119 protein-coding genes, 1 tRNA gene and 2 pseudogenes (1 of these 122 only partly in view) are annotated in these 113040 nt (G+C 56.7%); 76 read left to right on the top strand and 46 right to left on the bottom strand.

Going from position 1 to position 113040, the window contains the following annotated elements:
* The 10 genes from WBL42_RS10015 to WBL42_RS09970 all read left to right on the top strand — a co-directional run.
* Window positions 1-149, top strand: the end of a protein-coding gene (locus WBL42_RS10015; RefSeq protein ID WP_424721126.1) for a thiamine pyrophosphate-dependent enzyme. 703 nt of this gene lie to the left of the window's left edge; 149 of the gene's 852 nt are visible here — the last part of the coding sequence; its start codon lies off the left edge, out of view; the stop codon is at window positions 147-149.
* 84 nt (window positions 150-233) lie between these two features.
* Window positions 234-1070, top strand: coding sequence for a hypothetical protein (locus tag WBL42_RS10010; protein ID WP_424721125.1), 837 nt, complete (start codon window positions 234-236; stop codon window positions 1068-1070).
* Between the two features lie 149 nt (window positions 1071-1219).
* Window positions 1220-2215 carry an IPT/TIG domain-containing protein gene (locus WBL42_RS10005; protein WP_424721124.1) on the top strand — a complete coding sequence of 332 codons (996 nt, stop codon included), beginning with the start codon at window positions 1220-1222 and terminating at the stop codon, window positions 2213-2215.
* A gap of 154 nt (window positions 2216-2369) precedes the next feature.
* Window positions 2370-2969: a DUF2179 domain-containing protein gene (locus WBL42_RS10000; RefSeq protein ID WP_424721123.1), complete on the top strand. Its 600-nt coding sequence runs from the start codon at window positions 2370-2372 to the stop codon at window positions 2967-2969.
* Between the two features lie 229 nt (window positions 2970-3198).
* Window positions 3199-4461, top strand: a complete 1263-nt coding sequence (locus tag WBL42_RS09995) for an AAA family ATPase (RefSeq protein WP_424721122.1) — start codon at window positions 3199-3201, stop codon at window positions 4459-4461.
* Complete coding sequence (locus tag WBL42_RS09990) at window positions 4462-5001, top strand: hypothetical protein (protein ID WP_424721121.1); 540 nt, start codon at window positions 4462-4464, stop codon at window positions 4999-5001.
* A 115-nt stretch (window positions 5002-5116) separates the two neighbouring features.
* Window positions 5117-5308, top strand: a complete 192-nt coding sequence (locus tag WBL42_RS09985; protein WP_424721120.1) for a rubredoxin — start codon at window positions 5117-5119, stop codon at window positions 5306-5308.
* Entirely contained in the window at window positions 5295-6479 is a 1185-nt protein-coding gene (locus WBL42_RS09980; protein ID WP_424721151.1) for an FprA family A-type flavoprotein, read from the top strand. The genes WBL42_RS09985 and WBL42_RS09980 overlap by 14 nt, the downstream gene beginning before the upstream one ends.
* 13 nt (window positions 6480-6492) lie before the next feature.
* Window positions 6493-6873 (top strand): desulfoferrodoxin, encoded by a 381-nt coding sequence (locus WBL42_RS09975; protein ID WP_424721119.1) that lies wholly within the window; start codon window positions 6493-6495, stop codon window positions 6871-6873.
* Window positions 6874-6946: 73 nt separating this feature from the next.
* Window positions 6947-8404 carry a TrkH family potassium uptake protein gene (locus WBL42_RS09970; protein WP_424721118.1) on the top strand — a complete coding sequence of 486 codons (1458 nt, stop codon included), beginning with the start codon at window positions 6947-6949 and terminating at the stop codon, window positions 8402-8404.
* Between the two features lie 136 nt (window positions 8405-8540).
* Here the strand turns inward: WBL42_RS09970 and WBL42_RS09965 are convergent, their stop codons facing one another.
* Window positions 8541-8882: a hypothetical protein gene (locus WBL42_RS09965; protein ID WP_424721117.1), complete on the bottom strand. Its 342-nt coding sequence runs from the start codon at window positions 8880-8882 to the stop codon at window positions 8541-8543.
* Between the two features lie 189 nt (window positions 8883-9071).
* Between WBL42_RS09965 and cfbC the strand changes: the two genes are divergently transcribed.
* The 7 genes from cfbC to WBL42_RS09930 all read left to right on the top strand — a co-directional run bounded on the left by cfbC (window position 9072) and on the right by WBL42_RS09930 (window position 15185).
* On the top strand, window positions 9072-9884 hold the full coding sequence (gene cfbC, locus WBL42_RS09960) for a Ni-sirohydrochlorin a,c-diamide reductive cyclase ATP-dependent reductase subunit (protein ID WP_424721116.1): 813 nt from the start codon (window positions 9072-9074) through the stop codon (window positions 9882-9884).
* Window positions 9850-10887, top strand: a complete 1038-nt coding sequence (locus WBL42_RS09955) for a nitrogenase component 1 (protein WP_424721115.1) — start codon at window positions 9850-9852, stop codon at window positions 10885-10887. The genes cfbC and WBL42_RS09955 overlap by 35 nt, the downstream gene beginning before the upstream one ends.
* Entirely contained in the window at window positions 10880-12001 is a 1122-nt protein-coding gene (locus tag WBL42_RS09950; protein WP_424721114.1) for a nitrogenase component 1, read from the top strand. Before WBL42_RS09955 ends, WBL42_RS09950 begins: the two co-directional genes overlap by 8 nt.
* Before the next feature lie 138 nt (window positions 12002-12139).
* Window positions 12140-12550 carry a hypothetical protein gene (locus tag WBL42_RS09945; RefSeq protein WP_424721113.1) on the top strand — a complete coding sequence of 137 codons (411 nt, stop codon included), beginning with the start codon at window positions 12140-12142 and terminating at the stop codon, window positions 12548-12550.
* A gap of 172 nt (window positions 12551-12722) precedes the next feature.
* On the top strand, window positions 12723-13664 hold the full coding sequence (locus WBL42_RS09940) for a PAS domain-containing protein (RefSeq protein ID WP_424721112.1): 942 nt from the start codon (window positions 12723-12725) through the stop codon (window positions 13662-13664).
* A gap of 137 nt (window positions 13665-13801) precedes the next feature.
* The gene (locus WBL42_RS09935; RefSeq protein WP_424721111.1) at window positions 13802-14431 is read left to right on the top strand and encodes a TMEM175 family protein; all 630 of its coding nucleotides are present in this window, start codon (window positions 13802-13804) and stop codon (window positions 14429-14431) included.
* A 148-nt stretch (window positions 14432-14579) separates the two neighbouring features.
* Window positions 14580-15185, top strand: a complete 606-nt coding sequence (locus tag WBL42_RS09930; RefSeq protein ID WP_424721110.1) for a hypothetical protein — start codon at window positions 14580-14582, stop codon at window positions 15183-15185.
* Window positions 15186-15403: 218 nt separating this feature from the next.
* On the opposite strand, the gene WBL42_RS09925 is transcribed toward WBL42_RS09930, so the two are convergent.
* From WBL42_RS09925 to WBL42_RS09915, 3 genes are all read right to left on the bottom strand, one after another.
* Window positions 15404-16522, bottom strand: coding sequence for an isocitrate/isopropylmalate dehydrogenase family protein (locus WBL42_RS09925; RefSeq protein WP_424721109.1), 1119 nt, complete (start codon window positions 16520-16522; stop codon window positions 15404-15406).
* A complete protein-coding gene (locus WBL42_RS09920; RefSeq protein ID WP_424721150.1) occupies window positions 16510-16998 on the bottom strand; it encodes a 3-isopropylmalate dehydratase small subunit in 489 nt (162 codons plus the stop codon). Before WBL42_RS09920 ends, WBL42_RS09925 begins: the two co-directional genes overlap by 13 nt.
* A 67-nt stretch (window positions 16999-17065) precedes the next feature.
* Window positions 17066-18316 (bottom strand): 3-isopropylmalate dehydratase large subunit, encoded by a 1251-nt coding sequence (locus WBL42_RS09915; RefSeq protein WP_424721149.1) that lies wholly within the window; start codon window positions 18314-18316, stop codon window positions 17066-17068.
* 128 nt (window positions 18317-18444) lie between these two features.
* Between WBL42_RS09915 and WBL42_RS09910 the strand changes: the two genes are divergently transcribed.
* The 3 genes from WBL42_RS09910 (at window position 18445) to hisE (ending at window position 20122) form a co-directional block, all read left to right on the top strand.
* Window positions 18445-19173: an SIMPL domain-containing protein gene (locus WBL42_RS09910; protein WP_424721108.1), complete on the top strand. Its 729-nt coding sequence runs from the start codon at window positions 18445-18447 to the stop codon at window positions 19171-19173.
* A gap of 206 nt (window positions 19174-19379) precedes the next feature.
* Window positions 19380-19820, top strand: coding sequence for a NusA-like transcription termination signal-binding factor (locus tag WBL42_RS09905; RefSeq protein ID WP_424721148.1), 441 nt, complete (start codon window positions 19380-19382; stop codon window positions 19818-19820).
* The gene (hisE, locus tag WBL42_RS09900; protein WP_424721147.1) at window positions 19820-20122 is read left to right on the top strand and encodes a phosphoribosyl-ATP diphosphatase; all 303 of its coding nucleotides are present in this window, start codon (window positions 19820-19822) and stop codon (window positions 20120-20122) included. The genes WBL42_RS09905 and hisE overlap by 1 nt, the downstream gene beginning before the upstream one ends.
* A 24-nt stretch (window positions 20123-20146) precedes the next feature.
* On the opposite strand, the gene WBL42_RS09895 is transcribed toward hisE, so the two are convergent.
* The 6 genes from WBL42_RS09895 to WBL42_RS09870 all read right to left on the bottom strand — a co-directional run bounded on the left by WBL42_RS09895 (window position 20147) and on the right by WBL42_RS09870 (window position 25054).
* On the bottom strand, window positions 20147-20599 hold the full coding sequence (locus WBL42_RS09895; RefSeq protein WP_424721107.1) for a bifunctional nuclease family protein: 453 nt from the start codon (window positions 20597-20599) through the stop codon (window positions 20147-20149).
* Window positions 20600-20655: 56 nt separating this feature from the next.
* Window positions 20656-21684: a lysylphosphatidylglycerol synthase transmembrane domain-containing protein gene (locus WBL42_RS09890; RefSeq protein WP_424721106.1), complete on the bottom strand. Its 1029-nt coding sequence runs from the start codon at window positions 21682-21684 to the stop codon at window positions 20656-20658.
* Between the two features lie 127 nt (window positions 21685-21811).
* On the bottom strand, window positions 21812-22390 hold the full coding sequence (locus WBL42_RS09885) for a DUF357 domain-containing protein (protein WP_424721105.1): 579 nt from the start codon (window positions 22388-22390) through the stop codon (window positions 21812-21814).
* Window positions 22387-23136 carry a diphthine synthase gene (dph5, locus tag WBL42_RS09880; protein ID WP_424721104.1) on the bottom strand — a complete coding sequence of 250 codons (750 nt, stop codon included), beginning with the start codon at window positions 23134-23136 and terminating at the stop codon, window positions 22387-22389. The genes WBL42_RS09885 and dph5 overlap by 4 nt, the downstream gene beginning before the upstream one ends.
* 50 nt (window positions 23137-23186) lie before the next feature.
* Entirely contained in the window at window positions 23187-24350 is a 1164-nt protein-coding gene (locus WBL42_RS09875; RefSeq protein ID WP_424721103.1) for a GTP-binding protein, read from the bottom strand.
* On the bottom strand, window positions 24347-25054 hold the full coding sequence (locus tag WBL42_RS09870) for an RAD55 family ATPase (protein WP_424721102.1): 708 nt from the start codon (window positions 25052-25054) through the stop codon (window positions 24347-24349). Before WBL42_RS09870 ends, WBL42_RS09875 begins: the two co-directional genes overlap by 4 nt.
* A gap of 435 nt (window positions 25055-25489) precedes the next feature.
* Between WBL42_RS09870 and WBL42_RS09865 the strand changes: the two genes are divergently transcribed.
* Window positions 25490-26119 carry an undecaprenyl diphosphate synthase family protein gene (locus WBL42_RS09865; protein WP_424721101.1) on the top strand — a complete coding sequence of 210 codons (630 nt, stop codon included), beginning with the start codon at window positions 25490-25492 and terminating at the stop codon, window positions 26117-26119.
* 4 nt (window positions 26120-26123) lie between these two features.
* Here the strand turns inward: WBL42_RS09865 and WBL42_RS09860 are convergent, their stop codons facing one another.
* The 3 genes from WBL42_RS09860 to WBL42_RS09850 all read right to left on the bottom strand — a co-directional run bounded on the left by WBL42_RS09860 (window position 26124) and on the right by WBL42_RS09850 (window position 28659).
* Window positions 26124-26765, bottom strand: a complete 642-nt coding sequence (locus WBL42_RS09860; protein ID WP_424721100.1) for a hypothetical protein — start codon at window positions 26763-26765, stop codon at window positions 26124-26126.
* A gap of 134 nt (window positions 26766-26899) precedes the next feature.
* Window positions 26900-27667 carry a polyprenyl diphosphate synthase gene (gene uppS, locus WBL42_RS09855; protein ID WP_424721146.1) on the bottom strand — a complete coding sequence of 256 codons (768 nt, stop codon included), beginning with the start codon at window positions 27665-27667 and terminating at the stop codon, window positions 26900-26902.
* On the bottom strand, window positions 27667-28659 hold the full coding sequence (locus WBL42_RS09850) for a radical SAM protein (RefSeq protein ID WP_424721099.1): 993 nt from the start codon (window positions 28657-28659) through the stop codon (window positions 27667-27669). Before WBL42_RS09850 ends, uppS begins: the two co-directional genes overlap by 1 nt.
* Window positions 28660-29317: 658 nt before the next feature.
* On the opposite strand from WBL42_RS09850, the gene WBL42_RS09845 reads away from it, so the two are divergent.
* The 3 genes from WBL42_RS09845 to WBL42_RS09835 all read left to right on the top strand — a co-directional run bounded on the left by WBL42_RS09845 (window position 29318) and on the right by WBL42_RS09835 (window position 35492).
* Window positions 29318-30274 (top strand): hypothetical protein, encoded by a 957-nt coding sequence (locus WBL42_RS09845; protein ID WP_424721098.1) that lies wholly within the window; start codon window positions 29318-29320, stop codon window positions 30272-30274.
* Window positions 30275-30293: 19 nt separating this feature from the next.
* Window positions 30294-31424, top strand: coding sequence for a type IV pilin N-terminal domain-containing protein (locus WBL42_RS09840; protein ID WP_424721097.1), 1131 nt, complete (start codon window positions 30294-30296; stop codon window positions 31422-31424).
* Between the two features lie 231 nt (window positions 31425-31655).
* Window positions 31656-35492, top strand: a complete 3837-nt coding sequence (locus WBL42_RS09835) for a PKD domain-containing protein (RefSeq protein ID WP_424721096.1) — start codon at window positions 31656-31658, stop codon at window positions 35490-35492.
* Between the two features lie 273 nt (window positions 35493-35765).
* Here WBL42_RS09835 and WBL42_RS09830 read toward each other — a convergent pair whose 3' ends face one another.
* A complete protein-coding gene (locus WBL42_RS09830) occupies window positions 35766-37127 on the bottom strand; it encodes a hypothetical protein (RefSeq protein WP_424721095.1) in 1362 nt (453 codons plus the stop codon).
* A 58-nt stretch (window positions 37128-37185) separates the two neighbouring features.
* On the bottom strand, window positions 37186-38700 hold the full coding sequence (locus tag WBL42_RS09825; protein WP_424721094.1) for a small ribosomal subunit Rsm22 family protein: 1515 nt from the start codon (window positions 38698-38700) through the stop codon (window positions 37186-37188).
* Window positions 38701-38897: 197 nt separating this feature from the next.
* Between WBL42_RS09825 and WBL42_RS09820 the strand changes: the two are divergent.
* Window positions 38898-39203: pseudogene (locus WBL42_RS09820) on the top strand (SOS response-associated peptidase family protein); the annotation flags it as partial.
* 3 nt (window positions 39204-39206) lie between these two features.
* The gene (locus WBL42_RS09815) at window positions 39207-39458 is read left to right on the top strand and encodes a hypothetical protein (protein ID WP_424721093.1); all 252 of its coding nucleotides are present in this window, start codon (window positions 39207-39209) and stop codon (window positions 39456-39458) included.
* A 10-nt stretch (window positions 39459-39468) separates the two neighbouring features.
* Here WBL42_RS09815 and nadA read toward each other — a convergent pair whose 3' ends face one another.
* On the bottom strand, window positions 39469-40395 hold the full coding sequence (nadA, locus tag WBL42_RS09810) for a quinolinate synthase NadA (RefSeq protein WP_424721092.1): 927 nt from the start codon (window positions 40393-40395) through the stop codon (window positions 39469-39471).
* 117 nt (window positions 40396-40512) lie between these two features.
* Between nadA and WBL42_RS09805 the strand changes: the two genes are divergently transcribed.
* Window positions 40513-40707 carry a hypothetical protein gene (locus WBL42_RS09805; RefSeq protein ID WP_424721091.1) on the top strand — a complete coding sequence of 65 codons (195 nt, stop codon included), beginning with the start codon at window positions 40513-40515 and terminating at the stop codon, window positions 40705-40707.
* Window positions 40708-40710: 3 nt separating this feature from the next.
* Entirely contained in the window at window positions 40711-41667 is a 957-nt protein-coding gene (locus WBL42_RS09800) for a TIGR00269 family protein (RefSeq protein WP_424721090.1), read from the top strand.
* On the opposite strand, the gene fdhD is transcribed toward WBL42_RS09800, so the two are convergent.
* The 3 genes from fdhD to WBL42_RS09785 are packed head-to-tail and all read right to left on the bottom strand — an operon-like array spanning window position 41647 to window position 43643.
* Window positions 41647-42414: a formate dehydrogenase accessory sulfurtransferase FdhD gene (fdhD, locus tag WBL42_RS09795; protein ID WP_424721089.1), complete on the bottom strand. Its 768-nt coding sequence runs from the start codon at window positions 42412-42414 to the stop codon at window positions 41647-41649. The genes WBL42_RS09800 and fdhD overlap by 21 nt on opposite strands.
* 29 nt (window positions 42415-42443) lie before the next feature.
* Entirely contained in the window at window positions 42444-43247 is an 804-nt protein-coding gene (gene larE, locus WBL42_RS09790) for an ATP-dependent sacrificial sulfur transferase LarE (RefSeq protein ID WP_424721088.1), read from the bottom strand.
* Window positions 43248-43295: 48 nt separating this feature from the next.
* Window positions 43296-43643, bottom strand: a complete 348-nt coding sequence (locus WBL42_RS09785; protein ID WP_424721087.1) for a transcriptional regulator — start codon at window positions 43641-43643, stop codon at window positions 43296-43298.
* A gap of 204 nt (window positions 43644-43847) precedes the next feature.
* Here WBL42_RS09785 and nifS point away from each other — a divergent pair, with 204 nt between their 5' ends.
* The 5 genes from nifS (at window position 43848) to WBL42_RS09760 (ending at window position 47172) form a co-directional block, all read left to right on the top strand.
* Window positions 43848-45047: a cysteine desulfurase NifS gene (gene nifS, locus WBL42_RS09780; protein ID WP_424721086.1), complete on the top strand. Its 1200-nt coding sequence runs from the start codon at window positions 43848-43850 to the stop codon at window positions 45045-45047.
* The gene (nifU, locus tag WBL42_RS09775) at window positions 45037-45471 is read left to right on the top strand and encodes a Fe-S cluster assembly scaffold protein NifU (RefSeq protein ID WP_424721085.1); all 435 of its coding nucleotides are present in this window, start codon (window positions 45037-45039) and stop codon (window positions 45469-45471) included. The genes nifS and nifU overlap by 11 nt, the downstream gene beginning before the upstream one ends.
* 195 nt (window positions 45472-45666) lie before the next feature.
* Window positions 45667-46452 (top strand): HesA/MoeB/ThiF family protein, encoded by a 786-nt coding sequence (locus tag WBL42_RS09770; RefSeq protein ID WP_424721084.1) that lies wholly within the window; start codon window positions 45667-45669, stop codon window positions 46450-46452.
* Entirely contained in the window at window positions 46449-46727 is a 279-nt protein-coding gene (locus WBL42_RS09765) for a ubiquitin-like small modifier protein 1 (RefSeq protein WP_424721083.1), read from the top strand. The genes WBL42_RS09770 and WBL42_RS09765 overlap by 4 nt, the downstream gene beginning before the upstream one ends.
* A gap of 19 nt (window positions 46728-46746) precedes the next feature.
* Window positions 46747-47172 (top strand): molybdenum cofactor biosynthesis protein MoaE, encoded by a 426-nt coding sequence (locus WBL42_RS09760; protein ID WP_424721082.1) that lies wholly within the window; start codon window positions 46747-46749, stop codon window positions 47170-47172.
* A gap of 257 nt (window positions 47173-47429) precedes the next feature.
* On the opposite strand, the gene WBL42_RS09755 is transcribed toward WBL42_RS09760, so the two are convergent.
* From WBL42_RS09755 to kdpA, 3 genes are read right to left on the bottom strand one after another with little or no spacing between them, the layout of a single operon-like run.
* Window positions 47430-49397, bottom strand: a complete 1968-nt coding sequence (locus WBL42_RS09755) for a DUF4118 domain-containing protein (RefSeq protein WP_424721081.1) — start codon at window positions 49395-49397, stop codon at window positions 47430-47432.
* 32 nt (window positions 49398-49429) lie between these two features.
* Window positions 49430-51535 carry a potassium-transporting ATPase subunit KdpB gene (gene kdpB, locus WBL42_RS09750; protein ID WP_424721080.1) on the bottom strand — a complete coding sequence of 702 codons (2106 nt, stop codon included), beginning with the start codon at window positions 51533-51535 and terminating at the stop codon, window positions 49430-49432.
* A complete protein-coding gene (kdpA, locus tag WBL42_RS09745) occupies window positions 51528-53963 on the bottom strand; it encodes a potassium-transporting ATPase subunit KdpA (RefSeq protein WP_424721079.1) in 2436 nt (811 codons plus the stop codon). Before kdpA ends, kdpB begins: the two co-directional genes overlap by 8 nt.
* Window positions 53964-54509: 546 nt before the next feature.
* On the opposite strand from kdpA, the gene WBL42_RS09740 reads away from it, so the two are divergent.
* On the top strand, window positions 54510-55214 hold the full coding sequence (locus WBL42_RS09740) for a PAS domain S-box protein (protein ID WP_424721078.1): 705 nt from the start codon (window positions 54510-54512) through the stop codon (window positions 55212-55214).
* An 18-nt stretch (window positions 55215-55232) separates the two neighbouring features.
* Here WBL42_RS09740 and WBL42_RS09735 read toward each other — a convergent pair whose 3' ends face one another.
* Window positions 55233-55601, bottom strand: coding sequence for a hypothetical protein (locus WBL42_RS09735; RefSeq protein WP_424721077.1), 369 nt, complete (start codon window positions 55599-55601; stop codon window positions 55233-55235).
* Window positions 55602-56493: 892 nt separating this feature from the next.
* Between WBL42_RS09735 and WBL42_RS09730 the strand changes: the two genes are divergently transcribed.
* Entirely contained in the window at window positions 56494-56805 is a 312-nt protein-coding gene (locus WBL42_RS09730) for a hypothetical protein (RefSeq protein WP_424721076.1), read from the top strand.
* A gap of 109 nt (window positions 56806-56914) precedes the next feature.
* The gene (locus tag WBL42_RS09725; RefSeq protein ID WP_424721075.1) at window positions 56915-59749 is read left to right on the top strand and encodes a PAS domain S-box protein; all 2835 of its coding nucleotides are present in this window, start codon (window positions 56915-56917) and stop codon (window positions 59747-59749) included.
* Window positions 59750-60036: 287 nt separating this feature from the next.
* On the opposite strand, the gene comE is transcribed toward WBL42_RS09725, so the two are convergent.
* Genes comE through WBL42_RS09700 form a run of 5 tightly spaced genes read right to left on the bottom strand, consistent with a single transcriptional unit; the run spans window position 60037 to window position 64577 of the window.
* Window positions 60037-61170, bottom strand: coding sequence for a sulfopyruvate decarboxylase subunit beta (gene comE / locus WBL42_RS09720; protein ID WP_424721074.1), 1134 nt, complete (start codon window positions 61168-61170; stop codon window positions 60037-60039).
* Complete coding sequence (locus WBL42_RS09715; RefSeq protein WP_424721073.1) at window positions 61163-62437, bottom strand: cysteate synthase; 1275 nt, start codon at window positions 62435-62437, stop codon at window positions 61163-61165. Before WBL42_RS09715 ends, comE begins: the two co-directional genes overlap by 8 nt.
* Before the next feature lie 9 nt (window positions 62438-62446).
* Window positions 62447-63067 carry a (Fe-S)-binding protein gene (locus WBL42_RS09710; protein WP_424721072.1) on the bottom strand — a complete coding sequence of 207 codons (621 nt, stop codon included), beginning with the start codon at window positions 63065-63067 and terminating at the stop codon, window positions 62447-62449.
* 2 nt (window positions 63068-63069) lie between these two features.
* Window positions 63070-63777 (bottom strand): GTP-binding protein, encoded by a 708-nt coding sequence (locus tag WBL42_RS09705; RefSeq protein WP_424721071.1) that lies wholly within the window; start codon window positions 63775-63777, stop codon window positions 63070-63072.
* Window positions 63774-64577, bottom strand: a complete 804-nt coding sequence (locus WBL42_RS09700; RefSeq protein ID WP_424721070.1) for an ATP-binding cassette domain-containing protein — start codon at window positions 64575-64577, stop codon at window positions 63774-63776. Before WBL42_RS09700 ends, WBL42_RS09705 begins: the two co-directional genes overlap by 4 nt.
* Window positions 64578-64680: 103 nt before the next feature.
* On the opposite strand from WBL42_RS09700, the gene WBL42_RS09695 reads away from it, so the two are divergent.
* Both WBL42_RS09695 and WBL42_RS09690 read left to right on the top strand, forming a co-directional pair.
* Window positions 64681-65169, top strand: a complete 489-nt coding sequence (locus WBL42_RS09695; RefSeq protein ID WP_424721069.1) for a helix-turn-helix domain-containing protein — start codon at window positions 64681-64683, stop codon at window positions 65167-65169.
* 3 nt (window positions 65170-65172) lie between these two features.
* Window positions 65173-66117, top strand: a complete 945-nt coding sequence (locus WBL42_RS09690) for an ABC transporter substrate-binding protein (protein WP_424721068.1) — start codon at window positions 65173-65175, stop codon at window positions 66115-66117.
* Between the two features lie 244 nt (window positions 66118-66361).
* Here WBL42_RS09690 and nikR read toward each other — a convergent pair whose 3' ends face one another.
* Window positions 66362-66784, bottom strand: coding sequence for a nickel-responsive transcriptional regulator NikR (nikR, locus tag WBL42_RS09685; protein ID WP_424721145.1), 423 nt, complete (start codon window positions 66782-66784; stop codon window positions 66362-66364).
* A 150-nt stretch (window positions 66785-66934) separates the two neighbouring features.
* The gene (locus tag WBL42_RS09680; RefSeq protein WP_424721067.1) at window positions 66935-68137 is read right to left on the bottom strand and encodes a pyridoxal phosphate-dependent aminotransferase; all 1203 of its coding nucleotides are present in this window, start codon (window positions 68135-68137) and stop codon (window positions 66935-66937) included.
* Between the two features lie 221 nt (window positions 68138-68358).
* Between WBL42_RS09680 and ligD (WBL42_RS09675) the strand changes: the two genes are divergently transcribed.
* The 3 genes from ligD (WBL42_RS09675) (at window position 68359) to ligD (WBL42_RS09665) (ending at window position 71709) form a co-directional block, all read left to right on the top strand.
* Window positions 68359-69246 (top strand): non-homologous end-joining DNA ligase, encoded by an 888-nt coding sequence (gene ligD / locus WBL42_RS09675; protein ID WP_424721066.1) that lies wholly within the window; start codon window positions 68359-68361, stop codon window positions 69244-69246.
* A gap of 82 nt (window positions 69247-69328) precedes the next feature.
* Window positions 69329-70267: a Ku protein gene (locus WBL42_RS09670; RefSeq protein ID WP_424721065.1), complete on the top strand. Its 939-nt coding sequence runs from the start codon at window positions 69329-69331 to the stop codon at window positions 70265-70267.
* Window positions 70268-70269: 2 nt separating this feature from the next.
* Window positions 70270-71709, top strand: coding sequence for a non-homologous end-joining DNA ligase (gene ligD, locus WBL42_RS09665; RefSeq protein WP_424721064.1), 1440 nt, complete (start codon window positions 70270-70272; stop codon window positions 71707-71709).
* A gap of 18 nt (window positions 71710-71727) precedes the next feature.
* Here ligD (WBL42_RS09665) and WBL42_RS09660 read toward each other — a convergent pair whose 3' ends face one another.
* On the bottom strand, window positions 71728-73830 hold the full coding sequence (locus WBL42_RS09660; protein WP_424721063.1) for a CHASE4 domain-containing protein: 2103 nt from the start codon (window positions 73828-73830) through the stop codon (window positions 71728-71730).
* A 323-nt stretch (window positions 73831-74153) separates the two neighbouring features.
* On the opposite strand from WBL42_RS09660, the gene WBL42_RS09655 reads away from it, so the two are divergent.
* Complete coding sequence (locus tag WBL42_RS09655) at window positions 74154-74357, top strand: hypothetical protein (RefSeq protein ID WP_424721062.1); 204 nt, start codon at window positions 74154-74156, stop codon at window positions 74355-74357.
* 37 nt (window positions 74358-74394) lie between these two features.
* Here WBL42_RS09655 and WBL42_RS09650 read toward each other — a convergent pair whose 3' ends face one another.
* Complete coding sequence (locus WBL42_RS09650; RefSeq protein WP_424721061.1) at window positions 74395-74742, bottom strand: hypothetical protein; 348 nt, start codon at window positions 74740-74742, stop codon at window positions 74395-74397.
* A gap of 440 nt (window positions 74743-75182) precedes the next feature.
* A complete protein-coding gene (locus WBL42_RS09645) occupies window positions 75183-75581 on the bottom strand; it encodes a VOC family protein (protein WP_424721060.1) in 399 nt (132 codons plus the stop codon).
* Between the two features lie 38 nt (window positions 75582-75619).
* Here WBL42_RS09645 and WBL42_RS09640 point away from each other — a divergent pair, with 38 nt between their 5' ends.
* From WBL42_RS09640 to WBL42_RS09625, 4 genes are all read left to right on the top strand, one after another.
* The gene (locus WBL42_RS09640) at window positions 75620-75841 is read left to right on the top strand and encodes a hypothetical protein (protein ID WP_424721059.1); all 222 of its coding nucleotides are present in this window, start codon (window positions 75620-75622) and stop codon (window positions 75839-75841) included.
* 28 nt (window positions 75842-75869) lie between these two features.
* The gene (locus WBL42_RS09635; RefSeq protein ID WP_424721058.1) at window positions 75870-76229 is read left to right on the top strand and encodes a metal-dependent hydrolase; all 360 of its coding nucleotides are present in this window, start codon (window positions 75870-75872) and stop codon (window positions 76227-76229) included.
* A 43-nt stretch (window positions 76230-76272) separates the two neighbouring features.
* Window positions 76273-77058, top strand: a complete 786-nt coding sequence (locus tag WBL42_RS09630) for a hypothetical protein (RefSeq protein WP_424721057.1) — start codon at window positions 76273-76275, stop codon at window positions 77056-77058.
* Window positions 77059-77241: 183 nt separating this feature from the next.
* Window positions 77242-77949: a nitroreductase family protein gene (locus WBL42_RS09625; RefSeq protein WP_424721056.1), complete on the top strand. Its 708-nt coding sequence runs from the start codon at window positions 77242-77244 to the stop codon at window positions 77947-77949.
* 171 nt (window positions 77950-78120) lie between these two features.
* Here WBL42_RS09625 and WBL42_RS09620 read toward each other — a convergent pair whose 3' ends face one another.
* Together WBL42_RS09620 and arsM are read right to left on the bottom strand one after the other, a co-directional pair.
* Window positions 78121-78906 carry an EFR1 family ferrodoxin gene (locus WBL42_RS09620; RefSeq protein ID WP_424721055.1) on the bottom strand — a complete coding sequence of 262 codons (786 nt, stop codon included), beginning with the start codon at window positions 78904-78906 and terminating at the stop codon, window positions 78121-78123.
* 51 nt (window positions 78907-78957) lie between these two features.
* Complete coding sequence (gene arsM / locus WBL42_RS09615; RefSeq protein WP_424721054.1) at window positions 78958-79824, bottom strand: arsenite methyltransferase; 867 nt, start codon at window positions 79822-79824, stop codon at window positions 78958-78960.
* Window positions 79825-80129: 305 nt separating this feature from the next.
* Between arsM and hgcC the strand changes: the two genes are divergently transcribed.
* Entirely contained in the window at window positions 80130-80426 is a 297-nt protein-coding gene (gene hgcC, locus WBL42_RS09610) for an HgcAB-associated protein HgcC (RefSeq protein ID WP_424721053.1), read from the top strand.
* Between the two features lie 88 nt (window positions 80427-80514).
* On the opposite strand, the gene WBL42_RS09605 is transcribed toward hgcC, so the two are convergent.
* Entirely contained in the window at window positions 80515-81066 is a 552-nt protein-coding gene (locus WBL42_RS09605) for a putative zinc-binding protein (protein WP_424721052.1), read from the bottom strand.
* A 129-nt stretch (window positions 81067-81195) separates the two neighbouring features.
* Between WBL42_RS09605 and WBL42_RS09600 the strand changes: the two genes are divergently transcribed.
* On the top strand, window positions 81196-81558 hold the full coding sequence (locus tag WBL42_RS09600) for an ArsR/SmtB family transcription factor (protein ID WP_424721051.1): 363 nt from the start codon (window positions 81196-81198) through the stop codon (window positions 81556-81558).
* 11 nt (window positions 81559-81569) lie between these two features.
* On the opposite strand, the gene WBL42_RS09595 is transcribed toward WBL42_RS09600, so the two are convergent.
* Window positions 81570-81953 carry an ArsR/SmtB family transcription factor gene (locus tag WBL42_RS09595; protein ID WP_424721050.1) on the bottom strand — a complete coding sequence of 128 codons (384 nt, stop codon included), beginning with the start codon at window positions 81951-81953 and terminating at the stop codon, window positions 81570-81572.
* A gap of 78 nt (window positions 81954-82031) precedes the next feature.
* Between WBL42_RS09595 and WBL42_RS09590 the strand changes: the two genes are divergently transcribed.
* The 9 genes from WBL42_RS09590 to WBL42_RS09550 all read left to right on the top strand — a co-directional run bounded on the left by WBL42_RS09590 (window position 82032) and on the right by WBL42_RS09550 (window position 87510).
* The gene (locus WBL42_RS09590) at window positions 82032-82268 is read left to right on the top strand and encodes a thioredoxin family protein (RefSeq protein ID WP_424721049.1); all 237 of its coding nucleotides are present in this window, start codon (window positions 82032-82034) and stop codon (window positions 82266-82268) included.
* Between the two features lie 5 nt (window positions 82269-82273).
* Window positions 82274-82735 (top strand): putative zinc-binding protein, encoded by a 462-nt coding sequence (locus WBL42_RS09585; RefSeq protein WP_424721048.1) that lies wholly within the window; start codon window positions 82274-82276, stop codon window positions 82733-82735.
* 19 nt (window positions 82736-82754) lie between these two features.
* Window positions 82755-83102 (top strand): putative zinc-binding protein, encoded by a 348-nt coding sequence (locus WBL42_RS09580; RefSeq protein WP_424721047.1) that lies wholly within the window; start codon window positions 82755-82757, stop codon window positions 83100-83102.
* Window positions 83099-83788, top strand: a complete 690-nt coding sequence (locus tag WBL42_RS09575) for a DUF166 family protein (RefSeq protein WP_424721046.1) — start codon at window positions 83099-83101, stop codon at window positions 83786-83788. Before WBL42_RS09580 ends, WBL42_RS09575 begins: the two co-directional genes overlap by 4 nt.
* Before the next feature lie 4 nt (window positions 83789-83792).
* Window positions 83793-84752 carry a permease gene (locus WBL42_RS09570; RefSeq protein WP_424721045.1) on the top strand — a complete coding sequence of 320 codons (960 nt, stop codon included), beginning with the start codon at window positions 83793-83795 and terminating at the stop codon, window positions 84750-84752.
* 25 nt (window positions 84753-84777) lie between these two features.
* The gene (gene arsB, locus WBL42_RS09565; RefSeq protein ID WP_424721044.1) at window positions 84778-85866 is read left to right on the top strand and encodes an ACR3 family arsenite efflux transporter; all 1089 of its coding nucleotides are present in this window, start codon (window positions 84778-84780) and stop codon (window positions 85864-85866) included.
* On the top strand, window positions 85863-86291 hold the full coding sequence (locus tag WBL42_RS09560; RefSeq protein ID WP_424721043.1) for an arsenate reductase ArsC: 429 nt from the start codon (window positions 85863-85865) through the stop codon (window positions 86289-86291). Before arsB ends, WBL42_RS09560 begins: the two co-directional genes overlap by 4 nt.
* Before the next feature lie 122 nt (window positions 86292-86413).
* On the top strand, window positions 86414-86878 hold the full coding sequence (locus WBL42_RS09555; protein WP_424721042.1) for a MarR family winged helix-turn-helix transcriptional regulator: 465 nt from the start codon (window positions 86414-86416) through the stop codon (window positions 86876-86878).
* Window positions 86879-86931: 53 nt separating this feature from the next.
* Window positions 86932-87510: a class I SAM-dependent methyltransferase gene (locus tag WBL42_RS09550; protein WP_424721041.1), complete on the top strand. Its 579-nt coding sequence runs from the start codon at window positions 86932-86934 to the stop codon at window positions 87508-87510.
* A 146-nt stretch (window positions 87511-87656) separates the two neighbouring features.
* Here the strand turns inward: WBL42_RS09550 and WBL42_RS09545 are convergent.
* The 3 genes and pseudogenes from WBL42_RS09545 to cysK form a co-directional block, all read right to left on the bottom strand.
* Window positions 87657-87941, bottom strand: a pseudogene (locus WBL42_RS09545) (pyridoxal 5'-phosphate synthase lyase subunit PdxS); the annotation flags it as partial.
* A gap of 15 nt (window positions 87942-87956) precedes the next feature.
* On the bottom strand, window positions 87957-88922 hold the full coding sequence (gene cysE / locus WBL42_RS09540; RefSeq protein WP_424721040.1) for a serine O-acetyltransferase: 966 nt from the start codon (window positions 88920-88922) through the stop codon (window positions 87957-87959).
* An 11-nt stretch (window positions 88923-88933) separates the two neighbouring features.
* Window positions 88934-89866, bottom strand: a complete 933-nt coding sequence (gene cysK, locus WBL42_RS09535) for a cysteine synthase A (RefSeq protein ID WP_424721039.1) — start codon at window positions 89864-89866, stop codon at window positions 88934-88936.
* Between the two features lie 809 nt (window positions 89867-90675).
* Between cysK and WBL42_RS09530 the strand changes: the two genes are divergently transcribed.
* From WBL42_RS09530 to WBL42_RS09500, 7 genes are all read left to right on the top strand, one after another.
* Window positions 90676-90749, top strand: a tRNA-Cys gene (locus WBL42_RS09530).
* A gap of 20 nt (window positions 90750-90769) precedes the next feature.
* Window positions 90770-92029, top strand: coding sequence for a cysteine--tRNA ligase (gene cysS, locus WBL42_RS09525; protein ID WP_424721038.1), 1260 nt, complete (start codon window positions 90770-90772; stop codon window positions 92027-92029).
* Window positions 92030-92337: 308 nt separating this feature from the next.
* Window positions 92338-92535 carry a heavy-metal-associated domain-containing protein gene (locus WBL42_RS09520; RefSeq protein WP_424721037.1) on the top strand — a complete coding sequence of 66 codons (198 nt, stop codon included), beginning with the start codon at window positions 92338-92340 and terminating at the stop codon, window positions 92533-92535.
* Between the two features lie 29 nt (window positions 92536-92564).
* Window positions 92565-93071 carry a hypothetical protein gene (locus WBL42_RS09515; protein WP_424721036.1) on the top strand — a complete coding sequence of 169 codons (507 nt, stop codon included), beginning with the start codon at window positions 92565-92567 and terminating at the stop codon, window positions 93069-93071.
* Between the two features lie 2 nt (window positions 93072-93073).
* The gene (locus tag WBL42_RS09510; RefSeq protein WP_424721035.1) at window positions 93074-95239 is read left to right on the top strand and encodes a heavy metal translocating P-type ATPase; all 2166 of its coding nucleotides are present in this window, start codon (window positions 93074-93076) and stop codon (window positions 95237-95239) included.
* A gap of 351 nt (window positions 95240-95590) precedes the next feature.
* On the top strand, window positions 95591-96508 hold the full coding sequence (locus WBL42_RS09505) for an ABC transporter ATP-binding protein (protein ID WP_424721034.1): 918 nt from the start codon (window positions 95591-95593) through the stop codon (window positions 96506-96508).
* Window positions 96508-97251: an ABC transporter permease gene (locus WBL42_RS09500; RefSeq protein WP_424721033.1), complete on the top strand. Its 744-nt coding sequence runs from the start codon at window positions 96508-96510 to the stop codon at window positions 97249-97251. Before WBL42_RS09505 ends, WBL42_RS09500 begins: the two co-directional genes overlap by 1 nt.
* A 395-nt stretch (window positions 97252-97646) precedes the next feature.
* Here the strand turns inward: WBL42_RS09500 and WBL42_RS09495 are convergent, their stop codons facing one another.
* A complete protein-coding gene (locus tag WBL42_RS09495; protein WP_424721032.1) occupies window positions 97647-98075 on the bottom strand; it encodes a hypothetical protein in 429 nt (142 codons plus the stop codon).
* A 156-nt stretch (window positions 98076-98231) separates the two neighbouring features.
* Between WBL42_RS09495 and WBL42_RS09490 the strand changes: the two genes are divergently transcribed.
* The 10 genes from WBL42_RS09490 to WBL42_RS09445 all read left to right on the top strand — a co-directional run bounded on the left by WBL42_RS09490 (window position 98232) and on the right by WBL42_RS09445 (window position 108842).
* Window positions 98232-98432 carry a winged helix-turn-helix transcriptional regulator gene (locus tag WBL42_RS09490; protein ID WP_424721031.1) on the top strand — a complete coding sequence of 67 codons (201 nt, stop codon included), beginning with the start codon at window positions 98232-98234 and terminating at the stop codon, window positions 98430-98432.
* 188 nt (window positions 98433-98620) lie between these two features.
* Window positions 98621-99985, top strand: coding sequence for an O-phospho-L-seryl-tRNA:Cys-tRNA synthase (gene pscS, locus WBL42_RS09485; protein ID WP_424721030.1), 1365 nt, complete (start codon window positions 98621-98623; stop codon window positions 99983-99985).
* Window positions 99986-100147: 162 nt separating this feature from the next.
* On the top strand, window positions 100148-101446 hold the full coding sequence (locus WBL42_RS09480; RefSeq protein WP_424721029.1) for an O-acetylhomoserine aminocarboxypropyltransferase/cysteine synthase family protein: 1299 nt from the start codon (window positions 100148-100150) through the stop codon (window positions 101444-101446).
* Between the two features lie 95 nt (window positions 101447-101541).
* Window positions 101542-103017, top strand: coding sequence for a homoserine O-acetyltransferase MetX (gene metX, locus WBL42_RS09475; RefSeq protein WP_424721028.1), 1476 nt, complete (start codon window positions 101542-101544; stop codon window positions 103015-103017).
* Complete coding sequence (locus tag WBL42_RS09470) at window positions 103014-103226, top strand: DUF1890 family protein (RefSeq protein WP_424721027.1); 213 nt, start codon at window positions 103014-103016, stop codon at window positions 103224-103226. Before metX ends, WBL42_RS09470 begins: the two co-directional genes overlap by 4 nt.
* Window positions 103227-103235: 9 nt before the next feature.
* Window positions 103236-104348, top strand: coding sequence for a tRNA uracil 4-sulfurtransferase ThiI (gene thiI, locus WBL42_RS09465; RefSeq protein WP_424721026.1), 1113 nt, complete (start codon window positions 103236-103238; stop codon window positions 104346-104348).
* A gap of 259 nt (window positions 104349-104607) precedes the next feature.
* Window positions 104608-105420, top strand: a complete 813-nt coding sequence (locus tag WBL42_RS09460) for a sulfite exporter TauE/SafE family protein (RefSeq protein ID WP_424721025.1) — start codon at window positions 104608-104610, stop codon at window positions 105418-105420.
* Window positions 105421-105756: 336 nt separating this feature from the next.
* On the top strand, window positions 105757-106674 hold the full coding sequence (locus WBL42_RS09455; RefSeq protein WP_424721024.1) for an AEC family transporter: 918 nt from the start codon (window positions 105757-105759) through the stop codon (window positions 106672-106674).
* Window positions 106675-106895: 221 nt separating this feature from the next.
* Complete coding sequence (locus tag WBL42_RS09450; protein ID WP_424721023.1) at window positions 106896-107027, top strand: hypothetical protein; 132 nt, start codon at window positions 106896-106898, stop codon at window positions 107025-107027.
* A 162-nt stretch (window positions 107028-107189) separates the two neighbouring features.
* Window positions 107190-108842, top strand: coding sequence for an ATP-dependent DNA ligase (locus tag WBL42_RS09445; RefSeq protein ID WP_424721022.1), 1653 nt, complete (start codon window positions 107190-107192; stop codon window positions 108840-108842).
* On the opposite strand, the gene WBL42_RS09440 is transcribed toward WBL42_RS09445, so the two are convergent.
* The 4 genes from WBL42_RS09440 to WBL42_RS09425 all read right to left on the bottom strand — a co-directional run bounded on the left by WBL42_RS09440 (window position 108833) and on the right by WBL42_RS09425 (window position 111760).
* Entirely contained in the window at window positions 108833-109984 is a 1152-nt protein-coding gene (locus tag WBL42_RS09440; protein WP_424721021.1) for a hypothetical protein, read from the bottom strand. The two genes, WBL42_RS09445 and WBL42_RS09440, sit on opposite strands and share 10 nt — an antisense overlap.
* A gap of 88 nt (window positions 109985-110072) precedes the next feature.
* A complete protein-coding gene (locus WBL42_RS09435; RefSeq protein WP_424721020.1) occupies window positions 110073-110336 on the bottom strand; it encodes a hypothetical protein in 264 nt (87 codons plus the stop codon).
* Between the two features lie 37 nt (window positions 110337-110373).
* Window positions 110374-111477 (bottom strand): glycosyltransferase family protein, encoded by a 1104-nt coding sequence (locus tag WBL42_RS09430; protein ID WP_424721019.1) that lies wholly within the window; start codon window positions 111475-111477, stop codon window positions 110374-110376.
* Window positions 111478-111517: 40 nt separating this feature from the next.
* Entirely contained in the window at window positions 111518-111760 is a 243-nt protein-coding gene (locus WBL42_RS09425) for a PspC domain-containing protein (RefSeq protein ID WP_424721018.1), read from the bottom strand.
* 104 nt (window positions 111761-111864) lie between these two features.
* On the opposite strand from WBL42_RS09425, the gene msrA reads away from it, so the two are divergent.
* Together msrA and WBL42_RS09415 are read left to right on the top strand one after the other, a co-directional pair.
* On the top strand, window positions 111865-112356 hold the full coding sequence (gene msrA, locus WBL42_RS09420) for a peptide-methionine (S)-S-oxide reductase MsrA (protein ID WP_424721017.1): 492 nt from the start codon (window positions 111865-111867) through the stop codon (window positions 112354-112356).
* A gap of 65 nt (window positions 112357-112421) precedes the next feature.
* Window positions 112422-112676, top strand: a complete 255-nt coding sequence (locus WBL42_RS09415) for a hypothetical protein (protein ID WP_424721016.1) — start codon at window positions 112422-112424, stop codon at window positions 112674-112676.
* An 86-nt stretch (window positions 112677-112762) separates the two neighbouring features.
* Here the strand turns inward: WBL42_RS09415 and WBL42_RS09410 are convergent.
* Window positions 112763-113040, bottom strand: a 278-nt coding sequence (locus WBL42_RS09410) for a hypothetical protein (protein WP_424721015.1), incomplete at its 5' end; no start/stop codon positions are given.

Below are 113040 nucleotides of genomic sequence, written 5' to 3'. Positions count from 1 at the left end.
AATGGGATTACAACGGGGATGCAAAGATCCCCCTTGGCGTGTTTTACCGGGCCCGCTTCCCGACGTTTGACGACCGTATGGCGCAAATAGAGATGGGGCAGGACCAGCGCGATGCGGCAGTCCGCGGGATTATGTCGTCGCGGGAATAAACCCGTTTTTTAAAACTGATGAAACCCTGACCGTGAATTATACATCGGAAGACGACACACCCGTCCTAACAGCGATGTGATGGCATGACCAGAAACCCCGGGACCGGCCCTGTGGATGTATCAGCTGTTCACCTGCCGGCATCCTTCACCATGGTGATCCGTTTTCTCGTCATCCCTGTACTCGTTTATGTTATCTGGGTACTCGAGATCTTCCTGTTTGGCGGCGTCGTGCATCTCTTCCCTTCACCCACAGCCCCCGCACTCGTTCTCTATACGCTGGTGGCATGCATTCTCATGGGACTGATCCTTCCTGTCTTTCTCATACGCAGGGCGTTCATCTCGGGTGCCATCACTATGTTCCAGTTCGGATTCCGATCCATGATCCGGACGATTTTTGCGGTGGCCCTTACCTGCGTTATGTTGTACGGGTGTGTTCTGCTGTTCAGTCCCCCCGGTCTTGACCAGAAGGTATTTGTGCAGAGTTTCCTTCTCATGGTTCCAACGGGTATCTCCACAGCCATGATCTGCTGGGTGGTGGCAGGAACCCATGTTCAGGCGCTGGTCCGGTACGGCGGGCCCGTGATCTCTATCCCTGTCGGCATCGTGGTAACCGGTATCCTCTTTGGCATTGCCATGCTTGTAATGGTGCCGGTGCAGCATTCCCCGGATCTTTTCACCCTGTATCTTGGTGCCGGCATGCTCATGGCAGTCTTCTTTTTTGCGGTCCGCGATATCTATGCCACGGGCATTGCCGTAACGGGATGCATGGTATTCTTATTCTCCGGCAGTATTCTCCCTGCGGAAATTTCCATGGTGCTGCCCTGGGTATATGCTGCAGCGATTGTGACGGCCGGCGTGCTGGTGGGAATCCACAGGTATCTGTCCCTGCGTTTTGTAACGATACAAATTCCCCGGAAGTAACCCACTTCCTGCAGGCAGAGATCATGTCATGCCCATAATATGGGCGGAAAATAATACTGCTGTTTTTATCTCTCATTTGACATTTCGTGCATGGAAAACCATTTCCCGGGATAAAAAATCTTATACGGACGCCCGCTGAAAATACACGTATGAATGAGAACCTCAGGTTTGGAATGTTTCTCTGCCTTCTTGTCATTGCCGCTGTGCTTATCGCAGGCTGTTCGGACCAGTCGGATAATTCCGTGGCAACACCCGCAACTACTGCTGCCCCTACGGCAAAATATATCGCAGGGGATATCATTGCGAAGACAAATGCCGGCGGAGACCAGCTGTATGTGATCAGGAGCTATGATCCGGCAACGGACAAGTATACACGTGCCTGGATTTACCAGAATTCAGACGGTACCTGGGGGCACTTCATTAACACCGTGACCGATACCATGGACCGGAGCGTGATTGAGAAAGTGTACCCGGTCAAGATCGCGCATGTTACGCTCTCGGCAATTCCCGTTGTCACCCCCACGGTAGCAGCGGTCCCAAACGTCACGTACGTCGGTGCCGGACCGTCAATCTCCAATATCACGCCGGCCAGCGCTGCAAAGGATGCCACGGTTACCGTCACGATCACCGGGAACAATTTCCAGACCGGTGCGGTTCCCAAGCTGATCCAGCCCGGAAGTGCAGCAGTTACCGGCACTGCGGTTTCGGTCTCCTCCACTTCCATCACGACGACATTCAACATGTACCAGAAGGATGAAGGCGACTACAACGTCATCGTGACCAACCCTGACGGCAGGTCGGATATCCTCCAGAATGCGTTCAACATCGGGAATGCACCCCCGGTGGTCAGCGATATTGCACCGGATACTGCAGCCATGAACAGTACCGAAGCGACGTACACAATCGACGGCCAGAATTTTGCGGCAGGTGTATCTGTGTCCTTCCTGCAGGGATCCACGATAATTCCCTGCGTAAACCCGGTAACCGTTGATTCCACGAAGGTCACCTGCGGCCCGATCGCATTTACCGTTGAGCAGGGTGCAACTATAGGGCTGTGGGATGTAAAAGTACTGAATATTGGTGATGCAACGAGCGGGACCCTGACCCAGAAGTTCACTGTCACAAACTCGACATCATCTTCATAACCTCATCCCATTTTGCTGCATTTTCCGGGGAGGATCGCAATTGTCCTGTTTCTGCACACCCCTTCTGCAGGTCCTGATCCCCTCTTCATCAACCCTGACATTACGGTGTGCTCACCGCAAACTATTAACTCACCAATCGAAAAAGTAGATGAGAATGCTGGAATCTGTCATATCTCCTACTGTTTTTGCCTATGTCATAGTCCCGCTCCTGATCTTCTGTGCCCGCGTCTGTGACATGAGCCTTGACACGATCCGGGTTATTTTTATGTCAAAGGGGATCCAGTACCTTCCGGCATTCATCGGGTTCTTCGAAGTGATCATCTGGCTCATTGCCATCGGGCAGGTGATGAACAACCTGACCAATGCCGTATGTTATATCGCGTATGGGGCAGGGTTTGCCACCGGGACATTCGTCGGGATGACCCTTGAGGAGAGACTCTCCCTGGGCCTTACGAGCGTTCGCATCATCACCAAGGAAGACCCGGCAGAACTCATGCAGTTTTTACGCTCCAACAATTACGGTGTGACGAGTATTGACGGCGAAGGCGGTACCGGCAAGGTCAAGATGGTCTTTACCATCATCAAGCGGCAGGACCTCCCGCACGTGATCGGGATCATCAAGGATTTCCACCCGAACGCATTCTACTCCATCGAAGAAGTGAAATCTGTTGCCGAAGGTGTCTTTCCGGAGCGGAACTCCCACCGGTTCTTCCGCTGGATCGACTCGCTCAGCTACAGCCCGAAAGGAAAATAGTGTTCCGGATCGTCGTGGTTAAGGGCAGTAAATCTCCCGCAGGACAAGATCCGGGTGATCATCGTGCCACCCGGGCCCTCACCGGTATATATATGCCGGTATCAGGTCCCGGGGACAAGCGGTACTGCAGGGACGAACGCGCCGGTTGTCAACCGTTCACCGTACCGGACCAACCTGCGACCAATACCTTCTTTTTGTTCAAGGCTAACGATGACTAAAAGGAAAACGTATGCCGATACAACGGGTCCATGTGGAAAATTTCAAGAGTTTCTCTGAGTTTGACGTCGATCTGTCACAGTTCAATATCGTTATCGGCTCAAACGCGGCGGGCAAGTCCAACTTTATTGCCGTCTTCCGGTTCCTGCGGGACATCGCTACCCTCGGGATTGTCAATGCCATCGCCCTCCAGGGGGGTGCAGAATATATCCGGAACACGAAGATCGGGACCGACCGGGATCTTATCGTAAAAGTCACTTACCTGCCGGACCCCACGGTATTTGCTGAGACCGGCCGGGAAGATTCGCGGCCCCCTGACATGAAGAACTGTGAATCCTCGTATGAATTTGCACTCCGGTTTACCGGGGATGGCGACGAATTTGTCATTACAAAAGACCAGCTCGTGATAGTCTGTGATGTGACGGCATGCGAACACCGTGACGGGAATGTGGCCGGGACGACACCGGTTGGCAGGGGTGAGATCATTGTCTCGAGCGTAAACGGGGAGATCGCGTACGAAGTCCGGATCCCTCATGGATGCACGCTCCGTCCGGATGAGATCATCCCGGCCTTCTTCCTTAACAAGAGACTGCCGGAGAAGACACTCCTCCTCGAGACCATGTACGGATCCCCGCTGCCGCACCTGGAAAAATTCTTTGACCGGATCGCGGTCTATGATCTCGATCCGAAACTCCCGAAGAAAGGTGCCGTGATCACCGGCAGGCGGGAACTCGAAGAGAACGGCAGCAACCTGGCCCTCGTGGTCAAGAAGCTGATCGAAGACCCTGAAAAGAAACGGAAATTCTCCAACCTGCTCCGGGACATCCTCCCGTTCGTTGAGGACTTCTCCGTGCAGAAGTTCATGGATGTCTCGCTCATCCTGACCCTTCGCGAGCGGTATGCGAAGGGCCGGGATCTCCCTGCATTCTCCCTGTCCGATGGGACAATCACTATCTTCGGCCTTATCATTGCTCTCTATTTCGAAGAGAAACCGTTCATCATTATTGAGGAGCCGGTCAGGCACATCCACCCGTTCCTCGTAGCCCGGGTGATGGGTATGATGAAGGAAGCATCGCGGAACAAGCAGATCATGATCACCACCCACAGCACGGAGGTGGTCAAGCATGCGTTCCTCAACGACATCCTGCTGATCTCCCGGGACAGCGGGGGTTTCTCCATTGTCTCGCGGCCCTCAGATAAGGAAGAGGTCAGGACATTCCTGGAGAACGAGATCGGTATTGAGGAACTGTATGTCCAGAACCTGCTGGGAATGTAAATGAAACGGCGTCTCTTCATCATGGTCGAAGGGCAGGACGACGTGCGGTTCTTCGGCCGCATCGTCAAGCCCCTCCTGGCACCACGGTATGATTCCGTGGAGATCATTCCCTACGCCTGTATCAAGCGCGACAAGGTGAACCGGTTCCTCCAGAGCGTCCGCCAGATGAATAATGATTACATCTTTGTTGCCGACATCGATTTCGAGCATTCTGTCAGGGACAAAAAACAGATCCTTTATTACCGGTTCAGCAATATCGACAGCAAAAGCATCGTAATTGTCATAAAGGAGATCGAAAGCTGGTATTATGCGGGCATATCAGGAGACCTGGCACGGGAACTGGGTATCACCGACCCTGCATCCACCGACGAGTTGACAAAGGAGGACTTCAACCGCCTCATCCCCCGGAGATTTGATTCCCGTATCGACTTCATGTTCGAGATCCTCAAGTCATTCTCCATTGAGACTGCGGCCCGCAGGAACCACTCCTTTGACTTTTTTGCCAGCAGGTATTATCTGCAGCAGCCACCGGAACCCTGATACCGGCAATCCCGCCTGCGTTCCTTTATGCCTGTTGATCACGGGCCATGTTGTCCGTATCGGAATCATTTTTTAATCGCCCTGCCACTCTTGTACTATCCAGATTCCGGACAGGGTGTTGATTCTGAGGGTACGGTATGTGTGCAGTATCTGCGGGCATGTGTATGATCCGGAGAAGGGGGAGTCCTCCTGGAAATTCCCCGGGAATCGATTTTTCAGGAACTTCCCGGTGACTTCCCGTGCTGTGTATGTTTTGCATCAAAAGATAAATTCTGCAGGGATGGCTGATGGCAATGGTATCACGTGAAATTACAAAAGGGGTCTACTGGGTCGGGGCACTCGACTTCGACCGGCGGATCTTTGACGAACTGATCCCTCTTCCGGACGGCACGAGTTACAACTCGTACCTGGTCCGGGGAAGTACAAAGACGGCACTGATCGACACGGTCGATCCGGCAAAAGAGGAGGACCTGATCCTCAACCTGATCCGGCTCGGGGTGGACCGGATCGATTACGTGGTCATCAACCATGCCGAGCAGGACCATTCGGGTTCGCTCCCGATGATCCTTGAGATGTACCCCGGGGCAAAAGTGGTGACGAACGAGAAATGCAAAGACCTTCTCGTATCCCTCCTGCAGATCGACGCCGGGTCTGTCACGGTGATCAAGGACGGGGAGACACTCTCCCTTGGGGATCGGACCCTCCAGTTCTTCCTCACCCCCTGGACCCACTGGCCCGAGACCCAGGTTACGTACCTGCAGGAGGATAAGATCCTCTTCCCCTGCGACCTGTTCGGGTACCACGTCGCCTCAAGCGACCTGTACGTAACCGACGAGGCAGATGCCTACCGGTCCGCGAAACGGTATTATGCCGAGATCATGATGCCGTTCCGGAACAGTATCCGGGGGTATATAGAGAAGGTCCGGGCCCTCCCGCTTGAGATGATCGCACCGAGCCACGGCCCGATCCACCGCAACCCGAAGTTCATTCTCGATGCCTATGCTGAATGGGTCTCGGACGACGTGAAAAACGAGGTTGTAATCCCCTATGTATCCATGCACGGGAGTACAAAGAAGATGGTGGAGCACCTGACGGCCGCGCTCATCGAACGGGGCATCAGGGTCAAACCATTCAACCTCACGCACACCGATATCGGGGAGCTGGCCCTCTCTCTCGTGGACGCGGCAACAGTCGTTGTCGGAACGCCGACCGTCCTCTTCGGCCCCCACCCGCAGGTGGTCTATGCCACGTACCTGGCCAATGTACTGAAGCCCAAAGTCCGGTTTGCCACGGTAATAGGGTCATACGGGTGGGGCGGCAAGTCGGCCGAGACCATCGTGAAAATGCTCGACCATGTCAGGGTCGAGGTGCTTGAACCCGTAGTGATCAAGGGTGCCCCGGACGAGGCCGCCATGGTTGCACTCGACCGGCTCGCGGACGAAATATTGAAGAAGCATAAGGAAAGTAACATCGTGTAAGTATGGAGGAACTATGACAAACCTGTATGAAGTCTACAAATGTGGAGTATGCGGGAACACCACCCGGGTCATTCATGCCTCGGGCGGGACCATGGTCTGCTGCGGCCAGCCCATGACCCTCATGCCGGAGAAGACCGAGGATGCGGGCAAGGAGAAGCATGTGCCGGTTGTCGAGAAGTCGGCAAAGGGTATTATCGTTAAAGTCGGGTCCGTTCCCCACCCTATGGAAGAGAAGCACTATATCGAATGGATCGAAGTCCGGTACGGCGGGACGGTCTATATCCATGAACTTAAACCGGGCGACAGGCCTGAGGCCGAGTTCTGCGTCCCGGATGTCACGGTCAAGGCCCGGGCATACTGCAATGTTCACGGGCTTTGGACGAACAAGGCGTGAGACGCCCTCCCTTTTTTAATCCCGCAACAGCCCGGGCAAACACTATTAGGGGACAAGCGGCAACCCAATAGTGATGCGCCGGTTCGAGCACGTCTCTACGATCATCGCTGATCTCGGGGACATTTTTGCATTCATCGCCCCGGTAACCCTCGTCCCCCTGTTCGTTGCCGTCATCTTTTCCGAGTGGAACATGCTCATCCCCATGGCACTCGTGCCGGGCATATTCTTTACTGCGGGAATGATCCTGCGGAGATTTCCCCGCAGGCAGCAGGGGACAAGGCTTTCGTCTGCCATGTGCACGGTAGCACTCTTCTGGCTTTCCTGTGCGATGGTGAGCGGCATCCCGTTCATGCTGGGCCTGCACATGGGGTTTACCGATGCGGTCTTCGAAGGGATGGCAGGATGGACCGGGACTGCGTTTACCATGATCCGCACCCTTGATACCACGCCATTCACCCTGCTCTTCTGGAGATCCTATATGCAATGGGTAGGCGGGCTTGGAATCATCTCGTTCTCCCTTGCACTTGCCAGCAGCACGGGCCTGTTCCGGTCCAGGATCTTCCGGAGCGAGAGCAGGGACGAGCCGCTGCTGCCCACCGTGATTGCAACTGGCCGTAACCTCTGGAAGATTTACGGGGTCCTCACGTTCTGCGCAATCGGGCTCGTCCTCTTCACCGGACTCTCCCTGTGGGAGTCGGTCAACCTTGCCCTTTCGGCAATCTCGACAGGGGGATTCACCCTGCACCCGGGCGGGATCCTCGCGTACCATAGCGTGCTGCTCGAACTGATCCTGGTCGCGATCATGATTGCCGGGGCATTACCGTTCCGGCTCTATTACCTCATCCTGGAGAACCGCCGCTGGAGCCTGTTTGGCGACGAGCAGGTCAAACTCTTCTTCTTTTTCCTTGCCCTCGGGACTGCTGTCCTGACCTATGACCTGGTCTTCTTCGGGAACCTTGATCTCCTCCCTGCGCTCGAGCAGGGACTCTTCATGGCGGCGTCAGCCCTCACCACCACCGGATTCCAGACAGCGGATTTCCACGTCTGGGCCAGCGTGACCCTGCTCTTCCTCGCGATGCTTGCTTTCATCGGCGGGGCTGCGGGAAGCACAGCAGGCGGGATCAAGCTCGACCGTGTCGCCTTTGCTTTCCGGGCCCTCCTCTGGTGGTTCCGGCGGCTCTACGTGAGCGGGAAGGTATTCCTGCCGTTCCGGATCGAGGGACGCGTCATCCCACGGGCCACCGCAGAGCTTGAGACCGCAAAGAACATGCTCGTCATCATCCTCTCGGTTATCACGATCTTCGTCGCCACGATTCTTGTCCTCCAGTTCCAGTTCACCAGTTATTCTATCACGGAGATCGTCTTCGAAGTGGTATCGGCATTTTCCACCTGCGGAATTAATACCGGTTACGTCTCGCCCGATATGCCGGTCATCTCCAAGTGGATCTTTATTGTCGTGATGTGGGTAGGCCGGCTTGAAGTGATCCCGGTCGTGATGCTCGTCCTTGCCCTGTTCCGCGGTGCGGAATAGGTCTGTCTCCACGGACATCCGTACACCGTGTTACGGAAAAGGGACCAATTCGCAGGGATACCGTACCGGTTGAATCAGGTATTCCCCCGTTTCCTCCTGTCTGATGGCAGGTGTCCGCTTCCACTTCATATACCCGTCAGATCGACGATACGATCAGGTTGGTAATGACAACGCACGCGAGCCAGACTCCGTATGCCCCGCCAAGACTCGGGAGGAGGCCGAACCTGCCCATCAGGAAATACAGGGTGAGTAGGAAGAACAGTGTCGGGATTGCAAAATAGAATGCTCCGATGACCAGCTGCTGGGTGGTGGCCACCCCCGCTTCGTTATAGGTGAACAGGAATGCGAGGGTGGTGATGATCGGTGCCGCGGCAAGGATGGCCCCGTACCGGGGATTGACCTGCTGTGCAAGCCAGGTTACCCCGACAATGATGCTGCCGCCGGCAACGAACTTGAGCACTGTCTGCGCCGCGTCCATTGAATTACATGATTACTCCTGTCTTCCCAAAAAACCTCTGACCGGGCTCTACCCTCCGGAGAAGGTGCCGGACCGCCGGAATAATACAGGCCCCGCGTCCCAGCGCATCTTGAGTGCCCGATCCAACACAAGTTTACTTTGGTTAACATCAGGAGATCTAATATAAATTGCCGGTCCATAGGTACGGTGATGAAGCAGATCGCCCTGTACGGTAAAGGCGGCATCGGGAAATCCACTACATCAGCCAATCTCTCGGCCGCACTCTCCGCCAGGGGACTCTCGATCCTCCAGATCGGCTGCGATCCCAAGCGGGACAGCACGAGGATGCTGATGCAGGGAAAGTTCATCCCGACCGTGATGGACCTCGTCCGGACCAAGGGGGAAGCTGCACTCTCCCTGTCGGACATTGTTTTTACCGGGTACAACGGGATCCGGTGCGTGGAAGCGGGAGGTCCTGAGCCCGGCGTAGGCTGTGCCGGCAGGGGGATCATCGCCACGTTCCACCTGCTGGAGAAGTTCGGAGCACTCGACGGAGATGTTATAGTCTATGACGTCCTTGGCGATGTGGTCTGCGGCGGGTTTGCGATGCCGATGCGGGAAGGTTATGCGCAGGAAATTTACCTGGTTACCTCCGGGGAACTGATGTCCCTGTACGCGGCAAACAACATCTGCAAGGCGATCCAGCGCCTCTCCTCCCGGGTGAAGAGCAAGTGCCGGCTGGGGGGCGTAATCTGTAACGCGAGGGGCCAGCCCCGCGAGGAGGAACTTGTAGCAGAATTCTCGCGCCGGGTGAACAGCACGATGGTGCAGTACATCCCCCGTGCCCATGTCGTACAGCAGGCTGAAGTGAACCAGCAGACGGTGATCGAGTACAGCCCGGAATCTGCCCAGGCAGAAGTGTACCGCTCCCTTGCCGGGCGCGTCATGGGGAATACCCGGTTATCTGTCCCCACCCCCATTGAGACCGATGAACTTGAATCCCTTGCCCGTGAATTCATCTAGGCTCGGGGGATGCACTCTCACGGGGGCTCTCTCGGTCACCACTCGTATCCGCGATGCCGCAACGATCGTGCACGGGCCAAAAGGCTGCAGCCACCATAACTTCTCCCTGCTGCACGCCACGTGGCTCGACAACGACGAAGTCCTGCTGCCGGATCTCGTCTCGACCGGGCTCTCAGAGCAGGATATTGTGTTTGGCGGTGAAGACGCCCTCCGCAAAGCCCTTGACAAAGCTGCAGGCAGGAATGTAAAAGCAGTTTTTGTCCTCTCGACCTGTATCGTCGAAACGATCGGGGACGATGTCGAGGCTGTCTGCGAACAGGAATACGGGATACCGGTTATCCATATCCCCACAGCGGGTTTTCTTGGCGGGACATTCCAGGACGGGGTGAACAACGCCCTGATCACCCTGGCGGGCACGGCGAAACCCTGTAGCAGGACTCCCGGGGTCAACATTATCGGCGAGATGAACCTGGAGTACGAAGTAGAGGAGAATTACACCGAGATCGCCCGGCTCCTTGGCTGCCTGGACCTGCCCGTTTCCCTGCGGTTCGTCCACGACATCCCTTTTGACCGGATGTCCCGGCTCGGGTCCGGACAGCTCAACATCCTCCGGAACCCCGCTCTCGCGCCGGTCGGGAAGTACCTGGAGCAGAGGTTCGGCACACCGTTCATCCCCTCGTTTCCCCACGGCCTGTCTGACACTATCGCATTCCTCGAATCCGTAGCCTGCTGCTGCGGGATTGACGGGCATGAGTCAATGGAGCGTGAGCGGTCCATGCAGGCAGAGATGATTGCTGCATTCGGGGACCTCAAAGGATCCCGTGCAGCCTTCGACAATACCTGGCCGGGTCAGGATGGGCTTGCTGCTGCAGAAGAACTGGCAGGAGTACTCGGGCTCTCGCCGGGCGGTGGGAGCGATACCCGCCTGCCGGTCAGCCCTGCAGTCGGGACCACCGGCATGCGGCGGATGCTGCACCGCTGGAGGAGGGCGATCCATGCCTGAATGTGACAATCCACTCTGGCCGTGCGCAATGACGGGGGCAGCGGCGTGCCTCGCGGGATTCGAAGGTGTCGCGGTAGTTATCCACGGGTCGAGCGGGTGCTACTATTATCCCACCACCCTTCTCCATGCCCCCCTCCACGGCACATTCATCCTTGAAAACGAGGTGATCTTCGGGTCGGAAGACCGGCTCCGGGAAGTGATCTGCAGCCTGGGCGGGACCGGGAAGCGAATTGCGGTGATCACCACCTGCGTTCCCGCAATCCTTGGCGAGGACATCCAATCCATACTCGCGGACGAAGACGTGATCCTTGTCGACAGCCCGGGATTCTCCGGTGACGTGGAAGCCGGATATAAGAATGCGCTTGCCCGGCTCGGGCCGGGGATCGATCCGGATGCTACGGGAGTGAACATTGAAGGAGCCTGCCTCTTCGACCCGTTCTCGGGCGGAAACGTCCAGGAGGTAATGCGCCTGTTTGCCCTGGCATCAGTCCCGGCAGCTACGGTCTTCTGCCAGGACCGGCTGGAGAAAGTGTATCACGCAGCACCGTGGACGGTCAGTACAAATGCGGATTTTCCTTCAGGCACTGGAAAGACCCTTGGCGGAACGCTCGGGTTCGATGCGATCCGGGCCACATTCCACGAGATCGGGAGCCATGTCGAGGAAGCGGATATCGATCCGGTCCTCCTCGAGATCCGGCAGCAGGAAGAGCGGGTGGTGCGGGCCTGCGACAAATACCTGCAGAGGTTCGACCCGCCGGCGGCAGTCATCTTCGCCGGGCATTCGTACGGTCAGTTTGCGGCTGAAGTGTTAGATCATTATCTCGATGCGGAGATCTGTTGCATCGGCTCCCGGAATGCGGCAGGGGCATCGCAGTTCCCGGTGACAAGGGCAGACGGGATCCTGCAGGTGCATGAACTCATCCGGGCCCACACTCCCGATCTTGTGATCGGGTCCTCGTTCGAACGGGCGATCAGTAAAGACATCGCGTTTGTGGGCATCGTCCCTCCCCTGCGTGGCACGGTACGGCTCTCCCCCGCCCCCCTCGCCGGTGTCAACGGCACCCTCTCCTTCGTTGAGCAGGTGTTGAATGCCTGTATGGACCGGAAAGCGTGAACCGGCCACTCCCCATCAACTTCTTTTCACGTCCATGAAATTCAACCTTGATGGAGGTTTTCACTTTCACCCTGCTCATGCTGACAGGCTATATACCCCCCCCATGCAACGCCAGTATACGACAGAAGGTGGTCGTGTATGATGGAAAAATCAGGATATCTCCAGCAGACAAGGTGCAGGGCAATCGATGGTGAAGGGATTGAACACGAAGTCGTGGAACTTCACGTGCTCGGGGAACGGTATGCCATCCGGAAAGCAGAGCTGCTCAGGGCAGTCTCCGGTAAGGTATATGTCCAGATCGAGGAACTCACCCGGAACTGGGATTATTACCTCGGCCCGACCCGCGGGCTCGCCCATGTCTCTGTTTCCGGCAAGGCGCTGAATATCGACCTGTTCGAAGCAGGAACGTTCACGCTATCGCTGGCTACGCTCCGTGCAGTAATGTACGGAAAGGAACGTATGGCAGTGATAGTGAAGATCCCGGAATCGCCCGCTGTCAGGATCCGCAGGGTTGTGGAAGGGCAGCAGAAGATCAGCGCCGCGGTCTAAGGCAGGACCGGACAAAATACCGGCTGGATCTGCACCAGAAATCCATCCGCCACGGCTCTTTTTTCACCGTATCGTGTACCATTAATAGTTCGTCAGCAGATGATCTTATGAGAAGGGGTAATCCCGTCCAAGAAGGTGTGCCGGGTTATGGCACAGGTATACGTGGTCTGGAATGGATGATGCTGATAATACCTACCGGGACCTGGTGGAGAACCAGCAGGATCTCATTGTCAGGTTCAATCTTGAAGGCAGGCTCCTTTTTGTCAACACTGCCTATTGTGAAACCCTCGGGAAGACCCGGGAGCACCTCGTCAACAGCATCTTCATGCCGGTGACGGATGAACGCTATTCCGATGTGATCGCTACCCAGATGACCAAGCTTTTCCGGCCCCCCTTTGCCTGCATGGTGGAACAGTGGATACAGACCGGGAAGGGGATGCGGTGCATCAGCTGGTCTGCGAGATCTGTTCTCGGGGAGGACAAGACCGTGGCATCCATTGTAGCCACGGGACGGGACATCACCCCGATAAAACACGAACAGAAGGCGATCCGGAAACGGGACGAGGAACTGATGGTCCTGCTTGAGAGCGGGAGCCAGATGTATTATACCCATACACCTGACCACACGATGGTGTTTGTCAGCCCGAGGATCTGCGACCTGCTCGGCTGCCGGCCAAGGGACGGGAAACGGATCTGGACAGATTACCTCACCGATCATCCCATGAACGCCTCCGGTCTCGAGCGGACGATCCGGGCCATCGCCTCCGGGCGGCGGGAACCCCCGTACCGGCTTGAGATGGCAACCCGGGACGGGCGGAAGGTCTGGATCGAGGTAAATGAGGTCCCGGTCGTAAAGAACGGGAAAACCGTAGCGATCGCAGGATCTATAACTGACGTCACGGATAAGATGGCTGTCGAGGAAGGCCTTGCAGAAGCGGAGTTCCTGATCAAGGACGTCTCCGGTGATAAAAAAGTGAGCGAATACCGCTCCCGGGTGGCATCCCCACAGGCAAAAGGCGGACCTCTTGGGTACTTCCGGTCCATTTTCAACCGGTCATCTGATGACGAGGAAGAAGAAGATGTGTTTGCCGACGTTCCGACAAACCTCCGGTAACCTCTTTTAAAATATCCTGCAGACCCCGGTCATCCGTTCTGTATGGCCACAATCGTTCCGGCTGAATCCTGCCCATGTAAATTTTCTAAAAATCCCAAGCACATAAATCCGATCACTTCCCAGTACGGATGAAGACTATGACTGAGGAAAATGATGGGAGTAATGAATCCCACCTCACTAAGGGCAGGCTGGAAGCACTCTCGGATGGCATATTTGCGTTCGCGATGACGCTCCTTGTCATCGGTCTGAGTGTGCCGGATAAGGCGACACTGGTACCATCAAATGCATATGCTCTTCAGGTTCTCATCGACCTCTATTCCGGTTTCATGCACTATGCTCTCGCGTTTCTTATCCTCGGTGCGTTCTGGCTTAGCCAACACATGCAGTTCCATTCGGTACGGACTCCCGATAAGATATTCACCTGGATTAACCTCGTGACGCTCATGTTTGTTGCACTCCTCCCCTTTTCAGCGTCCTTCTCCGGTGCTTTTTCCGGTGTCCCGGTCGGTGCAATGGTATTTGAGACGAATCTCCTTCTCATCGGTATTGGTTTGTCCATCCAGTGGTGGTATGCCACGAACGATCACCGGCTGACAGAATCGACGCTGAAACCGGCATACATCAGGAAAATCCGTTTCCGGAATCTCGTTGTTCCCGGGGTCTCCATCGTGGGCATCCTGTTCGCATTGGCCGGAATCACATGGAGTACTGCGATATATATGACGCTCCCCATTGTCTTTTTTGGTGTGGAGTACATCTTCGGGTAAACGCGGGAAACAGGGACTCCCCGATCCGGACCGGTTCGGAATACCTGCTGTTCCTTCCGGGAAGTCTGTATTTGTGATCCCCGGGGAATCGGGAACAGGCGTATAAAACAAAAGAATTATCCTTCTTTGGATCCTTTTTCCTACTATAATGAACCTGATATCACTCCTTGCAGCGTTCGTGCCATGGATCGCGTTCGTTCTTGTTGCGGAATCTCCCGTGGGAAATCCCCTGATGAACCTGATCCTTGCCTTTATCATCGCTATCGTGCTCACTGTCCTGACGAGTTACCGCCAACTGCTCAAGGGCTATATCCTGTCCGTTGTCACGATCGTGTTCTTCGTCGTGTTCTTCATCCTGATCGTTGGATTACAACAGTACTATCTTGCGAACTACATCTCGGTACTCTCGATGCTGATCCTTACGATCGTCTGCTGGGCAACGATACTGTTCCGGTTCCCCTTCACCCTCCAGTATTCAAGAGAGGGCGTGGAGCCCGAGCGTGGAAGGAGCGCTCCATTCATGCGGGTAAATTATATCATCACCGCGGTATGGGGAATTGCATTCACGCTCGGCCTTGTGGTGAACATCGTTCTGCTGGTCCGACCTGACATGCATATAATGTTCTGGGAAAATGTGCAATGGCTCTTTATCATCATCGCTATCGTCTTTACCATGTGGTATCCGGCATATGTCCATAAGCAGAGGGCGCTCGAAGTGATGGCAGAGCATCCTGAATTCCTGAAAAAAGCGTGATTACCCTCTCTTTCTTTTTTACTCTCTTTTTACGGGCAACAGTCGTCTCTCCCGCAATGTGAAGAGCAACCGTTTTCTTTACACCAGGCCATCACAGGCTCAGGATGAGCAGGACGATAAAGGTGCCGGTCACGATAACAGAAAGGCGTCCGGCACGAACAAAAAAAGAGAACTGCTTTGGGGCCATTTCAGGGATAAGGCCCTGTTCAGAAAAGGATTTACTGCCCTTTCCGGACGCAGTCAGCGATATACGAGCCGGCCTTCGTGGTCCGGGCCGAGCCGCCCAGGTCTTTTGTCACCACACCGTCCCGTATGCTCTGTTCGATGGCACTGACCACGGCTGCCGCTGCCTTGTGCTCGCCGATATGATCGAGCAGCAGGGAACCGGCCCAGATGGTGGCGATGGGATTTGCAATGCCGAGATCCTTGTACTTGGGTGCCGAACCGTGGATCGGCTCGAACATGGAGGTGCCCTCCGGGTTGATGTTGCCGCCCGGGGCAAGCCCGAGACCACCCTGGATCATGGCGCCGAGATCGGTGATGATGTCGCCGAACATGTTGGGCGTGACCACGACATCGAACCACTCGGGGTTCTTCACAAACCACATGGTGACCGCGTCCACGAAGTTGAATTCTGTTGTTACGTCAGGGTAAGACTTCGCGGTCTCTGTGAACACGTCCCGCCAGAGGCCGTACACGTCCGAGAGCACGTTTGCCTTGTCCACCGAAGTGAGTTTCTTCTTCCTCTGCATCGCAAGGTCAAACGCATAGGTCTGGACCCGGCGTGCCCCTTCGCGGGTAATGACCCCGATCTGGTACGCAATCTCTTCGGCATCGCTTTCCACATCGAGGCCGAACTTCACGCTGTAGATGTCGCGGATGACGTTCAGTTCCTTTTTCTCGTGTTTTTTGAACCGCGAGCCGATCCCGACATAGAAGTCCTCGGTATTCTCGCGGACTACCACGAAGTCGATATCGTGAGGCGTCTTCCCGGCAAGCGGTGTTTCCACGCCGTGCAGGAGCCTGATCGGGCGGAGGTTGACATACATATCAAACCTGAAGCGGAGCGCAAGCAGGATCCCTTTCTCAAGGATGCCGGGTTTCACCCGCTCGTCGCCGATGGCACCGAAATAGATTGCCTTGAACTTCGAGAGTTCGTCAAACTCCTCCTCGGTGATAAGCTTGCCCGAATGGATGTACCGGTCCGCACCGATATCGAAGTCAGTCCACTGGATGTCGAAGTTATACTTCTCGCCCGCTGCTTCCAGTACCTTCTTTCCCTCGGCCACGATCTCCGGGCCGATCCCGTCCCCGCCAATTGACGCTATCCTGTACATACCGGCACCTCCTTTAAATTCTTCGCATATTCCACGAGCCCGCCGGCGTCGATGATACCCTGCATGAACACCGGGACGGGCTCGATGGCATACTTTTTCCCGTCGGCTTCAAGGTAACCATCCTTTATCTTCAGGGTAACCTTTGCCCCGTCGGCAATTTTGTCCGCATCCGGGCAGACCACGGGAAGCACCCCGACGTTGATCGAGTTCCTGAAGAATATCCGGGCAAACGACCGGGCTACCACGACCTTCACACCGGCGCCGATCAGGGCAAGCGGGGCGTGTTCGCGGGACGAGCCGCATCCGAAGTTCCGGCCGCCGACAACCACGTCCCCTTCTTTTACCTTCTTTGCAAACTCGTCACGGGTCCCCTCAAAGGCGTGCTTTGCAAGCTCGTCGGGATTGTTGATGGTGAGGAACCTGCCCGGGATGATTGCGTCGGTGTCAATGTCGTCGCCGAACTTCCAGGCCCGCATGTTCTGTGCGGGATGGGGCTCCCGGACTACTACACTTTTGACCGGTACCGTCTTTTTCGCTGCCATGTTACACCTCCCTCGGGTCGGTGATCTCGCCCGTGATCGCACTTGCTGCCGCCGTTGCCGGGGAACAGAGGTACACTTTACCCTCCGTACTTCCCTGACGGCCCCTGAAGTTCCGGTTCGAGGTCGAGAGCGAGACCTCCCCGGGGGCGATCAGGCCGAACGCCCCGCCCATGCAGGGGCCGCAGCAGGGCGCCTCGACCAGTGCGCCCGCCTTCACGAACTTTTCGATCAGTCCTACCCGGAGAGTCTTGAGATACTCGTCCCGGGATGCCGGGATGATGATGGTCCTGATCTTCGGGCTGAACTTCTTCTTCCCCAGCACCTCTGCCGCTTCCACGAGGTCTTCGAAACGCCCGTTCGTGCAGGAACCGATGAAGACCTGGTCGACATGTGTTCCCGCCACTTTGCTGACCGGCACACCCGTGTCCACGTTATGAGGGACAGCGACCTGCGGTTCCAGGCCCGATACATCGTAGGAACGTTTCTCCGCAAATTTCGCACCGGGGTCGCTATCCAGATCGAACGGTTTCATCTTCCGCCGTCCTTTCATGTACTCCCACGTCACTTTATCCGGCGCGACAATGCCCGCCTTGCCGCCCATCTCTATCGCCATGTTGCAGAGCGTCATCCTGCCTGCCATGTCGAGTTTCCGTACGGTCTTGCCGGTAAACTCGATCGCCTTGTAGGTTGCCCCATCGGCACCGATATCGGCAGCAATCGCAAGGATCAGGTCCTTTGCCCCGACCCGTTTCTGGAACTTACCGGAGACTTCGGCACAGATGGTCTCGGGCACCCTGAAATAGAGTGCGCCGAACTTCAGGGCAAATCCCATATCGGTGGACCCGATGCCAGTTGCAAACGCTCCGGTTGCGCCATACATACAGGTGTGGGAATCTGCACCCACAACGATCTCGCCCGGTGCTGCACGACCTTTCTCGATCGTCACCTGGTGGCAGACGCCCTCACTGATGTCATAATTGTGGATACCCTGCTCAGCAGCGAACTTCCGCATGTAGACATGGTTGCTCGCGGCCTCGATGGAGTCGGCCGGTATCTGGTGGTCAAAGAGCATGATGACGGCTTTTGGGTCAAAGACATCTTTTCCGCCCATCTCGTAGAACTTCTGGATGGCAAGCGGGCCGGTAATATCGTGGATCATTGCCCCGTCAAGAGGGGCCATGACCACGTCGCCTGCCCGTATGTCTTTGCCGCATTTCCGTGAGAAGATCTTCTCTACGATTGTTGCTCCCATGCGAATCGTCTCTACTATTGACATCCGGAGGTATTGTACTTTCTCGTGCACCACTTCTGATAACTGCGACCGTTTTCGCAGTCAAAGCAAGATTTAACGTTATATCGGGCCAAGATCGTGTGAATACCATGATGCGAAGACTCTCTTTCCTCTGCGCCATCCTTATAATCTTCCTGGCGGCGGTTGTCGGCAGCGTATCTGCCCAGGACTCATCGACTGATCACGTGATCCATGCGGCCGGAAGCGGCAATGTGGTCGGTACTCCTGACCGGGCACAGATCACCTTCTCCGTACAGACAGAAAACCCGGATGTGAAAGTTGCACAGTCGGATAACGCCAACCAGATGGGCCAGGTGATCGATGCGATTGCCGGCGCCGGTATCCCGCGGGATTCGCTCAAAACATCCGGGTACAGCATCAGCCCCGTATATGACGACTCAACCGGCGGGATCCTGAACCCCAAGGTAAAGACGTACCAGGTTACCAACACCCTGACAGTCACGCTTGACAACGTGAGCAGGACAGGGGATATCATAGATATCGCTGTGGCAAACGGCGTCAACCAGGCAGACTCCATCCAGTTCATGCTCTCCGATGCCCAGGCCCAGGCACTCCGCGGCGAGGCTCTGAAAGATGCGGTAGCAAATGCAAGGGCTGACGCGGATACCGTTGCCGGGGCTCTCGGTGTCAATATTACCGGCATGGGAACTGTCGATATTACCCAGAGTTTCACACCGGTGGTCTACTCCAACAGCCAGTGGGATGCAGTGGGTGCAGCAAAATCCGCGGCCCCGACCCCAATCCAGCCCGGTGACATCACCGTGAATGCACAGGTTTCGGTCACCTACACCTACTAAACTTCCCCAGTCATTCTCTTTTCCTGTCTGTGCAATCCCTTCACAATGTTTTTAAAATAGCAGTGTGATCATTTCATAAAATCACAATGCACAACCGGCTTTACCGGAAAGTTATTTCCCAACCAAAATGAACGTCGGGGATGAAGACGTTCATACCAAATCTCGAATACCAGCAAATCAGCGTATACAATAGGATTGATTTTGACATGGAACGTAATATCGGCTTCAAGGAACGACGCTATATCGAAGAACTGCGAATTCTCACCAAGTCCACGGCCCTTGACTGCGTGATTGACGACCGGTTCGACAGGGTCATCTACGTGATCCGTCCGGGAGACATGGGCCTTGCGATAGGCAAGAAAGGCGAGAATATCCGGCGCCTGCAGAACGTACTCGGCAAGCGGATCGAGATGGTCGAGTTTGCGGATTCGGCGAATGCGTTCATAGCAAACATCTTCAAACCTGCCGAGATCACCGGGATCGAAAGCTCCGTGGAGACCGGGCCGGTAAACGTAATTGTCCGCCAGCGGAGCGATCTGGGCATCGCTATCGGGAAGGCCGGTTGCAACATCGAAAAGGCGCGCATTCTCTGCCGGCGCTTTTACGCGATCGAGATCGGTGAAGTCCTCCTGGGAATGGAGGCATGATGGATCCCGGCATCGACCCGAAGGTGATCGCGGAACTCTGGGGCGTGATCTGCGAGCGGAAGGAACACCCGGCCGGGACATCCTATACCTCCCGCCTGTTTCTTGACGAGAAGGGAATCGATAAGGTGCTGGAGAAAGTAGGTGAGGAGACTACCGAGTTCATCCTGGCCGTAAAGAACGGTGTGGACGGGAGAACAGTCAGTGAAGCGTCAGATCTCCTCTTCCATATTCTTGTTGCCCTGCGGGCAGCAGATATCGACCTCGCCGACGTAATGAAAGAACTGGAGCACCGCAGGAAATAAGCTCTCCTCCTCTCCGCGTACGCATTATTTACTGAGGAAGGAGGTGAGATCGACCATCCTTGGCAGGTCTTCATTTTTCTGTGCTGCTGAAGAGAGCACGCCCTCATCCACAAAGATCGGGACATCGCTCCTGAGTGCCAGGGCGATGCCGTCGCTCGGGCGACAGTCAATGAACTCTTCATGGTTTTCATTCACGAGCACGAGCTGGGCATAATACACCCCGCCCTCGATGCTGTCGATCTGCAAAAAACGCACGGTGATGGAGAACTTGGAGCACATGTCCAGAAAGAGGTCGTGGGTGAAGGGCCGGGGCAGCACCTCGTGATTCTTCGCGCTGTTAATAGACACGGCCTCCCAGATGCCGATGAATATTGGTAACAGACGACCGTTCCCGTCTTCAAGTATTACGAGGGGGACAGTCGCCGCCTCGCTGATCGCCATGAAGACGCCCCTGACTTCACAACGGACCTGTGTCATGCCTGTGCAGTCATTGCCTCCATCTGATATAAGGGTTGATGGATCACCCGGGGAGATCATTCAGCATTTTCGGCGTTTTTTGCTTCGCGGCGTACGATGATGATGCTGGAGAGGATGCCAAGGGCGATGTTGAAGTAGTAGAGGACAATCCGCCAGATCACGACAAAGATCCCGACAACGGACGCGGGGATGAAGATGGCATACATGGAGGTGGCCCCGACTTCCGCTATGCCAGAACTGCCCGGTGTGAGCGGTATCATCATCAGGATCGCGAGGATCAACTGGATCACAAACGATTCCAGAATGAGGGGCGGCTGGCCCAGCCCGACCAGGATAAGGGAGGCAGTGATGATCTCGGATACCCAGTAGAGCAGGGTGAAGACCATTCCCCAGACAAGCCCGCCCTTAGCGCTCCGCACGAACTTGATAACCGCGTCGTGGAAGTTGTCGATCTCCTTGTCAGCCCGCGTGAGGAGTTCCTCGATACGGCCGTTCTCCCAGGTTTTGGTAAAGAAGAGCGTGCAGCGGTTGACCACCCGCTTTACCACGTCGGGCCTCCGGATTGCCAGGTAGAAGAGGAACAGGCATCCTGCCACAAATATCCAGGTGACAAAGACCATGATCTCAGAGATAGCTCCGAGGCTCTTCCACTGGTCGGTCAGGACAATCATGGCAAACGCGGCAAGCCCTGCAAGTGCAACACCGTCAAGCACCCGCTCCATGATCACGATAGCCGTGGCATCCCCGAGAGGGACGTTTGCCTTATAGAGTTCATGAATCCTTACGGGCTCCCCTCCCGCCTGGGCCGGCGTGATCGCAGCGGCAAGCAGGTTTGCGAAGACCAGGTTCAGGCTGTACCAGAACCCGATGGGGTACCCGAGCGACCCGGACATCTTCTTGACCCGCATCGCCCAGAAGCACATGGTCAGGATGTGGGTAAGGAAAGCGAGGAGGAGATAAAGGGGATTGATCTTTTTTACATACGTGATGGTATTTGCGTTAATAGTGAGATAGAGAATAACGATGAGGACCGCAAGCGAGAAGCCCACGGAAATATACAGCCACTTGACCTGCGATCGCTCCATTGTTACAACCCATCCCGCGCTGCCAGAAGGGCAGTCTGGTGACTACCTTAACAGGTTATGGGGCATAGTATATACCCTTTTATTCCCATGACCCGGGAATTCGTCTAATCGTGATTCCTGCAACCCTTCATACCGTGAAAATATCCCGGTTGGCAAGCACGGCAAATAGCCCTGCCTGAACACCTGCATCAAGCCACCCGTGGCCGTAACTGTAGCAGGCAAGCGCATCTTCCTTGTGCCCCTCTTCCATCCGCTGCCATCCCCGCTCCCGGTAGGCACCTGCGATACAGAGCACCTGGCCGGCGAACCGGTATGCGGGGGTGGAGGGGTGCGGGGCATGGGATACGGAACTGATGGCCGTATCCAGCAGTCGCAGGTACCGTGCGGTCTTCTCGTCAAGTTTTTCCCGGTGGAACTCAGGGATGGCTTCGATCACCGATGTAAACGGGCAACCCGCCGTGCCGTTACCGGTTGTCAGCAGTCCCATGGCAACCCCCCCGTGCAGCCAGCCAAAGCCGTACCAGTATGCGGCCAGGGCATTGACCGGATCCCCCCCGGCAAAGAATGTCCTTCCGTCGCTTTCGTACGCTGATACCATAATGAGAACCGATGCAGCGGTCTGCCCGAGCAGCGTGTTGTCAGGGGCAGTGCTCCGGCAACGGGCAAGGGAATCCGCAAGGAGGTGCTGGCAGTCCTGGAGTCTCATAAACCGGCAAACACTTCCAGGTATTCCTGTTCCATATCGTGCAGTTCAGCCGGTATCACGAGAATGTGGAGGGGGGGGCCGAAATCCGTGGATCTTATCGCCTTCGCGTTACCCGCACGCACGACCGGCTCGCCCGAACCGGCCCGGGCAATTCCTACGTACAGCGGGATCGTTACCTGGCGGTCTCCTGCCATCCGTTCGAGCAGATCCACCGCTTCCGGAACAGTCATGAACCGGTCATCGTGGATATCGAGATAGACCAGGGTGTGCAGCCTGAGCGAAAGGTTCTGGAGAATCACATCGAGAGGCGTGGTCGGGAACCAGTTCTTCTGCGGGAACGGCAGGGAGCAGGACTTTCCGAAACGGTAGTTCTGGAGCCCTGAAAGGCCGCAGACTGCGCTCGAGATGGAAGCCGCATGGATGATCGCGGTCCGGATGCCCCGTGCGGCAGCACGCATACGGAGATCCGCATGGGTCGTCGAGACCATCGGGTCTCCTGCACAGAGAAAGACAACATTCTTCTGCTCTGCCTGTGCAAGGAGTGCTTCCGGGTGCTGCTCGACGTCGTCGCGGTACAGGGAATGGACGGCCCTGCCGTAATAACCGGAAAGTTCTCCTGGTGTTGTGCCCATGAGGCGGGATGTATAACATTCGAGAAAGACGCTGTCCGCGGAACGGATGCAGGCCAGTCCTTTTTCCGAGATGTCGGTCTTGTCATACAGGCCGAGGCCGATAAAAGTCAGCATGGTATTTCCCTTATATCCGTGAAGTGAGAAGACCTGTCACGGCAGGCGGGTCAATAGCTGAACTGCGTGATGGAGTCAACCATCGATTCCAGGACGAAATGTACGTCCGATCTCCTAGTCGCCGAGATGGGGAAGACAGGAATGTCGTCGCCGATGCCCAGCGCAGCCCTGATCTCTCCGGGTTTTATCAGCTGAGGGAGATCATTTTTGTTGGCCGCGATAACATAGGGGATCCTGCGTTTTACGGCCATATCGATGAGATATTTTGCCCTCGGGAACGTATCGGGTTTTGTTGCATCAACGATAAGGACAACGCCTATCGCATGCCTGAGGTAGGGTGGGAGAAGGGAGTCAAACCGTGTATGCCCGGGCGTCCCGTACAGGGTGATGTCAAAGTCTTTCCAGTGCAGCCACCCGAAGTCCATGGCAACAGTTGTCGGTTCTCCCTCAGGACTGCGACGATCTACAGACTGCCCGTCATCAGAAGCCTGTGCGACAAAGGTGGATTTTCCTGCATGCGCAGGGCCGGTCACAACGATCCTGGGAATAAAAGGAATGATCCTTCCCTCCCTGATGATGAACGGGACGGATCGCGGGGCTGCCGGTGACCATGACGTATGGACCATGGTGAAATAGTTAAAATGCGGTATCGGGCGGAATGACGCCCTGACCGCGATGATCAGATCGAAGGAGAATTCGCCAATGAACCGTTCAAGCAGTGCGGTTCCCCCAAGGTTAAGATGCTCGAGGACAAGAGTCGTCTTTTGGTCCTCGCGGGCAGATTCAAGGAGGCGGATCGCCTTCTCCGGACCGAAATCCTCGTACAGGAGATCGAAATACGCGAAGATCACGTCCACGCTGTGGTCCCTGCAGATCTTCCGGATACGGGCTTGCCATTCGTGTTCACGGCCCTCTTCGGAACGGGAGGCCTTCTGGATCCGCTCCCGGTCAATTGCATCCATGAAGACCACAGGTCCCGATACGAGATCCAGCCGTGCGCCGTACATCTTTGTTGCATCGTTCCGGAATGCATCCACCGTGGTATGCGGAAGGATCACAAGGCAGGAAAGCCTTTTTGCGAGCGCACAGGAAAGCGAGGAGAGCATGAAGAGCTGGCCGTCAACACCCGGCTCCAGACTGTAAAGCACCCTGCTGCCCCGGGGGATGCCGCTGCCGAGCATTTCATCAAGCCCGCTGACCCCCGTTGAGATCATGAGAGTATGGTCACCTTTCCTTTTACTACGGAGAACTTGAGCCACTCACCGGGTACCCCCCGGATCCCCTGAATACGCATATAACTCATGTTCTGTTCGATCTTCACCTCAATGACGCAGTTCATCAGCTGCTTGATCAGGGAGAGGGTTTTTTCATCGAACGACTCGCTGTTGAGGAGGTAGATGCCCACTCCCTCAATCTTCTTCAGTTTGGCGGTCAGGACATGCAGGAACTGGTAGAGGACCTCAAGCCTGCGGTACATCAGGAGCGTGGAGATAGAGTTTACGCAGAACCTGATCGGTGGCGGGAAGAGACCTGTCTCCCCTTCAGCGAAGTTCCCCTCGAAGATTGTTTCGACCATGTTGGAGAACTTGATGCCGATTCCCGTCAGGTCTGTCGGGCTGGAGACGAACATCAGGCGCTGGGTATCCGCAATGCCGGTAGTCGAGCTCTTGGTAATCGCGTCAATGACCCCGGTAAACCGCTTGTCCGCTCCTGCCAGCTTGAATGCATCCACTACTTCAGCGGCCCGTTCATTTGTGGAAAGGACAATCGCATATTCTCCGTCAAGGGGTTTCGTGAGGGCGTATGCCAGCTGATCGGCATAGCTCATGGGGGGGGCAAGTATGAGGATGTTCGTTCCTGCCTCGAATCCACCACTGACATCGTCGATTTGTGCAATTCCTGTTTTATAACAGTACATTCAGTGGATGATCATTTCGCCAGCAGGTTTATAATTGCTCCTATCAGCAGACCGAGGAAGATTGTATGAACCGACGTGAGAAAACCGGTCTTTGTCCCTGCTGGCGGTACCGGACAGAGATTGCGGATACGCATGGTACAGGAATGGGCTGACAACCCTAAACGTGTTGAACTAAAGCCCGGCCGGTTCCCGGATTCCGTTCTCCACTCCTGCCGGGACAACCGCAGGCACCGGGGACATGAGCCGTGATCTGATTTTAAAAGAGAACCGGGTTCCTTCCAGGTGATATTCCCGCAGGGAACACAGCAGGTGTATCTCTTTACACCCTGTCAACATTTCGTGGCAGGAGTTTGGGAGAGGGGCATGTCAATAAGGGTGATTGCCCCGGAAAATCCTCAAGGCTATTTAACCTTGGCACGCAATAACTGGGCAGCGATGTTGTACTGGCTTTATGCACGCCTGCTCATGCGGCAGATCACGGTGCTCCCGGGGCACGTCTGTTTCATGATCAGCGGGCAGGACCTTGCGGAGTCACCGGAGAACCTCTATAACGTCACCGCATGGTGTAGCGGGATCTCGGCACAGGTCTCCCGCATGACCCCGGGACCGGCGGGCGGGATCCGCAGCCTCATGTTCCACATAGCCACGCCGTCATCGGAAAGCCTTGAGCAGTGCCTGCCTGAGATCCGGAAGATCGGAACTATTGCCCGCCTGATCCTCCACATGGGGGACCGTGAAGAGGTGGCCGGCCAGGGCATGGATGTGGTGGTGGCAGTGGGCAAGAGCGGCAGGGAAGAAATTACGGAATGCATCCGGAAGATGGCCAGGGATCACATAGCTCCTGACTGCGTTGACGAGAAACTGCTCGAGTCCTACCTGACGTTCCAGTACACTCCGGACGTCGTGATCAAGAGCGGGGGCGACCACCTCACCGATTTCCTTATCTGGCAGTCGGTTTATTCCGAGCTCTTTTTCTCGGATGTGAACTGGAGGTTGTTCCGGCAGGTGGATTTCCTGAGGGTGCTGCGCGATTACCAGTCCCGGATCCGCAGGTTCGGGAAGTGACCGGTTATTTCAGCCGGACATTCACCCACGAGGGTTCGCCATCCACGACCTTCTCGTTCAGGGCGAACTGGTTCTTGAGGGCCACGGTCAGGGTTTTCTTGTCTGGTGCCGTGGCGATCCTGCGTTCCCGGCACCACCGGGCAAAGGCCTGGTAGAGCGCTTCCTTGGTGATTGAGGCATTCTCCGCTTCCTCACGCAGGATCGTCTCCGAGACAAATTTTTTGAGATCAGGAGAGGTCCCCCTCTTTTTCGGCGTACTCTTACCTGATTTTGGTTTGGCCGGTTTTTCAGACGGGGCTGACGGCACCGGCGTTTTGCGCTCCTGCACGGGGGATGGTGCCGCCACCGGTGGTACCGTTGGAGTGCGAAGGGTCCGTTTCACCGAAGTGACAGCGGACGGGTCATCGGCATTGATAACCGGGTGAAGATGGCCGTCAGGCTTGGGAGCAGGCAGTGGAAGCGGGATCACCGGCGGGAGTACCGCGGCAGCAGACTCCTTTGCGATAATGACCGGTTTCCTGTCAGTGACCCGGTCTTTCTCCCGTTGATTGTAGTCAACCCCTACTGCAGTGGCAAGCGCACGATTGCATATCCCGCGTATATCCGCACCCTGTTTCGTCGCTTTTTCGAGAATGTCGGCCCGCACGGCCAGGCTGATCGTGCGCCATTCCCCCCCCTCATTGTTCTTTCCCGTTATTACCCCTCATGTGTTGTTCTGTGAGTACAGGGAAATATAGTAAACGATAGATTCCCCACACCATGCCGGGTTTCGGGAAGCTGTTACGGGGAGGACTGTGCGGAAACCCGCTGATCGTAGATACGAATCGCCCGGAGGAGATCGATCTTCCGGAAGAGTGGCCAGTACGGGGCACAGAAATAGACTGCCGATTCATGCCCGTTTGCAAGCCATGGCAGGAAGTTAGAGGTCCGGCACTCGTTGCCGGTCCTGATGATCAGGTCTACGGGAGGGATCCCTTTGCCGCTGTGGAGATGTTCCTCCACGGTCTGGACGTCGATGCTGCATGGGTCAGCCCCTGTTTTTTCCATCTCTTCGAGGATCTCCCGGGCTGCGAGGACGATCTCGTTCCTGCCGCCATAGGCAAGTGCGATATTGAGGTGAAACCCGGTATGATTCTTTGTGGCATCTTCGGCAGTATTGATCGCTTCCAGCAGGTCATCGGGAAGCAGGGACCGGTCCCCCACCATCTGGACGCGTATCCTGTACCGGTTTACGCGCTCGTCGGTCACAACACTCATGAATTTCAGCCTGAACAGGGCGAACAGATGGCTCACTTCCTCCTCATGGCGTGAGAAATTCTCCGTTGAAAAGGTATAGAGCGTGATGTGATGGATCCCGAGTTCATGCGCCCAGTCGAGCATCTCCTCGGTCTTGTCAGCCCCTGCGCGGTGACCGTCTGCAGTATCCAACCCGAAGAGCTTTGCATACCGCCGGTTGCCGTCCTGGATGATTGCTATGTGATTGGGTACATGCCGGCACTGCCGGCGCAGGTGCTTCTCATACAGGGATTCGATAAAGGTTCTGGCGATCACAGGGGCGTCCTCTCCACGATCATGCCCCCGTTGGGGTAGCGCTCGATGACATATTTCTCCCCGGCCATCTCATCGGCGTGTTTCTCCAGGAGCCACCATGCCGTCTCGATCCTGTCCGTGAAGATCGCGAAGCTGTCGGCCTCGAACCGCTCTTCAAGGAAGTGCGCGATCTCTGCGGTTTTCCCGCTTTCCGGTTCAAAGACACCATAGACCACCGTCCCGTCCGGGGTGATCTCATCGAACGGCCGGGCCGTGTTTTCCGCGATCCGCTTCAGGCGTTCACGGAGCTGGACCGAGTCCTTGAACGCGGAGGAGCACCAGTGGACCTTATCGTGCCGGCACAGTTCCTCTGCCCAGCCTATTGCCCCGTCGATGGCGTTATGCAGTTCGTCGGCGAGCTCGAACCCGCGCTCCCGCATTGCATACGCGTTGGTCTCACCCCACTCGAGTTCGTTGATGTTCAGGAAATCGAGGTACTGGAGCGCCGGGACCAGGTGTTCCAGCCCGGGAAGGGAAGGTACTTCGATGCCGATATCAAACCCCATCTCCTTTGCGAGCCGGGCTGACCGGATAAAATCCGTTTCAAGGATCGTATCCCAGCACTCGTGCGGGGGGTGCAGACGGATCTCGTCCACCAGTCCCTGCATCTCCGCAAGTTCGGTATGTGTCGGGGCTTTTGCCGTATACAGGTGGATCTGGTGCTCAGGGCCGAAATGCTCCTTTAAGAGCCTGCAGTATGCCGTCACCTTGTCAAGGCAGAGGAGCGGTTCGCCGCCGGTGATCCCGGTCCCGAGCGCACTCATGTTCTCTGCTTCCTCTATGATCTGGGAGGGGATGTCCACCGGCCGCTCGTTGGCAAACACCGTGTCGGTCCCCTTCCTCTCTGATGAGAGCGGGCAGTACCAGCAGGAGCGATGGCAGCGTCCCGTGACAAAGAGCACCATCTTTGCACCCTGGTTGCAGAGCACGCAGCCTTTTGCGAGGGTCACCGGGACCACCCGGCCCGGGACTGACAGAGATCACACATGAAAAGTAATCTTTATGTTTGGTGTCAGGATTCAAAACCCTTCTTAGGCCCGGCAACCTCCCATTGCAACCGTGAACTGAAACCGACAGTGCCGGGCTTATACCGGATATGCGTGAACGCCATCCGAACTCAATAACCCGTACCGCGAGAGGCTGGGGATCACTCCAACCCAGGCTGCGGTGGGGAGTCACGTTTGTACCCATGTGACCCCCTCCACTCATCCCGATTGCGTTGTCTTCATTTTTATAACGTGAAATATGTAAAGTTTTACAGAAAAACGGAACATGGTGGTAGGGGGTCGCATGGGTACATTATGCGAAACGGGACCGAACACAAAGCGGCATGACGGTAAATTTATGACGTGAACTTCCTGTGAAGGCAATTCTGCCGGGAATCACATTGTACCCATGCGACCCCTCTTTCAACAACTGCGTCCGGGCGTTTGTCGTGAAGCCATACCAGGAAGTTCGACCGGTGACCCCAACGGCCCGGTAGTTCCCCTGATTATGAGGTACATTCATTGGTCCCGGTAATTTCTCCATGTAACTGTGTTCCGTAAAGCACCGGAATCTGCCGTACTACTATCTTTATTAGCCAAGCCATACACGATTTAATAGATTATGAGAGACGGTAATGCGGGACAGGGCAGGGATTATGCACTCTCCGAGGTTATCGGGTTTATTCTCCTTCTCGGGATACTTGTCACGGCCTTTGCCCTCTGGATGGTGTATGTGGTCCCTGTTAACGGGAGGGTGGCTGAGATCACCCAGATGAACACGGTGAAAGACCAGTTCACCAATTACAAGATCAGCCTGGACTCCCTCTGGATCAACAGCCCGTACGGCGCATCATGGAACCAGAACAGTGTGACCGTCTCCACATCCATAGATCTCGGTACCGGCGGGGGAGACACGCAGGCCAGCGGTCTCTTCCTGCCGATGATGAACCCCATCCCCTCATCGGCAACCCTGTCCATTTTGAACACTTCAGATACCCTGAACGTTACCTACAGCGGCCCGTCCGGGACAAATACATTGACATATCCTCTGACCATCCTCCAGTACCAGTCGCAGAACAACTACTGGATCCAGCAGACATACTACTATGAAGACGGGGGCGTATTCCTCACCCAGCTCAACGGATCGGTATGCCGTGTCGCACCACCGATCTCCTTTGTGAATGCCAACTCGGTCTATCTTGTGGAAATCACCCCCATCACCCTCAACGGTATAGGCAGCATGGGAGGCAATGGCCCGGTCCGGGTGGACTCACGGCTGATGACGCTCGCGCCTCCGGCCACGGGTGCGGAGTACTGGGTAAACACCTCTGTGACCGTGTCAAATTATACTGCGGCACAGATGTGGCTCGGCGTGTTCAACACCAGCCGTTCGAACGGGGGTATCCTGGATGCAAGGAATTATACATTCGGCATAAGTCCGGTGTCAGCAATACCGGGTTCCGCATTCATGAACATCACCGGTCCCTCTAGTGGCGTGCTCACACCGGATGTCAACATGGCCATACAACCAGCCCAGTACGCCGTCACCCTGAACAGTATCGTATCGAACCTGGACTGATGAGAGAAGATCCCCATCCATGCAGCACCATTTCCGCACACAAAACAACGATCTCACAGACTCCGGCGTATCAGAAGTGATCGGGGCCATCCTGCTGATCTCGGTGGTTATTGCGGCAGTCGCCATTGTGGGGGTGGCCCTCTTCTCCCAGAGCACACCCCAGGAGATCCCCAATGTCAATTTCATGACCGGGACGGATAACGGTAACAATCTCTATCTCTACCATAATGGCGGGGACAGCCTGACAACGGGCACTTTTTCAGTCCTTGTTGACGGGGTGGTGCATAATTACACGGTCTCCGGTGGCGGCAATACCTGGTCGCTTGGCAAGAACCTGGTAATCTCCGGAATCACCTCCGGCCAGCAGCACAGCGTAGCGATCATCTACAACGCCACCGGGGGGGGCGCCCCTGGGAGCGGGGGGATTATCATTCAGTCCGGTACTGCCAGCAACATAACGTCAGCGAGTCCGGTAAACAACCTGGACGTGATCACGGCTTCAGCGTATCCCCCGGTGATATCAGTCCCCCAACTGGTACAGAATGTATCGAGCCGCTCCGTCGTTTTTTATCGTGAAAATAACACTGCACTATCCCAGACCATTACACCATATCTCCAGTTCACGATCACCCAGCCCAATTCTACTATAGCATGGTCCTCAGCCTCCTGCCTGGCCAGCAACCCGCTCAAACTGAACGTCAGTGATGTGGTTACGATCACTCAGCCAAACAGCTACAACCAGAGTTTCAGAATAGCGGGAATAGGCAACCAGCTCTGGGAGCTGACTGCGGCCAACGTCAACCTCAATGTTGCCGATCCGTACGGCAACACCGTCTGCAATAATATTCTGATTAATAATACGGTAATTACCGGGTATTCCAATTTCCAGTCAACGGTTACCCTTACAACCGCAACTTCCCTCGGGTCGTATTACACAGGTTTGACGAAATATAATTATCTGGTGAATACCACGCCGCAGCTTACCAGCCAGTTGATCAACGGACTCAACAACAGCCAGATTTATATTTACAATGTCTCACCCGGCAGTGTGGGTTTTTTTGTCCTGCAGTATGATAACACCACGAAAAGTACATTTTTCGCAGGCAATACAACTCAGGTCACGGTGAACGGTAACCAGGTATATCCGTAAATTTTCCGGTTTTCATCCGGGTAATCAAAGGGAATTTTATTCCTGGAAACCTGTGCCCGGGTTTTCCTGCCAGAACTTTTGGGTAATTTCCCCCAGTATCTATTAAAAGCACTAAATCTTCGGATCAACCCGTGTACAGAAACGGATGCGTTCTTATATCATAAGTATCTTTAAATGATAGTATCAACAGGCTCTCGGGAATGCCGGCAGGTAATACCGTCAGGAGTTCACATGTCGAGGGAAAGCAGGAAGGAACGCGGAGCAGCAGAGATGGTCGGCGTACTGATGCTGATCTCCATTTTCGTGGTTGCAGCCGGCGTGCTTGCCGTTATGTATTTCTCCACAACCCCTCCTGATAAAATTCCTGCCGTGAATGTCGTTGCCACCAACCAGAGCAGGACCATCAGCCTGTATCATGCCGGTGGCGACGCACTTTCGGGAAACCGGCTCCAAATCCTGGTGGATGGGACGGCGGAGCCTTTCACCGGTTTGGGGAGCGACAATACCTGGACGCTGGGTGAGACCCTCAGTTATACCGTAAGTGCTTCGGCACCGATGCCAAGCAGGGTCGATGTTATTTACAATCAGACCGCTGCGGTAGGCACAGGATCCTATCTCATCGCAAGCCTCCTCCTCGGAACCCCGACAAGTGTCCAGCAGGATGTGACGCTTTATACGATCACTACAACCGCAGGGACCGGGGGATCCATCAGCCCGTCCGGGACGGTGCAGGTCGCGTCCGGGGCACCGGCGACGTTTGCCATCCTGCCAAACAGCGGCTACACGATTCTGGGGGTAACCGTGGATGGCAGTTCGGTCGGTGCAGTGACGTCCTACACGTTCCAGAATGTGACTGCCACCCATACGATTGCTTCCACATTTACCGCGGTTGCAGTAAATACATACTGGATTAATGTTACTGCCGGCCCGGGTGGAACGGTCTCCCCCGGTAACCAGACGGTTTCCTTTGGAGCAAACCAGACATATACCATCACCCCCAATTCCGGATACCTACTCGGCTCAATCGTGGTGAACGGGACTCCGGTGATTCCGGTACCGTCCTCGTATACGTTTACCAACGTGACTACCAACCAGACCCTCGCTGCCACGTTCACCTCGAACATGACACCCGGCTGTATTGCGAATTACTTTAGTGACATGGCCTGGACCGTGCCGGTATCAACGAACATAGCACCCCGAATCCATTTTGCCGACCCGACCAGTCTGCCTACCTACAATTCGGATGTCAGCCCGTGGCCGGGCCTGTATACGAACGGCCAGCAGACGCAGATGTCGGCCAACTTTACCGGGTTTATCCTGATCAACACGACCGATGCTTACACCTTCTATCTTACGTCGGATGACGGGTCATGGTTATACATCGATGGAAACTTGGTGATCAACAACGGTAATGAGCACAGCGCCCAGCTGGTAAGTAATACGCCCCTCCAGCTGACACCGGGTTACCATACATTTTTCGTCAAATTTTTCCAGGATCCCGGCCAAGCGGTTGTGTACCTGAATTATTCCTCGCCCAATATCACCCAGAACGAAAATATTCCTTTCTACCATACGCCCATCACCGTACCGACAGCCGGTTTCACCGGCTCCCCCCTTTCCGGCAATGCCCCCCTGAATGTTCAGTTCAATGATACATCGCTCGATGCGACCACCTGGATATGGAATTTCGGGGACGGGTCACCAGCCTCGTATGTCCAGAACCCTGCCCATACCTACACGTCGATTGGCACCTACAATGTCACCCTCACTGCGGCAAATTCATTCGGCAGCAGTACGATTACCTACACGAATTACATAACCGTCGGCTCCTATGTCCCCGGCTTTATGGCCACTTATTATTATGGGCAGACCTGGACGACTCCGGCGGGCATGCGAACAGATCCGGAGATCCGCTATTCCGATAACGCCTCACAGCCCGGCCAGCCATCCGACGAAGTGAACTGGGCAATCCCGATGACCGGTGGGACCACCAACTTCAGCGTGACCTGGGACGGCTACCTGCTGATTGCCGCAAAAGATTCCTATACGTTCGATCTCAGTTCGGATGACGGCTCGTACATGTGGGTAGACGGCACCGAGCTGATAAACAACGGGGGGCTCCACGCCGTAACAACGGTCACCGGCACAGAGACACTGACACCAGGTTACCATCACATCGTAGTGAATATGTACCAGAACCAGGGGTATGCGGTTGCACGTCTCCAGTATACAAATACCACGATAACTACCCTCACCCAGGTGACGAATGTCTGGCACGTGGCGGTGGTGTATCCCCCGGTGGCGGGGTTCTCCGCCACGCCACTCACCGGAAATGCGCCGCTCCCCGTCTCATTTACAGACTCCTCCACCAATACGCCTACCTCGTGGTCCTGGAATTTCGGTGACGGGGATTCAACGAATTCCACGGTGCAGAACCCGCTCCACCGCTATGCAGCAGCCGGCACCTACAATGTAACCCTTACGGCGACGAATGCCGGTGGAAGCGGATCGGTAACACAAACGAATTACGTTATAATCAGCCCGCCGCTTCCGGTACTGGCGAATTTCACCGCTACTCCGGTTACCAGTGTCAGACCCATGGCAGTGACATTCACGGACAGATCCACGGGACCCGTCAGTTCATGGTCATGGGCTTTCGGCGACGGGAATACATCGGCCGCCCAGAACCCGGTATACACATATCCAAATGCCGGTCTTTATTCCGTAAGTCTTACCGTAGGAAATGGGACCGTGACTAATTCTACCCTGGTCAGGTCGTCGTATATCAATGTGACACCCCCTGCGCCGGTTATCACCAGCATTTACCCGTCAACAGGTCCGTCAGCCGGTGGGACCATAGTAAATATCACCGGGACGAATTTCACCGGCGCGACAGGAGTGCTGTTTGGCAGCACGGCGGCAAGCTCATATACCGTAAACAATGCCACATCGATCACCGCAACAGCCCCGCCCGTTTCCGCAGGAGTTGTTGACATCACCGTCAGTACAACCGGGGGGACATCCGCGACGTCATCTGCTGACCAGTTCACCTATGTGGCCGCCCCTGCGGTGTCCAGTATCTCACCGACAACCGGAACGTCAGCCGGTGGAACATCGGTGACCATCTCCGGGACAGGCTTTACGGGAGCAACAAAAGTAATGTTTGGCAGCACGGCGGCAAGCTCGTATACGGTGAACAATGTTACGTCGATTACAGCGACCTCCCCGGTAGGTTCAGCCGGCATCGTTGATATCACGGTCACTACAACCGGTGGAACATCCGGAATTGTGACAGGTGACAAATACGATTATTACATCATCCAAAGTTTCACCACGGTCGGGACAACTACCTGGACCGTACCCGCAGGAGTCACTAAGGTTGATTACCTTGTAATAGGTGGTGGCGGTGGCGGCGGGGATTACGGTGGCGGCGGGGGTGCCGGTGGATTCCTGAATGGTACAGGATATTCAGTAACTTCCGGAAACGGATTAACTGTAACGGTAGGAGCCGGTGGCAGCGGGGCAACAACGATAACCGCTCATGGTGCAAACGGGGGGAACTCTGTATTTGCAGCATTCACCGCGACCGGTGGAGGCGGTGGCGGTACCAGTAATACCACGGCTTCGGTCAGTACCGGAGCAAACGGGGGTTCCGGCGGTGGAGGCGTAAGATCGGGAACAAATTACGGCACGGGTACTGCCGGTCAGGGAAACAATGGAGGATCGGGAAATACCAATGGAGCTAATTATCTCGGCGGTGGCGGGGGCGGGGGCGGGGGTGCTGGTACTACTGCAAGTACTACTGTTGCCGGTAATGGGGGAGCAGGAACCGCATCGTCCATTTCGGGTGCATCGGTAACCTATGCCGGAGGCGGCGGTGGAGGTTGCCAGAATTCGTTATCAGTCGGTACAGTTTCCGGAGGCGGCGGTGCCGGGGGCGATGGTGCTGCCGGTACAGCCGGAACAGCGAATACCGGCGGTGGCGGTGGCGGCGGGGGTTATAAAGGATCGACAAGTTATAGTGGTGGTGCCGGCGGCTCCGGTATTGTCATCATCAAGTACTATTAATCCCTGGTAGTGGACGGCAGAGAGAAAACTTCGGCCACAATAAACTGCAATCATTCTTTTTTTATCCATGAAATGGCTCATCGTACCCTGCGGATGTTTCCCCTGCCAGCACCGGACGGGTGTTCCCGTTTGCAAGGGAGTCAGAAAGGGAAACTAAAAATTATCGTTACGGCATCATTGAAAAGGATATGGTTCTCTATGAAGAATCCCCAAAAAAGTATCATTCAGCCATTCGTCGTGCGGGACTGAACAGCCGGAGCAGACTGTCTGTTCCTACACCGTCGTATGGATCTCCACGGTGCCGAGTGGTGCGGAGGTATTGTCATACGTGACGAGCGTTCCGTCCTTATACACCTGGACAATCATGTTCTCCCCGGACCCGTCACCCTTCTCGATGAACCCGTCGATAGTCCCGGTGGCCATGGATAACTGGTAGAACTGGTCGCCGGAACTATTCACGTCCTGGCCGATGCCGTTTGCAGAGATCGTGCCCGTAAAATTGCCCGGGTAGGCGACCCGCACCCAGACACCGGTAGCAGGGATTTCATGCAGGAGGAGTGATGTATCAGGTGTGGCAGCGGCAGCAACTGCAGGGGTGGCAAGGGTGGCAGCGGTAGTTACCGGTCCGTTCATGAGTGCGGGACCAACAGGAATATCGAGATCGACAGCCCCCCACGGTTTTGCCGTCGTGCTTTCCGATACGGGTGTACCTCCATTGTACAGCACGATATCAAGGATATTTCCCGAACCATCCTGTTTTTCAATTGTCCCCCCGATTGTCGTGTCATGGACCGGGAGCTGGTACAATTGTGTCCCGGATCCGTTCACTTCCGTCATCCATCCCTCTGCGCCCACGGTTCCGGAAAAATTCCCCGGGTAAGATACCCTGACCCACACGCCGTCTGAGGGAATCGCACCCGCGGCGGAAGGGAGATTCAGGGTAGGAACGGCTGTGGTTTCAGGAAGCAGAGCCTGGGTCGGAGTAACGGTCTCCGTCACACCGGCTTCCTGGCCCGACACGGTAACTGCCCCGGGGACAGGATTTGATCCAAACAGATGCCCGGCGATGAGAATGCCCCCGATGCAGAGTCCTATGACAAGGAGCGCGGCAATGACCGGCACAAGGGGTGATCTGGGCGGAGCCTCTTCCGGGGCCTGTTTGATATACCGGGGTGTGCCATAGACCGTCCATTCCGGTACCGCGGGCCGGACGTTCTCTCCATCGCTGCCGACAGAATCTTCTGCTGTCCCCCTCCGTACCAGTGAGGGGGGTATAACCTGGTGGACCGGGCCCTCTACGGTAACGTCCCGGGCCCGGAGGGTTGCAAGGCACCGGTCACGGTCCTGGACGTTCAGGTCCCCAACCACATGGACGAAGATGAGCTCGAGTTCCCGCTTGCCCCCGTCAGGTGATGCTATGCTGAGGAGAATAACCGGTTCCCGCAGGGAATTGAACTCAGGAACTGCAAGCGCGATTGCAGTAAAGGGGAGGTCCTCGCGGATCGTTCCGGCCCCGCTTTCAGCAAGGATGAACCTCCTGTCGGTAATGATCGCTTCATAACCACTGCCGCTGCTGATGATCTTCTGCGATTTGTAAATAACGGACTCATCGCTTGACAGGTTCAGGTCGTCCATAGCACCACACGTTACTACACGTTACTGTGCGCCACCTTTTATATTATTGCGGGTTTCTTCAGAGATCCCTGTCCGGTATCTCACTGTCCGGCATTTGTATTACCGTATTCCTGCTCACCAGCAGGTTGTACGCGTCGTGCGACTTATTGTACCGGACCAGCACGCCCCGCATCTCCAGAACCGTGCCGTAGGGTGCAGTACGGAGTGCCTCATTCTCCGGTGTCTCATGGTATGAAGGGAGTACTGCATAAACCGGGGTCTTTGCGGTCCCGTCGCAGATCTTGAAGAGATGGTTCTTCGCATCCCCCAGTTCCCCGCTCATCTTTACACCGGCCACGTTGATCCGTTTGCCCACATGCAGGTGGATTTTGGACAGCCGGAGGAATTTTGAGCCGGGACCAACCCGGTACGCCGATTTTCGCAGGCCGTCCTTTCGCAGGACTGCATAACTGTACTTGATATCGGTATTCACGTACCGGTATGGCTCATCGCACCGGGCAAGGTGCTCCATCAGCCGGGTCTTCCGGATATAGAGTGCGGAAAGAAAACTCCAGCAGCGGGGGGCAGTGCAGGGTGTGCCCCAGATGAACGAGCACGGGGCATAGACGAAAAGACCTTTCTTCTGAAGTTCCGCGGTGAGGGTCCTCATCCGGACCGCGTTCTCTTCATCGGCAGGTTCTGTGATCAAAATGGTTCCGTCCGGGGCCAGATGTTCTGCGATCTTCTCCACGATTGCTGCCCGGGTATCCATCGTGGCATCCTCCAGTTCATTGAGCACGTTGGAGAAGATGACGAGATCGATCTTCTCCGGGAGGGCAGCAGACCCGGGCTGCGTGATATCGGCCTTGAACGGCGGCTTGACCGAGACGTTTCCCCCCCGGGGTACAAAGGCGTCCCTCAGGTACAGGAATGCCTCGATATGCTCCTCAGAACGTTCAATCGAATACACGGAGGCCTGTGCATTGTCGAGCCGGGACCAGAAATCAGCGATGGCAAGCGGGACAACGCCAGGCCCGGTACCTACATCGAGGATGGTCATGGTTTTTTTCAGGAGGCCGTCACGCGCCAGCTGCGCAAGCAGGTGTTCGGTCTGCATGAAATAGACCGGAAAATGGTATGCAAGATAACCGAGTACGCTGTAGCCCTTTGAGTACTGGAGGGAGCGCCGGTGCGCAGGTTTCCAGTAGTCATCCTTCTGGGCGACAATCGCCTTCCGGAGCCGTTCGGTGGAAACCGGGTCCGTCCAGTCCTTTCCTGTTTTTCTGGTGATATACTGCTCTATATAGCCTTCCAGTACGGCAGGCATGGCCCTGCTGTCAAGAAATGCAGAAAGGCGTTTCTCCTCCTCTTCGTTGAGGATATAGGGCTGGACAGGAGGGATCCGGGAGATAATGTAGTCCTCCCCCGCCTTTTTTGCTACGAGCCCGAGCGGGGAGAGGTCGGCAGAAATTGCCCTGAAGAGTTCCCCGATGGTGAGCGGCTCGTCGAGATAAGGGAGGAGCTCCGATAAGGAAAAGACCGGTTTTGTCCCGGCCATATATTTTACTGAGGAGATAAGTTCCCTGCCGGCCATGATCAGCCGGATAGTTGGCGAGCCGGGGTCTTACATGTTTGTATAAGTCTGTAACGGCCTAAGGCCGTTGCAGGCTGGAGAAGAACGCGGCCGGGAAGCCGGGCTCCCCTGCCGGCCGGATAGGTTCACGTCACCAGCGGCCGGATGAAATACCCGTCGGCAAAGATCCGGAATGACTCTGTGAGGGGCTCTATGATACCCGGCAGGAAACAGATGGCCGGAATCTTTCAAGCTTCACGATCATCACTGCGGCACCCAATTCCCCTGTGGTTCCGATCACCACCGGATACCCCGCGATCCTGGCCCGGGATAATGAGCATCTCTGGCTCGCAGGAGGCCCCATCACTCACGGGACCCCCGAAGATATGTTCAGTCCCCGTCCTTCCAGGGATATGATAGTAACCAGGGTTTCGGATCTCGTGAACAACCCTGCCGTGGACGACGAGCGGGTAGTACAACCGCTGGCTTCATCTGCCGGGATGCAGACATCACTCCCGGAATAACCCATGCTCGATCACTGTCCGGGTGCAGCGAACCTGCGCACCCCCACGCTATCGGTGAGGAAATGCCCCCGGTGCGGTGGTGAAGTTGAACTCTTCTCAAACGATATATCCGTGAAGTGCAGTAAATGCGGTTTTGTAGTTTACAACGACATCGAGTCCTGCGTCCGGTGGTGCAGACATGCAAAGGAATGCGTGGGCGAAGAGATGTATAATAAAATCATGGCCCTGAAGAACGCCCCGGCCGGAAAAGAGTGATACGGGGAGTTCAGACCTCAAGCATGCGCTCAATCGCTCTACGGGCCCGGGCTGCGATATCCTCCGGCACTGTGATCCGGGGACTGAGCGTGGCGAGAGAATCCCGGACTTTCCCGAGGTCGGTCTTTTTCATGTTCCTGCAGATCGCAGCGGGTGCGAGCGGGTAGCAGAGCTTCCCCGGGCAGTCTTTCCGTATGCGGTGGAGGATCCCTACCTCAGTACCGATGATGAACTCCCGTCCAGCCGAAGAGCAGACATGTTTTATAATCCCTGAGGTGCTTGCCACATGGTCTGCAAGATCGATCACTTCCTGCCGGCACTCGGGGTGCACCAGCACCTCCGCGCCCGGGTGGGCCTGCTTTACCTCCTGCACCTGTGCAGGTGTGATCCGGTCGTGTACAATGCAGAACCCCTCCCACGGCAGGATCTTCTTTGTCGTGAACCGCTGGGCATACCGTGCGAGGTTCTGATCGGGCACAAATATGATCTCCTCCTCTTCAAGCGAGTTGACCACGTCCACCGCGTTTGACGAGGTGCAGCAGATATCGCTCCCGGCCTTGACGTCCGCCGTAGTATTCACGTAGCATACTACGGCTGCTCCCGGGTGACGGGATCTGACGAGGCGCAGCTCATCGGCAGTGATCATCTGCGCCATCGGGCAGCAGGCGTCCTCCGCGGGCAGCAGGACGGTCTTTCCCGGCGAGAGGATCGCGGCGGTCTCTGCCATGAAGTCCACACCGCAGAAGACGATCACCTCACATTCCATCGTGGCCGCGGCCCGGGAGAGCTCGAGAGAATCTCCCGTCAGGTCAGCGATGTCCTGGATCTCTGCCGGCTGGTAGTTGTGGACGAGGAGGATCGCATTCCTCTCCTCTTTCAGCCTGCGGATCTCATCCCTGATCGCTGCGTGGTCCTGCACAAAAACTCCTGTATCCATTTCTACCCGCAGTTTTATCAAAGCGTCGCTGGCAGCGCGTCCTTCCAGACGGCAGATGAGCATGATTTCCCTTACCGGGATATTTAAGAAACCTGCTCTCCCATACTGTCTTGGATTATGAAACTCATCCTGCCGGACCGGACGGAACGGGTTATCACGGAAGGGACGATGCCTCTCGACCAGCTGCTCCTTGCCGAAGGCATCAACCCCAACGAGGTGATCGCCTCCCGGGGCGGTTTTCTCATCCCGGAAGATACGGTGGTTGGTGACGACGACGAGATCCGGCTGATCCGGATCGCGCACGGGGGATGACGCATGGTAACGGGCAGCGGTACGTATGGGCAGCCCCGGTGCTCTCTCTGTTCTGAACCCGCAGTCTTCTTCTACCGGCCGGTACAGCGCCATCTCTGCCGTACGCATCTCTTCACTGCAATAGAGCAGCGTGTTGCCGATACGGTTTCTGATCGGAATCTGATCGTCCAGGGCGACACCGTTGCTGTCGGTCTGAGCGGGGGGAAGGACTCGACCGCCCTCATGATGATTCTCACGAAGCTGCTCCCGTCGTGGAAGAACGTACGGTTGGTGGCGGTGACAGTGGATGAAGGGATCAGCGGGTACCGCGAAGAGACGGTCCGGTCGGCCGACCGCATTGCCCGTACGCTGGGTGTGGAGTACCGTCATGTGACGTTCCCCGACCTGTTCGGGGATTCTCTGGACGCGATCCTCCGCGGGAGGGAATCCCAGGCCTGCACCATCTGCGGTATCCTGCGGAAAAAGGCGCTTGCCAGCGCTGCCCGGGATGCAGGGGCAACAAAACTTGCCACCGGGCACAATCTCGATGACGAGGCCCAGTCGGTTCTGATGAACGTGCTCCGGGGAGACCTGCCCCGGCTCATGCGGGACAGCAGCGCCGACTCATCGGGCCGGTTCATCCCCCGGATAAAACCCCTCATGGCGGTGTCGGAGAAAGAGATTGCCACCTACCTCATGCTCCACGAGGCATGGATGGACCTCCCGGAATGCCCGTACGCCCGGCACGCTCTCCGCAGGGAAGTGCGTTCCATACTCTCATCCCTCGAATACCATCACCCGGGCACTATGCTGCGCCTCATGGAAAGCAAGGGAAAGATCGAAAAAAACTGCACTGGAGCCATTGCTGCCGGACCCCTCCGCAGCTGCCGGGAGTGCGGGGATCCCTGCAGCGGGGAGCTTTGCCAGCTCTGCCAGCTGAAAAAAACACTGGACCGGGAATTATCCGGAAACAGGCCCTGAACCTGTAATCCGTTCAGGGTGCGAGTAGAGGTTCAGTTTCCCACCCCGGGCAAAACCGACTACGGCAAGCCCTGTCTTCTCTGCGATCTCCACGGCAAGGGTGGTGGTTGCCCCCCGCGAGACGATAACGGGGATGTTTGCAATAAGGCACTTGCGGACCATCTCCGATGAGATTCGCCCGGATACGATCACGTAGGTATGCGAGAGATCTATCCCCTCTCGGAGGGCGGTCCCGATCACCCGGTCAAGGGCATTATGCCTGCCGATGTCCTCGGATACGGCAAGGATCTTCTCGTGGTCAAGGAGCGCGACGATATGGATCCCCCCTGTGGTCACGTGGATCTCGGAGTTGAGGACTGCCTTTGCCGAGCTCCAGATCTCCCGGGGACTGATGACGTAATCCGATGTGATCTTCGGCAGCTTCTCGGTATCGATGTAGGAAGTACTTCCTCCGCAGCCCGAGAGGATGGTCTTCTTGGGACCGAGCACCTTGAAGAGGTTCTTCGTGATGACGCTCATCCGGTTCTTGTCGATCCTGATCGACTCGATCTCGTCGATACCCTTGATGATCTGTTCAGTGAAGAGATAGCCGGTGACGAACTCCTCAAGCTGTACCGGGCTCATCATCGCGGTCATAGCGTGCCGCCCGTTGACAAAGAGGGCAAGGGGCACTTCTTCGATCACTTCATGCTGGCCGCTGGTGAACGTTTCGCCCTCGACACGGATGCAGGGGATTTTCTTGAACATGGGGTGTCTCGTTATCTGATGGGGGGCTGTTATTCTTTCAGCACTTCGTCCATACTGCCGCTGCGGTACCCTTCGAGATCGAGCGTGACGTAGGAAAACCCGAACGATTTGAGGGCCCTGGTTATTGCGTCTTGCAGATCCAGTATTCTCCCCATCTCCTCTTTATGTACTTCTATCCGGGCAATGTTCCCGTGCAGCCGGACCCGCAGCTGGCCGAATCCCTGTGCAGCAAGGAAGGCCTCGGCCTCTTCGATCATCCGGAGTTTTTCCGAGGTGATGCAGTCACCGTACGGGATGCGGGACGAGAGGCAGGCAGCTGACGGCTTCTGCCAGACCGGAAGCCCGCATGCCCTCGCGATCTCCCGGATATCCTGCTTGGTGCACCCGGCCTCGATGAACGGGTGTTGGATCCCCTCCTCGGTCGAAGCCATGAGGCCCGGGCGGTGCTCGCCTGTGTCCGAGACGTTGATCCCGTCGGCAATGACGGCAATCCCTAGTTCAGCGGCTCGCTTCCTCAGGTGGACAGCGGAGATCTTCTTACAGTAATAGCAGCGGTCGTCAGGGTTTTTACAGAACTGCTCGTGCTCCATGTGGGGGACCGGGATGATGTCCAGTGCCAGTCCGAGATCGCGTGCGATCTCTTTTGCCTGTTCAACTGCGGCCCGCGGCACTACCGGGCTGTCGAGAAGAACACAGTGACTCTTTGCCCCGAGCGCATCACGTGCAAGGGCGGCGAGGAGCGTACTGTCGACGCCCCCGGAGAAGGCAATGAGCATCGAACCCTGGTTACGGATATTACGAAGAAGAACCTGCTTTTTCTCAGAAACGCTCATGGTGTCACCATACTGGATAAAAAAAACAGCTGGAAGGGGAGGAGGGAGTTATGAACCGCACCGCTCTTTTGGGGGTATTTCTGAGGAGCCGCCGCACTGATTCTCCCCGCCATCGCGCAGCTGGTGGCAGATGTCACAGGTGCGTTTGACGAGGTTCACCCTCTTCCCGTCCCTGAGATCCTGTGCCAGCAGCTCGATCGACTGTTTCACATCATTTTCAAATTCGATACGGTACCCCCGCTTTCCCGACAGGTACTGCGATACTGCTGAGGGCGCGATCTCGAGCATACGCGACGCTTCCACCTGGGAGACGCCGCACCTGACAAGTTCCACCGCGATTGCCGCCCGGATTGCGGGCAGGACATCCCAAACGATTTTCTGACAGGGAGCTTCCATCACAACACAACCTTTATGTTGTCACATTCCCGACATAATAGATTGTATTCACAATTGTGAATTGATCCTGACAACTAATATAACTTGCCGATACTCAGCAGCCCGGAACGGGCCGGCGGGGCAACCACATCATCAAACATCATCAATATTCAAGGAAAGAATAATCAAAAGACCAGCCACATATTCTGGTATACGGTGAAGAGCATGGGTGAGAAACGCATCGTCTACATGGACCATTCCGCTACCACGTACGTACGCAAAGAGGTACTGGACGCGATGATCCCCTACCATACCGAATTATTCGGAAACCCCTCCTCCATCTACAGTATCGCCCGCGCATCCAAGAAAGCGATCGACACTGCCCGGGAGCAGGTGGCAAAAGCGCTGGGCGCTGAGCCGGACGAGATCTATTTCACATCAGGAGGGAGCGAGTCCGACAACTGGGCCATCAAGGGTATTGCCTGGGCGAACCGGAAGAAGGGCAACCATATCATCACGAGCAGCATCGAGCACCATGCAGTCCTCCATGCCTGCGAGTACCTGGAGAAGGAAGGATTCACTGTCACCTACCTCCCGGTGGACCAGTTCGGCCTCGTGGACCCTGCGGAGCTCGAGAAGGCGATCACGGACCAGACGATCCTGATCACCGTCATGTACGCGAACAACGAGATCGGTACCATCGAGCCGATCGCAGAACTGGGTGCGATTGCCCGGAATCACAAGATCCTGTTCCACACAGATGCTGTCCAGGTAATCGGGAATATCCCGGTGGACGTGAAGGCCCAGAATATCGATCTCCTCTCACTCTCTGCCCACAAGTTCTATGGTCCCAAAGGTGTCGGCGCCCTCTATATCCGGAAAGGTACCAAAATCGACAACCTCATCCACGGCGGCGGCCAGGAACGTAGGCGCAGGGCAGGAACAGAGAATATTGCCGGTATTGTAGGGCTTGGTAAAGCCATCGAGCTGGCAACTGCTGACATTGAGGGACACAACCGGAAGATCCGTGCACTGAGAGACAGGCTCATGGAGAGGATCCTCGAAAAGATCCCCCATTCCCGCCTCAACGGACACCCGGAGAAACGGCTTGCGGGCAACATCAATATCAGTTTCGAGTTTATTGAAGGCGAGTCAATGCTCCTCTGGCTCGACGATGAAGGGATCTGCGCCTCGACCGGCAGCGCCTGTACTTCGGGGTCGCTTGAGCCCTCCCATGTCCTGCTCGCCACCGGGCTCCCGGTCGAGATCTCGCATGGCTCCCTGCGGCTTACGCTGGGGAACATCAACACGGATGCAGACGTGGATTTCGTTTTAGAAGTGCTACCGAAGGTTGTATCACGCTTAAGGGATATGTCTCCCTTGTACCTGAAGAGCGGAAAGGAAGGAGGCTGCAATGTACAGTGACAAGGTCATGGACCATTTCAAGAACCCGCGCAATGTCGGGGAACTGGAGAATGCGGATGGAATCGGCGAAGTCGGGAACCCGGTCTGCGGTGACATCATGAAGATCTTCCTGAAGATCGAGAACAACATCGTCACCGATGCGAAGTTCAAGACCTTCGGGTGCGGCGCTGCAATCGCATCGAGCAGCATGGCGACCGAGCTGGTCCGGGGCAAGACCCTTGAGGAAGCCTGGGAAGTGTCCAACAAGGCGGTAGCAGAAGCCCTTGAAGGACTCCCGCCAATCAAGATGCACTGTTCGGTACTGGCCGAAGAGGGCATCCACAAGGCGATCAACGATTACCGGAAGAAACACGGTCTGCCCGAGTGGGAAGAGAAGAACCCGCATTCCCATGACCACGAGGAAGACCTCACCTGCCAGCACTGATCCCGGAGTTCAGGGAACCCGGGGATAGCCGGGTTCCCGTGCAGGACCCCACCGGTTGCCCGGATCAGGAAAAATTTGCCGATACATGATTTCATATATAAGTCTCCCGTCAATGATGAAATGAAACGAATGCCGGTATGCCCGGTTTTCCCGTGTCATTCCACCACGGGTTTTTCAATACTACCAAGGTGACCCATGTTATCAGAGCGTGAACTCGACAGGTACAAGCGCCAGATCCTGCTCTTTGGGGAAGAAGGGCAGGAGAAACTGAAAAAAGCGAAGATCTTTGTAGCCGGGGCCGGCGGACTTGGCTCGCCCATCTCCATCTATCTTGCTGTAGCTGGCGTCGGCACGCTCACGGTTGTCGATATGGACGTGGTCGAACTGACTAACCTCAACCGGCAGATCCTCCATTATGACCGGGATATCGGGAAGAAGAAGACCGCTTCGGCAGCGGAGAAACTGCGGGAGATCAATCCCGACATAACCGTGAAGGTTATTGATACGACCATCGATAAGACGAACGTGGCAAGGCTCGTTGGCAGTTCCAGCGGGATAGTCGACGCTATGGATAACTTCCCGACCCGTTACCTGCTCAACGAGACCGCGGTTCATAAGAAGATCCCACTCTTCCACGGCGCCATCCGCGGGCTGTACGGGCAGGCCACCACGATCATTCCCGATGTGACCCCGTGTCTGCAGTGTATCTTCCCAAAGGCACCGCCAAAGGAAGTCTTCCCGGTTGTTGGTGTCACCCCCGGGTTGATCGGGATGATCCAGGCCACAGAGGTGATCAAGTACCTGATCCACGATGGCAGGCTGCTGACCGGCCGTCTCCTCATCTGGGACGGTCTTGAGTCCCATGCCGAAGAGATCTGCGTTGAGCGGGACCCGAAGTGCCCTGTCTGCGGCGGCAGCCACTCCCCTGCGAAAAAATCTGAAACGATTCCCGTAAAAATCCCTGCGAGGAAAAAGAAATGACAGTAAAAGTACGGTTTTTTGCCCGGTTCCGGGAGCTGCTCGGTACCGATATCCTGGTCGAGAAGAAGAGCGGCATGGTGCTTGCCACCGTGGTAAAGGATATTGCACAGAAGAAAAAGGAAGGCTACGATGCGATCTTTGACGAGAAGGGGAATTTCCGTGAGTTCGTGATCGTCATGCGGAACGGCAAACGCCTCGAGCCTGCGGAGACCACGACAGTCGAGGTGGCGGACGGGGACGAGATTGCGGTATTCCCTCCGGTCGCCGGCGGATAAACCGGCAGGCAGCACAACCATGATCTCCATCCAGCACGAAGACGTTGATATCAACCGGCTGATCAACGAGGCAAAACGCCCGGGTACAGGTGCGGTCGTTGTCTTCGACGGGGTTGTGAGGGACGACGATATCCGGGAGATGGAACTTGAGGCGTACGAGGAGGTCGCACTCAAAGAACTTGAGAAGATCGCGGAGGAGGCAAAAAAACTCCACCATCTCTTTCATGTGGATATCGTCCACCGGATCGGAAGGCTCCCGGTTGGCGAGAATATCCTGATCATCGTCGCCAGCGCCGGCCACCGCCCCGAGGCGTACGCGGGCTCGCGCTACATCATCGAGGAGATAAAAAAAGGCGTCCCGATCTGGAAGAAGGAACTCCGTAAGGACGGGGACCGCTGGGTGCCGGGCGAGCACCCGCACGGTGCAGGGAAACCCGCTCATTAATCGTGTCTCTGTCTCGTACAGATCCATTTCCAATTTTTTTATCTCTGTAGAAATCATCAGAAAAATCTTCAGACGCTCCTAGAGGTTTTCGGCAATTCTTGCCTTCACTCCTGCTGTTGTGGCAGCCCCCATGCAGCGATAATCCAGGACAAGGTAATTCCCGCATCATCGCAAAGCGGAGAGGAGGTATTGGGGGACAGGCACTGTCCCTCCGTCAATCTGTTTTATGTCCTTTGTTAAAACATTGGCAAGTCGTATTATTTTCTGGTAATTGTCAGGTTCACCCGTTCGAGTGCCAGGGCAGCCTGGTTTGCAAACGCGGTCAGGATCCGGGACTGTTCCGGCGTTATCACGCCGTTTGGTTCCGTAGGCCTGACCCCCATGATCCCCACAATGCCCTGGGTGCCCTGGAGAGGGATGAACCGCAGCCGCGACCCGTGCAGGGTATCGGTATCATACCCGGCAACGGCCCCGTGCTGGAATGCCCAGGTCGCGACCGCAATGTCGTCGTCATCGGTGACAAGTCCCGGGCTTGCCGAGTGGACTACGAGACCGTTCTGTTTTGGCAGCAGGAACACAGAATCCCACTCGAAGATTCCACGGATGTGGTTCCGGACCGCCGTGATGATCGCATCCGTTGTAACTGCCACTGCGAGGTCCTGCGAGAGGGCATAGAGCGTCCCGGTCTCTTTCTCCCGGATGCTCGCTGCATCGGCATAGTTTTTTGCCCGTGCCACGAGGAGGCTGATCAGCGATCCCACGATGACCATACCGGCAAACGTGATCAGGTATTCCGAATCGGTAAACCTGAAGGTCAGGTAGGGTGGCACGAAGAAGAAGTCGAAGGCAAGGACACCGATGATACTGGTGAAGATCGCAGGCCACAGGCCCCGCCGCCAGGCTACCGCGACAACTGCCAGCAGGTAGATCATTGCCTGGTTTGTCGGCGAGAGGTACCGGTGGATCGGCCACCCGGCGATCGTGATGATCACGACGAGTACGAGACTTACGATATAGTCTTTCGGGGGCGTCGCCGGCAGGAGCGGCTCCATTACTGCCGGTTTGTCCGGCGTGTCTTTTCCGCTGCTGATGACATAGATATCGATCGGACCGCTGTTATGGATGAGCTGGTCGACGACCGACCCGAATACAAACTCCTGCCACCGGGGGCGCAGGGTCTTGCCTATGACAATTCTTGTCACGTTGTGCCGACGGGCATACTCGAGAACCGCAGATGCCACGTTGAGCCCGAAGAGCGTTGCCGTGGTGGCACCCATCTTTTCAGCAAGCTGGAGAGTACGCCAGAGCTGCTCTTTTCCCTCTTTTGAGAGCCGGTGGTGCGACGGGGTCTCGATGTAGACCGCGCTCCAGCTGGCGTTCATCCGGTCGGCCTGCCGCCGGGCCGTGCGGACGAGCCGCTCTGACAGGGGGCTTGGGCCGATACAGACCAGAAGGTGCTCGCTTGCCGCCCAGGGGCCGGGTATTGCCCGGGTCTGCATATATGCAAGCATCTGGTCATCGACCCGTTCGGCAGCCCGCCTGAGCGCAAGTTCCCTGAGGGCATACAGATTGCCTTCGTTGAAAAATTGCTCGATCGCGGTCCGGGCCATGTCCGGTACGTATACCTTGCCTTCTCTCAGCCGCTGGAGGAGTTCCGGCGGCGCAAGATCCACCACCTCGATCTCGGTGGCCTCATCAATCACCCGGTCTGGTATGGTCTCCCGGACAATGATACCGGAGATCTGGGCGACCACGTCGTTGAGGCTTTCAACGTGCTGGATATTGAGCGTGGTATAGACATCGATCCCTGCCGCAAGCAGTTCTTCGACATCCTGGTAACGCTTGGGATGACGGGAACCGGGCACGTTGGTGTGGGCCAGTTCATCTACGAGAACCAGTGTAGGGTGGTTTTTCAGGATCCCGTCCAGGTCCATCTCCTCGAGCCTGATCCCCCGGTACTCCACTTCCTTCCTCGGGATGACCGGAAGCCCTTTTACCAGGGCTTCTGTCTCGATCCTGCCATGGGTCTCGATATACCCGATCTGGACGTCAATGCATTCGTCCTTGCGCAGGTGGGCCGCCCTGAGCATCTCGTAGGTCTTGCCAACACCGGCAATATAGCCAAGGAATATCTTCAGCTTCCCCCGGTGCTTCTGCCGCTCATCCTCAGTGACGTGGACAAGAAGTGTGTCCGGGTCCGGACGGCATTCTTGAGTGTCGGCCATGGCCAGTGTGTCACACTCCGGGCAGCAGCATATCAATGTACTCCGAGCAGCATCAGCAGCATATCGATGATCTTTATTCCGATGAACGGGGCAATAAGCCCTCCGACTCCGTAGATGAGAATATTGTTGCGCAGCGCCTCTTCTGCTGACATTGCCTTGTATTTCACGCCATGCAGGGCGAGCGGGATGAGGAGGACGATGATAATGGCGTTGAAGATCACTGCCGAGAGGATACCGTTGTGCAGACCGAGCACATTGAGACTGGCAAGGGAAGGATAGGTCGAGGCGAACGCGACCGGGATGATAGCGAAATATTTTGCTATATCGTTTGCAATGGAGAAGGTGGTCAATGCCCCCCGGGTCATCAGGAGCTGCTTTCCGATCTCCACGATCTCGATCAGTTTCGTAGGATTGGAATCGAGATCGATCATGTTTGCCGCTTCCCGGGCCGGCTGGGTGCCGGTATTCATCGCCACAGCGACATCTGCCTGCGCAAGGGCGGGGGCATCGTTTGTCCCGTCTCCGGTCATTGCGACCATCCGCCCGCCGGTCTGGTACTCCCGTATGAGTTTGAGCTTGCTCTCCGGTGTTGCCTCCGCGAGGAAATCGTCTACCCCGGCCTCCGCTGCAATAGTGGCTGCCGTGAGACGGTTGTCCCCGGTGATCATGACAGTCTTGATACCCATCTTCCGAAGCTGGGCAAACCTCTCCTTGATGCCTCCCTTGACAATGTCTTTCAAGTGAATGACCCCAAGAGCTTTCCCGTTTTTCGTAACGACGAGGGGGGTGCCGCCAGCTCGTGCGATGCTGTCCACGACCTGTGTGAGCTGATCAGACACACCGTATTTGCCGCATTTCCGGATGTGGGCAAACACTGCATCTGCCGCACCTTTGCGGACGTGGAGTTCTCCCTGGTCCACCCCGCTCATCCTTGTCTGGCTCGTGAATGGGATGAATTTGGTATCGGTCCCGGCGTCGGCGGAGACGACCGACCGGCCGCGGAGATTGTATTTTTCCTTGACGAGCACGACAATGCTCCGGCCTTCCGGGGTCTCGTCTGCCAGGGAGGCGAGCTGTGCAGTCTCGGCCAGATCCATCATGTCGGTGCCATCAACCGGGATCAGTTCCACGGCCTGGCGGTTACCCAGCGTGATCGTCCCGGTCTTGTCGAGCAGGAGGACATCCACGTCCCCGGCGGCTTCGATGGCCCGGCCGGAGGTCGTGATCACGTTGCGCTGGATCAGGCGATCCATGCCGGCGATACCGATTGCGCTGAGCAGCCCGCCAATGGTAGTCGGGGCGAGGCAGACGAAGAGGGCAATAAGGACCGTAATCGTCACGGTCGTACCCGCGCCGGCAGTCTCGACACTGTATTTCGAGAATGCATAGAGGGTGGCGGAGACGAGCATGAAGACCGCGGTCAGGCCGATGAGGAGGATGTTGAGGGCGATCTCGTTAGGGGTCTTCTGCCGTTTTGCCCCTTCGATGAGGCTGATCATGTGATCGAGGAATCCCTCGCCCGGGTTCGCACTGACCCTGACCACGAGCCAGTCGGAAAGGAGGGCAGTCCCCCCGGTGACAGCACTCCGGTCCCCTCCGGACTCGCGGATGACCGGTGCGCTCTCCCCGGTGATGGCACTCTCATTGACTGAGGCAATCCCCTCGACGATCTCCCCGTCGACCGGGATCGTATCCCCTGCCCGGACATAGAAGAGATCGGACTTGATGAGGGTGGAGGACGAGACTTCGATATAATCGAGGGATGACGGCTCTTTGCCTTTGGTGATCACATGGCCAGGATGCAGTTTTTTTGCCGAGGTGTCCTGCCGCATTTTGCGCAGTGCGTCTGCCTGTGCTTTTCCCCTGCCCTCGGCAAGGGCCTCGGCAAAGTTTGCGAACAGCACGGTGAACCAGAGCCATGCCGAGACTGCGCCGATGAACCCGGCAGGGGCTTCCCCTGTGCCGGTGAGAGCCTGGAGCCAGAGCAGGGTCGTGATAACGCTTCCGGCCTCCACCGTGAACATTACCGGGTTCCGGATCAGGCTGCGGGGATCAAGTTTGATGAATGCATCGATGACTGCCCGCCGGTAGAGCCCCGGGGTATCATAGGCATTTTTTGCCTTTCCATGGTCAGACATGTATCATCCCTCCTGCGACCATGCTCATGTATTCAGCGACAGGCCCAAGCGAGAGGGCAGGCAGGAAACTAAGCCCTCCGATAATGAGGATGACAAACACCAGCCAGATGATGAAGAGCGGGCGGTGGTCCCGCAGGGTACCTTCGCTGGTCGGGACGATCTTCTTTACAACGAGCGAACCGGCCAAGGCAAGGGTGAGGATGATCACGAGGTATCGTCCTACGAACATTGCAAATGCCCCCGTGAGATTATAGAAGAGACTGTCGGCATTGATCCCGGCAAAGGCGCTGCCATTGTTCTGGGACGTTGAGGTGAATGCGTACAGGATCTCAGAGAACCCGTGTGGTCCCGGGTTGAACGCCCCGGCCTGGCCCGCACCGGTCATTACTGCAAGGGCCGTGAAGGTGAGGATCAGGAAGATCGGGACCAGGATGATGATGGTGGAGATTTTCATCTCGTTCTGTTCGATCTTCTTGCCGTAGAGTTCCGGGGTCCTGCCTACCATCAGGCCGGCAATGAACATGGCGATGATCGCAAAGACGAGCATGCCGTAAAGTCCTGACCCGACGCCGCCATAGACCACTTCCCCGAGCTGGATGTCGAACATCTGGACTAACCCGCCAAGCGGCATGTACGAATCATGCATTGAATCGACTGCGCCACAGGAAGTGACTGTTGTCACCACGGAGAAGAATGCCGACGGGACGATCCCGAACCGGACTTCCTTGCCCTCCATATTTCCTCCCGGCTGTGCATGCCCGGGGTCCTGGTCGATGCCCAGTACATTGAATGCCGGGTTGCCACCCAGCTCCGAATAGATCGCTATACCGGCAAGCGGCAGGAAGATGAGGGTCATCGCCATCAGCAGGGCGATCCCCTTGCGCCCCGAGCCGATCATCTTCCCGAACGTATAACAAAGTGCTGTGGGGATGAAGAGGATAGCCAGAGTCTCGAGGAAGTTGGAGAACGGCGTGGGGTTCTCGAACGGGTGGGCGGAATTGGCATTGTAGAAGCCGCCCCCGTTTGTGCCCAGCTGCTTGATTGCGATCTGGGACGCCACCGGCCCGAGCGGGAGCGTTTGCGTAGTGACTGCATTCCCGTTGCTGTCATTCACCGGATCGAGGAGCGGGACCGTGACCGGGCCGCTGAATGTCTGGGGGACACCCTGCCAGACCAGCACAAGTGCAATTGCAAGGCAGATGGGCAGCAGGATCATGACGCTCCGGATGAGGAGGACCCAGAAGTTACCGATGGTGGTGCCCGAACGCCGGGAGAATGCAAGGATGAGTGCTATCAGCACGGCCATGCCTTTTGCTGCAGACATGAAATTCTGGACCGCAAGCCCGACCATCTGGGTGAAATAACTGACCGTGACTTCTGGTACATAGGCCTGCCAGTTGGTGTTGGTGGCAAAACTGACTGCGGTGTTTAAGGAAAGGTCCCATGGCACCGGGCCGAGCCCGGCAGGATTGAGCGGCAGGAACTGCTGGGAAAGCTGAAGGAGGAATACAACAAGGACGCAAGGTACAGTAAAGACCATGAGGGCAATGGCAAACTCCTTCCAGTCCATCTCCTCGGTCCCGTTCACACCTCCCAGGGCAAGGAATTTCTGTTCAACAAAGTCAGTAGCCGGCGTCATGAAATTGGGCTTACCGGTGTAAACCTTTGCCATCCACCCCCCGAGCGGGACAACGCAGAGGGCAATAACGATGACAAAGAGGATCAGCTGGAGCCAGTCCGACATCCTCATACCAAATACGGGAGTCTGGAAATACATCTGGAGCTGGGCAGACCATGACAGGGGCTCGGGTGAGACCGTGATGCGACCTGCACTGAGGTCATCGAGCGCAAGGTTCAGGGAGAGGACGTTGACCCGGGGCTCGCCGAAGAGCCCGAACTGGCGGGGCTCGATCTGCTCTGCAACCAGTGCGTGGACATCCTGTTCGCTCAGGTTCCGTTCCCGGGCTATACGGGGGACCTGGTACTCGGCAGAAGCGACAGATATATCAGGATCGAGGCCACTGCCGGATGCCGTAACCAGGTCCACGGGGATCTCCTGGGTATTCCCGGGATCCGCGGCGTGCAGGGCATCGACACGGGCTTTGACGGTATCGATGAGTGCAGGATTATTCGGCCCGAGGTTCGAGCCGGACGATGCATCAGCGTTGTAGGGCACCGGGGAGGTTGCAGAAAGACGGCCCCAGAAGTAATCCGGGGAATCGAATGGCTGACCTATCAGTACCGAGCCTGCAACCTTGCCGTTATGTTCGAGCAGGTTCCCGTTTGCCTGAACAGGGAAGATCACTTGCGCGATACCGGTGACAAACAGGGGATATACGATCCCCGTGACAAGCGTGAGGAGCAAAAAAATAACGATTGCCGGTTTGATCTGCTTTCTGATCATCGACTTAATGGTGCCTGTGGTCATAGCGTGACCGCCTTGCTGGAGATAACTCCCCGGATCTTTGAGTACGGGGCACTCACGATACCAGCGTGCTGATTTTAAGTATATATGTCCATTGACCCTTCTGTGGTGCAAAGGGTCTTGTCAAATGGAAGAACTACGACGAAAGATGCGTAAAGGTGGAACAATCCTTCCAATATATTACATATAAAAATTTTTGATCGCGCGGAAAGTTATAGCAGCCTCATGGACTGCCCGGGATAATTATTTTGTCCGAATTGAAATACCAAATAATCACCGCTGCATTATCAGAACCCTGCAGGAATATGTTGAGGATGATACCCGCTCCTCACGATCTTCCTGCCATCGTCCGCCGGGTATGACGCTTCCTTCAATAAGGATGGGAGTCCCGTAATCCATTTGTATCGTCGGCCTGCCCGTGCCGGTATCTTTTCTTTGCGCCAGTCATTCTATCGCTATTTCTATCGTTATATAACCGTATTTCAGGCCGTAAACACGATCCTGTACGTGTTCACCAGTTTTTTATACAACCAGCTGACAGGATCTTGTATGGCGGACACGGGAAAGCTGACATGGCCGGTCAAGCGCGAGGACGATTTCCTCCGTATTGTCGCATATATCACAATTGCAACGGTACTCATATTTGCCATCGACATCGGCACTCCTCTCGGGGTGATGATCTGGATCCTGTATCTCATCCCCCTGTTCCTGACCGTGTACCTCAGCTGGAAATATGCACCCCTGGTGTTAACCGGCGTGTTTGTTCTCCTTATGACTGCGAGTCTTTTCCTCTCCCCGCGTGATATATCGGTAGAGTATGCGCTGATCGACCGGGTCTTCTTCGCGCTGGTATTGATTATCGCCTCATTTTTCATCAAGGATTACGTATCGAATGTCGAGGTGCTTGTCGCAAGCGAAGAGCGGTACCGCGCTCTCATTGAGTGGTTGCCTGAAGGGATCGTTGTATACCGGGAGGAGGGAGGAATCGCGTTCATAAATCCTGCCGGCATCCGGTTGCTCGGAGGAGATCACGGAGAAAACCTGACAGGCAGCGATATCATCAGTATGATCGATCCGGGGTTTCAGGAACTATTCCGTCAGCGGGTTGCGCAGGCTGCCCTCGGTGCACGGATGAACCTTGATAAAGTCCGGCTCATAAGGATGGATGGACGCGATGTGACCGTCGATATGTTTCTTGGCAGAATATCCTGGGATACAGGCGCGGCGGTACAGATTGTTATGAGAAATTCCTGAGGCAGCCGGAGGAGACCGTCATCCTTTGAACCTGTAGTATTTTCTCTGGGGCAGGCCGGTCATGTAGATGGAATCATCGCTGGGATCGTACATCCAGCTGGTGGTATTGCCCGAACTCTCCCGCAGAATGATCAGTCCGTTGTCTGGCCGTGACCAGGTCCCATTCGTAACCCGGTCACCCTGACCCAGGTAAAAACTCCGGCTGAAGAAGGTCTGGTTTTCATATAATATCACGTGCAGGTCGGAAGCCGGCAGTTCGCCGCCAACCCACTGACCTATCACCGGGTCCGGTCCGTTCCGGAGGATGTGCACGCCGGGTAACTGGATACAGCCTGCTGCCAGCAGTGTGACCGTGATGATCAGGACGACGGGGATCCCGGCTCGCATACTGGTGAGTGAATGATTCTGATATGTTTAAGCTTTCGATACCGGCGGGAATGTTCAGCCTGTCCACCGGACTCCTTCGCGGGATCTCCTCTTGGATCATGGATGACCATATCGGACCTCCCGGTTCCGGAAGATTGCGGCAAAAATGGTCGAATCATCAGCCTATTTATAAGAGGGGTTCCAACATAAGTAATAGTTCACAATAGTGAACATGGTGAGATACATGAACGCAGACCAGACGATCACAGCTGACAAAACTATCCGCTCCGGATCCCCGGATGGATCGATCTGTGCTTATCCCGGAGTAACACGGGAGAAGCAAAGGGACCTGTTCAGCGGTGTCAGGAGCGCCGGGCAGTATTGTTGCCCCGGACTGCATGCAACCGTCGCACTACAGGAACGGCTGAAACCGAAGATGCACCACCCCGGATCAGCGTTTGGTATGTGTCAATAACCACGTCGCCATTAAACTCACGTCCCACGCACACCCTGCAGACCCACGCACCCATCCTGGTCCGGTACGCCAGAACTCTATACCCGATAAATCGCCTCATGCAGAAAATCAGGGTGTACCCCCGGAGGACTTGTCCACATCCCCCGGGGGTATCAGGTAACCGGTGATACCGGTTTTTCCGTACGTGCGTTTTTTTCGTTTTTCCTTATTTCGTTTTTCCCTATAACGACAGGTCATATGTTTCACGATGATCCGGATACCCCATCGCAAATACGAACCTGTCCGGATTATTAAAAAATTGTAGCAGGTGCGGGACATATTCGTAGGTTGAGGGACAAAGAGAAAAAAACAAAACAAAAATAATGAAACAAAATTTGTAAAATCCAGTCAGATTTATATTTAGTCATAAAGAGATAATCCTCGATCATACTACCGGGAATGTCGTGGCTCCTTTCCATTACCATCCAGCCGATCACTGCAGTGGTGCCGGATGTCTTGTTTACCGGAACCCCGGATAATTCCCCGAGGAGGATTGTACGAATCACCCAGCTGAACCATCTTTTTTACCTGTTCATTGCAGATCATCTGCTGCACGTCGGTACTGCCAGTGCTATTCGCGGTGCTGCACCTACTATATCCGGCATGACAAAGGTAACTGGTTTCAGGACGACCGGTGTTTCAATTACGAACGTGGCCGGTACGAACATCGTGCTGACACCGGTGAATTCGCACCTCCTGCGGGCACCATAGTGAACGTTGGAGGCGATGCTCCCCTGTATCGGCCGGATGACTTCTCAGCATCCGGGAATTACTCGTACGGGTAAGGGAACAGCTGGAGTGGCTGAACAGGAGATCCTTTGTGCAAATTTTTGCGTTCCTATCACTCATATCGTCAATCCTCGTATTAGCCCTGGGGATCTTTGTATACTCCACAAACCGGAAAATACCACTCAACCAGGTCTTTTTATTAATCTGCATGCTGGCCTTTTACTGGACGTTCATGGAATCCATGCTTCGTGACGCAGACACCATCTCTTCCGCATACGTATGGATGAAGCTGACCTTCCTCTGGGTTTTTTTGCCTGCAGCCGGCCTTCATTTTATCCTGTTATTCACAAAATCCGATCTGCTCCGCAGGGGAAGATGGATCTATGTTCTCGTCTATGCCCCTGCTGCATTCTTCAGCATCATTGAACTGACCACAAACCAGATCATCACCACGCCGGTATTGAAATACTGGGGGTACACGTACGGCTATTCGCCATACCCCCTTCCGTTTCTTGTCGAACTGGTGTGGGTGTTCGGGATACTCGTGGTATCTGTGCTCATCTGCATCCGTTATTATTTCCTGGCCCCCGGGATACGGGAGAAGAACCAGACAAAATTTATTCTTACCGGTTTCAGCGTTGTCATAATCGCCGGTTTCATGAGCCAGGTGATATTTCCTGCGTTTAAGATCATGATCCCGGAATCAGAGACCATTTTTTTCCTGTTTTTCTCAGGTATGATCGGGTACGCGATCCAGAAACACGAACTTTTTGTCATAAATCCTGCAATGGCAGCAGATAACATTGTCTCAACCATGACCGACTCGCTGATCCTGCTCGATAACAGTCGCACGATCATTTCGGTAAATGAGGCAACGCTGAAGATCTTACGGTGCCATGATAAGGACCTCATCGGCCGGCCCTTTTCTGCCATTTTTTCCGATCCCCGGGAATGTGATGCCATCCTGTCGACAATCGCCGGCACCGAGCCTGTCACCGATCTCGAAACTGCGTACCGTTCAAAAGGGGGAACAATAATCCCCATCAGTTTTTCCGGGTCGGTGATAAGAAATGCAAACGGTGAACGTACCGGTATTGTCTGCATCTCACGGGATATCACCCGGCGCAAACTGCTGGAGGAATCACTCCGGGAGAACGAGAAGCGGTTCCGTGACCTTGCAGAACTCCTCCCCCAGACTATCTTTGAAATAGATTTACAGGGAGGACTCTCGTTTGTCAACCGCGCCGGGCTGGATATATTCGGTATCGATGACGAGATGATCCGGAAAGGAGTAAATGTCCGCGAATACCTGATCCCCGAAGATTTTGAACGCATGCGCAAAGGACTGGAGCGCGTCATGTCAGGTACACCGTCTTCAGGAGAGATTTATCATCTGAAGAGGCTGGACGGGACGCAGATGTGCGCCATCGTATATACGGGACCCATCCACCGGGACGGCATAATGACCGGGTTCCGCGGCATAGTCCTCGATATCACCGACCGGGTAAAACTTGAAGTGGCTCTTACCGAGAACACCGAACTGCTCACCGGTATCCTGCAGGCATCTCCGGTGGGTGTGTTCCGGCTGGACTCCTCCGGGCAGGTCATATTTATCAACGAGACCTTCACCAGGATTACCGGCATCCCGTTTGAGACGATCCGGGGGACATACTGGGCAGATTTCCTCCCGCAGGCAGACCGGGATCGCGTGCTTAGGGATATTGGAGAATCCATCAGGAAACGAAGAACGATCCGGCTTGAGGCCCGGTACATCTACCCTGACGGAACTCTGTACTGGTTGTTCAGCCAGACCGTCCCACTCATTGATAATGAGGGCAGGCTTAACGGGTGGGTCGGCACGATCACGGATATCACCGAGCAGAAACTGGTCGAAGATGCACTCAAGGAGAGCGAGGAAAAATACCGGGCACTCACGGAGAATACCCCGGACATCCTCTTTTCTACGGATATGGACGGGATTATAACCTATGCCTCTCCGCAGGTCAATAAATATGGGTACCTTGAAGAAGAAGTGATAGGGAAATCGCTGCATGTTCTTGTCCATCCGGCGGATATCCGGCAGCTGGAAAGCAAGATGTCCACGGAACTGGAAAAAGGTGCCCAGTTCGTTTTCCGGTTCAGGATCCTGGATAAATGGGGTAATGTGTACTGGTGTGAGGAGAAAAGTTTTCTCCGGCTCGACCTCTCGGGAAAACCGATCGGGATTTACGGGATCCTGCGAGATGTCACCGAGGGAAAGCGGATTGAAGATGCAATTGAGATCGCCAATAAGAAGCTGAACCTGATGAACCAGATCACCCGGCATGATATCCTCAACACGATCACCGGGTTACTCGGATGCGTGGACATGGCAAAAGCCACAACCAGACCTGAATTGAAGGACCAGCTGCTCAATGATATAAGGGATCTGACCCGGGTAATCCAGCGCCATATCGCGTTTACCCGGGAATACCAGGAAGTCGGCGTTCACCTGGCTCAATGGCAGAATGTCAACGACGTTATCAAAAAAGTACTGCAGAATTTCGAAAAATCCGGTATCACCTTTTCTTCAGACTTCGAAAAGATGGAGATCTATGCGGATCCTTTGCTGGAAAAAGTGTTTTACAATCTTGTGGATAATGCAATCAGGTATGGAGAAACGCTCACGACCATATCGATCTATCCCACCATCTCCGATACCGGTTTCTCGCTGGTTTTCGAGGACAATGGGGTCGGGGTTGAAGCCGGGCAAAAAAGAGAGATCTTCAAACGGGGTGTGGGAAAGAATACAGGCATGGGCCTTTTCCTGACAGCAGAAATTCTGGCAATTACCGGAATATCCATTGAAGAGAACGGGATTTTCGGGAAGGGGGCCAGGTTCGAGATACGGATCCCGAATGGTACCTGGCGGTTTCCAAAAGATTGAAAAATGTGCTCTGTAGAAATCATTACGAAGAGGAACGCTATCAGGTGTTTCACCTCAGCCGTTGTGGCAACCGCTTAACGGGTAGTTCCTGCAGCATCGCAATGCTCAGGGGTAATGAAGGGGGACAGGCACTGTCCCCTCCTCTCAAAAATATAATCCAACACTATTTGTTCCAGCACAAGGATTTCTCCAAGGCAAAAAATGGAAAATATTCCTGCCAGGAATTTTCAATGTATTTTTACCAAAAATTTCACAAGGTCAATAGTGTATCTTTAAAAAACCGTTTTTTAAGACCCATTCCTGAGTGCGGTCGCGAACCGGTCGCGGATCTGCTCCGGGCTTAAGGGAATGTTTGGCACCGGGCTGTTCCCGGGCAGGATCCGCACATGGATGAACGCCGGGCCGTCCCCGTCAGCGTCCTGCAGTGCGCTGCTGAGTTCTCCCGGTTCGTGGACTGTGCTTGTCTTGTCAAATCCTGCGGCCCTTGCCATGAGGGCAAGGTCGGCCGTATCGCAGCCCGGGCGGGGCTGGTTGCCGGTACTGCCAAAGACCCCGTTGTCGAGCCCGACGATCGTGAGGTTTTTTGGCGCGGCTGCACCGATCACCGGCAGGATCGATGAACCGAGGAGGCTTCCGTCACCGTCAATCACGATCACCCGCCTCTCCGGCCGGACGCTGGCGATCCCGAGGCCAATCGCCGATGCCTGCGTATAGCTCCCGAGCATGTAGAAGTTCTCCCGCCGGTCTTTTGCTGCATAGAGCTCTTTGGAGGGTACACCGATGTTCGAGACCAGGACTTCACCGGTGGTCCGGGCAGCGATCGTCTTGATCGCATCGAACCGTGTCATTATGGGTGTTTTCCACTCCCGCGTATAGGTGAACGTAACCGGGCGGCATACGGTTGTGCCGGTGGCAGGGGAGTCCGGTGAACACCCGGTCTCATCAAGGCACCCGGGCCGGACCAGGATCACATGCGGGGTCCGTTTCTTATATGCAGCGGCAACGGCATCGCCGATCTCCGTTGTCCGGTTCCGGTCGGAGATTATCGTGCAGGGAATCCCGGCCGCAGCGAGGATCCTGGGGAGCGGGCGGTTGAAGGGGATCTGGGCCGGGATCGCCTCGTTCGTCCCGCCCCTCCAGCTGGCGAGGATCGGGAGCGGGAGGCCGAACGTAGTCGTGAGCGACAGGATCGCATTGAGCATGTTCCCGAGGCCCGAGCTCTGGAGCGCGACCAGCGGCCGTGCCCCGGCAAGGTACGCCCCGGCCGATATACCTACCCCGTCTTCCTCCCGGGTCAGTCCGATATGCCGGAACTCCTCCGGAAGCCTGAAGAAGAGCCCTTTTGCCCGGTCGCAGGGGATGGCGCAGACAAGGTCGATCCCCTGCAACTTCAGTTCGTCGATGATCTGGTTCTCATCCATGGTGCCTGGTCCATTCCATTAGTTGTGCCATGACGGCATCCCGCGGCTCATCCGGGCGGATAACCGCGGAGGGGCTGACCGGGTGGAGGGTGAAGTCCTCACGTATCCGCTCGTATCCCCCACCCGTCAGGTTCAGGAGAATATGATCGCCTGCCCCGATGATATCCTTTTCTACTGCCTGGACGAGCGCCGCGGTGGCGATCGCGGCGGCGGGGTCGGGATCGATCCCGACGGTATCCCGGATCAGCTTCTCTGCGTCCGCCCCGCATGCGTTAGAGATACCGTACATGATTCCTCCGGTTGCCTCCAGTGCGTCAAAGAGGCCGCCGCGGATACCATAGGGCGGGCTCCGGTTCGTCAGTACGTCGGACATGACCTTCCCGATGCTCTCAACCGCATCAGGCATATCCTCCGCGGGAACGATCTCGCGCCGGTGTGCAGCCCATGCGGACACCATCGGTGTGAACGGTTCGTTCTGGGCCAGGTGGAGCCGGGGCAGCCGGTCCCCGTACGAGCCATCGCGGATGAGGCGCATCGCAGCTTCCCACGCGGCGATCGCACCCGTACCGCTCCCCACGGCCTGGAAATAGTGATCGGGGATCCGGCCGGTGGTCACGGCGGCATCGAGCATCACCGTGCCCATACCGTCCCGCCGGGCTACGTTCTTTGCCCCGCCTTCCGGGACACACCCGGGCACTGCGGCAAGGGCGTTGCTGAGAACGATTGCATCCAGGTAATCTCCCTTCACGGCGACAAGGAAGATATCATGTGCCGGCTCCGTGGTCCAGAGCCGGGGGACAGCCTTCTCCGGGATCACGATGACGACCGGCCTTTTACATCTCGCTGATAGTTCGGCAAAGGCCCTGCCGGTATTGCCGGCCGATGCGATGACAGGGATCTTCCCGCCCAGCTCCTGCAGCCGCTGCATGGTGGGTGATGCCTCGAGTTCCTTGAAGGAACCGGTGGAGAGTTTTGCTCCCCGCTCGGGAAAATAACCGGAAAACGAGACCGAGAGCCGGGTGAGCCCGAGCTCGCGGGAAAGTTCATCGCAGGTAAACGTTACCGGCCCGCCGGAGGGGAGGAGAGGGGCGGTGACCGGGAGCCACTCAAGGTACCGGTATATCCCCGGGTGGGGAGCCAGGCAGAGTTTCCGGCTGCAGTACTCTGTCCGGAGCAGGCTGTCGTGGCCATGCGGGCAGGAGAGGAGGGAGATATCCTCTGCGATCTCATCTCCGCCAACGCACCGGAGCTGGTACTTGGGTATCAAGCCACCATCTCACTGTATCCTGATATCTTCAAGCCTGACATGTAAACCTGTCTGCTTTTTCAGCACCATATTCACGACTGCAGTGTGCGACAGGTCCATCATGCAGTAGCCCGGCAGGAACCGCTGCCGGGTCCCGAGAACCGGCGGCTTTTGTATCACATGGGCGATGCCTTCGAACGCATGGACATGGTAGGCCTGAACATCGTGGACCTTCACCTGCCCGTTCCGTGCTGCAAGCGGGCCGACCGTGTGGCATTCGAGCACACCCGTTACAGGGTTTGCGGAGATCACGTCAAGGGCATGGTAGACCGGGCACCCGGGGCCTGCAGGGCGGCCCATGACGATCTCGCCGGGCCGGATGTCCCAGCGCTCGACGAGGTCTGCCCGGAAAGGGACTATGAACTTGCGGGCCGAGGGCTCGCCGGGAAATGCGGTTAGTACGAAATCATACCGGTTTCCCAGCACGTCGCTGCCGGAATATGCCGTCCTGGCTGCGGACCCGGTTTTTTCCAGGGAATAGAACGGGCAGTCTGCAGGGGCCTTTTCACCGGCAGCGATCCGCGCCTCGAACTCCCCGCAACGGGCCGATCCGCAGGCGCCGCAGTCCCTGCCCGGGGGAACCCACGCCATGATCAGTCGCCCCGGTAGATGTTGTCCGCCTCGTCGAGCGGGCGGATGACGCCAAAGTGGTGCTGCCACCCGATCTCCTTCTTACCCACGCAGATGGTGCAGACCCCGAGCGGCGGTGTCCCGCGGAGGGTGATCGTATCAGCGTCGGCGATATCAGGGTGTTTTGTAATTGCCTGCATCAGGTAGCGCATCCCGGTACCCTGGATCGCATTGGTCTCGATGATATCGATATTCTGCGTGACCATCCGTATGCATTCCCGGAACACCTCCTTCTCGGCCTGCGAGACAAGATCTGTCTTCGTGACGACCGCTGCATCAGCGAGCGCGATCATGGGAGCCATCTTGAGCGGTGCGTTACTCCCGGAGACCGCAGAGAGGACCGCGATACCAAATGACTGGGTGGTGTAGGGCGTGCAGCGGAGGCAGAGGCCGGCACTCTCAATAATGAGGATACCGGCACCGAGCCCTTCAGCCCACCGGATCGCATCCCGCATGATCATGATGCCCATGTGGTCCGGGCAGAGATCGCCCGAGTATACCTTGCGGGTCGGGATGCTGAACTCCTCGCGGAGCTCTTCGTCCTCAAACGCCCTGACCACATCGATCTTGAGGAAGGCCGGGTTCTGTGTCTTCCGGAACTCACGGATTATTTGCCGTATAACTGCGGTCTTCCCGGCACTCGGGGGGCCGGCAACAATGACGAGCTTCATGCCGGTGCAAACGGGTTTTTCCGGGGCAGCTGATCGCTTTTGATCAGGTCGCCGGCCCGGATCCTCTCCCGGAGTTCTATGAGGAATGCATCGATACCGGAGATATGCGATACCATCTCCCTCTCGGCACCGTCGGGTACTATGACGTCAGTAACTGCACCGTTCTTCATAATGATCCGCCGGTCGGTGATCATGGCGAGGAGCGGGTCATGGGTGACGAAGATGACCGCCTTGTGGTAGTGTTTCAGGCACCGGATCACCTTCTCCTTGAAGATGCCGGCGTTCTCCACTTCGTCGAGGAGGAGGATGGGGGTCTGCCCGATCAGGATGGCGTCAGCGATGAGGAGCGAGCGGGTCTGCCCCCCGGAAAGCGAGGTCATCCGCATGGACTCGGCGATTTTCTCCCCGGTAAATTCGTTTGCAAGCGTAACAGTCCTGGCAATCAGTTCGAGCGCGTCCGTGTCCCGGGCCTTTATGTGCAGGGCGAGGAAACGCTGGACCGTGAGGTCGGCGATGACGCGGGTGTTCTGGGTAATGAGGGCGATGGGTTTCTTTGCCGGGTCCCGGACCATCTCGTCCGACGGTGGGTGGCCATTGATCAGGATGGATCGGCCGGTGATTGTATCTCCCTGGGCAAGCACCTCAATATCATTGACAAAGGCTGATTTGCCCGACCCGGTAGAACCGACGATCGAGAGGGTATCACCGGGGCAGAGGGTGATCCGGTCGAACCCCTCCTTCTCCCCGCACCGGTTGGTGCCGGGAAGTACGGTGAGTTCCCTGAACTGTTCGCTGCGCATACTTAGGATACCTGTATATGTGCACATATAACTTTCCAATTTGCCAAAAAAATTATCCTCATAGTAACAATTATAATCTTTAAAGTGATACATAAAGGATAATATGCTCTCAAAGAGGATTTTCGAGACGGATTTCACCACGGCGCTGAACGAGGAACTGGAGCGGAAGAACCTGTCGGTAAAAGAGCTGGCAGAACTGACCGGCATCCCGGTTTCGACCCTCTACAAGGTCACGGTGGGAGAACGGGACCCGCGGCTTTCGACCGTCAGGAAGATCGTTTCGGTGCTCGAACCCGGGCACGAGAAGTTCATTGCGCTGATTGCTGCCAGGTTCCTGCTCGAATCCCTGGAGATGCGGGAGACCGAGGTGAACGGGAAGAAGTTCCTTATACGGGGGTATTCCGCCAACTCGCTGGACGAGTGCATCATTGCCGCAGCCCGGGCGGAAAAGGACGGGGCATCCGCGATCGTTTGCGCCCCGATCCTTGCGTCCATCGTAGAGAAGATCGTCGATATCCCGGTTGCGATGCTCCGCCCGGAACTCTCCGTAGTCAGCGAAGCTATTACCAGTGTTGCAAAGAAGATCGGATGAATTATGGCACAGGAACCCTCATCGATCAGGATCGGCCACCTTTCCACAATGTACCATACTGCATTCCTGCTCCGGGGAACCGACCTGCTGGACCGGGAGGGCCTCACGGCGACGTGGAGACTCTTCCCCTCGGGACCGGATATCATCAGCGCCATGCAGCGCGGAGACCTCGACCTCGGGTACATCGGACTTCCCCCGGTAATCATCGGTATCGATAAGGGCCTCTCCCTTGCCTGCATTGCCGGCGGACATGTGGAAGGGACGATCATGATCGCGGGACCGGGAACCCGGACGCTGGGGGAATCGGGAGACATGAAGGCGTTCCTCTCCCAGTTCTCCGGCAAAGCGATCGGCACCCCACCCCGGGGATCCATCCACGATGTGATCGTGAACGAGCTCCTGCGGGAGCACGGGATCAGCGACATCACCGTGAAGAACTATCCCTGGGCGGATTTCCTGTCCGATGCCCTCCAGTCGGGGGAGATCGCTGCCGCTGCCGGGACGCCGGCTCTTGCGGTGACCGCACGCAGGTACGGGAGCGCACGGCTCGCAATCCCGGCCGACGAGCTCTGGCCGTTCAACCCGAGCTACGGCATCATTGTCACAAGGGCGATGATGCAAAAGAAAGACCTGCTCACCCGGTTCCTTACTGCCCACGAGGCGGCCTGCGAGATGATCCGGCACGACCCCGCGACCGCGGCGGGTGTCGTGGCAAAAACGACCGGCATGGTGGACCCTGACTTCGTTATGGAGACGTACCGGATCTCCCCGAAGTACTGCGCCGCACTGCCCATGGAGTACGTCAGGTCAACGATGAAGTTTGTCCACACCCTGGAGGCGCTCGGGTATATCTCCAGGCCAATTAACGAGGAAGAGATCTTCGACCGGTCGCTGATCGCGGCTGTTCACCCGGGACCGCACCATTATAATGCGGGGATCAGCGGATAGAGACGTATCTCTTTTCCGGAATTTTCAGGCCTCTGGGAAATCCTTGTTTTGGAGATTGTAATTTAAGACAGGGAGGACAGTGCCTGCCCCAGCTCACGTTCCCTGTGCATTGCGATGTTTTGAGGGAATTACCTGTCGGGAGTTATCGCATCCGGGGTTGCCACAGTGGCAGGGTGAAATCCCGGGAGCGTTACTATCCACAAGGATTTCACCCGGGCTGAATGTTAAAACGGAAAAAAGGGATTTAATCCTCGAGCTGGATCGTGGTCAGCTTCACCGACTCGACTCCCTTCTGGGACATCAGCCGCTCGGCGAGCGACTTGAGGTTGGTACCGTCTCCGTGGACCAGGATCACTTCGAGGCACCGGTCGTGGGTGACATGGGAGTGGAGGGAGGCCTTGATGATCGCATTGAACTCGTGCTCGATATCCGTGATGTTGGTCAGGAGGTTGCGCTGGTCGTGATCGTAGACCATAGTGATGACGCCTTCCCGCTCGCCCTTGACGTCGGACATCCACTTGTAGTAAGTGATATACGTGCGGATTGCGTCCCGTATGCCTTCCGACCGGGAGGAGTAACCCCGGTAGTTCAGGATTTCGTCGAACCGGTCGAGCAGGTTTTTCGGCAGCGAGATGCCAATCCGGGAGAGGTCGTCGTCCATGGTAATACCTTCGATCAGACTATCGTACCTGATCGTTTTAAAACATTTTGAAAAAAAGCTGACAAAGTATTACTTGGTAATATTCTCTGCAGTTCTGCCCGGATCGTGCCATGGGTCCTGCACCCCGGTGATGCAGGACAACGGGATGCGAGAGAATTAACCGAGTTGTTCAAGCCGCCGGCACGCTTCTGCCAGCGTCTCGTCCTTCTTGGAGAAGGTGAACCGTAGTTTCGTCTCCCCACCCGAATGGTAGAAGGAACTGCCGGGGACCGCGGCAACGCCGGCGGTCTCAATAAGGTGACGGGCAAACACGGTGTCTGTCATGCCGAACGAGCTGATGTCCGTGAAGATGTAATATGCCCCCTGCGGGAGTTCGCACGCAAACCCTGCCTTTTTCAGCCCGTCGAAGAGGATCCGGCGCTTGCGATCATAGTCCGCCGCCAGATCCTTATAATACGGTTCCGGCAACTGCAGGGCAGCAACGCAGGCCCGCTGGAGGGGGGCCGGGGCACCGACCGTGAGGAAGTCGTGGATCTTCCGGATCCGGGAGGTGAGGCGGGCATCCGCGAGGGCGTAGCCGACCCGCCACCCGGTGACGCTGTAGGTTTTTGAGAAACTCCCGATCGTGATCGTCCGGTCCTCCATACCCGGCAGCGTGCCGAGCGAGACATGCCGGTGCCCGTCGTACACGATGTGCTCGTAGATCTCGTCCGTGATCGCGACTGCGTCGTGCTCAATGCAGAGGTCAGCGATGAACGTGAGTTCCGCTCCCGAGAAGACCTTGCCGGTCGGGTTGTTCGGCGAGTTGAGGATCACTGCCCGGGTCTTTTTAGAGAACGCCTCTTTCCACGCTTCCTCGTCAAGAGAGAAATCATCCTTAAGCGGGACGAAGCGCGGGGCGGCCCCTGAGATCTGCGCATCCGGGCCGTAGTTCTCGTAGAAGGGCTCCGGTACGACCACTTCGTCACCCGGGCTGATGAGGGCAAGCATCGAGGCCATCATCGCTTCGGTCGAGCCGCAGGTGACGGTGCACTCCGTTTCTGGATCGAACAGCATGCCGTTGAACTTCTGCACCCTCGCTGCCAGCGCTTCGCGGAGGTCCTTTGCCCCCCACGTGATCGCGTACTGGTTGATGTCCGCGTTTATCGCCTCGCAGGCAGCGGCCTTCAGCTCGGGCGGACAGGGGAAGTCAGGGAAGCCCTGCGCAAGGTTGATCGCATCGTGTTTCAGGGCAAGCCGGGTCATCTCGCGGATGACGGATTCGGTGAAGGAGTCGGCCCGGGAGGTGTGGGCGGAGAAAAACGGGGGGGTCGTAGGGTCTGTTCGTGGGGATGATGAACCGTGCCCGATCTGCTTCATGTTGAGAATGTTGGCGCTTTTGGGAAAAAAGGGTGGCGGATGGCGAGTGGCGTAGGAGTTCCAGGCCCCGGTATCAAATAGCTCACGGGTGTCCCGGACCACGACACCGGTAAAAGTCCAGACGAGAGGATTGCCGGTTCCCGGTGTCCCGATCAACCGGTTTTGGGGACATGGGGGACCGGGGCGAAACCCTTTTTGGCGGGCACCGGCAACTACTCCCGATGGCAGGAGGTCCGGGCAGCACGGGGGAGACGGGGATCGGTGCGCTTACCCGTGTCCGCCTCACCCGGCTCGGCAAAGTGTTGTACCCGGCGGCACAGATCACTAAGGCGGATGTGCTCGCGTACTATATCCGGGTGGCCCCGATCCTCCTCCCGTTTCTCCATAGCCGACCGCTCACCATGCACCGGTTCCCGGACGGGGTGGACGGAGGGGGTTTCTTCGAAAAGGACGCGCCCGCCGGTACTCCTGAGTACGTGGAGATCTTCACCCGGTACTCGGAGACCGCGGACCGGGACGTCCACTTTGTCCTCTGCAATAACCTCGATACGCTCATCTGGATCGCGAACCTCGCCTCCCTCGAGATCCACACCACCCTCTCGACAACCGGCTCCTACGAGTCTCCCGACCTCCTCCTCTTCGATATAGACCCCGAACCTCCGCTCACTTTCGATGACGTGATCGATGTAGCCATGGTAGTGCGGGAGGAGCTGGAGGCCGCCGGGCTCCGGTCGTATGTCAAGACATCCGGGAAGAAGGGCGTCCACATCGTGGTCCCGCTCGTCCCCGGCTACCGCTTCGGCGAGATCCGGGAGTTTGCCCATGGGATTGGGAAAAAGATCGCCCGCAGCAGCCCTCGTGTAGTCTCGGAATTCCCCCGGTCCCGTGACCCCGGGACAGTCTTCATCGACTATCTCCAGAATGCCCACGGCAGGACGATGATTGCACCGTACAGCCTCCGGGCCACTCCGGGGGCCACGGTCTCCTCCCCGGTCCGGTGGGAGGAACTCCGGCACGGGGTACGTCCCGAAGATTTTAATATAAAGACGGTGCTTTCGAGAGCTGAGGAACCATGGAGGGGCATTCTTGACACCCGGCAGAAGATCTGAACCGAAACCCGAACCGCCCGGCCCGCACGGACCCCCACGGTCAGGTGCATCGCGCAGGCCGGGAGCTGCCCGTACCACGGGAATGATCGCGAAATCCGGGCCATCCGGTCTGCCGGCCGGCCCTGCCGGGACCGCCGCTGCAAAGCCGGAACGACCGGTTCCCCCGGCAGGAAAGCGTGCCGGGAAGGAAAGAACAGCCGGGAGGGCCGGGAAAGCGGAGTCGCCCGGCGACAACGAACCGAACGGCAGGGCCGGCAGGCCGTTCTGGAGCGGGAGCATCACGATCGGCCTTGTCAACGTGCCGGTCCGGCTCCACACGATGGTCACGGACCGGTCCTTCTCGTTCCGGCTGCTCCACCGGGCGGACGGCCAGCCCCTGAAGTATGACCGGGTCTGTTCCCGGGACGGCCGTGTGGTCCCGTGGGCGGATACCGTGAAGGGATACGAGGTGCGGAAAGGGGAGTTCCTGGTCTTTGAGCCCGAAGAACTCAGGGCAGTGATGCCGGGGGCCGACCGGAAGATACGGATCGATAAGTTCGTGTACTACCTCTCCCTCGATCCAGTCTTTTTCGAGACCTCGTACCTCCTTATTCCCGACCGGAGCGAGGAAGCGTACAGCCTGCTCGTCACTGCCCTGCAGGAACTCGGCCGGGCCGCTGCCGGGACGATCACGCTCCGGACACGGGAGTACCCGGTGGTGGTGCACGTGTACGACGGCGCCCTCGTCCTGACCACCCTCCGGCATGCCGACGAGGTGACGATGCCGCACGCGTTCCCGGCCATGCCCGCCCTCCCGGAGCCAAAGGAGGCCGAGCTCGCGCTCGCAAAACGGATCATCACGGACCTGTCCGGGGATTTCTCCATCACCGATTACCCCGACCATTACCGGGATGCGGTCCTTGCCCTGATCGACCGGAAACTGGCAGGCGAGAAGATCGTGTACGCCGAGCCCCGGCCCGAGGAGGCAAAGGAGCTGATGCAGGCCCTGCAGGAGACCATCGCCACGCTCGCCCGGAAGTAGGCATGTCCTCCCGCCGTCTCCCGATGCTCGCGAAATCCGCACCCGCCCCGTTCAGCGGCAGCGACTGGCTCTTCGAGATCAAGTGGGATGGCGTGCGGGCGATCGCGGCCGTCGACGACACGCTCTCGCTCCGGAGCCGGAACGACACCGAACTGGCCGGCCGGTTCCCGGAACTCGCAGAGCTCCTCAGGCTCGCGCCCGGCACGGTGCTCGACGGCGAGATCGTGGTGATGAACGGCGGGAAGCCCGACATGCAGGCGCTCCTGCCCCGGCTGCAGGCCGGTATGCCCGGCACCGGCACGGTGCCGGTTACCTACATAGTCTTCGATATCCTCGAACGTGACGGGAAGGACCTGACCGGCCTCCCGCTCACCGAGCGGCGGGAGCAGCTGGAAGCGGCGGTGCGGGAAGGCCCGCACGTGGTACTCTCGGTACCGATCCGGGAGCAGGGTGAGGACTATTACCGGGCCGCTGTGGCACAGGGCCTTGAAGGCATCATGGCGAAAAGGAAGGACAGCCGGTACGAGCCCGGTCTCCGGAGCGGGTCATGGCTGAAGATCAAGGCGCAGCAGAGCTGCGACTGCGTGATCGCGGGCTACACGCCGGGACAGGGCGGCCGCGGGCCGGCCTTCGGTGCCCTGCTGCTCGGGCTGTACGAGCTGGGGCATCTCGTGCCGGCCGGCAAGGTAGGGACCGGCTTCTCAGACAGGCTGCTCGCGGACCTGATGGAGCGGTTCGCCCCGCTGGTGACCGCTGTCCCGCAACTCGCGGGCATACGCGGGACGGTGATCTGGCTGGAGCCGGTCCTTGTCTGCGAGGTGGCGTACCAGGAAGTGACCCGGGACCGGAAACTACGGATCCCCCGGTTCCTCCGGCTCCGCACTGACAAGCCGGCGGCTGCCTGCACCACAGATCAGCTCGCGGAGGTACACCCGCGTCCTGCGGCGCAGGCAGGTGCCAGGCCGGCGGGCGGGGGGCACGGGGCTCGAGTAAAACCAGAGTTGAGGAACTATCATGAGAAACGGAATTTTATGGTCACAACCGAACCGGCAGGAGCGCCGGATATGAGCGGCAACAGTTTTGTCATCCAGGAGCACCACTCCCACAAACTGCACTATGACCTGCGGCTGGAGCGGGACGGGGTGCTGAAGAGCTGGGCGGTGCCAAAGGGCGTCCCGGAGGCTGCGGGGGAGAAGCACCTCGCGGTCGCCGTCGAGGACCACCCGCTCGAGTACGGTACGTTCGAGGGCGAGATCCCAAAGGGCGAGTACGGGGCCGGCACGGTCACCATCTGGGACAGCGGCACGTACGAAACGAAGCACTGGGACCCCGAAAAGATTGAAGTGACACTCCATGGCCGCAGGCTTCACGGGCAGTACGTACTCGTGAAGTTCAAACGGGCGGGAAAGAACGAGTGGCTGGTGTTCCGGGCGGGAGCCTGAAGGAGAGACGGCAGCCGGTCATGCCACCGGGTTTTTCCCGTCATCCCTCAGGCGGTACTTCCCCTCAGGAACAATGATCTCAAACCGTGCACCCTGCCCGAAGCGGCCGGTCTCCCGTATCGAGAGCCCGGTGATCGCGAGGATCTCACGTGACAGGAAGAGGCCAAAGCCCGTATTGGAATAAAATGTCCTGGTAAAGATACCCTCTTTTTTCTCTTCGGGGATTCCCACGCCGTCATCTTCACAGGTGATGACCAGTCCCTCCGGTGTCATCTCCCGGGTGAACCGGATGCATGTGACATTTTCACCATACCGGGTCGCATTATCCACCAGGTTGTAGAATACTTTTTCGAACAGGCCGTCGGCATACACTTCGATATTTCCCAGATCGCCCGATAAGGTGATCAGCGAGGGGTCGAAGGCTGATATTGCAGTGAGGATCGTCTCCCTGACGTTCTGCCATTGCGGGACCTTGACACCGATATCCTGGTAATCCCGGGTAAAGGTAATCTGGTGTTCTATCGTCATGGCCGCACGCAGCTGGATACCCAGGTACCGGAGTACTTCCGGGTCCCTGGTATTTTCCAGGCTCAGTTCTAGGAATCCTGTGAGGGCAGTCAGCTGGTTACGGACGTCGTGGCGCGTGATCTGGTTCAGGAGATTCATCTTTTTATTTATCAGCAACAGCGCATCTTCCATCTGTTTGCGGTCGCTGATATCTCCTGCGGTGATCCGGGTACCGATACGTGTACCCTGGTAGATGATAGGTGTGAAAGAGAGGATTGCATGGAACCTGCCGCCATCGGGCCGGAGCAGCGTATATTCGATACCGCTCAGGCTCTGCCCGTCCTGCAGCGGCCGGGTAAGATCCTGCCGTGCCCGCTCCCGATCCCCGGGTGCGATTCTGTCGAAGAATGTCAGGGTCTCTCCGTCTCCTTTTCGGGAAATGCCAAGGAGGGTCTGGGCTGCATTATTGGCATAGGTCGGCCTCCCCCCGGGATCCAGCTCAACGAAGATCACGGGCAGCTGTTCAGTGCACTCCCGGAACCGCTTCTCGCTCTCAATGAGTTCTGCCTGGCTTAGCTCCTTCTGGTCGAACATCCGGTTGAGCGCATCCACGAGACGGGATATCTCGTCATTCCCGCTGTCCGTTATCCGGACGGCACCGCCGCCCTGCACGTTCATCCCTTCAATTTCCTTATTGATCCTGCTCAGCCGCCTGAGCACCAGCACATCAAGCAGCCAGATCAGGAAGATACCTAAAATGAGGACAATCCCAAGCAGGATAAAGATAAAACTGAGCACGGTATTTCGTCCCTGCTGGTAGATGGTCCGTGACATCTGGTGTTCCAGGACCATAGAATTGTTTCCGGAAATGTCCCGGACCAGGATATCTTCTTCAATAATGTCACTGCCGGGGTAACGGATCACTGTCTGTGAACCGCCGGAACCGGTGAGATCTTCCAGCAGGGCAGGTGAAAGCGACGACTGCCCGACCGGTACCACGAAGATTTCCGAGTTTTCTACTACGGCGAGCCGTTTCTTCTCGGTGTCATCGATATACCGGCCCATGATCACCATGCCTGCCTGAGGGCCGGAGTAGTCGCTGCGGAGAACGGGATAGGTTGCGAGCAGTACCGCACCGCCGGGGAGGTTGAGGATCCCGGATAGCCTGCCCGTTGTCAGCGCAGCGTGGAGGGGGGATGTGTTGCGTGACACTTCTGCTACGAGATCAGGGCGCGCCGGGGTAAACGTGTTATTGGCAAAACCAAATCCCTGCTGGTAGACGATCCCGCCGGAGCTGTTGGTTATTATGATAAAATTCAGGTGCAGGTTCTCAAAAGTCTCCGGCATAAAATTATTCCTGATAAAATCAGGATCTCCCAATGAAACGAACCGGTAGGTATCATCCCATGCCCCCCAGTCGGCAACGGTCATCTCCAGGTTGTTCTGTTCATTGCCGATATTTTTCTCAATGACCAGACTATAGTCATGGATGGTGCGGGTTTCAAGGGTACTGTAATTGTCGAGAAATATTGAGGCTGACAACCCCATGACGATGATACTGATGACGATGGTGAGCCCGGTGAAGAATACAAGCGTCTTAAGGCGGAGGTCCATAACGGAACTCAGCCCCCCGGGAAACTGCCCCGCACCCGTGCGCGGCAGGTGATCGTGATGTCATGTGCGAACATCAACACCGGTGAACACCCCCTGGCACTCTGACTGTGCACCTTGCTGGGGGCACCAGCCTTGCCGGATACTGCATTTTATAATGAAAACCTCTATGGAGAGTGATGATATTGGTGCATATATAAATTATTCCGTTCAGGTTTAAAAAATATGAGACCGGATCCGCTACCCTTTTGAGGGGCTGGCAGGGGAAATTCGTACGGGTTGTAACGAGGTACCTTCCACCGATCTTCAGGAGGGAGCAGGCGATCATGCAGGTTCATCGAAACGGGACCATACGCGATCCACCCCCGCTCATCCCCGCTCCAGCGGGAGACCCGTGGAAGAAGCCGCACCTGACATCACCCGTTCCCCGCGGCACCGGGCTGGCCGGTAACCGGGCGGACTCTGTTCTCCCACGATACCAGGCAATCGAACACGTTCAGCGTCCATTCATCATTAACCGGGCGAGGTGATCAGGGAACCCCCCGGGATACCGCAGGGAAAGTCACCTCAGCAGGTTACGTGCACTACCGCGGCATACTTCCGCTTTTCCTGCCCGATCAGGGAAAGGATGTCCGGTGTCGGCCCGATTGTGGGTGCGTAAGGCGCGAGCAGGTCGGTGGCATCCGGGGTCAGCGGGAGGTCTCCATACTGGCCGGTGCCGATATAGACTACGCTGGGGCGTTCTTTCTCCAGGAAATCCAGTTCTTCGGCAGAGAGCGGCGTGTGCCCGTATTCTTCCCTCCGGAGTTTCGAGAGTTTCTTCCTGCGCTTTGAGACCGTACCATCGGTATGGATGATGATGTCATGCTCGTATCGGGTGCCACCGATCTCTATCCACCCGAATTCCGTTTTCATGCGATCACTGATAAGGAGATTCCGGATGGGAGGATATGAGTGTTTCCTGCCGGACCCCCATCCCGGAAATGAAATTTTCAGACAGGGATCGCTGAAAATAATGTACAGCGGGAACGGGGTGAACCGATCAATCTTATCAGATTCTCCTGCCACAAGTAACCGTATGCAGGAGACTACCGCAGAAGATTCCGGAAAAGAAGTATTATCTGCTGAAACTGGTCGCTCCCTGCCCGACATTTCCGGCCGACATGAATGACGCGGAAGCGATAGCCATGCAGGCGCATTCAGGTTACCTTAAAGATCTTGTGAACAGGGGAACGGTGGCGGGCCCGGTCCTCGACCCGGTCATCTTCACGACCGATCAGATCCTGACCGATCCTGCCGGCCGCTCATATCAGGTATGTTCCGGTCTTTCGCCGGCAGGCCGTGCTTCCCCTGCCTTATCCCATCACCGGCTTCCAGATGCCGATGGCGTTTCCTTCGCTGTCCTGGATGATCGCTGTGAACCCTACGGATTTTATCTCCATCTTCGGGACAGCGATCCTGCCCCCCAGCTTCTCCACCTTCGCAAGTACTTTGTCGATGTCATCGACCATGACGTAGTTGATGATAGGCTCGGTCATCTGCCGCTTGTACAGGCCTCCCATGTTCAGGGTGCCTCCCATTGCGCCCTGCTGTGGTTCCCCGGTGATGATATCCTGGTACTGCATTGCTGCCGCTTTCGACGGGTCCATCGGGGTCTTCGTCGGTTCAATCTTCCACCCGAGGAGGGAGTGGTAGAACTTCTTTGCGCGATCGACGTTGTCGGCTGGAATCTCGAAGTATGCGATGTTTGCCATGGGCAGTGATGTAACCAGAATTATATTTAGCAATTGGGATGGTACCACAACCTGTATCCGCACCGCTTTCCGGTCTCCGTACCGGCTACCACGGTCCCCGGGACCGGATTATTGCAGCGGAATTGTCCGCAGGGACCGTACCGGGAGTGAGCCACTGCGGGGACCGGTGGACCGGGGCGGGCGGAAACCCGGTGGATATATCTCCCGCTCCCATGACCGGATCACCGGTCACTTTCACCCGCCCCGATCCCGGGTATTAATACCGGCCCATGCAACTGCACACCAGACATGAACCGGCAGGTGCATCTCGTTATCGGGTTCGGGCTGTTCCTGGTATACCTGTACGTAACCGGCCTGTTCCACGGCCCCACCGGTGAACTGTTCGTATTCGGGATCATCGCAGTCACCGCCGGCTCGCTCTTCCCGGACATCATGGAGCCCGCGAGAAGCCCCCGGCACCGGAGGATCTTCCACAGCCGGCGGGCACTGAACGTTGCTGGCGTGTTGTTCCTGCTCACGGGTGCAGCAGCCATGGTCGCCCGCGGTATTCCCGATCCTGCGCCCGTCTTTGCGTTCTCCTGTTTCTTCCTTGGGTACGCGGCCCATCTGCTCGCGGACTCCCTGACCCGGGCGGGGCTGCCCGGGTGATGCGGGCCGGTGAGACAGGCCCGGGCTCTGCCGGGCAACCGTGATGAACATGGACGACCCCGCCCGGCTCCGGCTGCTCGCGCTCGTAGAGCAGGATGGCGGGACCGACCGGTTGCTGTACCGGCTTGTCGTGACGGCGCAGACTGCGGCAGACGGTTCACACGTGACCCGGGTTGATGACCGGATCGATCCGGCATTTGCCCGGATCGACGCCGGGGCAGCCGGCCGGGCAGCCGGATGCCGGCAGCAGATCGAACGGCTCCTGGCGAAAAAAGACGGGGAAGATGAATACGAGTATGAGGAGATGTTCGAGATCCTGGAGAAGACGAACTATCCGCTGGATATCAAAGAGCAGACTGAGGAGGAGGCCCGGCAGGGGATGCTGGAAGGCGAAGAGTTCATGCTCCTCGAGATTCAGGTGATCGGGTTTGTTGAACGACACCGGGGGAAGGAATCGCTCGCCTTCGATTACATTGCCGCGATGAGCCAGAAAGCGCTTTCATCGGAATGGATGAAGGAGAAGATCCGGCTCGTCTCGAAGGTCTGCGAGGATACCGTCATGGGAATCGACAACCAGACAACCCGCCACCTCTCCGCATCGATCCGCAAGACCGAAACCCGGGAGCTGTGCCTGTACCGGCTGTCTGTCTGGTGCTCGATGAGCGACGACGGCTCTCCACGGTACAGTGTCCGGGACCGGATCGATCCGGAGCTCGCGAAGAATGATCCGGCAGCGGGGAAGAGGGCGGACGAAGCGAGGAGGCTGGCGGGAATGGTGATAGAAGGGGAGCCGGCGGGGGCCATTGGACCTGAAACAGGAGAATGCTGAGGATCGTCAGACCCGAAGCAGAAGAAGAACTCACCGGAGTTCTTCGACCAATTTCCCGGCCGTATTTTTTTCGCTCGCCCGGCAACCGGCACCGCATCCCATCCCGGGTAACCTTTATGGGTACCTATCGTTCAATGCAAACGTACAGTCAAGCGCGGTTACAGGAAAGGTGAGGCAGGAACTATGGACGATCTGATGAAGGTTATACAGGACAGGCATTCGACGAGGATATTCTTTGATCCCCATAGGCCAGTACCTGAACGGGATGTAAAAAAGATCCTGGAAGCAGGCCGGTGGGCACCGACTGCTCACAATATGCAGAATTTTGAGATCATTGTCGTTGATGACAGGAACGTCCTGGACCCGCTGGGGAACATAACGACCTATCCTTCACCGGACTTTATCCGGGAAAATTTTGAGCAGTTGTCAATGTCGGAAGAGGAGTTGCTGCAGAAAAAGGTCGGGATCCTGGGGATGCAGTTCCCTCCGGCATGGCGGGACAAAGCACGCCTTGAGACCGCGATGAAAGATACCACTCCCGGAACCCTGAACGAGACGATCAAAGGAAGTCCGGTCATCCTCGTTGTAGTATACGATACACGGAAACGGGCCCCGGCATCAGAAGGTGACAGGCTTGGGACACTGAGTCTTGGCTGCCTGATGGAAAACATGTGGCTCATGGCCCAGGAACTGGGTATTGGTTTCCAGATCATGAGCGCATTCAGCGGTCCCGTCCAGAAGGACGTAAAGAAAATCCTGAAAATTCCGGAGCATATGGCGGTATCCTTTGCCGTCAGGCTCGGGTATCCGGCAGCACAACCTGACTACCTGAGGGTGCGCAGGGAAAGGGCATCGTTCACGTATCACAACACGTACGGTAAGGTTTGGTAAATCCGGGACCCACCCCGGTTCATGGCAGAAATCATGCTGCAGGAGTGCATACAATTCCGTACCCGCACTACGGATCCAGGATGTCAGGGATGAAGATGACGTGAAGTTCGCCGGGGTTCCGGTTTTTCATATCCAATAGCTCCATGATCGTGTGCATAAAAATCCTTGGGCTTACCGCAAGATCATATCCTTAAGAACTATATCCGGGTGATGGTAGCGGGGTTTGCCCGCCGTATAACTGCCAATCTCAATTGCTCCCCGGGGGCACCAGTGGACACAGGCATAGCACTGGGTGCAGCGCCCGTCCCAGGTCACGGCTTTTTCGGTGACAGTTATATTGTTCGTGGGGCAGATACGCCCGCACACCCCGCAGCGGTTGCAGGCGTCAGTAGCATGGATCTGGTTTGGGATCCGGATCACGGATGTTGTGTACACCGAGAATATGCCGATAAGGATGCGCCATACCAGGGAACCGGTCCCTTCCGGTACAGAGACCTGTCGCCGGGAAATGGCAGCAGCAAGTGCGGGAATCTTCTCTTTGGCATCCTTGTTTTTCTGCTGCTGGACCGATGCAGGCTCTATCAGGTCGAAGGGGGCGATATAATTTTCCGGCATGACCATTAAGAACCCGGCCGCAAGTGTTGTTCCCTTCTTTTCGAGGAGAGACCTGAGCGTGAAGAGGGAATGCCCGGGACCGTTTCCACAGCTTGCAATACCGAAAATATACGGCGTTGCTGAAAACCTCAGCTTTTTCACAAACTCCCTGACATACCGGGGCATGTCGGAGAAATAGACCGGGAATACAATCCCGACAATCTGTGCATTATCCGTGATCTCCATCTGGTGCATCACCAACGGGATGGGAATAAGGACCGCTTCATCCAGACATTTTGCAAGGTCACGGGCAACGGCAAGCGAGTTCCCGGTCCCGGAAAAATAATAGATATTTGCTTTCATTCCTGTTCTCTTCTCACGATTTTAATCAGCATTCCCGGTCCGCCGGCCTGTTCAGGGGTATGCACGACGAGCCTTCTCCCGGCCAGTATCCCTCTTGGCCGCTGAAACGGTTATGCTCGTAACGCTTTTGTCAAGTATTGCAACGATCTTGTCCAGTTCTGCCGGTTCGATATCTACCTTGAACCCCAGGTCCCGTATCGCGGAAGTGAAGTCAATGGGGGAATCCTTTACAATATCGGCCCTTGCAAAGCCGGCAGACAGGAGCCTTGACTGGTACTCCTCTTTCATAAGTGCCCCGGAGATACAGCCCATGTATGCGGCAACGGATTTCTGGATCGCTTCGGGAAGAGGCCGTGTCAATACCGTATCGGACACCATGAACCGGCCGCCGGGTTTAAGGACCCGGAGTGCTTCTGAAAATACCCTGCTCTTATCCGGTGCGAGGTTGATCACGCAGTTGGATATGATGACATCAACGGAATTATCATCCACCGGCAGGGACTCAATCTCACCAAGGCGGAATTCGACATTGGAATACCCACCCCGCTCTGCATTCGCAGTTGCCCGTTCGATCATCTCCGGTGTCACGTCGACACCGATCACCCTGCCGGCCGGGCCGACTTTTTTTGCCGCAAGGAAAGCATCGAAGCCCCCGCCCGATCCAAGATCGAGAACTGTCTCGCCCTGGCGGAGCGAAGCGATGGCAACGGGGTTCCCGCAGCCCAGGCCAAGGTTGGCTCCTGCCGGTGCAGCAGATATGTCATCGTCAGAATACCCGACCTTTTTCGAAGCGTCGGAAGCGGGAGAACCCCCGCAAGATGCAGGGCCGCAGCACGATCCACCGGTCCTGGCGATAGTTCCGTATTTGTCCTTTATCTCATCCTTGATTGTTTTTTCAGTCGTGGGTATTGTTTTCATGATACATCCCCGAATTCAGACAGTCCATTTCCTGGTCATATCCAAATCACAAAAATTATGTGAACGTTCAGAATATTTAAATCTATCAGATCAATCAGAACAGTAAGATTTTACTGAACTAATGGTAGATGGGCAACATGAGGGGAATCAACCCCGGTTTCAGGTATAGTTTCGAAGGGACGCGCCTCGGAATCTTCTTTTTATCTACGGAAAACCATGCATGAAAAAACTGCCTGTGCGGATTTTTCATTCTGATTATTCTGAAAGGTTAAATAGGTAAAAAATAATCAGTAGTGCACGAGACCATGACAAAGAAAAAAACTGCAGTTCCCGCCGGAATTTCACCCGGTGACTCCTGTGAATGTACGGTGAATGGGGTTTACAGCATGGAGGCACTGCTGAGTGTCGATGAACGCGGCCAGATGGTGCTCCCCAAAGACTTCAGGGAAAAAAACGGTATACGGCCCGGTGATAAACTTGCATTGTTCTCCTTTGAAAAAGAGGGAGGATTCTGCTGTATGGCACTGGTGAAAGCAGAAAACCTGAGCACGATGATGACAACGCTTCTCGGTCCTCTTGGCGGAGAAGTCACGAAAAAATAATTATCTGCGTTTTTCCGGCTTTCTGTTGTAACAAATAATTTCAGCCGGAGGTGAGTGAATGCAGGGGATAACCCTCTGCGTTTTTTCACTACTGCCCGCAACCCCCCCTTGGTTTCTGGCTGCACCCGCCCGCAGCACAATCAGACTCTTTTTCCGGAGTGCCACAGCAGGTAGCAGCCTTTACATACTCCCGGACCACCTGCTCCGCAACCTTGTACGCGTACACCGTGAACATCTCGTCCGGCACCTCATCGATCCCGAACGGCAAGTCGACGTCATAAATCTGGTCGGCCTGCACGATCACCTGCTTCAGATCAGGAATGACCCCCTCCATCATCCGCGCCGCACAGTGGATGAAGCAGCCCTCGATCGCGATCACCTTCTCCGCTCTCCTCACGAGGTTCCGCTGGCCGGTGTCTTTCGTGAACGCCCCGCCCAGGCAGATTCGCACCGTCTCGTCGCATGCCAGCCGGTGGGCAACCATGTTCGCCACCCGCCGTGCCACCTCGCCCCGGGAGCACGCCCCCTCGCAGGCCATCACCGCGATCTTCGGCGGGGTCGTGGAATTCCTCTCGGCATACTCCTCGCAGGCCGGGCATTTCCCGGTCACTTTGGCAATTTTTATTGTTTCATATTCCATGGTTTTGCACCTTACATACTGCGTGGGAGAGGAGGCGATATATATCCCGGAACCGGATTTCAAAAAAAACTGAAGTCCGGCAATTCAGTGCGGGATCGTATTATTTTCCCCGGCCACCCATGCTGTACCATGGCTACCGCCCGCTGCTGTCCCGCCGACTGCGCCCTCCGGAGCGACTGGGAAGATGAACTCCGCGCCGAGAAGGAGATGCTCTCGGGAGATTCGGTCACCGAACTGCTCCGATACATGAAACTGCTCGGCCACCCTCTCCGGCTCAACATCGTCCTGATGCTCCTGAAACGGGACCACTGCGTCTGCGAGTTCTGGCACGTATTCGAAGAGCCGCAGAACCTTATCTCCTATAACCTGAAGAAACTCCGGGACGGCGGGGTCGTTGAGTCTTACTATCGATCGAATCATAAGATCTACAAAATCAGGGAAGAAATCGCCCAGGTGATCCGGAAGATCACTGCATCGGTACCGGGTATTTAAGATCACAGGTATTACCGGATAAATTCCCGGCCCGTATCCGTCAGCGAGTAGATGATCCAGTTACCGTGATACTCTCCTTCGATCAGACCGCTCTCTTTTAAAATATTCAGGTGATAGGAGAGTTTGGAGCCGGCCAGTCGCATGAACCGGTTGATAACGCAGACGCAGAGCGGCTGGTCGCGGACAAGGTAGAGGATGGTGAGCCGGAGCGGGTCGGAAAGTGCATGGTAGACCCGGCTTTTCTCTTCGAGCTCATGAGATGCGGGTATCCTACCTGTAAGCGCTTCGAATCCCCCGAGAGCATCAAGTTCTTTCTGGATGGGGTCAGGGATCTCCATCTCCCCGGTGCCCTTCGTGTTTTTTGTCCCGCAGCAGGACAGGGTTACGCGTTTCACTTCAAATTAATCTGAAATGAAAAGATATATAATCTTGCCCTGTCCAGTGTAATTCAACAAAATTTGAATTGATGCACAATGACAAAAATTGAGATTCTCGGAACCGGCTGCGCAAAATGCAAACGGCTCTTTGCCAATGCCGAACAGGCAGTAAAGGACCTGAAGATCACGGCCGAGCTCGTCAAAGTAGACGACATTGCCGAAATTGTCAGTCGCGGTGTCATGCTCCCGCCGGCGCTCTTCATCAACGGTGAAGTAAGGGCCGAAGGCAGGATACCTGACGTGAATGAGATAAAGAAGATGCTGACGGAGTGAAACCAATGACCGAAACACCACAAAGTTCGTGCGGATCGAACGAACCGAAACGGATCATATTTCCGTGCGCCGGGCAGGCGAATGTCGGACAGCTGACCAATCTTGCAGCAATCCAGCTGACGGAGGAAGGCTACGGGAGCATCTCCTGCGTAGCACTGCTCGCTACCGGTACCGAAAACCTTGTCGCCAACGCGATGAAGGCTGATGAAGTTGTCATCCTCGACGGGTGCCCGATGCTCTGCGCAAAGAAGATTGCCGGTGCACAGGGTGTTGCAGCGGGACAGCACCTGATCCTGACCGAACTCGGCATCGCCAAGGGGCCGTCGAAGTCTTACACGAATGATGACATAGAGAATGTCGTTGCCGCGTGCTGGAAGGGCGAAGGGCGGGTACAGAGTACCGCAAAGCCGGCCAAGAAGACTGGCGGGAAAGATGGGTGTGGCTGCGGGTGCGGCGGGACCTGCTGAAATTCACGAAGGTTTCACCATGACCTTTGCACTCGTCACCTGCTCCGGTATCTCGAATACCGGCAAACTCACCACGCAGGCCGCCCTCATGCTCATGCAGCGCAGGCCGGGACACTATGTCTGGATGCATGCCAAGCAGTCTGCCGCAACGCTCGAAGCGGAGATCGGGGATGCCGACCAGGTGATCGTGATCGACGGATGCACGGATTGTTGTGCAACGAAGAAACTCGCCAAATCCTGCCTCGTACCCCATTATCATATCATCGCTGCCGAACTCGGGATCGAAAAGAAGGGAATGGGAGAGGTCCGGTACGATGAGATCGAAAAAGTCGTCCGTGCTGTTATGGATAAAGAGGTATCTCCATGAAAATCGGTATTGTGAGCGATGGAAAATTTGGTGACCGTGCCTTTGAGGTCATCCGGGATCGGTTCCCTACGGAATGGATCATGGCCCCGTTCCCGCAGAGCATAATCGTTGACGATCTCGAACTGGACCTTCCGGAATGCGATCTCTACATCTCTTATGTCCGCCACCCGGATGTCGCGCTCGCGATCATCGGGAAGAAGAAACCGGTGATTCTCGGGGTCAGTTTCGGGCCCGGGTTCCTCCGGCAGGCAAAGGCCATCAATGAGGATATTATTGCGCCCGCGACGATGTGCTCGCTCGAAGACACTACCTGGGTGCCGGCAATCAATGAGTATGCAAAAGTATTCGGGCGCCCTTCGTTTGACGTGAAGGTACAGGAAGATGGTACCATCGAGAGCATCCGGGTGATCCGTGGCTCTCCCTGCGGCTCTACCGTTGCGGCAAGCGTAGAACTGCTTGGGACACAGCTCAGCCCGGAACAGCTCCAGCACTACGGCCTCCGGATCTGCCACTTCTGCCGGGCACCCCGTTTCGGCAAGACCTGCGACAAGGAGATCGCAGGGCTGATTCATGCACGGGAACTGGTCCATGCAATCAGTGCAGTATCACCCGCAGCAGGTGCACGGGTGAGATCGTTTACCGACGAGATGGAGAAAATTATCGATCAGAAAATAACCGGAGAATAACCCTATGCAGAATTATTTACAACTGTTCGCTGACCGGGTGACCTATACTGTCCTCGGCCTTGCGCAGGGTAGTCCCCTTGCCTCGTCGGTGAACGTCTTTGTCAACGACATCATCTGGGTATCGCTGCTGCTCTCCGTGGTGGTCTTTGGCGTTGCCATCGTCCGTTCGTTCATCACCCCCCAGAAAGTGAAGAAGCTGGTGGCAGGGCGTACAGAAGGAGTGGGCAACGTGCTTGCCGCACTTCTCGGTATCCCCACACCGTTCTGTTCCTGCTCGGCAGTGCCGCTCTTCATCGGCTTTGTCGAGAGCGGCGTGCCGCTCGGGATCACTTTCTCGTTCCTGATCGCCTCACCGCTTATCAACGAGGTCGCCGCAGCCATGCTGCTCGCGATGTTCGGCTGGCAGATTGCGCTCATCTACATACTATCAGGTCTCGTCATCGCAATTGTGGCCGGCATCATCATCGGGCGCCTCCACCTGGAGAGCGAGGTCGAGGAGTTTGTCTGGAAGTGCAGGATGCACGACCAGGCCGACAAGCCGATGACATGGCGGGAGCGGATTGATTTCGGAATTTCTGAATCGAAAAGTATCACGCTCACGGTACTGCCCTATATCGTCATCGGTATTGCAATCGGTGCGATCATCCACGGCTATGCCCCGGCGGATTTCCTGGTCTCGTTCGCGGGCCCGGGGAACCCGTTCGCTGTTCCGATAGCAGTACTGATCGGTATCCCGCTCTACTCGAACGCAGCGGGTATGATCCCGATCATGCAGGTCCTCACGGCGAAAGGTATGGCGATGGGTACGGCACTTGCGTTCATGATGTCCGTCATCGGGCTCTCACTGCCGGAGATGATCATCCTCAGGAAAGTGATCAAGCTTAAATTAATCCTGATCTTTGCAGGAATCCTGTTCGTGGCGATCACGATGACGGGGTATTTGTTTAATGCGATACTGGGATAATCAAAAGTGATCTGGTGAACATGACATGACAACGACGAAAAACCTCTCTTTCCTCGACCGGTACCTCACGCTCTGGATCTTCCTTGCGATGGCCGCAGGTATCGCCATCGGTTACTTCTCGCCCGGGGTGCCGGCGCTTATAACCGGCCTCTCGGTCGGGACCACCTCGATCCCCATCGCGATCGGGCTGATCCTGATGATGTACCCTCCCCTCGCGAAGGTGAAGTACGAGGAACTGAAATACGTCTTCCGGAACACCACGGTGCTCGGCCTCTCCGTGGTCCAGAACTGGATCGTCGGGCCGGTCCTGATGTTTGCCCTTGCCGTGATCTTCCTCCGCGACCAGCCGATGCTGATGTACGGGCTGATCCTCGTGGGCATCGCCCGGTGCATCGCGATGGTGATCGTCTGGAACGACCTCGCGGGAGGCGACTGCGAATATTGCGCCGCGATCGTTGGTCTGAACTCGATCTTCCAGGTCTTCTTCTACTCCGTCTACGCCTGGTTCTTCATCACCTACCTGCCACCCCTCCTTGGCATCGGGACCGGTTCTGCGGTATCGATCACGATCATCCAGATTGCGGAGAGCGTTTTCATCTACCTCGGCATCCCGTTCATCGCCGGCATGATCACCCGGTACGCCCTGCTCCGCGTGAAGTCAAAGGAGTGGTACGAGCAGGTCTTCATCCCGAAGATCTCGCCGGTCACGCTCGTCGCCCTGCTCTTCACCATCATCGTGATGTTCTCGCTCAAGGGCGAGTATATCGTGAGCGTGCCGTTCGACGTGGTCCGGGTGGCGGTCCCGCTGCTCTGTTACTTCGTGATCATGTTCTTCGTGAGTTTCTGGATGGCACACCGGCTCGGCGTGGATTACGCGAAGTCCGCCTCGCTCTCGTTCACCGCCGCCTCAAACAACTTCGAGCTCGCGATCGCAGTTGCCATCGCGGTCTTCGGCATTGCGTCACCGGCAGCCTTCGCCACCGTCATCGGCCCGCTCGTCGAGGTGCCGGTGCTGATCGGGCTCGTGAACGTCTCGCTCTGGCTGAAACAGAAATGGTACGGGGGGAGGGGCGACAACTCATGCAGCCCGTGCACCGGTACCAGGGAGTCATGATTATCGTGAAAAAGAAGATCCTCTTCATCTGCACCCATAACTCCGCCCGTTCACAGATGGCGGAGGGGTATATGAACGCAAAGTATGGCGACCGCTACGAGGTATTCAGCGGCGGGACCGAGCCCGGCCGGGTCCATCCGGTCGCAATTGCGGTAATGAAGGAGATCGGGATTGATATCTCCGGGCACCGTTCGAAACTGATCGATGAGCACTACGGGAAAGGAATTGAGACTGTTGTCACGGTCTGCGATTCTGCACAGAAGGCATGCCCGTTCTTCCCGGGGGCGAAGGAAGAGATCCACCAGGGTTTCCCGGACCCCTCGGCGTTCACCGGCACCGATGAGGAAATCCGGGCCGGGTTCCGGCAGGTGCGTGACGAGATCATCCGGTGGATTGACGCGACATTTGGAACTGCCCCGGCGTGATATGCCCCAGTTCCTCTCGTTTTTTTTGGCCGTTGGTAGCTGCAAAGGAATCCGGAGAAAAGCACTTTATAGTTAATTTGCTTAACAATATGTGTGCAAAGTACAGGCACAGGTGAGTACTGATGGCAGACACCCCGGATATCCTGCAGTTATCGGCGGCCTGGATCCGCATCCTCAACAAGATGGATGCTATGGAAAAATGCCCCCGGGACTTCGGTTCCGGCGACCTGCTCCACTGCTCGGAGATCCACACGATGATGGTGATCGGGAAACGCCCGGATATCAACATCACGGATCTCGCGGCTGCACTCGGGATAACCAAAAGTGCCATCTCCCAGATGGTCACCCGGCTCGCGGGCAGGAACCTGGTGGAAAAACGCCGCAACCCCGATAATGACAAGGAGATCCTCCTCCGGTTAACCCCGCATGGCACTATCGCATATCTTGGTCATGAGCAGTATCACGCAAAGATCTATGTCCGCATGCAGGAGAAACTCGGTGACATGACTCCCGGGCAGTTCCGGTTCATCGCAACATTCCTCGGTGCCATCGAAGAGACGGCCGATGAGTTCTCGCAGGAGCAGTAGTAAATTTTTTTCTTCCGCAAAACGGTTAAGAAACTTAACAAGAGGTGAAGGATATGGGATTCCACACAAGAAAAGAAGGCACCGGGGATTTCTGTCGTTATTCCCCCTGGACCGCACCGTTCTTTGACAACCTGTTCCGGAAGCTGTTCCAGAACCCGGAAAAGATTGCAGGACCATTCATCCAGCCCGGGATGACCGTCATGGATATCGGGTGCGGGCCGGGCTTCTTTACGCTGGCCATGGCTCGTATGGTCGGGCCGGAGGGGAAGGTGATCGCCATCGACATGCAGCAGGAGATGCTCGATCTGGTGAAAAAGAAGAGCGACCGGCTGGGGTTGTCCGGACGTATCCGGTTCCACAGGTGCGAGCCGGATTCCCTAGGGATAGATGAGAAGGCCGGGTTCATCCTGTCCTTCTACATGGTGCACGAGGTCCCGGACCGGGACGCCCTGTTCCGGGAAGTCAGCGGGCTCCTGGAACCCGGCGGAAGATACCTTATCGTTGAACCGTTCTTCCACGTATCAGCGGAAGCATTCGAAGATACCCTCCGTCATGCGGAAGAAGCGGGTCTTGTTACTGAAAAACGACCGAAGGTGCGGCTGAGCAGGGCGGCGGTATTGAGAAAAGGATAAGCCGGGGAAGTATCCGGGAAACCATCCGCTTCCCGAAGACTGCTGTTCTGGTTCGCACCAACCGATCCGGCAAGGAATGATTTCCTGAAACCACCCGGGGGTCTCCCGCACAGCCGCGGGAAATGTTCCGGGCAGTGTTCCCCGCCTCACTGCCCGCGTGTCGCGAGGATCTCGTCCTTTGCCAGCAGGTGCACGTGGGCCGGGCATTGCCTCGCCCAGGCTTCTGCCGGCATGTGCAATCACCATGGCATCCGTGAAGTGGTTCACGGACTCGACAATCACTTTGCACGCAGTGCCGTGTTCTCTGACTTGAAGATCCCCGAGCCGACAAAGACGCCGTCGGCGCCGGGCTGCATCATGAGTGCCGCGTCCGACGGGGTGGCAATACCGCCGGCCGGGAAGTTCACGACCGGCAGCCTGCCCCGTTTCGCGGTCCCGGCGAGGGGTCAGATCTGCCGGAAGTTTCCCCGCTGTTTCACGAACCGGTCCCAGTTCCACGGTTCGTCCAGCACGTTGACGGTCACGTGCTCGATGCCGCTGATCCCCAGCGCCCTGCGCTGCACCTGGCCGGAGAGGTGATCGGAGAGCGGGCACGCCTTGCAGGTGAGGACCATGTCGATCTCGGCGCTCGTGCCCTTCACCCGTATCTCCTTTATGAGCCCGAGGTCGACGATATCGATGCCCACCTCGGGATCGATCACTTCCTTCAGTGCATTCCGGATCTCGTTCTCGCAGACGAGCTCCTGCCGGGCTGCGGGGGAGATCGGGCCGGGCTGCGCCTGCTCGAAAGTGCGGAGCCGCTCCTCGAGCTGGTTCTGGCGGTCCAGCAGCCGGCTCACCACCCGGAGCATCGGGTCGGGCATGACCTCTTCGATCGTCTCTTCCGGGGAACCCTGTTCCGGCCCGGCGATCCTGCCCGGAACGCCGACAACCGTTGCGCCGGGCGGAACGGACCGGACCACGACCGACCCGGCTCCAACCTTTGCGCCCCTGCCGATCCGGATGGGACCAAGGACAATAGCGCCGGAGCCAAGGATCACGCCGTCTTCGATAGTCGGGTGGCGCTTTACATTCACGAGTGCCGTGCCGCCAAGTACTACACCCATGTAGATGAGGACATCGTCGCCGATTGCGGAAGTCTCGCCGATAACGACTCCCATGCCATGGTCGATGACCACCCTGCGGCCGATCACGGCACCGGGATGGATCTCAACTCCTGTCAGGAACCTGCCTATGTGGGAAACGAGCCGGGCACAGAATTTCAGGTTGTGGGTCCAGAGCCAGTGGGCCCTGCGGTGGAACCAGAGGGCGTGGAGCCCCGGGTAACAGACGAGGACTTCGAGGGTGGAGCGGGCGGCGGGGTCCTTGGAAAAGATTGCCCGTATGTCTTCCCGGAGGCGGTCAAAAACCATGGCAGTCTCACTTATTCCACAAACAGGTCGGGGATACTTAAATAACGCTCACCCGTGTCCGGCAGGATAACGACAATGAGCTTGCCCTTGTTTTCCGGACGCCCTGCCACCGCAAGTGCCGCATAAGTCGCTGCACCGCTGGAGATCCCGACAAGGATACCTTCCTCTTTTGCAAGTCTCCGCGTAGTCTCGAACGCATCCTCATTTTTGACACGGATGATCTCATCCACGAGGTCGCGGTTGAGCACCGCCGGGACAAAACCGGCGCCGATTCCCTGGATGCGGTGCGGGCCGGGAGACCCGCCGGAGAGGACCGGCGATGCATCGGGTTCGACAGCAATTGCCCGGAACGAGGGTTTTCTCTTCTTGATGACGTCCGCGATACCGGTGATCGTTCCTCCCGTCCCCACACCGGAAACGAGGATGTCGACTTTCCCATCCGTATCACGCCAGATCTCTTCGGCAGTGGTCTTCCGGTGTATTGCCGGGTTGGCCAGGTTGTTGAACTGCTGGGGAATGTAAAAGTACTTCGGGTTCTCTGCTGCCATCTTCTCGGCCCTGGCAACAGCCCCTTTCATTCCTTCAGCACCCGGTGTGAGCACCAGCTCCGCGCCGAATGCTTTTGCAAGTTTCCGCCGCTCGACGCTCATGGTCTCCGGCATCACCAGCGTGAGCTTGTATCCCCGGGCCGCACTCACGAACGCAAGCGCAATACCGGTGTTGCCGCTCGTTGGTTCGAGAATGATCGTATCCTTCCTGATCAACCCCTGCTTTTCAGCCTCATCGAGCATTGCAACCCCGATCCGGTCCTTGACGCTGCTCAACGGGTTGAATGACTCAAGCTTGGCAAGCACCGTTGCGCCGGCACCGCTGGTGAGGTGGTTCAGCCGCACGAGAGGAGTGTTGCCGATTGTTGCCGTAATATTGTCGTAAATCTTTGCCATATTGTTTCCCTCCAGGACTCTGGAATCACCCGCACGTACCTGCGGGATCCCGTAAGTTAACAATTGTTAATTGTCCGGAACCAGATATTATACCTTGGTTCCCGGCAAAAAACCACTTCCTTAAACCACTTCCTTAAACCACTTCCTTAATCCGGCTCTCTTTGTGATTCCATTCCTGCAGGAAGATAAGCGTATAGCGTCAGGTCGGTGCAGAAGGGAAGCATACGAAGAAGATACCGTGGCTGTTCCCTGCGGGCATACCTGCGTACTTCCGGGATCTTCCCGGCTTTCATAAACTATTTGGTACGGGCGGGAATAAAAGATCGGTCAGGGTGAAACACGGGATACCCACGGAATTCCCCTCCCCGGTTTCATGGAAGGGCTGCCGTCCGTGATCCGTCACGGCGATATCGTAGAGGGGTTCCATATTCCTGCTGTTCCGGGGGAGAACCGGGTAGGGAGTGTCTTGGGGATGCCTCTTAAATGTATCAAAAAATCCCCCTGGAGCAGTTACGAGTGCCGAAACGCGGCCACTGATCATTAAACCGGCGATCGGATCGCACCCTGTCAAATTTGGCCTGAATGCGAGGTTTTTAATCGCCTGGATGTTTTATACTGTGCTGGAAAATGGAGTAATCCAGGCAGGAAGATCTCCCCGGTGATCCCGGTGGACTTACAGCAGCATGACAGGAGGTACTGTCATTTCAGAATTCCTGAAGCGGCGGCCCGGGTAAACCGGATATGTCCGGCAGGAGTGCAGCATAGTAAGGCAATCCGGAAGGGTTTACGCGACAAAAAGGAGTACCGGGGCCGGTGTGGCAGAACGGTTTAATGCCTTCGCCTGCAAAGCGGATGTCCGGGGGTTCGACTCCCTCCGCCGGCGGTTAGTATCGGGAGATTGTCATGGAACTGTACAGTACGTTATCGAGAACCGTAGAGCCGCTCGTGACACTTCACCCGGACAGGGTGTACCTCTTCGTCTGCGGCCCGACGGTCTATGATTACTCGCACATGGGTCATGCCAGGACGTATGTTGTCTTCGATGTACTGGTAAAATATCTCCGGTGGACCGGGAAGGAAGTCTTCTATCTCCAGAATATCACGGACGTTGATGACAAGATCATCAACCGTGCGAAGGAGGAGGGCATATCCCAGAACGAGCTCTCCCGGAAGTTCGAGACCGAGTATCTCCGGGACATGCAGAGCCTCAGGATCGATGCGGTCAGCTACTATGCCCGGGCCACTACGCACATTCCGGAGATCATCGATCAGGTGGAGCGCCTGATCGCCCGGGGGGTTGCCTATGTCACGGAGACCGGCGTTTACTTCAACCTCGACACGTTCGAACATAATGGGGAGCTCTCAGGCCAGGAACGGGCAAAACGCGTCAGCCGCGTAACGGATGCCTCAAAACACAACCCGCACGATTTTGCGCTCTGGAAGACCGGGGAGTATGGCGAGTATACCTGGGACTCCCCGTGGGGCAGGGGGCGGCCCGGCTGGCATATCGAGGATACGGCGATCTCCGAGAAGTACTTCGGGCAGCAGTACGATATCCACGGCGGGGGACTCGACCTGATCTTCCCCCACCACGAGGCGGAGATCGCGCAGATGGAGTCGCTGGAGGGTAAGCACCCTATGGTCAGGTACTGGCTGCATACGGGATTCCTGACGGTGAAGGGGGAGAAGATGTCCAAGTCGCTTGGGAACTTCATCACCATACGGGACGCGCTTAAAACATGGAACAGGGATGTGCTCCGCTACTTCATCCTTCTCTCCCACTACCGCTCCCCCCTCCAGGCCACGGAAGAGGGAATGGCCAATGCGGCAAAGGCGCTCGAACACATCCGTGCGATCGCCAGGAAGGACAATGGCGAGAACCGGGAAGGACGGAAGGCCTTTGTCGATGCAATGGAGTCTGACCTTAAAACGCCAATGGCACTTACAGCGATCCAGGCACTTGCCGCGAGCGGGGATATTGCTGCCCTTAAAGAGTACGGGGCAATTCTCGGGATCAACTTCCTCCGCGAGACGAGCGCACCATTAAGTGTTCTCCAGGATATCCGTGCAGAACTGCGGGCCAGGAAACAGTTTGAAATCGCGGACCTGATCCGCGAACGTATGGTCGCCGCCGGGATCACGATCACCGATGCGCCCCTGTGATCGATCCCATAAGGAATACACGGGTCTTTACCATACTGTTTTCAAAAGATGGCATCTCTTCTCTTTTTTCCATTTTCAGTCGCCTGGACGATCCGGTGCGATATCGCGTTTCTTTCAGGTATCGTATACTACCAATTTGCATTTTTCAGGTTCTGCACCTGTCCGGCTGACGTGTCGCCCTTATACCACCTCGTTCTCCGGTTTTCCTTCCGGTCAGGAAACAGGAGCTGATCCTGTGAGAACACATTTTATAAGGTCTTTACAATGATTACCTGCTAGAGAAGATCCCAGGCAAAAGAGGTACTACGATGGAAACGACACTGAAGGTTTCGGGAATGCACTGCACCGCCTGCAAAATGCTCGTTGAAGATGCCATAAGCGAGATCAAAGGCGCAAATGCCGTTTCGGTCGATCACACCACCGGCGCGGTGACCGTAACGTACGATTCGGATGAGACCCTCGAGAAGATCAGGACCGCAATCCGGGGAGAGGGTTTCTCGGTCTGAACCATAATGCGGGACATTGACAGGACACCATGGACGGTACAAAAGATACAACAGGGAAACGAAAGCCCAGCCGTACCCCGGCCGCATCTGCAAAGAAGGTGAAAGCAGACGGGATTACGCCGGGACTGGATCACCCGGATGTATCCTGTACCCCGGAAGCGAACGGGAACCTCACCGAGGCCGACCTCACGCTCCACGGCATGCACTGCGATTCCTGCGGGAAGATCATCGGGCGAACCGTCCTGAAATCCGAGGGTGCCTGCATCAGGGAATTCAATAGGGTGAACAATCGGATCGTGCTCGCATGCTGTTCCCGTCACCAGCTCGGCGAGATCAGGAGCACGCTCCTCGAAAAGGGGTGCCAGGCCCTCCTCCCGGGCGAGGAGGCACAGGAGGGGTTCGAGGCCGGATCCTTCCATCGCGGGATCAGTTTCATCAAGTCTGTTTATACTGGTGAGAACGGCTTTGAGACTGAGAACCTGCTGGTCATTTTCATGTACGTGCCGAAAGCGGGAACCGTCCTCGGGAGTTTCTAACCGTGGTGAAGAAAGTTGAGATCAATGTCGAAGGGATGCACTGCGCATCGTGCTCGACCCTCATCTCGCGGGCGCTTAAGAAAGCACCCGGGGTAGTGAATGTCAACGTGAACTATGCGTCGCGGAAGGCCCGGGTGGAGTACGACGAATCGCAGACCGATGAGCAGAAACTCGTGGCCCTCATCACGTCGAAAGGGTACCCGTCAAAGATCGGCACCGATCCCGACAGCGAGCGCCTTGTACGGGAGAAGGAGATCGCCAGCCTGAAGTTCTTCCTCGTCTTCAGCGCAATCTTTGCCATCCCGGCGCTGCTGACCGGCATGGTCTTCATGGACCTGCCGTACCGGATGCTCGTCCTCTTCCTGCTCGCCACCCCGGTCCAGTTCATCGCGGGAAAGAGTTTCTACCTTGGGGCATGGAGTGCCCTGAAGAACCGGACCGCGAGCATGGATACGCTGATTGCGGTCGGCACGAGCGCAGCCTACGGGTACAGCGTAGCGGCAATGCTCGGGCTGGTAAAAGAGCAGTACTTCGAGACCGCCGCGGTCCTGATCACGCTCGTCATCCTCGGGAAGTACCTGGAGGCCCTCGCAAAAGGCAGGACGAGCGAGGCGATCCGGCAGCTGATGGGCCTCACCCCGAAGGTGGCGACAGTCATCCGGGACGGGACCGAGACCGAGATCCCGGTCGGTGATGTGACCGTCGGCGACCTCGTGCTCGTGAAGCCGGGCGGGAAGATCCCGGTCGACGGCACGGTGACCGAGGGAGGATCGGCGGTCGACGAGAGCATGATCACCGGGGAGAGCATCCCGGTCGAGAAGACGAAGGGCTCCGGTGTGACCGGCGGGACGATCAACAAGCACGGGGTGATCCGGTTCGAGGCGACCAGGGTCGGGAGTGACACCGTCCTCTCCCAGATCGTGCGGCTTGTCGAGGATGCGCAGGGGAGCAAGGCGGATATCCAGCGGTTCGCAGACAGGGTGAGCGGTATCTTCGTACCGGTTGTCATCCTGCTCGCTTTCACGACCTTCCTTGTCTGGTTCTTTGTACTTGGCCAGCCCTTCTCGTTCTCCCTCATGGTTGCAGTCGCGGTGCTCGTGGTTGCCTGCCCGTGCTCGCTCGGCCTGGCAACGCCGACTGCGATCATGGTCGGGACGGGGATCGGTGCACAGCGGGGAATCCTGATCAAGAGCGCCGAAAGCCTCGAGATGATGCATAAGATCAATGCGGTGGTCTTCGACAAGACCGGGACGATCACGGACGGGAAACCGAAAGTAACGGATTTCATCACTTCGGGACCGGAAACAGAACGCGGGCTTCTCATCGGGTACGCGTATGCGGTCGAGCGGAACTCCGAGCACTCGCTCGCGGAGGCGATCGTCGACTACGCGAAAGCGGAGGGCGCCATTCACGGGGATGTCACGGACTTCACCGCGATCCCGGGCTCCGGTGTCTCGGCAACCGTGGGCGGGAGGTCCGTATACCTCGGGAAACCGGAGGAGGGCACACATGATGCCGGCACCGGGGAAACGATCGTCCGTCTCCAGGAAGAGGGCAAGACCGCGATGGTGCTGAAGGTAGACGGTGTAACCCGTGCGATCATCGCCGTGGCAGATACCATAAAACCGACCAGCGCAAAAGCCGTTGAGGACCTCAGGAGCCTCGGGATCGAGACCTGGATGATCACGGGAGACAACGAGCGGACTGCCAGGGCGATCTCAAAGACCGCAGGAATCATCAACGTCTTTGCCGGGGTCCTGCCGCAGGATAAGGCAGCGTACGTGAAGAAGCTCCAGGAGTCCGGGCTGAAGGTCGTAATGGTCGGCGATGGGATCAACGATGCCCCGGCCCTTGCCCAGGCCGACATCGGGATCGCGATGGGCTCAGGCACGGACGTGGCGATGGAGGCCGGTTCGGTCGTCCTGATGCGTTCGGACCCCCAGGACGTGCCGCGGGCGATCCGGCTCGGGAGGAAGACGATCAGCAAGATAAAGCAGAACATGGCCTGGGCGCTGGTCTACAATGTGATCGGGATCCCGATTGCAGCGGGCGTGCTCTACCCATCATTCGGGATCCTCCTCTCGCCGATCATCGCGGGAGGAGCGATGGCGATGTCGAGTGTATCGGTAGTAACCAATGCGCTCACGCTCCGGTGGGCGAGGCTGTAGGTGGATCAGATGAAGATCAGCGAATGGATCCGGGAGAACAAAGGGGCGATTGCGTTTACCGTTGCGGTGATGGTGATCGGTACTGTGGCGTACTTCGCGCTTGGCGTGAGCATGCCGTAGTGAATGCAGGCTGGATTTGATAAAGGAGGTTGAAACTATGGATAAAACGATGACCACGGCCCTCGTGACCCCCTTGCCGGCCACACCGTCCGTCAATGAACCGGCATCCTGCCCCATCCGGAAAGATACGGTATCTTTTTCCCGGAATCACACAATTCCAGAGATTTTACAATTTGTTAAACAAATCATACAAATACTCGCTCCATGAGATTTGAATAAGATGGTTATCTCATGAACGCAATAGAAGCCTGCAATCTCAGGAAATCCTTTGGCCCGGTCGCCGCGGTCGACGATGTCAGTATCGCGGTGAAGGAAGGCGAGATCTTCGGCTTCCTCGGGCAGAACGGGGCCGGGAAGACCACCGCGATCCGGATGATGACCGGGGTGCTGACACCGGATACCGGGTCGGTACGGATCGGGGGTATCGATCTCCTGCAGTACCCGCTCGAAGCAAAACTGAAGATGGGAGTGATCCCCGAGAACGGGACCGTGTACAGCGACCTCACCGCCGAGCAGAATGTCCTCTGGACGGCAAAGTTCTATGGCATGGACAAGGCCAGCCGGAAGAGGCGGTGCGAGGAGATCCTGACCCGGCTCGGCCTGCTCCACCGGAGATACGACCTTGTCCGGTTCTTCTCCAAGGGTATGCGGCAGCGGATCAGTATCGCCTGCGCCATCGTCCATTCCCCACCGGTCCTTTTCCTTGACGAACCCACGACCGGCCTCGATGTCTACAGCCGCAGGCTGGTCCTCGATACGGTGCGCTACATGAACCGGGAGGGCAGCACGGTGCTTATCACCACCCATAATATCGAGGAGGCAAACGAACTCTGCTCGTCCATAAGCATCATCGACAAAGGGAAGATCATTGCTACCGGTACGCCTGAGAAACTCAAGAAACAGTTCGATACCACGCGGTTTGTCGAGATCTCCTTTGACCAGCCGGTCAGGAGCGATCTCTTCGAGGCGCGAGGGATCCCCCGGGCAGAACCATGGGGTGACAAGTGGCGAGTGTATGCCGAGAACGCAGACCATGCAGTGAAACAGCTTGTAGATATGGCAGAAGAAGATAACCTGACCATCCTCTCGATCGCGACCTCAAGCCCCACACTGGAGCAGGCCTTCGTGCAGATGACCGGGGGTGCGTGATGAACCTGCGCCTCTTTGCCCACAGCGTCCTGATGGTTACCGAGAAGGACATGCGGATCTACTATTACAAGGGCTCCGTGGTGATCTTCGGCCTGCTCTTCCCGTTCATCATGTTCCTGACATTTTTCATTGGCAGGAACCTCGACGTGACGCTCTTCTTCCCGAGCTTCCTCGGCATGATGCTCTTCTTCTCCGCGTCCTCCACCGGCCCCCTCATTACCCCGTGGGAGAAGCGGGAGAAGACTTATGAGCGGCTCGTCTCCCTCCCGGTCCAGATCGGGAGCATCGTGCTGGGGGACATCCTCTCCGGCGCGATCTTTGGCATGGGGATTACGGCGATCGTCTGGATCGGGGGAACGGTGCTCCTGCACCTGCACCTTGCAAGCCCGCTGATGCTCCTCCTCGCACTCGTGATGGGCTCGGTGACCTTTGCCTCCCTTGGCACCCTGCTTGCATCGCCGGCAACCGATACGCCGTCGAATATCATGATGTACTCGAACCTGGTCCGGCTCCCGCTCATCTTCGTCTCGGGCATCTTCATCCCGCTCAGCGAACTGGGGAGCTGGGCCTGGACCAACGAGCTCTCCCCGCTTACGTACCTTGTCGACCTGTTCCACGCTGCCATCAACGGCGATGCGGTCTTCCCGCCGGCCTGGGATGTGGGGGCACTGCTCCTGGTCAGCCTTGCCTTTATCCTCGTTGCAAAGACGATCCAGCAGCGCAACCTCGTGAGCGGGAGGTAATCCTGCTCTTTTACTTTTGTTGCACGGTTTTTAATACGTAAACTGGTAAAAACAAGACCTGCGGGAGTTACCGGCTCATGCTCCCACGGATACTGCGGCCCTGCATGGGGAAGTCCTGCCCTTTCAGGATCAGGAAATAACCTGTGCGTTGGCCGGATAAGATCATTTATCCAGCCATTCGTTCCGTTCAATTTCCGCCCGGGTTATCAGGGCCCCGATCGTAAAACGGGATTCCCGTGCCCCGGTCGGTGCAACGGTGGGGATGAGTTTGTGGTTTTGGGTGATTTTTTGGGTTGATATAGCAATCATGAGGAGTTCCTCCCGGGCAGAGGGTATGCCCGAACTGGTGAGTAGTCACTATCTGTCGTCTTGGTGCCGGCTGGGGACGCATATGACTACACATCGGGAAACCTCCTGTCGTATCGGGATAGACTGTGCTCCTCTGGCTGTCCGTCGTGGTTCTTATTCCGGGAGGGGTGTTCTGTCTCCTTATCAATCGCAAGGTAACTTTCCCTGCAGAGGCCGATGAGTGTTTTGAAGTTTATCCGCTTCACTAACCGGATGTGGGCGACATTTTTTTCGTCTATCCACACCCGGTAGCTCGGTGTTTTCCTGAGTTCTTGTCCGTAGATGATCATGGTCAGGGAAATTATGAATGATGCTGATGTATTTTCTCTGCGGTTACTATGAACCGGTTGATTGTGGCAAATTTTTCTTAAGAATGCCGGGAATCCGTACGATGATTGCGAATCTGACACATCATCCGGACATTCCTTCCGATCAGCCGGCAACAGGATTCTTGACGGGAGCTCTCCAGGTTGCATGCAAATGATCAAAGCCGGAACGAAATACTTAACAATTGTGAACTCATATGTGTATATGGTGATCCACTATGAGGGATCGTTTTTGTCGAGAATACCATCGGAGTAACTGAACCAGCAGTCCCATCGATCGGGCACCTGCCACCATCGGCAAAGCTCGTGTACAAAGTCCTGGAAACCAATGGACACCTGACGCAGAAAGATCTCATCCGTGAGACCTCGTTACCTTCACGGACGGTGCGGTATGCATTGGGAAGGCTCAGGGAAAATAATGTCCTTGTCGAGCGTCATTACTTCACTGACGCACGGCAGAGCCTGTATGGCCTGAACAAGCCCCGCCAGGAAGTGGTCACGGTATGATGCGACACTGACCCGATATCATTCTTTTAGGTGATGACTGCAGATCAGCTACATCCCGGTTCAAATCCGGGCCTTGGCTTTCCGAAAAGTGCATCAGCACCTTGCGGATCAGAAGAATTGCGCAGCAGTTCTTAGAGCTCGGGGGAGGGCGATCAGAACCCCGACGCCGGCATATCAGGAAAAACACCATGAGTATCAGGATCCAGAAAACATTCGAAGCACTCTTCGAACTCGAAGAGGTCCGGGGGCTCTTCAGGGAGTCCCTCCCGACCGGGTTCGATGCCGAAGAGGAGGCCGCATTCAGTCAGCGGATTGCCGGGCTCAAGGCAATCATCGCTGATCTAGAAGCCGGCACCGGCACGCCGAAGGTGACAAAAATTGCCGGTACGCTCGATGTCAGGAGCCGGGAGGAGCAGTACATCAATATCCACCCCATCCAGGCAGCCGGCAGGCTTACCACGGAGGCACGCAAAGCGATCATCTCCTATGGTGACGGATACTCGACCTGTGATGCCTGCAGGAAACCGTTCCGGCTCGACAAGATCACAAAACCGGGGATTGCGGAATTCCATGAAGAACTCGCGAAATGGCTGAACATGGATCAGGCCCGGGTAGTTCCCGGGGCACGCCGTGGTTTCCAGGCTGTAGCGGGTACCCTCGTGGGGAAAGGTGACAGTGTCATCGTCTCCGCCCTCGCCCACTATACCGAGTTCCTTGCAGTCGAGAATGCCGGTGGAATCATCAGGGAAGTGCCGCTGAACGCCAGAAATATCGTTACCGGTGAGGCAACGGCACAGAAGATCGAAGAGGTCAAACGGGAGACCGGAAAACTCCCGGTGCTCGTCATGATCGACCACTTCGACTACCAGTTCGCAAACGAACACGAAATCAAAGAGATCGGAAAAGTTGCACACCAATACGATATCCCCTTCCTCTATAATGGCGCTTACACAGTGGGCATACAGCCGGTTGACGGCAAGAAGATCGGAGCCGATTTTGTAGTCGGCTCCGGACACAAGAGTATGGCATCGGTCGCACCGTCCGGGGTACTTGCAATGACCGATGAATTTGCGCCAAAAGCGCTCCGTACCACCGCGATGGTCGGCGACCTCACCAAACGCAAGTTTGGTATCAAGGAAGTGGAACTGCTCGGATGCACGCTGATGGGCGGGACCCTGCTCTCGATGATCGCATCGTTCCCGGCAGTCAAGGCACGGGCCCTGAAGTGGGATGATGAAGTGAAGAGATCCAATTTCTTCATCGACAGACTACTCAGGATCAGCGGCAGCAGGGTGCTCTCAGAGTACCCGCGGAAACACACGCTCACGAAGATCGACACCACCGGCAGCTTCGACACGGTTGCAAAGACCCACAAGCGCCGCGGGTTCTACTTCAGCGACGAACTGTCGTCCCGCGGGATCGTCGGGGAGTTTGCCGGTGCCACCAGGACCTGGAAACTGAATACCTACGGCCTCAACGAAAAGCAGATCCGCTACCTTGCGGATGTCTTCACCGGAATCGCGGAGAAATACGAGATCCCTGTCGGGAAATAAGTCCGCCAGGGCACCTGCCGTTTACTGACCCGCAGACGATCAGGATTCATCATGACACCCGATATTCCGGTTTTCCTCGCAACGATCAACCCGTTTCGGAGATCCCGGAAAGCACGCACTGAAGAAAAATCCCCCTTACAAGAAACAACGAAGGAATCCATCATGTCAAAGAAGAAGTTTAACCTTGGAACCCTCTCCCTCCATGCAGGCCAGGTGGCTGATCCCACTACCGGGTCAAGAGCAGTACCGATCTACCAGACCTCCTCGTACGTATTCAAGAGTGCGGAACATGCAGCGAACCTGTTCGGCCTCCGCGAGCTCGGGAACATCTACACCCGTCTCATGAACCCGACCACTGACGTGTTCGAGAAGCGTGTCGCAGCCATCGAAGGCGGAAACAGCGCAATTGCAACCGCCTCCGGCCAGGCTGCGATTACCTACGCGCTCCTGAACATCACCCAGCCGGGTGACGAGATCGTGTCTGCGGACAACCTCTACGGAGGAACATACGAGCTCTTCCACTACACCTTCCCGAAACTCGAAAGGCATGTGATCTTTGTCGATTCGACAAAACCGGAAGCGTTTAAGGAGGCGATCACTCCCAAGACCAAGGCAATTTACGCCGAGACCATCGGGAACCCGAAGCTGGATGTCCCCGACTTTGAGGCAATAGCAAAGATCGCCCACGATGCAGGGATCCCCCTCGTCGTAGACAATACGACCGGTGTCGGCCTTGTCCGCCCGATCGAGCACGGTGCCGACATCTCCGTTCTCTCCGCCACCAAGTACATCGGCGGCCATGGCAACTCGATAGGTGGCGTGATCGTCGATTCCGGCAAGTTTGCCTGGAACAACGGGAAGTTCCCGGAGTTCACCGAGCCCGACCCGAGCTACCACGGCCTCAAGTACTGGGATACCTTCGGTAATTTTGCAACTTTTGGTAACGTTGCGTTCACCTTCAAGATCCGCGTCTCCCTCATGAGAGATACCGGTGCGGTACTCAGCCCGTTCAATGCCTGGCTCTTCCTCATCGGCCTCGAGACCCTCCACCTGCGGGTACCCCGCCACTCGGAGAATGCGCTCGCAGTCGCTGAGTTCTTAAAGACCCACCCGAAGGTCGCCTGGATCAACTACACCGGGCTTCCGGAACACCAGAGCCACAAGCTCGCCCGGAAGTACCTCAACGGAGGATACGGTCCGATCGTTTCCTTCGGAGTCAAGGGAGGCGAGAAGGCAAGCACGAAGTTTATCGACCATCTCAAGCTCTTCAGCAACCTCGCCAACATCGGGGACTCAAAGAGCCTGGTCATCCACCCGGCTACCACGACCCATCAGCAGCTCACACCTGAAGAGCAGAAGAAGACAGGAGTCACGCCCGATCTCGTCAGATTATCCGTAGGAACAGAAGACATCGAAGATATTATCGCGGATCTCAGGCAGGCTCTCGAATCCAGCTCGTAATCGCATATATATTAAGGACTTTACAGAGAGATGATCACTATGAAAATATCCGTTGGCTGTCACGACCAGAGACCCGGATTGGAAGGGGTCTGTCCATGATAAAAGGATCCGTCGGGATAGTACCAACCAGTTTTTATCACCACCCAGCCCCGCTTGCACTGGAAAGCGGGGAATCACTCCCTTCGCTCGTCATTGCCTACGAGATGTACGGCAGGTTGAACAAGGACAAGAGCAACGCGATCCTGATCTGCCACGCCCTCTCCGGGGATGCCCATATCGCAGGGTACCACGAAGGCGACGATAAGCCCGGATGGTGGGACACGGTGGTTGGTCCCGGCAAGGCCTTTGACACCGACCATTTCTTTGTGATCTGCTCGAATGTCATCGGCGGGTGCAAAGATTCTACCGGCCCGTCCAGCACCAACCCTGCAACCGGGAAACCGTACGGGGCAAAATTCCCGGTCATTACAATTAAGGATATGGTCAACGCCCAGAAACTGCTTGTCGACCACTTCGGGATCAGGCAGCTCTATGCGGTAGCCGGCGGATCGATGGGCGGGATGCAGGTGATGCAGTGGGCGGTCACGTACCCGGACTCCATGAAGAAGGCTGTGGTCATTGCTTCCTGCGGGTATTCGACACCCCAGCAGATTGCATTCAACGAGGTCGGCAGGAAGGCAATCATCTCGGATCCCTACTGGAACAACGGGGATTATTACGGGAAGACCCTGCCGATCCATGGCCTTGCACTCGCCCGGATGGTGGGGCACATCACATACCTCTCGAACGAATCCATGCACGAGAAGTTCGGCCGGGCCCTGCAGGGGAAGGACCGGATCGGGTTTGACTTCTCCACGGACTTCAAGGTCGAGAGCTACCTACACCACCAGGGCGACACGTTCACCCGGCGGTTTGATGCCAATTCGTACCTGTATATCACGAAGGCGATCGATTACTTCGACCTGACGCGGGACGGTTCGCTTACCACGGGCCTTACCGGTGTGAAGGCATCATTCCTGATCATCTCGGTATCCTCCGACTGGCTCTACCCGCCATACCAGTCGCAGGAGATGCTCTCCGCCCTGACCGCAAACGAAGCCGAGGTCCACTACTGTGAGATCCGGTCCAATTACGGGCACGACGCCTTCCTGCTCGAATCCGGCCAGATCAATTACCTTGTCGGCAAGTTCCTCTCCCATACGGTCGTTGGCGATGTTATGGTAAAGGAGGTCCAGACCATCGAGGAGGGGACAACCATCGCCGTCACAGCACGGCGGATGATTAAGACCGGTGTCAACCACCTGCCCGTACTCTCCAGCGGCGGCCAGCTTGTCGGGATCGTCACGTCGTGGGATATCGCCAAAGCCGTTGCCTCGAATTTCCTCTGGCTGGATGAGATCATGTCACGGAACGTGATTACAACATGCCCGGACGAGCCCATCGAGGAAGCGGCAAAAAAGATGGAAAAACACGCAATCTCCGCCCTCCCCGTGGTTAACGGGGACAATACGGTGATCGGCCTTATCACAAGCGATGCGATCAGCATCCTTGTCGGGAGAGGGAATCCATGACACATTCTGCTGAAAAACTCCCGAAAAAAGCACTCCTCGTCCTTGGCTGCCCGGAGGTCCCGGTACAGCAGGCGCTTGCACTCCATCTCTCCCATATCCTCATGAAACAGGGTTTTGCTGTCCATGCCTCCGGTAATCCCGCGGTCCTGAACCTGCTGAAAGTATCCGATCCGGAAAACAGCGAGAAAGAAAAAATGAACATCAGGTGAATTGGCGATATGAAAAAGCAATGGTTAGTCCGGTATTCTGAAATCTTCTTAAAATCCGATCCTGTCCGGAGACAGTGGGAGAATGTCCTCATCACAAATATCCTTGAGGTCATGCCCGGCATCCATGTCAGGAATGAGCGGGGGAGGATCTGGCTCGACGGGGACGTGAAGCCCGATCTGCTGAAAAAGGTCTTCGGGATCGTCTCGTTCTCGGAAGTCGAGCACATAAAACTGGATGAGATTGAATCGTTCCTCCCGGATTACTGCCACCGCCACGGGCTGGATAAGGTAAAGACATTTGCGGTAAGGATGAAACGTGTGGGCAAACATACCTTCAGCTCGAATGACAAGGCCATCGAGTACGGTAACCTGATTCGCGGGGAGTTCCCTCATCTCAGGGTAAACCTTGCTACACCGGACAAGGAGATCCATATCGAGATCCGGGCAAACGAAGCCTATCTTTATGATACGGTTACGAAGGCGGTCGGGGGCCTCCCCATCGGGGTCGAGGGCACGCTTGTGGCCCTTGTCTCGGGGGGCATCGATTCTCCTGTTGCTGCCTGGATGATGATGAAGCGGGGGTGCCGGATTCTCCCGGTGTTTGTCGCGCTCGATACGTTCCTTGACGAAACCACCATTGCCCGGGCGGAACGGGTGGTGGAGGTCCTTGCACAATACCAGCCCGGTATTAAACTGACGGTGATCCGGGATTCGTACCTGGCAGCAGCAAAACAGGAACTGGTCCGGCGTCATCTCGAGAAATACACCTGCCTCTTCTGCAAGCGCCGGATGTATCGCGTGGCTACGGCATTCGCGGTGCAGGCCGGGGCAAAGGGGATTGTAACCGGTGAGTCTCTCGGGCAGGTGGCGAGCCAGACGCTTGACAACCTGGTCGTCCTGACTGATGCTGCATCCGTGGTACCGATCCATCGCCCTCTGATTGGGTTTGACAAGGAGGAGACCATGAAGATCGCCCGGGAGATCGGGACCTTCAGTGAATCCACCTCAAAGGCGTCCGGCTGCAAGGCCGTCCCTTCAGGACCCTCGACAAAGGCGAAGCTGTCAATGATCCTTGAGATCGAGGAAAAACTGGAGGCGACGAAGATGCCGCTGCCGGTATAATCCATTCTTTTCCGGAATATGTTATGCAGCGGGCCTCGGGCCTCCACTCCTGCGTTACAGGGTAATAAAATCCGCACCTGTACCCGTTGTCGCTGGCTAAGGTTTTCAGCAGGATCACCAGATTCCGGCATATTCTGAAGAGCAGGCTTTTTTACACGGAAATATCCCGCACAGAACCGGAATCTTAATCCGCAAACGGCGTAAATTTAAGCCTGCATAACCTGTAAACGATGACCTCCGCAAAGGAGAGGGTGACACCGTGATTGAATACTACGCCGCGTATCTGATATCGCTTGGGATTGGCATCATCGCTGCCATCATCGGGCTTGGCGGCGGTTTTCTCTATGTCCCCACGCTCACCCTGATCTTCGGGATTGACCCAAAGACGGCAATCGGCACCAGCCTTGCGATCATGATCTTCTCGTCGCTCTCCGCTTCGTTCTGGTACCGTAAGCAGGGTGTGATCCTCTTCAAAGTGGCGCTGATCCTTATCATACCCAGCATGCTCGCCTCGGTGGCAGGCTCATATCTCACTACGATCGTCGATGCCCGGGTCCTTGTTGCAATATTCTGCATCATGCTCACCATGATCTCCCTTGAGATGCTCCTCCCGTGGTTCCGGTTCCTCAGGGAAATCCAATGGGGGCCTTCGTTCGTGCTGTCTACGAACGTCCCGCACCAGGGCACCCAGCCGGTCGCCCGTATCTGGTACTCCCACCTCATTTTCTGGGGGGCCTTCGGCGGCCTCCTCAGCGGGGTGACCGGCACGAGCGGCGGGGCCATTTTTGTCCCGGCCCTTGCCACGGCGGGTATCCCGGTGCACTATGCGGTGGCAACGTCGATGTTTACAATTATCATCGTCTCAATCACCGGGGCTACGGCCCATGCCACGCTCGGCCAGATCGCATGGCCGTTCGTTGCTGTATATGGGGCCGGGGCTGCCTTTGGCGCATTCATCGGAGCGAATATCGCCCCTCATATCAGGGAAGACCAGATCAAAAAGGTATTCGGCGTCCTTCTCCTGGGTATTGCTGTTCTCATGTTCCAGCAGAAAGTCCTGATGGGTACATGATGATAGCACCAGGGAGATATACCCGTTGCTCCGGATGCCCCCGACTCTCCCGGTCTGAATAGAGTTCAGGAGATTTGCGGCTCATTTCGCACAATAGTCCTGCTTTTTTTATAGTGCCGTTCCGGGCCTGCGATACCCCCCGCACTTCTGCAGTGTTCCATGAATATCACCGTTCTAAAAGTTTATGGCGGATCCGGGCCAACAGGTTACAGCGATATTCCACGGGCCGGTCCTCCCCGCTCCTCATGAACCTGCCCCGGCCGGATATGAAAATTCATCTGCATCCCGGTCTCGTGGAACGGCATCCCCGTAACAGATTCCCGGACACGGTCATCCATGGACTTTTTTGCCGTACTTGCATCGATCCTCTCCCTGTTCGTGGTCATCGGCCTCGGTTTCCTTGCACGGCGGCACGGACTTCTTGATGCGGGCCGGGTCCACACGATCTCCCATATCCTCGTGAATATCGCCCTGCCGGCCCTCACCATCAGCAGTATGCAGGTGCCGGATACGAGCCAGGCAATGACCATGGTGGACAGCACGCTCGCGGTCGCTTTTGCCTATTACATTGGCGCATTTCTCGTCAGCCTTGTTGTCTGCCATTTCCTGCCTGCCACCGGCACGGAGAAAGGAGTCTTCCGGTTCATGCTGGTCTTCCCGAACGTAGGATTCATGGGGATCCCGGTGGCGGAAGTGATACTGGGGCCGGGTTCCCTGTTTTATGTGATCCTGTTCAACCTCCCGTTCAATCTCCTGGCATTCACTCTGGGCGTCTGGCTCCTTGCCGGCGAGAAAGCAGGCAGGCCCGATCCCCGGGTCCTGCTGACGCCCGGGCTCGCTGCATCCATCCTCGGATTATTCCTCTTCCTGGTCGGGTATCACATCCCTTACCCGGCCGATGCGACGCTCGACTGGATCGGGAAGGCTACCACACCCCTTGCCATGCTTGTCGTCGGCGCATTGCTCGCCACCCTGCCATCGGCACGTCTGGCCGGAGACTGGCGGGTTTACCTGATCTCCGCCATGAGGCTGCTGGTCTTCCCCCTCATTGCATTTGCCATTCTTTCCCTGTTCGTCACCGACCGGCTTCTCCTGTTGAGCTCGGTCCTCCTGATCGCGATGCCGGTGGCAGCAAACACGGTCCTGCTTTCTGAGGAATATGAAGTGGATGCAACCCTGGCATCACAGGGGGTCTTCCTGTCAACGCTCCTCTGTCTTGCAACGATCCCCCTGCTGGATTTCCTGTTCTTCTGACCCGGGTGTGGGCCATCTCCTGCATCTGAAGGACTCCTGTGGGCCGGAAAGAGTATTACCGGGAAGGGAGAAGAGAGCGCGGCTGACCGGACGGGGCGCCATGTATCCGGGCTCCGGCCCGGGAGCCATGCTATTCCCCCGGAACGTTCCTCCGGTATGCATACAGGAAACACCGGAAGGAGCACCGGAATCCTAAAGGATGCGCATCACCAGTTCTGCTTATGAGAAAAAAGGAAGTCTTTGTCTTTTTTTGTGCACTCATTCTCATCGCATGTCTCGCCGGGTGTATCTACACGAACCCATCCGGGGCACCGGTCGCCACCACGGACAGTGCCGTACCGGTTTCGCAGTAGGAAACAATCCTCCTTTTTCAACAGGCCCGTCTTTTTTAAAAACAACCCGGACTGTGCCCCTCAGTACTTCCGGGCACACAGGAATTTACCCCGTAGGAACGCTGTTCCGGATTCCAAAACGTTAATCCCTCCCCCGGGGCAACAACACATGCGAGAAACACCATGCTCTTCATGGACTTTTCCCGGTGCTGCGAGAGGCTCGAGGCGATTTCAGGCCGGCTCGAAATGATCGATATCATTGCCAAAGAGCTCCCGGGCCTTACTGACGAGGAACTCCCGGTTTTTGTCCGGTTTATCATGGGCCGTATCTTTTCAGACTGGAGTTCACGCAAGCTCGGGATCGGTCCCAACCTCCTGTACGACGCGGTCGGGAGTGTAGCGGGAGTGCAAAAGGAGCAGGTGGTCGAGAAGATCAACAGTACTGGTGACGTGGGCCAGGCAGTCGGGGAGCTCCTTGCGGTCAAGTCCCAGATGACCTTCTTCCACGAGGAGCTCGACCTTGTCCACGTCTACTCCTCCCTTATCAGTATCGCAGAGCAGGAGGGGAAGAAATCCCAGCGGGAGAAACTGCTCGCGGTCCGCCGGCTGCTCGGGAATGCCCACCCGCTTGAGGGACGCTACCTTGCCCGGATCATGCTCGAGGAGCTCCGTATCGGCGTGGGCGAAGGAAGCGTGCGGGAAGCGATCGCCAAGGCATTCGGCGTGGATTCGGCGCTTGTGGAGCACGCAATGCAGGCGCTCAACGACATGGGCGAGGTGGCCCGGCTCGCAAAAGCCGGGCCGGACGCCCTCCGCGATGTCCACATCACCCCGTTCCACCCGGTCCGGATGATGCTGGCCCAGCAGGGCTCTATCGCGGATATGATCAAAGAACACGGGGAGATCGCCGCAGAGTACAAGTACGACGGCTCCCGGTTCCAGTTCCACAAGAAAGGCAACTGGGCCCGGCTTTACTCCCGCAGGCTCGAAGATGTCACGGCGGCCCTGCCGGACGTGATCCAGCAGCTGATGGGTGCCACCACCCATGACGTGATCCTCGACGGTGAGGTGATCGCGATAAAAGACGGGAAACCTATGCCGTTCCAGTCCGTGCTGCGCAGGTTCCGGCGGCGGCACGACATCGCGGAGGCACAGGAGGCGATCGAGATGGTGCCCAATGTCTTCGACATCCTCTACCTCGACGGCGACACCCTGATTGACCTCCCGTTTGCCGAACGCCGGAAAAGATTGGAGAGCGTAGTGACGATGTACCTTGCCCCGCAGCTGGTCAGCAGCGAGCAGGCGGCGATCGAGAAGACCTACGATGCGGCCCTTGCTGCGGGTCACGAGGGAATCATGATCAAGGTGCCTGCCTCCCCGTACACTCCGGGCCAGCGGGGCAAGAACTGGATCAAGATCAAGCCGGAGGTGGACACGCTTGACCTTGCGGTGATCGGCGCAGAATGGGGCGAAGGGAAGCGGGCGCACGTCTTCGGCTCATTCCTCGTCGCCTGCCAGGACCAGGGAAAACTTATCCCCCTGAGCCGGGTCGCCACCGGGTTCTCCGATGAGCAGCTTGCTGAGGTTTATGAGATGCTGAAGGATGCCGTGATCGCAAAATCCGGCAAGGAAGTGACGTTCGAACCGACGCTTGTTTTCGAGGTGGGGTACGCGGAACTCCAGGTCAGCCCTACGTACGGGGCGGGCTTTGCCCTCCGCTTCCCCCGGTTCATCAGGATCCGGGACGACAAGGACATCACCGACATCGAGACCATAGAGAGTGTCCGGGCCCGGTACAGCAGCCAGGCGAACTCCCCGCAGGCATATCAGAACTGAAAGAGTGTTCTCTGGGTACGCAGTTCGGGGATCAGAGTGCTGTGCCCGACCCATGCACCTGACCCGATCACCGCAACCGCCTGCCCGACCGCTGCGTCGAGCGTGGGGAAGGCAAGCGGTGGTTGGGTCATTGCTTTCCGCGTTGCCTCACGGATCACCCAGGTCCCGAGCGGCGCCCAGTACTCGTTCGAGATGTTCCGGACTACAATCACCCGGGCGCAGCGCCGATTGGCCGCCAGGTACTCGCAGACTGCGAGCCGGGCGGAATAATAGGCACCCGAGATCGGGGAGTACCCCTGTTTTGTCATCCCCTCCCGGTCCTGCACGATTACGTCCTCCTCCCCGCCCCAGAGCGTGTGTTTTCCCCAGATCTCTATCATCTCGAACTTCCAGTCGCCCGGCACGAGAATGCAGGCGATCCGGTTCCCGTAGATCTCCCCGGAGAAGAAGAGGATCTCTTCCAGGGAAGGGTAGCGTGCGATCTCGTTCCTGAGACTGATCGAGAGAGTGTCGTCAACTGCGGTGATCGCCCAGCGGGTAGGCACAAACTTCCGCTTCCGCCCGAGGAGTCCTGCGGTCATCAGCTTCGAGATCTGGTAGACATCGATCTCCGAGGCTTTGAGGGATATACAGGCTTCGGTAGCCCCGAGATCGGTATCGGATGTGACCCGGTCCACCACCCGGTCCACCCGGGCGTTCCCGATCACGTCCATCTTCCGCACAGTCCCGGTCATTCCTACGGGCGCGATCGTACCGTCGAAACTGAGGCTGAACGAGACGGGTTTCTCAAAGGACACGTCCACATCGAGCGGGGTCGCGGAGAGTGCGATCTCCTGCAGGCCACCTGCGACGGACGGGAGGGCGGAACTCCCGCGGAGGGTGCGGGCCCGGATGCCCACGATATCCTCCATGCCGAGGTTCTGCCGGACCCAGTCCGGGGGGTTATCGGAGTCGTTGATCAGCAGGGGGCCTCCCCGGACATCGGGGTACCCGAAACTGCCTATGAAGACAGAGGGCGAGCTGCCCTGGTAACTGTCCGACGGTTTTACCAGCGAGGCTGCCTGGGCATGGAAACGGCTGACGATCGGGCAGCGGGGAAGCCCGCACAGGCCCTTGCCCTTGCACTCGGCGCACCGCATCATGGAGGGTCAGCCATCCGCCGGGAACCGTGAGAGGAGCCAGGGTATTCCCTGCGGTCAGGACGGTATTTCCAACTCAAAAAAAAACAGATCATATATCGTGGATGCCAGTAGTCTTCATAATCCGTGGCTCCGGTTCCGGGAATGTGACCTGCCAGCCGACATCATACCGTGCCCCGCATTCGGGACAGATCAGGATCACGCGGTACACGGTCCTGGTGGACTTGACAGGGTTGTCTTTCCCGGCATGGACGCTCTTGAACGAAGTGTGGAACCCCAGTTCATACCCGCATGCAGGGCATATGTGGAGCTCCTTGTCCACGCTGAGGTTCACAATGTCTCCGGGCACTATCATGCATGTCCTCCTGAAGGATTAAGTCATAAAACCGATATTAAGATTGCCTGCCCCGGGCTGTTGCAAGGATGATCTCCGCCGCGTTCTTCCGGCCATTGATGATGGTATGGACAGCACGGAATGACAGGGACGGGAGGAGGAGGGTCTCGGCAATCTTCCGTTCCAGTTCTCCGATGCTGACATCCCGCCCGTCAATGGCCACACCGGCTCCCATATCCACGATCTTCCTGGCATTGTTCTGCTGCTCGGGATGGTCCGGGTCCATGATGATCAGGACCGGTTTCTCGAAGAGCAGGGCCTCGTGCAGGGTAGTGAGGCCCCCGTGAACAATCGCGATCTTCGCAAGTGCGAGGTGCTCGTACAGGTTCGGGACATACCCGTGGGAGGCGAAGTTGTCCGAGGATTCCGGCAGTTCGGACCCGGTATAAAAGACATCGAAGAAGAGCTCTTTGTGCCGGTCGGCGATCTTCCTGAGGAGGACGTACAGGGGGAGCTTGTAGGGCTCCCCGCCGAAACTGGTAAAGATGGTCTTCCGGTCATAGTGGTACCGTTCCGGGTCGAACTGGTAGAACGGGCCGGTGAAGCTGTACTGTTCCTTCTCGTGCTCAGGGATCAGGAGGTTATATTCGCTGACCGTGTCCGGCTCCGGGTAATCGGGGATGATCACATGATCTGCAAGCCGCAGGTAACGCCGTATCGAGAGGTTGAGGAAACGCCACACCGGGTTTGTCGTGCCACTCGGGCCGTTGAAATGGTTCTGGTTGGTGATGAAGACCACCGGGACCTTCTCGAACCGGGCTGCCAGCACCCCGCCATACATCGTGTCGCAGACAACGCATTCGAAGCCTTCTTCACGGATCAACCGCCGGACGCTCAGGGCCGACCGGATCATATCAAAAACGATATACTTCGAGTACCAGAGGGTCTTCCTGAGGCTGAAGAACCCGTTCTCCCCTTCGAGCCAGACTTCACGGGGGACCCGGTGAAGGAGAGTGCACCCGTGCTGGTTCATGAAATCATAGGACTTCCCGTAGCCCGCGAAATGTACATTATGCCCCTGCTGCTGGAGGTAATGCCCGAGGTGGAGACTGCGGGAGGCATGGCCGAGCCCCTCGCCGCAGACTACAAAAAGTATCTTCATTGTCCTGCCGGATGGATTTGTCCTCATGGCTGATGAATTATTAGTTCTGCTGATCGGGTCCCGGCCTGACCAGCTGGACAGGTGCTGTTTCCCCGGCACCTGGCTCTTCGGGAACGATCACCCACGCAATAATATAGACGATGATGCCGATGCCGATAGACAGGAGGGTGACGGCAACCCAGACCAGCCGGATTATGGTAGGATCGACATCCAGGTGTTCCCCAAGGCCGGCACAGACCCCGCCGAGCATCCGGTTCCGTGTACTGCGATAGAGCCGCTTCATGCTGAAAGGTAGGGATTCCCCCCATAAAAATGAACGGGAGCGGGGGTGTCCGGGCGCAAAGGGTATTATGGTACCGGAGTCTACGGCATAATGGAGATGTGCTTTTGACGGGAGAGGAGACCGGTAAGACCGCAACCTTTGGCGGCGGCTGTTTCTGGGGAGTGGAGGAGTCGTTTCGCACCGTGAACGGCGTCGTGAAGACTGCCGTGGGATACATGGGGGGATCGGTGAAGAACCCCGCGTACGAGCAGGTCTGCACCGGTGAGACCGGTCATGCGGAAGTTGTGCAGGTTACCTACGATCCTGCAAAGATCAGTTACCAGCAGCTCCTCGACATATTCTGGTCGGTCCACGACCCTACTCAGCTGAACCGGCAGGGACCGGATTTCGGGCCGAACTACCGGTCGGTGATCTTCTACCATGACCCGGAACAGGGTAAGACAGCACGGAAGTCAAAGATCGACGTGGAGACCTCCGGAAGGTTCGGATTCGGCAAGGTCGTCACCCAAATCCAGCCCGCGGGTGAATTCTACCGGGCCGAGGAGTACCACCAGCAGTACTTCGCAAAGAAAGGCGGCGGGCGCTGTCATATCTGATACTCTTTTGATAAAACGGAACCCGGTTCGCAGGACTTATTACCGAAACCTGCGCACTAGCAATCATGCAGGTTTCCGATATACTGGAACTGGTCGCGATCCTATCCGAGCTGACTGTTGCGGTAGTCGCGATATTCATAGCAACCCGGAAGAACAGGACATACGGGTGGTTCATCGCTCTTACGTTTACGCTCTTTGTGATCTTCGACCTGGTCCGCATCTTTACGCTTGACATGTCAGCCGATCTCCATGCCCTCATATTCCTTGTTGCATGCCTGTCGATGGTGTATGCGGTGTGGCTGATAGAGAGAGCGCAGTGAACGGTGGCCGGGCCCGCGAAACTATGGGATTTCGGGCATAATCAGTCCACGTTTTTATTTCTGCTGGCCCCAGTACTTCACTAATTTCAGAATGGATCAATAACGCCAGATTTTCCCGCACACCCCAATCCTGATTCTGGTCCATAATGGTCTCCGGGTGCCCGATCGGGTACCCGACGATACAAAGTCCGACCAAAAAAACACCCCTTACAGAACACCGCTAAAGGGAAAATATAACGCCCCGCAATTTGACCGGTTTTTGAGTTTTCGCCACAAATCGCGGGGATAATTTCCGTGGTGGACAACATGGTTCTATTTTTGTGTTCACCACCGGACCCTGATGGGAAAATACGCCCGTTCCGGC

Origin of the sequence: Methanoregula sp. (assembly GCF_049686655.1) — an archaeon.
Lineage (GTDB): Archaea > Halobacteriota > Methanomicrobia > Methanomicrobiales > Methanospirillaceae > Methanoregula.
This window is presented reverse-complemented; position numbering and strand designations above follow the sequence as displayed.

Coding starts and splice junctions, on each gene's coding strand:
- WBL42_RS10010 (WP_424721125.1), top strand. CDS start 234: ATGACCAGAAACCCCGGGACCGGCCCTGTGGATGTATCAGCTGTTCAC.
- WBL42_RS10005 (WP_424721124.1), top strand. CDS start 1,220: ATGAATGAGAACCTCAGGTTTGGAATGTTTCTCTGCCTTCTTGTCATT.
- WBL42_RS10000 (WP_424721123.1), top strand. CDS start 2,370: ATGCTGGAATCTGTCATATCTCCTACTGTTTTTGCCTATGTCATAGTC.
- WBL42_RS09995 (WP_424721122.1), top strand. CDS start 3,199: ATGCCGATACAACGGGTCCATGTGGAAAATTTCAAGAGTTTCTCTGAG.
- WBL42_RS09990 (WP_424721121.1), top strand. CDS start 4,462: ATGAAACGGCGTCTCTTCATCATGGTCGAAGGGCAGGACGACGTGCGG.
- WBL42_RS09980 (WP_424721151.1), top strand. CDS start 5,295: ATGGTATCACGTGAAATTACAAAAGGGGTCTACTGGGTCGGGGCACTC.
- WBL42_RS09975 (WP_424721119.1), top strand. CDS start 6,493: ATGACAAACCTGTATGAAGTCTACAAATGTGGAGTATGCGGGAACACC.
- WBL42_RS09970 (WP_424721118.1), top strand. CDS start 6,947: ATGCGCCGGTTCGAGCACGTCTCTACGATCATCGCTGATCTCGGGGAC.
- WBL42_RS09965 (WP_424721117.1), bottom strand. CDS start 8,882: ATGGACGCGGCGCAGACAGTGCTCAAGTTCGTTGCCGGCGGCAGCATC.
- cfbC (WP_424721116.1), top strand. CDS start 9,072: ATGAAGCAGATCGCCCTGTACGGTAAAGGCGGCATCGGGAAATCCACT.
- WBL42_RS09955 (WP_424721115.1), top strand. CDS start 9,850: ATGAACTTGAATCCCTTGCCCGTGAATTCATCTAGGCTCGGGGGATGC.
- WBL42_RS09950 (WP_424721114.1), top strand. CDS start 10,880: ATGCCTGAATGTGACAATCCACTCTGGCCGTGCGCAATGACGGGGGCA.
- WBL42_RS09945 (WP_424721113.1), top strand. CDS start 12,140: ATGATGGAAAAATCAGGATATCTCCAGCAGACAAGGTGCAGGGCAATC.
- WBL42_RS09940 (WP_424721112.1), top strand. CDS start 12,723: ATGGATGATGCTGATAATACCTACCGGGACCTGGTGGAGAACCAGCAG.
- WBL42_RS09935 (WP_424721111.1), top strand. CDS start 13,802: ATGACTGAGGAAAATGATGGGAGTAATGAATCCCACCTCACTAAGGGC.
- WBL42_RS09930 (WP_424721110.1), top strand. CDS start 14,580: ATGAACCTGATATCACTCCTTGCAGCGTTCGTGCCATGGATCGCGTTC.
- WBL42_RS09925 (WP_424721109.1), bottom strand. CDS start 16,522: ATGTACAGGATAGCGTCAATTGGCGGGGACGGGATCGGCCCGGAGATC.
- WBL42_RS09920 (WP_424721150.1), bottom strand. CDS start 16,998: ATGCGGGCCTGGAAGTTCGGCGACGACATTGACACCGACGCAATCATC.
- WBL42_RS09915 (WP_424721149.1), bottom strand. CDS start 18,316: ATGGGAGCAACAATCGTAGAGAAGATCTTCTCACGGAAATGCGGCAAA.
- WBL42_RS09910 (WP_424721108.1), top strand. CDS start 18,445: ATGATGCGAAGACTCTCTTTCCTCTGCGCCATCCTTATAATCTTCCTG.
- WBL42_RS09905 (WP_424721148.1), top strand. CDS start 19,380: ATGGAACGTAATATCGGCTTCAAGGAACGACGCTATATCGAAGAACTG.
- hisE (WP_424721147.1), top strand. CDS start 19,820: ATGGATCCCGGCATCGACCCGAAGGTGATCGCGGAACTCTGGGGCGTG.
- WBL42_RS09895 (WP_424721107.1), bottom strand. CDS start 20,599: ATGACACAGGTCCGTTGTGAAGTCAGGGGCGTCTTCATGGCGATCAGC.
- WBL42_RS09890 (WP_424721106.1), bottom strand. CDS start 21,684: ATGGAGCGATCGCAGGTCAAGTGGCTGTATATTTCCGTGGGCTTCTCG.
- WBL42_RS09885 (WP_424721105.1), bottom strand. CDS start 22,390: ATGAGACTCCAGGACTGCCAGCACCTCCTTGCGGATTCCCTTGCCCGT.
- dph5 (WP_424721104.1), bottom strand. CDS start 23,136: ATGCTGACTTTTATCGGCCTCGGCCTGTATGACAAGACCGACATCTCG.
- WBL42_RS09875 (WP_424721103.1), bottom strand. CDS start 24,350: ATGATCTCAACGGGGGTCAGCGGGCTTGATGAAATGCTCGGCAGCGGC.
- WBL42_RS09870 (WP_424721102.1), bottom strand. CDS start 25,054: ATGTACTGTTATAAAACAGGAATTGCACAAATCGACGATGTCAGTGGT.
- WBL42_RS09865 (WP_424721101.1), top strand. CDS start 25,490: ATGTTGTACTGGCTTTATGCACGCCTGCTCATGCGGCAGATCACGGTG.
- WBL42_RS09845 (WP_424721098.1), top strand. CDS start 29,318: ATGAGAGACGGTAATGCGGGACAGGGCAGGGATTATGCACTCTCCGAG.
- WBL42_RS09840 (WP_424721097.1), top strand. CDS start 30,294: ATGCAGCACCATTTCCGCACACAAAACAACGATCTCACAGACTCCGGC.
- WBL42_RS09835 (WP_424721096.1), top strand. CDS start 31,656: ATGTCGAGGGAAAGCAGGAAGGAACGCGGAGCAGCAGAGATGGTCGGC.
- WBL42_RS09830 (WP_424721095.1), bottom strand. CDS start 37,127: ATGGACGACCTGAACCTGTCAAGCGATGAGTCCGTTATTTACAAATCG.
- WBL42_RS09825 (WP_424721094.1), bottom strand. CDS start 38,700: ATGGCCGGCAGGGAACTTATCTCCTCAGTAAAATATATGGCCGGGACA.
- WBL42_RS09815 (WP_424721093.1), top strand. CDS start 39,207: ATGCTCGATCACTGTCCGGGTGCAGCGAACCTGCGCACCCCCACGCTA.
- nadA (WP_424721092.1), bottom strand. CDS start 40,395: ATGGATACAGGAGTTTTTGTGCAGGACCACGCAGCGATCAGGGATGAG.
- WBL42_RS09805 (WP_424721091.1), top strand. CDS start 40,513: ATGAAACTCATCCTGCCGGACCGGACGGAACGGGTTATCACGGAAGGG.
- WBL42_RS09800 (WP_424721090.1), top strand. CDS start 40,711: ATGGTAACGGGCAGCGGTACGTATGGGCAGCCCCGGTGCTCTCTCTGT.
- fdhD (WP_424721089.1), bottom strand. CDS start 42,414: ATGTTCAAGAAAATCCCCTGCATCCGTGTCGAGGGCGAAACGTTCACC.
- larE (WP_424721088.1), bottom strand. CDS start 43,247: ATGAGCGTTTCTGAGAAAAAGCAGGTTCTTCTTCGTAATATCCGTAAC.
- WBL42_RS09785 (WP_424721087.1), bottom strand. CDS start 43,643: ATGGAAGCTCCCTGTCAGAAAATCGTTTGGGATGTCCTGCCCGCAATC.
- nifS (WP_424721086.1), top strand. CDS start 43,848: ATGGGTGAGAAACGCATCGTCTACATGGACCATTCCGCTACCACGTAC.
- nifU (WP_424721085.1), top strand. CDS start 45,037: ATGTACAGTGACAAGGTCATGGACCATTTCAAGAACCCGCGCAATGTC.
- WBL42_RS09770 (WP_424721084.1), top strand. CDS start 45,667: ATGTTATCAGAGCGTGAACTCGACAGGTACAAGCGCCAGATCCTGCTC.
- WBL42_RS09765 (WP_424721083.1), top strand. CDS start 46,449: ATGACAGTAAAAGTACGGTTTTTTGCCCGGTTCCGGGAGCTGCTCGGT.
- WBL42_RS09760 (WP_424721082.1), top strand. CDS start 46,747: ATGATCTCCATCCAGCACGAAGACGTTGATATCAACCGGCTGATCAAC.
- WBL42_RS09755 (WP_424721081.1), bottom strand. CDS start 49,397: ATGGCCGACACTCAAGAATGCCGTCCGGACCCGGACACACTTCTTGTC.
- kdpB (WP_424721080.1), bottom strand. CDS start 51,535: ATGTCTGACCATGGAAAGGCAAAAAATGCCTATGATACCCCGGGGCTC.
- kdpA (WP_424721079.1), bottom strand. CDS start 53,963: ATGACCACAGGCACCATTAAGTCGATGATCAGAAAGCAGATCAAACCG.
- WBL42_RS09740 (WP_424721078.1), top strand. CDS start 54,510: ATGGCGGACACGGGAAAGCTGACATGGCCGGTCAAGCGCGAGGACGAT.
- WBL42_RS09735 (WP_424721077.1), bottom strand. CDS start 55,601: ATGCGAGCCGGGATCCCCGTCGTCCTGATCATCACGGTCACACTGCTG.
- WBL42_RS09730 (WP_424721076.1), top strand. CDS start 56,494: ATGTCGTGGCTCCTTTCCATTACCATCCAGCCGATCACTGCAGTGGTG.
- comE (WP_424721074.1), bottom strand. CDS start 61,170: ATGGATGAGAACCAGATCATCGACGAACTGAAGTTGCAGGGGATCGAC.
- WBL42_RS09710 (WP_424721072.1), bottom strand. CDS start 63,067: ATGGCGTGGGTTCCCCCGGGCAGGGACTGCGGCGCCTGCGGATCGGCC.
- WBL42_RS09705 (WP_424721071.1), bottom strand. CDS start 63,777: ATGAAGCTCGTCATTGTTGCCGGCCCCCCGAGTGCCGGGAAGACCGCA.
- WBL42_RS09700 (WP_424721070.1), bottom strand. CDS start 64,577: ATGCGCAGCGAACAGTTCAGGGAACTCACCGTACTTCCCGGCACCAAC.
- WBL42_RS09695 (WP_424721069.1), top strand. CDS start 64,681: ATGCTCTCAAAGAGGATTTTCGAGACGGATTTCACCACGGCGCTGAAC.
- WBL42_RS09690 (WP_424721068.1), top strand. CDS start 65,173: ATGGCACAGGAACCCTCATCGATCAGGATCGGCCACCTTTCCACAATG.
- WBL42_RS09680 (WP_424721067.1), bottom strand. CDS start 68,137: ATGAAGCAGATCGGGCACGGTTCATCATCCCCACGAACAGACCCTACG.
- ligD (WP_424721066.1), top strand. CDS start 68,359: ATGGCAGGAGGTCCGGGCAGCACGGGGGAGACGGGGATCGGTGCGCTT.
- WBL42_RS09670 (WP_424721065.1), top strand. CDS start 69,329: ATGATCGCGAAATCCGGGCCATCCGGTCTGCCGGCCGGCCCTGCCGGG.
- ligD (WP_424721064.1), top strand. CDS start 70,270: ATGTCCTCCCGCCGTCTCCCGATGCTCGCGAAATCCGCACCCGCCCCG.
- WBL42_RS09660 (WP_424721063.1), bottom strand. CDS start 73,830: ATGGACCTCCGCCTTAAGACGCTTGTATTCTTCACCGGGCTCACCATC.
- WBL42_RS09655 (WP_424721062.1), top strand. CDS start 74,154: ATGCAGGTTCATCGAAACGGGACCATACGCGATCCACCCCCGCTCATC.
- WBL42_RS09650 (WP_424721061.1), bottom strand. CDS start 74,742: ATGAAAACGGAATTCGGGTGGATAGAGATCGGTGGCACCCGATACGAG.
- WBL42_RS09645 (WP_424721060.1), bottom strand. CDS start 75,581: ATGGCAAACATCGCATACTTCGAGATTCCAGCCGACAACGTCGATCGC.
- WBL42_RS09640 (WP_424721059.1), top strand. CDS start 75,620: ATGGTACCACAACCTGTATCCGCACCGCTTTCCGGTCTCCGTACCGGC.
- WBL42_RS09635 (WP_424721058.1), top strand. CDS start 75,870: ATGAACCGGCAGGTGCATCTCGTTATCGGGTTCGGGCTGTTCCTGGTA.
- WBL42_RS09630 (WP_424721057.1), top strand. CDS start 76,273: ATGAACATGGACGACCCCGCCCGGCTCCGGCTGCTCGCGCTCGTAGAG.
- WBL42_RS09625 (WP_424721056.1), top strand. CDS start 77,242: ATGGACGATCTGATGAAGGTTATACAGGACAGGCATTCGACGAGGATA.
- WBL42_RS09620 (WP_424721055.1), bottom strand. CDS start 78,906: ATGAAAGCAAATATCTATTATTTTTCCGGGACCGGGAACTCGCTTGCC.
- arsM (WP_424721054.1), bottom strand. CDS start 79,824: ATGAAAACAATACCCACGACTGAAAAAACAATCAAGGATGAGATAAAG.
- hgcC (WP_424721053.1), top strand. CDS start 80,130: ATGACAAAGAAAAAAACTGCAGTTCCCGCCGGAATTTCACCCGGTGAC.
- WBL42_RS09605 (WP_424721052.1), bottom strand. CDS start 81,066: ATGGAATATGAAACAATAAAAATTGCCAAAGTGACCGGGAAATGCCCG.
- WBL42_RS09600 (WP_424721051.1), top strand. CDS start 81,196: ATGGCTACCGCCCGCTGCTGTCCCGCCGACTGCGCCCTCCGGAGCGAC.
- WBL42_RS09590 (WP_424721049.1), top strand. CDS start 82,032: ATGACAAAAATTGAGATTCTCGGAACCGGCTGCGCAAAATGCAAACGG.
- WBL42_RS09585 (WP_424721048.1), top strand. CDS start 82,274: ATGACCGAAACACCACAAAGTTCGTGCGGATCGAACGAACCGAAACGG.
- WBL42_RS09580 (WP_424721047.1), top strand. CDS start 82,755: ATGACCTTTGCACTCGTCACCTGCTCCGGTATCTCGAATACCGGCAAA.
- WBL42_RS09575 (WP_424721046.1), top strand. CDS start 83,099: ATGAAAATCGGTATTGTGAGCGATGGAAAATTTGGTGACCGTGCCTTT.
- WBL42_RS09570 (WP_424721045.1), top strand. CDS start 83,793: ATGCAGAATTATTTACAACTGTTCGCTGACCGGGTGACCTATACTGTC.
- arsB (WP_424721044.1), top strand. CDS start 84,778: ATGACAACGACGAAAAACCTCTCTTTCCTCGACCGGTACCTCACGCTC.
- WBL42_RS09560 (WP_424721043.1), top strand. CDS start 85,863: ATGATTATCGTGAAAAAGAAGATCCTCTTCATCTGCACCCATAACTCC.
- WBL42_RS09555 (WP_424721042.1), top strand. CDS start 86,414: ATGGCAGACACCCCGGATATCCTGCAGTTATCGGCGGCCTGGATCCGC.
- WBL42_RS09550 (WP_424721041.1), top strand. CDS start 86,932: ATGGGATTCCACACAAGAAAAGAAGGCACCGGGGATTTCTGTCGTTAT.
- cysE (WP_424721040.1), bottom strand. CDS start 88,922: ATGGTTTTTGACCGCCTCCGGGAAGACATACGGGCAATCTTTTCCAAG.
- cysK (WP_424721039.1), bottom strand. CDS start 89,866: ATGGCAAAGATTTACGACAATATTACGGCAACAATCGGCAACACTCCT.
- cysS (WP_424721038.1), top strand. CDS start 90,770: ATGGAACTGTACAGTACGTTATCGAGAACCGTAGAGCCGCTCGTGACA.
- WBL42_RS09520 (WP_424721037.1), top strand. CDS start 92,338: ATGGAAACGACACTGAAGGTTTCGGGAATGCACTGCACCGCCTGCAAA.
- WBL42_RS09515 (WP_424721036.1), top strand. CDS start 92,565: ATGGACGGTACAAAAGATACAACAGGGAAACGAAAGCCCAGCCGTACC.
- WBL42_RS09505 (WP_424721034.1), top strand. CDS start 95,591: ATGAACGCAATAGAAGCCTGCAATCTCAGGAAATCCTTTGGCCCGGTC.
- WBL42_RS09500 (WP_424721033.1), top strand. CDS start 96,508: ATGAACCTGCGCCTCTTTGCCCACAGCGTCCTGATGGTTACCGAGAAG.
- WBL42_RS09495 (WP_424721032.1), bottom strand. CDS start 98,075: ATGCAACCTGGAGAGCTCCCGTCAAGAATCCTGTTGCCGGCTGATCGG.
- pscS (WP_424721030.1), top strand. CDS start 98,621: ATGAGTATCAGGATCCAGAAAACATTCGAAGCACTCTTCGAACTCGAA.
- WBL42_RS09480 (WP_424721029.1), top strand. CDS start 100,148: ATGTCAAAGAAGAAGTTTAACCTTGGAACCCTCTCCCTCCATGCAGGC.
- metX (WP_424721028.1), top strand. CDS start 101,542: ATGATAAAAGGATCCGTCGGGATAGTACCAACCAGTTTTTATCACCAC.
- WBL42_RS09470 (WP_424721027.1), top strand. CDS start 103,014: ATGACACATTCTGCTGAAAAACTCCCGAAAAAAGCACTCCTCGTCCTT.
- thiI (WP_424721026.1), top strand. CDS start 103,236: ATGAAAAAGCAATGGTTAGTCCGGTATTCTGAAATCTTCTTAAAATCC.
- WBL42_RS09455 (WP_424721024.1), top strand. CDS start 105,757: ATGGACTTTTTTGCCGTACTTGCATCGATCCTCTCCCTGTTCGTGGTC.
- WBL42_RS09450 (WP_424721023.1), top strand. CDS start 106,896: ATGAGAAAAAAGGAAGTCTTTGTCTTTTTTTGTGCACTCATTCTCATC.
- WBL42_RS09445 (WP_424721022.1), top strand. CDS start 107,190: ATGCTCTTCATGGACTTTTCCCGGTGCTGCGAGAGGCTCGAGGCGATT.
- WBL42_RS09440 (WP_424721021.1), bottom strand. CDS start 109,984: ATGATGCGGTGCGCCGAGTGCAAGGGCAAGGGCCTGTGCGGGCTTCCC.
- WBL42_RS09435 (WP_424721020.1), bottom strand. CDS start 110,336: ATGATAGTGCCCGGAGACATTGTGAACCTCAGCGTGGACAAGGAGCTC.
- WBL42_RS09430 (WP_424721019.1), bottom strand. CDS start 111,477: ATGAAGATACTTTTTGTAGTCTGCGGCGAGGGGCTCGGCCATGCCTCC.
- WBL42_RS09425 (WP_424721018.1), bottom strand. CDS start 111,760: ATGAAGCGGCTCTATCGCAGTACACGGAACCGGATGCTCGGCGGGGTC.
- WBL42_RS09415 (WP_424721016.1), top strand. CDS start 112,422: ATGCAGGTTTCCGATATACTGGAACTGGTCGCGATCCTATCCGAGCTG.